Origin of the sequence: Streptococcus sp. oral taxon 056 str. F0418, from assembly GCF_000220065.1 — a bacterium.
In the GTDB taxonomy this organism is placed as follows: Bacteria; Bacillota; Bacilli; order Lactobacillales; family Streptococcaceae; genus Streptococcus.
Map to the genome: position 1 here is coordinate 863,310 of NZ_AFQU01000001.1, position 115,343 is coordinate 978,652.

Annotated in this window: 95 protein-coding genes, 3 tRNA genes and 6 pseudogenes (2 of these 104 cut by a window edge); 30 read left to right on the top strand and 74 right to left on the bottom strand. The window is 40.5% G+C overall.

Annotated elements, in window-relative coordinates; translation table 11 throughout:
* From HMPREF9182_RS04310 to HMPREF9182_RS04330, 5 genes are all read right to left on the bottom strand, one after another.
* Positions 1–58: the beginning of a DAK2 domain-containing protein gene (locus HMPREF9182_RS04310; protein ID WP_009754338.1), read on the bottom strand. 1,607 nt of this gene lie to the left of the window's left edge; only the first 58 of its 1,665 coding nucleotides appear in the window; the start codon lies at positions 56–58; the stop codon falls past the left edge of the window.
* Between the two features lie 2 nt (positions 59–60).
* The gene (locus tag HMPREF9182_RS04315; protein ID WP_008809648.1) at positions 61–426 is read right to left on the bottom strand and encodes an Asp23/Gls24 family envelope stress response protein; all 366 of its coding nucleotides are present in this window, start codon (positions 424–426) and stop codon (positions 61–63) included.
* A 174-nt stretch (positions 427–600) separates the two neighbouring features.
* A complete protein-coding gene (rpmB, locus tag HMPREF9182_RS04320) occupies positions 601–789 on the bottom strand; it encodes a 50S ribosomal protein L28 (protein WP_001140948.1) in 189 nt (62 codons plus the stop codon).
* Positions 790–947: 158 nt separating this feature from the next.
* Positions 948–1,604: a LiaF transmembrane domain-containing protein gene (locus tag HMPREF9182_RS04325; RefSeq protein WP_037602690.1), complete on the bottom strand. Its 657-nt coding sequence runs from the start codon at positions 1,602–1,604 to the stop codon at positions 948–950.
* Between the two features lie 16 nt (positions 1,605–1,620).
* Positions 1,621–2,067, bottom strand: coding sequence for a LytTR family DNA-binding domain-containing protein (locus tag HMPREF9182_RS04330; protein WP_009754375.1), 447 nt, complete (start codon positions 2,065–2,067; stop codon positions 1,621–1,623).
* A 272-nt stretch (positions 2,068–2,339) separates the two neighbouring features.
* Between HMPREF9182_RS04330 and HMPREF9182_RS04335 the strand changes: the two genes are divergently transcribed.
* A complete protein-coding gene (locus tag HMPREF9182_RS04335) occupies positions 2,340–2,603 on the top strand; it encodes a SemiSWEET family transporter (RefSeq protein ID WP_002902394.1) in 264 nt (87 codons plus the stop codon).
* Between the two features lie 52 nt (positions 2,604–2,655).
* On the opposite strand, the gene HMPREF9182_RS04340 is transcribed toward HMPREF9182_RS04335, so the two are convergent.
* The 27 genes and pseudogenes from HMPREF9182_RS04340 to HMPREF9182_RS04470 all read right to left on the bottom strand — a co-directional run bounded on the left by HMPREF9182_RS04340 (position 2,656) and on the right by HMPREF9182_RS04470 (position 34,425).
* Positions 2,656–2,728 (bottom strand) — tRNA-Thr (locus HMPREF9182_RS04340).
* A gap of 100 nt (positions 2,729–2,828) precedes the next feature.
* Positions 2,829–3,614 carry an ABC transporter permease gene (locus tag HMPREF9182_RS04345; RefSeq protein WP_009754921.1) on the bottom strand — a complete coding sequence of 262 codons (786 nt, stop codon included), beginning with the start codon at positions 3,612–3,614 and terminating at the stop codon, positions 2,829–2,831.
* A gap of 1 nt (position 3,615) precedes the next feature.
* Positions 3,616–4,434, bottom strand: a complete 819-nt coding sequence (locus tag HMPREF9182_RS04350) for an ABC transporter permease (protein WP_037602692.1) — start codon at positions 4,432–4,434, stop codon at positions 3,616–3,618.
* Between the two features lies 1 nt (position 4,435).
* A complete protein-coding gene (locus tag HMPREF9182_RS04355; RefSeq protein ID WP_009754713.1) occupies positions 4,436–5,428 on the bottom strand; it encodes an ABC transporter ATP-binding protein in 993 nt (330 codons plus the stop codon).
* Positions 5,429–6,290: 862 nt separating this feature from the next.
* Positions 6,291–7,054: pseudogene (locus HMPREF9182_RS04360) on the bottom strand (class I SAM-dependent methyltransferase).
* A 124-nt stretch (positions 7,055–7,178) separates the two neighbouring features.
* Positions 7,179–7,331 (bottom strand): annotated as a pseudogene (locus HMPREF9182_RS10920) (DUF5960 family protein); the annotation flags it as partial.
* A gap of 360 nt (positions 7,332–7,691) precedes the next feature.
* Positions 7,692–8,573 (bottom strand): class II fructose-bisphosphate aldolase, encoded by an 882-nt coding sequence (locus tag HMPREF9182_RS04370; RefSeq protein WP_008809690.1) that lies wholly within the window; start codon positions 8,571–8,573, stop codon positions 7,692–7,694.
* Positions 8,574–8,769: 196 nt separating this feature from the next.
* Positions 8,770–8,855 (bottom strand) — tRNA-Leu (locus HMPREF9182_RS04375).
* Positions 8,856–9,005: 150 nt separating this feature from the next.
* Complete coding sequence (locus tag HMPREF9182_RS04380; RefSeq protein ID WP_009443221.1) at positions 9,006–9,410, bottom strand: GyrI-like domain-containing protein; 405 nt, start codon at positions 9,408–9,410, stop codon at positions 9,006–9,008.
* Between the two features lie 23 nt (positions 9,411–9,433).
* Positions 9,434–10,378 (bottom strand): mannose-6-phosphate isomerase, class I, encoded by a 945-nt coding sequence (gene manA, locus HMPREF9182_RS04385; RefSeq protein ID WP_009754886.1) that lies wholly within the window; start codon positions 10,376–10,378, stop codon positions 9,434–9,436.
* Between the two features lie 326 nt (positions 10,379–10,704).
* The gene (locus HMPREF9182_RS04390; protein WP_009443685.1) at positions 10,705–12,456 is read right to left on the bottom strand and encodes an ABC transporter ATP-binding protein; all 1,752 of its coding nucleotides are present in this window, start codon (positions 12,454–12,456) and stop codon (positions 10,705–10,707) included.
* Positions 12,446–14,212, bottom strand: a complete 1,767-nt coding sequence (locus tag HMPREF9182_RS04395; protein ID WP_009443071.1) for an ABC transporter ATP-binding protein — start codon at positions 14,210–14,212, stop codon at positions 12,446–12,448. Before HMPREF9182_RS04395 ends, HMPREF9182_RS04390 begins: the two co-directional genes overlap by 11 nt.
* Entirely contained in the window at positions 14,205–14,663 is a 459-nt protein-coding gene (locus tag HMPREF9182_RS04400; RefSeq protein WP_009754586.1) for a MarR family winged helix-turn-helix transcriptional regulator, read from the bottom strand. Before HMPREF9182_RS04400 ends, HMPREF9182_RS04395 begins: the two co-directional genes overlap by 8 nt.
* Before the next feature lie 145 nt (positions 14,664–14,808).
* A complete protein-coding gene (locus tag HMPREF9182_RS04405; protein WP_009443613.1) occupies positions 14,809–15,219 on the bottom strand; it encodes a peptide deformylase in 411 nt (136 codons plus the stop codon).
* 204 nt (positions 15,220–15,423) lie between these two features.
* The gene (gene scrK / locus HMPREF9182_RS04410) at positions 15,424–16,323 is read right to left on the bottom strand and encodes a fructokinase ScrK (RefSeq protein ID WP_009754897.1); all 900 of its coding nucleotides are present in this window, start codon (positions 16,321–16,323) and stop codon (positions 15,424–15,426) included.
* Between the two features lie 207 nt (positions 16,324–16,530).
* A complete protein-coding gene (gene glmS / locus HMPREF9182_RS04415; RefSeq protein ID WP_009443814.1) occupies positions 16,531–18,339 on the bottom strand; it encodes a glutamine--fructose-6-phosphate transaminase (isomerizing) in 1,809 nt (602 codons plus the stop codon).
* 205 nt (positions 18,340–18,544) lie between these two features.
* Positions 18,545–19,924, bottom strand: a complete 1,380-nt coding sequence (locus HMPREF9182_RS04420) for a glycoside hydrolase family 1 protein (RefSeq protein ID WP_009755037.1) — start codon at positions 19,922–19,924, stop codon at positions 18,545–18,547.
* Positions 19,925–20,057: 133 nt separating this feature from the next.
* A complete protein-coding gene (locus HMPREF9182_RS04425) occupies positions 20,058–21,344 on the bottom strand; it encodes a response regulator transcription factor (protein ID WP_009754622.1) in 1,287 nt (428 codons plus the stop codon).
* Between the two features lie 8 nt (positions 21,345–21,352).
* A complete protein-coding gene (locus HMPREF9182_RS04430) occupies positions 21,353–22,984 on the bottom strand; it encodes a sensor histidine kinase (RefSeq protein WP_009443461.1) in 1,632 nt (543 codons plus the stop codon).
* A gap of 2 nt (positions 22,985–22,986) precedes the next feature.
* Positions 22,987–23,595, bottom strand: coding sequence for a DUF624 domain-containing protein (locus HMPREF9182_RS04435; protein ID WP_009443638.1), 609 nt, complete (start codon positions 23,593–23,595; stop codon positions 22,987–22,989).
* Between the two features lie 224 nt (positions 23,596–23,819).
* Positions 23,820–25,298, bottom strand: coding sequence for an ABC transporter substrate-binding protein (locus tag HMPREF9182_RS04440; protein WP_009443710.1), 1,479 nt, complete (start codon positions 25,296–25,298; stop codon positions 23,820–23,822).
* 69 nt (positions 25,299–25,367) lie between these two features.
* Positions 25,368–26,306 carry a carbohydrate ABC transporter permease gene (locus HMPREF9182_RS04445; RefSeq protein ID WP_037602701.1) on the bottom strand — a complete coding sequence of 313 codons (939 nt, stop codon included), beginning with the start codon at positions 26,304–26,306 and terminating at the stop codon, positions 25,368–25,370.
* On the bottom strand, positions 26,300–27,229 hold the full coding sequence (locus tag HMPREF9182_RS04450; RefSeq protein WP_009754561.1) for an ABC transporter permease: 930 nt from the start codon (positions 27,227–27,229) through the stop codon (positions 26,300–26,302). The genes HMPREF9182_RS04445 and HMPREF9182_RS04450 overlap by 7 nt, the downstream gene beginning before the upstream one ends.
* Positions 27,230–27,687: 458 nt before the next feature.
* On the bottom strand, positions 27,688–29,571 hold the full coding sequence (locus HMPREF9182_RS04455) for a family 20 glycosylhydrolase (protein ID WP_009754320.1): 1,884 nt from the start codon (positions 29,569–29,571) through the stop codon (positions 27,688–27,690).
* Positions 29,556–30,434 carry an ROK family protein gene (locus tag HMPREF9182_RS04460; RefSeq protein ID WP_009443230.1) on the bottom strand — a complete coding sequence of 293 codons (879 nt, stop codon included), beginning with the start codon at positions 30,432–30,434 and terminating at the stop codon, positions 29,556–29,558. The genes HMPREF9182_RS04455 and HMPREF9182_RS04460 overlap by 16 nt, the downstream gene beginning before the upstream one ends.
* A gap of 60 nt (positions 30,435–30,494) precedes the next feature.
* A complete protein-coding gene (locus tag HMPREF9182_RS04465; RefSeq protein WP_009754949.1) occupies positions 30,495–33,134 on the bottom strand; it encodes an alpha-mannosidase in 2,640 nt (879 codons plus the stop codon).
* Between the two features lies 1 nt (position 33,135).
* A complete protein-coding gene (locus HMPREF9182_RS04470) occupies positions 33,136–34,425 on the bottom strand; it encodes a glycoside hydrolase family 125 protein (RefSeq protein WP_009443960.1) in 1,290 nt (429 codons plus the stop codon).
* Positions 34,426–34,674: 249 nt separating this feature from the next.
* Here HMPREF9182_RS04470 and HMPREF9182_RS04475 point away from each other — a divergent pair, with 249 nt between their 5' ends.
* Positions 34,675–36,774, top strand: coding sequence for a GH92 family glycosyl hydrolase (locus tag HMPREF9182_RS04475; RefSeq protein ID WP_009754503.1), 2,100 nt, complete (start codon positions 34,675–34,677; stop codon positions 36,772–36,774).
* Between the two features lie 86 nt (positions 36,775–36,860).
* Here HMPREF9182_RS04475 and HMPREF9182_RS04480 read toward each other — a convergent pair whose 3' ends face one another.
* The 12 genes from HMPREF9182_RS04480 to HMPREF9182_RS04530 all read right to left on the bottom strand — a co-directional run bounded on the left by HMPREF9182_RS04480 (position 36,861) and on the right by HMPREF9182_RS04530 (position 51,669).
* Positions 36,861–38,558, bottom strand: a complete 1,698-nt coding sequence (locus HMPREF9182_RS04480) for an alpha-L-fucosidase (RefSeq protein ID WP_009443499.1) — start codon at positions 38,556–38,558, stop codon at positions 36,861–36,863.
* On the bottom strand, positions 38,555–42,577 hold the full coding sequence (locus tag HMPREF9182_RS04485) for a glycoside hydrolase family 2 TIM barrel-domain containing protein (protein WP_009754303.1): 4,023 nt from the start codon (positions 42,575–42,577) through the stop codon (positions 38,555–38,557). The genes HMPREF9182_RS04480 and HMPREF9182_RS04485 overlap by 4 nt, the downstream gene beginning before the upstream one ends.
* Before the next feature lie 121 nt (positions 42,578–42,698).
* Positions 42,699–43,388, bottom strand: a complete 690-nt coding sequence (locus HMPREF9182_RS04490; protein ID WP_009443420.1) for a VIT1/CCC1 transporter family protein — start codon at positions 43,386–43,388, stop codon at positions 42,699–42,701.
* Positions 43,389–43,566: 178 nt separating this feature from the next.
* Complete coding sequence (gene leuS, locus HMPREF9182_RS04495) at positions 43,567–46,068, bottom strand: leucine--tRNA ligase (RefSeq protein WP_009754474.1); 2,502 nt, start codon at positions 46,066–46,068, stop codon at positions 43,567–43,569.
* 104 nt (positions 46,069–46,172) lie between these two features.
* Positions 46,173–46,373: a hypothetical protein gene (locus tag HMPREF9182_RS04500; RefSeq protein ID WP_009443220.1), complete on the bottom strand. Its 201-nt coding sequence runs from the start codon at positions 46,371–46,373 to the stop codon at positions 46,173–46,175.
* A gap of 15 nt (positions 46,374–46,388) precedes the next feature.
* Positions 46,389–46,568: a hypothetical protein gene (locus tag HMPREF9182_RS10750; protein ID WP_009754954.1), complete on the bottom strand. Its 180-nt coding sequence runs from the start codon at positions 46,566–46,568 to the stop codon at positions 46,389–46,391.
* A gap of 12 nt (positions 46,569–46,580) precedes the next feature.
* Positions 46,581–46,766, bottom strand: a complete 186-nt coding sequence (locus tag HMPREF9182_RS04505; RefSeq protein ID WP_009443205.1) for a Blp family class II bacteriocin — start codon at positions 46,764–46,766, stop codon at positions 46,581–46,583.
* 176 nt (positions 46,767–46,942) lie between these two features.
* Complete coding sequence (locus HMPREF9182_RS04510) at positions 46,943–47,872, bottom strand: aldo/keto reductase (RefSeq protein WP_009754446.1); 930 nt, start codon at positions 47,870–47,872, stop codon at positions 46,943–46,945.
* Between the two features lie 4 nt (positions 47,873–47,876).
* Positions 47,877–49,664 (bottom strand): glycoside hydrolase family 35 protein, encoded by a 1,788-nt coding sequence (locus HMPREF9182_RS04515; protein WP_009443449.1) that lies wholly within the window; start codon positions 49,662–49,664, stop codon positions 47,877–47,879.
* 1 nt (position 49,665) lies between these two features.
* The gene (locus HMPREF9182_RS04520) at positions 49,666–51,024 is read right to left on the bottom strand and encodes a PTS sugar transporter subunit IIC (protein WP_037602705.1); all 1,359 of its coding nucleotides are present in this window, start codon (positions 51,022–51,024) and stop codon (positions 49,666–49,668) included.
* A gap of 7 nt (positions 51,025–51,031) precedes the next feature.
* Entirely contained in the window at positions 51,032–51,349 is a 318-nt protein-coding gene (locus HMPREF9182_RS04525; protein ID WP_009754907.1) for a PTS lactose/cellobiose transporter subunit IIA, read from the bottom strand.
* 8 nt (positions 51,350–51,357) lie between these two features.
* Positions 51,358–51,669: a PTS sugar transporter subunit IIB gene (locus HMPREF9182_RS04530; RefSeq protein ID WP_009443790.1), complete on the bottom strand. Its 312-nt coding sequence runs from the start codon at positions 51,667–51,669 to the stop codon at positions 51,358–51,360.
* A gap of 206 nt (positions 51,670–51,875) precedes the next feature.
* On the opposite strand from HMPREF9182_RS04530, the pseudogene HMPREF9182_RS04535 reads away from it, so the two are divergent.
* A pseudogene (locus HMPREF9182_RS04535) lies at positions 51,876–53,065 on the top strand (ROK family protein).
* 35 nt (positions 53,066–53,100) lie between these two features.
* Here HMPREF9182_RS04535 and HMPREF9182_RS04540 read toward each other — a convergent pair.
* On the bottom strand, positions 53,101–53,997 hold the full coding sequence (locus tag HMPREF9182_RS04540; protein ID WP_009755131.1) for a DUF7916 family protein: 897 nt from the start codon (positions 53,995–53,997) through the stop codon (positions 53,101–53,103).
* A gap of 191 nt (positions 53,998–54,188) precedes the next feature.
* Entirely contained in the window at positions 54,189–56,081 is a 1,893-nt protein-coding gene (locus tag HMPREF9182_RS04545; protein WP_009443789.1) for a M13 family metallopeptidase, read from the bottom strand.
* A 143-nt stretch (positions 56,082–56,224) separates the two neighbouring features.
* Here HMPREF9182_RS04545 and HMPREF9182_RS04550 point away from each other — a divergent pair, with 143 nt between their 5' ends.
* From HMPREF9182_RS04550 to HMPREF9182_RS04580, 7 genes and pseudogenes are all read left to right on the top strand, one after another.
* A complete protein-coding gene (locus HMPREF9182_RS04550) occupies positions 56,225–56,944 on the top strand; it encodes a metal ABC transporter ATP-binding protein (RefSeq protein ID WP_009755033.1) in 720 nt (239 codons plus the stop codon).
* Between the two features lies 1 nt (position 56,945).
* Positions 56,946–57,782: a metal ABC transporter permease gene (locus HMPREF9182_RS04555; protein WP_009443067.1), complete on the top strand. Its 837-nt coding sequence runs from the start codon at positions 56,946–56,948 to the stop codon at positions 57,780–57,782.
* A gap of 26 nt (positions 57,783–57,808) precedes the next feature.
* Positions 57,809–58,741 (top strand): metal ABC transporter substrate-binding lipoprotein/adhesin ScaA, encoded by a 933-nt coding sequence (gene scaA, locus HMPREF9182_RS04560; RefSeq protein ID WP_009754334.1) that lies wholly within the window; start codon positions 57,809–57,811, stop codon positions 58,739–58,741.
* A gap of 298 nt (positions 58,742–59,039) precedes the next feature.
* Positions 59,040–59,531, top strand: coding sequence for a thiol peroxidase (tpx, locus tag HMPREF9182_RS04565; protein WP_009443332.1), 492 nt, complete (start codon positions 59,040–59,042; stop codon positions 59,529–59,531).
* A gap of 112 nt (positions 59,532–59,643) precedes the next feature.
* Positions 59,644–60,299: pseudogene (locus tag HMPREF9182_RS04570) on the top strand (metal-dependent transcriptional regulator).
* A 182-nt stretch (positions 60,300–60,481) separates the two neighbouring features.
* Entirely contained in the window at positions 60,482–60,943 is a 462-nt protein-coding gene (locus tag HMPREF9182_RS04575) for a MarR family winged helix-turn-helix transcriptional regulator (RefSeq protein ID WP_009754679.1), read from the top strand.
* Positions 60,936–61,349 (top strand): EVE domain-containing protein, encoded by a 414-nt coding sequence (locus tag HMPREF9182_RS04580; RefSeq protein WP_009443214.1) that lies wholly within the window; start codon positions 60,936–60,938, stop codon positions 61,347–61,349. Before HMPREF9182_RS04575 ends, HMPREF9182_RS04580 begins: the two co-directional genes overlap by 8 nt.
* A gap of 25 nt (positions 61,350–61,374) precedes the next feature.
* Here the strand turns inward: HMPREF9182_RS04580 and dtd are convergent, their stop codons facing one another.
* The 6 genes from dtd to HMPREF9182_RS04610 form a co-directional block, all read right to left on the bottom strand.
* Positions 61,375–61,818 carry a D-aminoacyl-tRNA deacylase gene (dtd, locus tag HMPREF9182_RS04585; protein ID WP_009754391.1) on the bottom strand — a complete coding sequence of 148 codons (444 nt, stop codon included), beginning with the start codon at positions 61,816–61,818 and terminating at the stop codon, positions 61,375–61,377.
* A 198-nt stretch (positions 61,819–62,016) separates the two neighbouring features.
* Positions 62,017–64,233, bottom strand: a complete 2,217-nt coding sequence (locus HMPREF9182_RS04590) for a RelA/SpoT family protein (protein ID WP_009443918.1) — start codon at positions 64,231–64,233, stop codon at positions 62,017–62,019.
* Between the two features lie 119 nt (positions 64,234–64,352).
* Positions 64,353–65,096, bottom strand: a complete 744-nt coding sequence (locus HMPREF9182_RS04595) for a 16S rRNA (uracil(1498)-N(3))-methyltransferase (RefSeq protein ID WP_009443772.1) — start codon at positions 65,094–65,096, stop codon at positions 64,353–64,355.
* Positions 65,097–66,050, bottom strand: coding sequence for a 50S ribosomal protein L11 methyltransferase (prmA, locus tag HMPREF9182_RS04600; protein ID WP_009754844.1), 954 nt, complete (start codon positions 66,048–66,050; stop codon positions 65,097–65,099).
* Positions 66,051–66,254: 204 nt separating this feature from the next.
* A complete protein-coding gene (locus tag HMPREF9182_RS04605; RefSeq protein ID WP_009754640.1) occupies positions 66,255–66,707 on the bottom strand; it encodes an NUDIX hydrolase in 453 nt (150 codons plus the stop codon).
* Between the two features lie 9 nt (positions 66,708–66,716).
* Positions 66,717–67,187 (bottom strand): DUF3013 family protein, encoded by a 471-nt coding sequence (locus HMPREF9182_RS04610; protein ID WP_009443633.1) that lies wholly within the window; start codon positions 67,185–67,187, stop codon positions 66,717–66,719.
* Positions 67,188–67,274: 87 nt separating this feature from the next.
* On the opposite strand from HMPREF9182_RS04610, the gene HMPREF9182_RS04615 reads away from it, so the two are divergent.
* Together HMPREF9182_RS04615 and HMPREF9182_RS04620 are read left to right on the top strand one after the other, a co-directional pair.
* Positions 67,275–68,543, top strand: coding sequence for a replication-associated recombination protein A (locus HMPREF9182_RS04615; RefSeq protein ID WP_009754390.1), 1,269 nt, complete (start codon positions 67,275–67,277; stop codon positions 68,541–68,543).
* A gap of 265 nt (positions 68,544–68,808) precedes the next feature.
* Positions 68,809–68,881, top strand: a tRNA-Lys gene (locus HMPREF9182_RS04620).
* A gap of 134 nt (positions 68,882–69,015) precedes the next feature.
* Here the strand turns inward: HMPREF9182_RS04620 and HMPREF9182_RS04625 are convergent.
* Complete coding sequence (locus HMPREF9182_RS04625; protein ID WP_009755049.1) at positions 69,016–70,497, bottom strand: M protein trans-acting positive regulator PRD domain-containing protein; 1,482 nt, start codon at positions 70,495–70,497, stop codon at positions 69,016–69,018.
* 294 nt (positions 70,498–70,791) lie between these two features.
* Here HMPREF9182_RS04625 and HMPREF9182_RS04630 point away from each other — a divergent pair, with 294 nt between their 5' ends.
* The 5 genes from HMPREF9182_RS04630 (at position 70,792) to HMPREF9182_RS04650 (ending at position 72,730) form a co-directional block, all read left to right on the top strand.
* On the top strand, positions 70,792–71,031 hold the full coding sequence (locus HMPREF9182_RS04630; RefSeq protein ID WP_002893931.1) for a GlsB/YeaQ/YmgE family stress response membrane protein: 240 nt from the start codon (positions 70,792–70,794) through the stop codon (positions 71,029–71,031).
* A 55-nt stretch (positions 71,032–71,086) separates the two neighbouring features.
* Complete coding sequence (amaP, locus tag HMPREF9182_RS04635) at positions 71,087–71,668, top strand: alkaline shock response membrane anchor protein AmaP (protein ID WP_009443148.1); 582 nt, start codon at positions 71,087–71,089, stop codon at positions 71,666–71,668.
* 11 nt (positions 71,669–71,679) lie between these two features.
* A complete protein-coding gene (locus HMPREF9182_RS09950) occupies positions 71,680–71,850 on the top strand; it encodes a DUF2273 domain-containing protein (protein ID WP_009754723.1) in 171 nt (56 codons plus the stop codon).
* A gap of 17 nt (positions 71,851–71,867) precedes the next feature.
* A complete protein-coding gene (locus HMPREF9182_RS04645) occupies positions 71,868–72,443 on the top strand; it encodes an Asp23/Gls24 family envelope stress response protein (RefSeq protein ID WP_009443453.1) in 576 nt (191 codons plus the stop codon).
* 83 nt (positions 72,444–72,526) lie between these two features.
* A complete protein-coding gene (locus tag HMPREF9182_RS04650; RefSeq protein ID WP_009754933.1) occupies positions 72,527–72,730 on the top strand; it encodes a CsbD family protein in 204 nt (67 codons plus the stop codon).
* A gap of 108 nt (positions 72,731–72,838) precedes the next feature.
* On the opposite strand, the gene HMPREF9182_RS04655 is transcribed toward HMPREF9182_RS04650, so the two are convergent.
* Positions 72,839–73,903, bottom strand: a complete 1,065-nt coding sequence (locus HMPREF9182_RS04655; RefSeq protein WP_009754530.1) for a TIGR00341 family protein — start codon at positions 73,901–73,903, stop codon at positions 72,839–72,841.
* A gap of 741 nt (positions 73,904–74,644) precedes the next feature.
* Between HMPREF9182_RS04655 and HMPREF9182_RS04660 the strand changes: the two genes are divergently transcribed.
* The gene (locus HMPREF9182_RS04660) at positions 74,645–75,454 is read left to right on the top strand and encodes a Cof-type HAD-IIB family hydrolase (RefSeq protein WP_009443145.1); all 810 of its coding nucleotides are present in this window, start codon (positions 74,645–74,647) and stop codon (positions 75,452–75,454) included.
* Between the two features lie 10 nt (positions 75,455–75,464).
* Entirely contained in the window at positions 75,465–76,409 is a 945-nt protein-coding gene (locus HMPREF9182_RS04665) for a LacI family DNA-binding transcriptional regulator (protein ID WP_009754201.1), read from the top strand.
* Positions 76,410–76,737: 328 nt separating this feature from the next.
* Here HMPREF9182_RS04665 and HMPREF9182_RS04670 read toward each other — a convergent pair whose 3' ends face one another.
* The 6 genes from HMPREF9182_RS04670 to HMPREF9182_RS04695 are packed head-to-tail and all read right to left on the bottom strand — an operon-like array spanning position 76,738 to position 83,742.
* Positions 76,738–76,968 (bottom strand): GlsB/YeaQ/YmgE family stress response membrane protein, encoded by a 231-nt coding sequence (locus tag HMPREF9182_RS04670; RefSeq protein ID WP_037602712.1) that lies wholly within the window; start codon positions 76,966–76,968, stop codon positions 76,738–76,740.
* A 2-nt stretch (positions 76,969–76,970) separates the two neighbouring features.
* Complete coding sequence (locus tag HMPREF9182_RS04675; protein ID WP_009443189.1) at positions 76,971–77,219, bottom strand: hypothetical protein; 249 nt, start codon at positions 77,217–77,219, stop codon at positions 76,971–76,973.
* Between the two features lies 1 nt (position 77,220).
* Complete coding sequence (locus HMPREF9182_RS04680) at positions 77,221–78,462, bottom strand: aminopeptidase (protein ID WP_009754953.1); 1,242 nt, start codon at positions 78,460–78,462, stop codon at positions 77,221–77,223.
* A 21-nt stretch (positions 78,463–78,483) separates the two neighbouring features.
* Positions 78,484–78,636: a hypothetical protein gene (locus HMPREF9182_RS10755; RefSeq protein ID WP_002911653.1), complete on the bottom strand. Its 153-nt coding sequence runs from the start codon at positions 78,634–78,636 to the stop codon at positions 78,484–78,486.
* 19 nt (positions 78,637–78,655) lie between these two features.
* On the bottom strand, positions 78,656–79,342 hold the full coding sequence (locus HMPREF9182_RS04690; protein ID WP_009443489.1) for a class I SAM-dependent methyltransferase: 687 nt from the start codon (positions 79,340–79,342) through the stop codon (positions 78,656–78,658).
* Positions 79,343–79,353: 11 nt separating this feature from the next.
* Positions 79,354–83,742: a PolC-type DNA polymerase III gene (locus HMPREF9182_RS04695; protein WP_009443612.1), complete on the bottom strand. Its 4,389-nt coding sequence runs from the start codon at positions 83,740–83,742 to the stop codon at positions 79,354–79,356.
* 212 nt (positions 83,743–83,954) lie between these two features.
* Here HMPREF9182_RS04695 and HMPREF9182_RS04700 point away from each other — a divergent pair, with 212 nt between their 5' ends.
* From HMPREF9182_RS04700 to HMPREF9182_RS09600, 7 genes are all read left to right on the top strand, one after another.
* Positions 83,955–85,829, top strand: a complete 1,875-nt coding sequence (locus HMPREF9182_RS04700) for an alpha-N-acetylgalactosaminidase (RefSeq protein WP_009443914.1) — start codon at positions 83,955–83,957, stop codon at positions 85,827–85,829.
* Positions 85,830–86,142: 313 nt separating this feature from the next.
* A complete protein-coding gene (locus HMPREF9182_RS04705) occupies positions 86,143–87,417 on the top strand; it encodes an ABC transporter substrate-binding protein (RefSeq protein WP_009754205.1) in 1,275 nt (424 codons plus the stop codon).
* A gap of 128 nt (positions 87,418–87,545) precedes the next feature.
* Entirely contained in the window at positions 87,546–88,433 is an 888-nt protein-coding gene (locus tag HMPREF9182_RS04710) for a carbohydrate ABC transporter permease (RefSeq protein WP_050792379.1), read from the top strand.
* Positions 88,434–88,445: 12 nt separating this feature from the next.
* The gene (locus HMPREF9182_RS04715) at positions 88,446–89,273 is read left to right on the top strand and encodes a carbohydrate ABC transporter permease (protein WP_009754840.1); all 828 of its coding nucleotides are present in this window, start codon (positions 88,446–88,448) and stop codon (positions 89,271–89,273) included.
* A 17-nt stretch (positions 89,274–89,290) separates the two neighbouring features.
* Positions 89,291–90,805: a glycoside hydrolase family 31 protein gene (locus HMPREF9182_RS04720; protein ID WP_009754529.1), complete on the top strand. Its 1,515-nt coding sequence runs from the start codon at positions 89,291–89,293 to the stop codon at positions 90,803–90,805.
* Between the two features lie 125 nt (positions 90,806–90,930).
* Positions 90,931–92,613: a sensor histidine kinase gene (locus HMPREF9182_RS09595; protein WP_009754767.1), complete on the top strand. Its 1,683-nt coding sequence runs from the start codon at positions 90,931–90,933 to the stop codon at positions 92,611–92,613.
* Complete coding sequence (locus tag HMPREF9182_RS09600; RefSeq protein WP_009754661.1) at positions 92,594–93,820, top strand: response regulator transcription factor; 1,227 nt, start codon at positions 92,594–92,596, stop codon at positions 93,818–93,820. The genes HMPREF9182_RS09595 and HMPREF9182_RS09600 overlap by 20 nt, the downstream gene beginning before the upstream one ends.
* Before the next feature lie 37 nt (positions 93,821–93,857).
* Here HMPREF9182_RS09600 and HMPREF9182_RS04735 read toward each other — a convergent pair whose 3' ends face one another.
* The 4 genes and pseudogenes from HMPREF9182_RS04735 to HMPREF9182_RS04750 all read right to left on the bottom strand — a co-directional run bounded on the left by HMPREF9182_RS04735 (position 93,858) and on the right by HMPREF9182_RS04750 (position 98,715).
* Positions 93,858–95,708: a proline--tRNA ligase gene (locus tag HMPREF9182_RS04735; RefSeq protein WP_009443174.1), complete on the bottom strand. Its 1,851-nt coding sequence runs from the start codon at positions 95,706–95,708 to the stop codon at positions 93,858–93,860.
* Positions 95,709–95,773: 65 nt separating this feature from the next.
* Positions 95,774–97,030, bottom strand: coding sequence for an RIP metalloprotease RseP (rseP, locus tag HMPREF9182_RS04740; protein ID WP_303659936.1), 1,257 nt, complete (start codon positions 97,028–97,030; stop codon positions 95,774–95,776).
* A gap of 124 nt (positions 97,031–97,154) precedes the next feature.
* Positions 97,155–97,957, bottom strand: a pseudogene (locus HMPREF9182_RS04745) (phosphatidate cytidylyltransferase).
* Between the two features lie 8 nt (positions 97,958–97,965).
* Entirely contained in the window at positions 97,966–98,715 is a 750-nt protein-coding gene (locus tag HMPREF9182_RS04750; RefSeq protein WP_009755020.1) for an isoprenyl transferase, read from the bottom strand.
* 453 nt (positions 98,716–99,168) lie between these two features.
* Between HMPREF9182_RS04750 and HMPREF9182_RS04755 the strand changes: the two genes are divergently transcribed.
* Complete coding sequence (locus HMPREF9182_RS04755; protein WP_009443771.1) at positions 99,169–99,432, top strand: hypothetical protein; 264 nt, start codon at positions 99,169–99,171, stop codon at positions 99,430–99,432.
* Between the two features lie 239 nt (positions 99,433–99,671).
* Here HMPREF9182_RS04755 and yajC read toward each other — a convergent pair.
* From yajC to HMPREF9182_RS04780, 5 genes and pseudogenes are all read right to left on the bottom strand, one after another.
* A pseudogene (gene yajC / locus HMPREF9182_RS04760) lies at positions 99,672–99,967 on the bottom strand (preprotein translocase subunit YajC).
* Between the two features lie 154 nt (positions 99,968–100,121).
* A complete protein-coding gene (locus HMPREF9182_RS04765; RefSeq protein ID WP_009754688.1) occupies positions 100,122–102,236 on the bottom strand; it encodes an ATP-dependent Clp protease ATP-binding subunit in 2,115 nt (704 codons plus the stop codon).
* Between the two features lie 245 nt (positions 102,237–102,481).
* Positions 102,482–103,633 (bottom strand): iron-containing alcohol dehydrogenase, encoded by a 1,152-nt coding sequence (locus tag HMPREF9182_RS04770; protein WP_009754694.1) that lies wholly within the window; start codon positions 103,631–103,633, stop codon positions 102,482–102,484.
* A 180-nt stretch (positions 103,634–103,813) separates the two neighbouring features.
* Positions 103,814–104,248: an RbsD/FucU family protein gene (locus HMPREF9182_RS04775; RefSeq protein WP_009443439.1), complete on the bottom strand. Its 435-nt coding sequence runs from the start codon at positions 104,246–104,248 to the stop codon at positions 103,814–103,816.
* 662 nt (positions 104,249–104,910) lie between these two features.
* Entirely contained in the window at positions 104,911–106,797 is a 1,887-nt protein-coding gene (locus tag HMPREF9182_RS04780) for a sucrose-specific PTS transporter subunit IIBC (RefSeq protein WP_009754383.1), read from the bottom strand.
* Positions 106,798–106,983: 186 nt separating this feature from the next.
* Between HMPREF9182_RS04780 and HMPREF9182_RS04785 the strand changes: the two genes are divergently transcribed.
* Positions 106,984–108,438, top strand: a complete 1,455-nt coding sequence (locus HMPREF9182_RS04785; RefSeq protein WP_009443099.1) for a sucrose-6-phosphate hydrolase — start codon at positions 106,984–106,986, stop codon at positions 108,436–108,438.
* Positions 108,419–109,384, top strand: a complete 966-nt coding sequence (locus tag HMPREF9182_RS04790; RefSeq protein ID WP_009443429.1) for a LacI family DNA-binding transcriptional regulator — start codon at positions 108,419–108,421, stop codon at positions 109,382–109,384. The genes HMPREF9182_RS04785 and HMPREF9182_RS04790 overlap by 20 nt, the downstream gene beginning before the upstream one ends.
* 82 nt (positions 109,385–109,466) lie before the next feature.
* Here HMPREF9182_RS04790 and nusB read toward each other — a convergent pair whose 3' ends face one another.
* The 5 genes from nusB to uvrA all read right to left on the bottom strand — a co-directional run bounded on the left by nusB (position 109,467) and on the right by uvrA (position 114,957).
* Positions 109,467–109,889, bottom strand: a complete 423-nt coding sequence (gene nusB, locus HMPREF9182_RS04795) for a transcription antitermination factor NusB (RefSeq protein ID WP_009754439.1) — start codon at positions 109,887–109,889, stop codon at positions 109,467–109,469.
* Positions 109,882–110,271, bottom strand: coding sequence for an Asp23/Gls24 family envelope stress response protein (locus HMPREF9182_RS04800; protein ID WP_009755046.1), 390 nt, complete (start codon positions 110,269–110,271; stop codon positions 109,882–109,884). The genes nusB and HMPREF9182_RS04800 overlap by 8 nt, the downstream gene beginning before the upstream one ends.
* A gap of 19 nt (positions 110,272–110,290) precedes the next feature.
* Entirely contained in the window at positions 110,291–110,851 is a 561-nt protein-coding gene (gene efp / locus HMPREF9182_RS04805; RefSeq protein WP_009754238.1) for an elongation factor P, read from the bottom strand.
* A gap of 60 nt (positions 110,852–110,911) precedes the next feature.
* Positions 110,912–111,973, bottom strand: a complete 1,062-nt coding sequence (locus tag HMPREF9182_RS04810; RefSeq protein WP_009444012.1) for a M24 family metallopeptidase — start codon at positions 111,971–111,973, stop codon at positions 110,912–110,914.
* Between the two features lie 152 nt (positions 111,974–112,125).
* Positions 112,126–114,957: an excinuclease ABC subunit UvrA gene (gene uvrA, locus HMPREF9182_RS04815; protein WP_009754396.1), complete on the bottom strand. Its 2,832-nt coding sequence runs from the start codon at positions 114,955–114,957 to the stop codon at positions 112,126–112,128.
* Positions 114,958–115,080: 123 nt separating this feature from the next.
* Between uvrA and HMPREF9182_RS04820 the strand changes: the two genes are divergently transcribed.
* On the top strand, positions 115,081–115,343 hold the beginning of the coding sequence (locus HMPREF9182_RS04820; protein WP_009443320.1) for a magnesium transporter CorA family protein. 682 nt of this gene lie beyond the right edge of the window; the window shows 263 of its 945 coding nt (coding positions 1–263); it begins with the start codon at positions 115,081–115,083; its stop codon lies beyond the right edge, outside the window.

Genomic DNA, 115,343 nt, shown 5'->3' on the forward strand with positions numbered 1-115,343 from the left:
GACGAGTTGATGCTGCTTGCACCATTTCTTGAAATAAACTAGTTGTAATATTTGACACGATTATTCTCCTACGACCTTGATATTTTGAATATAAACATTCACCGTTTGTGCTGTGATGCCTAGTTGATTTTCTAAGCTAAATTTCACGCGCTCTTGAATGTTTTTTGAAACTTCACTAATCTTTGTTCCGTAACTAAGTACTGCAAAAACATCAACTGCAATGCTTCCTTCTTCTGTGGTTCTGACAACTACACCTTTTGAATAATTTTCCTTCCCTAAAAGAGCTTGAAAATTATCTTTAATTGCATTTTTGCTAGCCATACCTACTACGCCAAAAATCTCAGTCGCTGCTCCACCAACAATTGTTGCAATGACATCATCAGTCAACTCAATTTGGCCATCTTTTGTATTGATTTTTACAGTCATGACAAGTACCTCTAAAGTTTTTATAGTTTATTTTACCATATTTTAGACGGGCTGTAAAAGAGAAGGGCAAGAATAACTCCGAAAAGCTACAATTAGCAAGGCGCAGTCCATATAAACCCTCTATATCTACAATCCCAAAGAAAAAGAGCCTGATAGGCTCCTTTACCTTATTAATTAAACGCGTTCAACTTTACCTGATTTAAGAGCACGAGCAGAAGCCCAAACTTTTTTAGGTTTACCATCGATTAAAACAGTAACTTTTTGAAGATTTGGTTTCACAGCACGTTTGGTTTGGTTCATCGCGTGAGAGCGGTTGTTGCCTGATACAGTCTTACGACCAGTAAAATAACATACTTTAGCCATTTTCGTGTTTCCTCCTATTAGATCTAATATAACGGATGTGCTAGCACCACATACCTTACTATACTACCAAAAAACTTTTCGTTTGGCAAGTCTATTTCCCTAAACTTTAAAAATTAATCCGTTTTCCCAGGTAATTAAAAACTTTAAGCAAAACAATCTTAGATATAAACAATCTTCAAAGAGCCAAAGGCAACATCACCCTTAACATATAAAGTCCTATCCTTTTCATTCACATTACGCGGATGAGAAACAGATCCAAAAGCGTTATCCACATCTATTTCTACTCGCCAGTTGCTTGGGACATATAAAGTCACACTACCAAATGATAATTCCACTTCAAAGGTAGCGTATCCTTCAAGAATAGTCGCGTTATCAAAATAAACAGACGCGCTGCCAAAAGAGCAATCTAGCTTATCATATGTGAAATTTTCAGAATTAATATAGCGCGTCCCACTGCCAAAAGCAATATCTCCTTCTTTAGATGAGATGCTTTTTTCATGCCAGAAACGGCTGTTCGTCCAAATTTTTTGGGGTTTAAAAATCAGGCTTAAGCCGATACAGGCCAAAACACTTGCTCCAAAAAGGGTACCACTCGAAATTTGCAGGAAGTGATAGTGACTATTTGCGATGACTAAAGCAATGTAGCCAAATATAAAACCAGCAGCCATATTTCGCTTCATAAAATTCTCGATTGAAAAATAAGCAAAGCCCGCAATCACTGCAAGAGTCCAAATATTAATGTTCAAATAAGGAAAACCAAACTGTCCTTGGAGTAAAACTACCGCAGCCAGAACAATAAATCCTAAGCCAATAATTGTTTTTTCATATTTCTTACCTCATTTCATTTAACTTTTCTTTTAAAATCTGATAATAGTGTCGAGAGACATGCACTTGCTTGTGTGTGTCATAAAATTGAATCGTGCTAGTCCCCGAAAAGGACTTATCTAAAGCATAAATCGCTTTAGCATTGGTAATCGTTGACTTTGAAATCCGGCAAAAATAAGCCGGAAGTCGTTCTTCCAATTCATACAATTTCAACTTTACTTCATAAGCATTATCTCTAGCATGTGCAAAGATTTTTGCGCCATCCGTTTCAAAGAATAAAATATTCATCAAATCGACAAAATATTCACTCGTATCTTTATAGAAGGCAATCGGTTGCGTATTCGCTTGTTCAAGCGCCTGTTGAATACGAGCTATTTCTTCATTGTACTGACCCGCTCGAATAACAACTTCTGTCTCTACCAAATCAGCATCTAGCTCAATCCTTATTTTCATAATCTCTCCTTTCCTTATTTCTGACTTCATTATAGCAATTTTCTAAAAAGAAACAAGAGATTTTCAGTAAGTGGTTATTTTGAGATGGTAAGTGGTTGCTTACCCTTCTCAAAAATTGTTAAGCAAACTTGATTTCTCATCTTAGGATCTACAATAAATTCATTTAAAATAAAAATACAATGTACAAATATTGAATATCTGTCTCATTTTATGATTAAGTAAATTTGAAAACTTTTTTCTTTCTGATATAATGAAACCTCAGGAGGTATTGTATGTCCAAACAAAAAATTAATCGATTTGTCGGATCTATTGGAGCTTTTATTGGGATTCTTGTCTTTATTGCATATATTCCACAAATTATCGCTAACTTGCAAGGAGAAAAAGCTCAACCATTCCAACCACTATTCGCAGCAGTTTCTTGTTTAATTTGGGTAATCTATGGTTGGACCAAAGAACCTAAAAAAGACTGGATTCTCATCATTCCCAATGCGGCAGGAGTGATATTAGGCGGTCTAACTTTTCTTACTTCTTTATAAAAATTATATAAACAAAACCAGCAACCCATGAAAAAGTTGCTGGTTTTCTTTCTGCCGACTGCAGGGATCGAACCTGTGACCTACGCGTTACGAGTGCGTTGCTCTACCAACTGAGCTAAGTCGGCAATTACCCTTTTAGTATAGCACTCTGAGAATAGATGTCAAGGAATTTTCGTCAGGATGAGAAAAAGCCTGTCCCAAGACAAGGCTTTGATAGGATTCATCTTACGAACCTGCACTCTCATAAGCATCTAATCCTCTATCCCAGAATTTCAGTGAAATAGCAAATAGAATTAGAGAAATTAGAATCAAGCCGCCGATATTAAAGAGACCATTCTTTTCTTGCAAAAAATAGCTAGCTGGATAATAGGCTGTAAAAGCAAAGGGAACAATAAAGCTAATCAACCATCGAAGAAGCGAATGGTAAATCGAAATCGGATATTTAGCAAAGTCATTGAACATATAAAATATATAGATCATAGCGCCTGATTGCTTGGTCCAAAAAGCGATACTAGCCGTCGCAATTTTCAAAGAAGTATAGATCAAAGTCGTAAAAGGAATGCAGACTAAGAAAAGTAAAATTTTAGATAAACTCCAGTTTATACTGGTAGCTGTCGTTGCTAATAGGACGCCTCCGACTAAGAGCTCGCCTAAAGCATCGATTTGAAAGGTTTCAACTAAGATATGAAAGAGGGGATTGATGGGACGAGTCAAGTACTTATCAAATTCTCCCTTTCTCACCAACCGTTGTCCTAATGCCCAAAGATTATCAAAAAATAGATGATCCAGTCCCTTTGGAATCAAGGAAAAGCCATAGATAAAGGCAATTTCTTGGAAGGTCCAACCTTCTAGCGAGGGAATGTGCTGAAAGAGAACATTTAGAAACAAGAGATTCAAACCTTGAGTCAGGAAAACTCCTAAGACACCAACTACAAAATCAACCTTGTACTCCATGACTTGCTTTAAGTATTGTCTGATAAAAATCAGATGCATCCGTTGATATTTTTTCATGCTAACCTCCTTGAATGGTAATGTAAGACTGGACTCTTTTCCAAATCATCTGAGACAAGCCCACCAGCACCAAAAGCCAAAATAACTGTAGCAAGAGAGCATAAAAAATCTGACTCGTGTTGTATTTCCCAACAATGATCATAACCGGAGTGTAAATCAAGGATGAAAAAGGCAAAAACGACAGAATATCTGAGATAATCTTAGGAAAGAAAGCCAAGGGAATCAAACTTCCAGACATAAAAGCCACCAGCGAATTTTTAAGAAGATTGGAGCCCCATAAATTTTTAAAAACAAAGGCTGAGAAACCAAAACAGATGTTAAAGAAAAAATTAATCAGGTAAGCTAAGGTTAAACTAAACAGATAAATTAGCGTTCGTACTAAAACATCAACCATATCTTGTCCTGAGAAGATTTGCATCATGACAATCACACTTAAAAAAGGAAGTCCGACACTCGCAAAAATCAACCATTTAGAGCCAATCTCTGTGAAAAGATAAGAAGCTGCAAAATGCACTGGTCTCAACAAACGCATGATAATAGAACCATCCTTAACCTCATCGCCAATCATAAAAGAACTATCTGATTTAGTCAGAAGACTGGTAATGAAACTCATAATAATGTAAAGGGTGATGTCAGCCATGCTAAACCCCTGAATCAAGGACTCCTGTGAAGAATCAAAAACTGCCTTCCAGAGATAGAAAGCTACAAAGGCCCCCATTACATCCCCAACTCTATAGAGAAAGAAATTCACTCGATAGGTAATCAATTCCTGGATTCCAGCATTTATGAAAGGTTTATAACGTCTCCATATTTTGAACATCTTAGAGCTCCTTTCGATAGAAGCGACGGATAATATCCTCAATATCCGTATCCACCATCTTCAAATCTCGAATCTCAAAATCTGACAAGGTTTGCTTGATAATATCAGCCGTTTGATAGCGTGAACTATCATATTGGATGCTAAGGCTATTTTCCGATCTTTCAACATTCATATCGGACATACCTACATAGTGAGAGCTCCGCTGACTTTGACCAGGAACTAGTTCAAAAGAAAGAGTCTTCATCTTCCCAAAGGTTTCCTTGAGTTGGGTGACTGTACCATCAAAAATCTCTTTCCCTTTGTCAATCATAAAGATCCGATCACATAATTGCTCAATATCACTCAAGTCATGAGTGGTCAACAGAATCGTTGTATGCTCTTCCTGGTTAATCTGGGTGATAGCTTGACGAATATTATCCTTGACAGAGACATCCAAACCAATAGTTGGCTCATCCAAAAATAGGACTTTGGGATTGTGGAGCAAAGAAGCCGCAATATCAGCTCGCATCCGTTGGCCAAGCGAAAGAGTTCGCACGGGGTCCTTGATGAATTCCTTCAAATCCAAGACTTCATTCAAAAAATCCATCCGCTTATAAAAGAGTGAGTCTGGCACATCGTAAATCTCTTTTAAGACCGCATAGGTCTCTTGCAAAGCCAAATCCCACCACAACTGGGTTCGTTGTCCAAAAACCACTCCAATATCCTTAACATAGTCTTGCCGATTATCCTGTGGAATCTTGCCATTAATCCGACAAAAACCAGATGTTGGCTTCAAAATCCCAGTCAGCATTTTAATGGTTGTTGACTTGCCCGCACCATTTGCTCCGATAAAGCCTAAAATCTGTCCTTTAGGAACCTCAAAAGATAAATCCTTGACCGCTTCAAAGGTCTGCTTTTCAGGATGAATAAAGGAGCGCAAAGCTCCCTTCAAACCAGGTTCCTTTACTGTCTTCACAAAATTTTTCTGAAGATGTTTTACTTCTATCATTGCCATATCTATCTCCCTTATCGTAAGGAATAGAAAATCGTATTTTCAAACACAAGTATTCTAAATCTTTACTTTCTACACCTTCTAAATTTTATTATTACAGAAGGCTTTATACCAACCTATTATAGTCCAACAAAAAATAGAATGCAAGCGTTTGCCTATAGATCATGAAATTAAAAATTTCTCTCTAAAAATAATACTTTTAATACAAACTTCTGGTTTAATAGTTTCCTTAAAACACCAAAAAGAGAGTGGGACAGAAATCGGTAATTCGTTAGAATTCGATTTCGTCGCCCCACCTCCGCACAGTTGAGTAGGGCTGTAAAAGCTGATGAAATCAGCGTAGTAGAGCCCACTCAACCACTGCGTCTTGCTCGACAATCCAAAGACAATTGAGAGGCTAGGACTTTTGTCCCAACCTCCTGTTTTGTACTGTTTAGCTAGATTCAGCTTTACCTTCTGAACATAGTTTATTTATTCTCCATCCTTCCTATTTCAACGTGAAACGCTCTATTTAAGATTTCAACCAAACATGTTAAATAGTAGGAAAGTTCCATTGTTCCCCCTCAATTCTATAAAAAGTGTGACTAATTAGAGATAAAATATTAAATTAAATTTACCACAAATCGTAAGGCTAGGTTTGATAAGTTTCTATTTTTGCCAATGCTCTTTTTATCTGTGTTTTTCAATTCTTCCATAAATTCTCTTTTCCGTTTTTGAATGTTTGACAACAAAAAAGGAAGTACCAGCTATTTGCTGTTACTTCCTCTCTATAATTTTAATTGTTTTACTTCGACAAACTGAGATTTAGATTTTAACTCTTACGGAAAATAAAACAGGCTATCCTCCTGAAGTGTATTCTATAACATTATAGTTTAATGCAAAGTGTAGCGATATAGTCATTTCCATAACGTGACAATCGATGTCTTTTGTCACACGATTCATAAAAATCTATCATAGCGAGACCATTTTTAAGTTGTCCTCTAATCTGAGTTTCTAAGGTATGGCTAAATTCATACCCATATTCTGGATTTATGGTTATCTTGCCTTCCTCTTCAAGCTCTTTTGAATTAAAAGGTAGTGAAAACTTTAAAAGTAATTCCTCATCGGGCTTGTCCCATACAATGTCGGCATCATACATGTATATCCAAGGGTTCATAAATCCGACCATTAACAGTCCACCCTTTTTCAATACTCGAGAGGCTTCTTTATACATATTTTCTAAATCTTCTATATATACATTTGAAACCGGATTAAAAATAATATCAAAAGTTTCATTTTCAAATGGAAATGGTTTTGTCATATCGCCTTGAATTGTGTTGATTTTTAAGCCTTCTCTTTTAGCAACCAACTCATCCCTTTGTAATTGTGATTTAGAAAAATCCATTATGGTGACATCATAACCTTTTATAGCAAAAACTGGTCCCTGCTGACCACCACCACAAGCTAAACCTAATATCTTTTTTCATTTGCTTTTTCAAACCATTCTTGTGGAACTTTTTTCCCGACAGTTAATGCAACAGAAATGGGATGTTTTCTAGCTTCTTCTAATTCCTCATGTGTCAATGGCTCAGTGTAGTCATTTTTTACATTATTCCATCTATCTTCATTTAATTTTATATAATTGTTCATCTTATAATCTCCTCGTAATTTATATTATTTCGATTTAAGTTGAATATGTTGCCGTTGCTTGATTTCATCCTATTATACCATATGTTCAATTACTATTATTTCAATATTTTCCCAATTAGTATTTTTAAAATTTATGTTTCGTATATTTAAAATATCGAACCAAAGATTGTTTTTCTTTCATCCCTTTAAAATAAAAATAATGATCCCGTCCATCTTTGGTATTCTCTTTATTGAGTTTGAAATAACTCTTCTGATTAATAGCCATTGTCCTAAGGATAGGATTTTTATATCTCTTTTTTGTCAGGATTATCAGTAGTAATTTCAATTCCTGAAAGTTCAAAATCCTCATAACCTCATCCATTCAAATACCCTAACTCAGATAAATTGTTCGTATTATATATCATAAATTTTACAAAATATTTCTTTCTTAATTCTTGGCAATTCAAGATCGTGTTGGGCACACACGAGGAAGCCGTATTACAGATATCTATTTGCACGTTACACAAAAAACAAAAGATCTAATTATTCCTGTATTAGATTCCTTAACTAAATAAGTGTGGCAAATTTGTGTCAAAACAAAGAAAAAAGGTTTATCCAAATTGGATAAACCCTGTTATATTAAGTTTTTACAAACTTCTTATGCTTTACCTTCTGAACCGAATACATCAATACGCTCTTCAACAGCTGCTGTAATAGCTTCGAAACCTGGTTTCAAGAATTTACGTGGGTCGAAGAGTTTCTTCTTGTCGTATTCTGCTTCGTTTGCATCGTATTCACGTACAAATTGACGTGTTGCGTTTGCAAATGCGATTTGGCACTCAGTATTTACGTTAACTTTTGCTACACCAAGTTTGATAGCTGCTTGGATTTGATCGTCAGGAATACCTGAACCACCGTGCAATACGATTGGGAAGCCTGGAAGAGCCTCTGTCAATTTCTTCAAGTGGTCAAGGTCAAGACCTTCCCAGTTTGCTGGGTATGGTCCGTGGATGTTACCGATACCAGCTGCTAAGAAGTCGATTCCAGTAGCAACCATTGCTTTAGCATCTTCGATTGGAGCCAATTCACCTTTACCGATGATTCCATCTTCTTCACCACCGATAGTACCAACTTCAGCTTCTACTGAGATACCTTTAGCGTGTGCTTTTTCAACAACTTCTTTAGCTAATTTAAGGTTTTCTTCTACTGGAAGGTGTGAACCGTCAAACATGATAGAAGTGTAACCTACTTCGATACACTCAAGTGCATCTTCATAGTGACCATGGTCAAGGTGGATAGCTACTGGTACAGTGATACCCATTGACTCAACAAGGTTTTCGATAAGGGCTTTACATACTTTATAACCACCCATGTATTTTGCAGCACCCATTGAAGTTTGGATAAGCACTGGAGCTTTTTTAGCTTCTGCTGCACGCAAGATAGCTTGAGTCCATTCAAGGTTGTTTGTATTAAATCCACCAACTGCGTAACCATTGTCACGAGCAGCTTGGACAAATTTTTCTGCTGAAACGATTGCCATTTATATAGGCCTCCTAATTATTTTTATGGGGATTTCCCCACTTACATTGTTTATTTTATCACTTTTTTAGAAAAAATACCAGTTTCACTATGAATGTAAAACGCTTTCTATAAAAGATTCTATTAGTGATTTCCTTCAAGCTCTGATAAAATATGTATTTTTAACAAAAAAAGCTAGCCGAAGCCAGCTTATCTAATGCGGAGAGAGGGACTTGAACCCTCACGACCTAAAGCGGTCACAGGATCCTTAGTCCTGCGCGTCTGCCAATTCCGCCATCCCCGCGATTGAGTACTTTACTAGTATAACAGGACAGCTAAGGCTTGTCAAGAAAATTTTTTAGTTTATTTCAAAAAGTCAACCCTCTACTCAATCAAAAAGACTGGGAAATCTAAGCGAAAATGAGGCTAAGACAGAAACACCGAAAACTTAGTGCTACTTAGTTGCAATAAAAACAGCCACCGTTTGGTCTGGATCGTATTTTTCAAAGTCAATAGTATAGTCTCGATGAAGCTCATCTGTTTCTTCAGCCTGCCAAATCCTCTGCCAAGCATGAAAAATCGCTTGTGGGTCCTCCTTATCGGCTTCAAATACTTGATAGCTTTGCTCAGAAGTATCAAAATCATAGACTTCCTCGTCTGTCAAGCGACAGATAGAGAGACTATAGTCTCCCTTATAATCACTAGCATAGTCATGATAGACAGCATAGACCGGCTCCCCTTGGGCAAAAGCTTCTTTCACAGCTCCCTCTTGTTCCTGCCAGAGCGCTTGGATTTTTTCTATACAATACTCATCTTGAAAATTATTGGTCCGAATACTTCCTAGAATTCTTAAAAACATGTGTGTCCCTCTCTTAGATTGATTTATGGATGGCTAACAATCATTTCAAGCTCTTGGCCCTCTAACTTCCAGCTAGCCACATCACTCGGTAAAATAAAATGATCTCCCTTGCGAATTGGATAGGCTTGACCATCGACTGTTAATTGACCTTGTCCATTTAATACGCTGTTAAGCGTATAATCTGCTGTTCTAGTGAAATCAGCCTGACCCGTCAGTTCCCATTTGTAGACAGCAAAGAAATCATTGGCAACCAGTAAAGTGGAAGACAGATTATCCACTTGTAAATTGACTGGACGGCTATTAGCTGGTTCACCAATATTCAAAACATCGATAGATTTTTCTAAGTGCAATTCACGGAGATTTCCTGCATCATCCTTGCGATCAAAATCGTACACACGGTAAGTTGTATCACTAGACTGTTGGGTCTCTAAAATCAAGATACCTGAGCCAATAGCATGCATGGTACCGCTCGGTACATAGAAGAAATCGCCTGCTTTTACCTTTACCTTTGTCAGAAGCTGATTCCAATTTTTAGCTTCAATTTGTTCACGAAGTTCTTCTTTGGTCTTAGCATGATGACCGTAGATGATCTCGGCATCATCATCTGCTGCGATAACATACCAGCACTCTGTCTTACCTAGTTCACCTTCATGCTTCAGCCCATAGGCATCATCTGGATGCACTTGGACACTTAACCAATCATTGGCATCTAAAATCTTCGTTAATAGTGGAAAGACCGGTTCAGGACGATTACCAAAAAGCTCTCGATGTTCTGCATATAATTTGTCCAATTTCTGTCCGGCATACCGACCATTCTTAATAGATGATACTCCATTGGGATGAGCTGAAATCGCCCAATATTCTCCAACTTTATCACTAGGAATTTCATAACCAAACTCATCTCTCAGTCTGGTTCCACCCCAAATTTTTTCTTGCATAACTGATTGTAGAAATAACGGCTCTGACATTTTGACCTCCCAAAAAATATTCTTTTTTTATTATATCAAAAAAACTAATAGGTTTTAACATGCTTCCTTCATCTTTCTATACTAAAAACTACAAAAATTTAGTCATTATCTGAAGCTAAAGCTCGTTCAAAAATATAGGAAAATAAAATTAAAAGTGAAGCTTTCCTCATCTTGATGCTTAAATTTTAGAGAGAAATTTCATGACCAGCTTCAAAAACGAATAATTAATGACCTATACATTTCTTCAGAAGTTAGACTGCGTGTAAAAATAGTCCCTGATAATAAAGCGAGATTGAAACACTTTTGTTCCAATCTCACCTGTTTTATTACTCTTCTTCTACAAACTGACTATTATAAAGATCCGCATAGAAACCTTTTTGCTCCATCAGTTGATCGTGATTTCCTTGTTCGATGATATTTCCATCGCGCATGACAAGAATCAAATCTGCATTGCGAATGGTAGATAGACGATGGGCAATTACAAAAGATGTTCGTCCTTCCATAAGTTTATCCATCGCTTTTTGAATCAACTCTTCAGTCCGTGTATCAACTGAAGATGTTGCTTCATCTAGGATAAGCAACGGAGAATCTTTTAATAGAGCTCTTGCAATCGTTAAGAGTTGTTTTTGCCCAACAGACAGCGTAACCGTATCATCCAGAACCGTATCATAACCATTTGGAAGCGTCATGATGAAGTGATGAACACCAACTGCTTTTGCAGCATCGATAACCGCTTCATCACTGATATTCTCCTGGTTATAGATTAGATTATCTCTAATCGTTCCTTCAAAAAGCCAAGTGTCCTGTAATACCATAGAAAAAGCATCGTGAACTTCTGAGCGTTTCATATCTTTGATATCCACACCGTCAATCATGATTTGCCCACGTTCAATATCATAGAACTTCATGAGTAGGTTAACAATCGTTGTCTTACCAGCACCAGTGGGGCCAACAATTGCAATTTTTTGTCCAGCCTTTGCTTCTGCTGAGAAATCGTGAATAATAGTCTTATCGGGATTGTAACCAAAGAAGACATCTTTAAACTGGACATGCCCCTTTACATCTGTTAATTGTTGAAGTTTGTGCGAATCATCTTCCATATCTTCTTCTGATAAAAACTCAAAGACACGTCCCATAGCTGCACTAGCAGATTGGAGTGTTGTGATTCCCTGGGCAATTTGGGAAAGAGGTTGTGAAAAAATTCGTACGTAGACCATGAAAGCCACAATCGTACCCATGCTGATGGAGTCATTAATAGCCATTGTAGCACCTACAATCACAACCATCACATAGCCAAAATTACCAACAAAGTTCATCAGTGGAAACATAATTCCTGAAATAAATTGTGACTTCCACATACTAGCATACAGATTTTGGTTGAGGACATTGAATGCCAAACGTGTCTTTTCTGCACCATTGTAACTAGTGATAACATTGTGCCCGGAGTACATTTCTTCCACATATCCATTGATAGCTGCTAGATTACTTTGCTGTTCTTGAAAATATCTCTGTGATTTCGCCATCAGAACTGCTGAGAAAATAAAGCCCAATAAGACTGAACCAATCGTCACAAACGAAAGCACAACATTCGTATAAAACATCATAAAGAGCACAGCAATTAAAAGCAAGACTGAAGAAATCAGGGTGCCCAAGCTCTGTGTCAATGATTGTCCAACTGTGTCTACATCATTTGTCACCCGTGATAGAGTATCCCCTTGAGAATGGCTATCAAAGTAACTTAAGGGCAAGCGATTAATTTTTTCTGCAATCGCAGTTCTCAAGCGTTTCGAAAAGTGCTGAATCATATCCGAAATAGCGTAACCCTGTGCATAATTGATAAGAGAACCCACAGCGTAAAGTAAAGCTAGGAACAAACCTATATTTGAGATAGTTCCCAAGTCCATCTCACCTACCAGACCATCTGTAATTAAGTTTGTGATTTCACGTAACTTATAAGGACCAAACACTGTAATAATACTAGAGATGATCGCACCAATTACTGCAATGACAAAAGGAAACTGGAAGCCTTTAATATAGGGCTTCATTTGGGTAAATAAAGGCGTTTTTTTATTTTCCATTTTCTAGCTCCTCCTTTGATAATTGAGAATAAGCAATTTCTTGATACACTTCATTCGTAGCCAACAACTCTTTATGAGTGCCTTGCCCTACGACTTGACCGTTGTCTAGAACTAGGATTTGATCGGCATCCATAATAGTAGAGATTCGTTGGGCAACAATCAGTTTCGTCATATGTTGGGTCCGTTCTGCCAATTCTTTTCGTAAAATACGATCTGTCTTATAATCCAAAGCAGAGAAAGAATCATCAAATATCAAAATTTCTGGCTTACGGGCCAATGCACGAGCAATAGCAAGACGTTGGCGTTGACCACCAGAGTAGTTAGTGCCTCCTTGGGCCACTTCAGACTCAAGTCCTGCCTCTTTTTCTTCTACAAATGATTTGGCCTGTGCTAGTTCCAAGGCTTCCCACATTTTCTCTTCATCTAGTGGTGTCTCCAAGCTTTCTCCAAAATCCAAATTTGAAGAAATTGTTCCTGAGAAAAGCACAGCTTTCTGCGGAATATATCCCACCTTATTCCGTAGGGCCTTAAGCTCATAGTCACGAACATCTACGCCATCGACTAAAATCCTACCTTCTGTCACATCATAGAAACGAGGTATCAAATTGACAAGAGTTGATTTACCTGAGCCAGTAGATCCGATAAAGGCAACTGTTTCACCAGCTTTAGCAGTAAGACTAACACGCTCAATTACTGCTTCAGAATTTTTTGCATAACGGAAAGAAACATCTTCAAAAGTCACTTGTCCTTTGCTTTGACCTTCAGTCTGTGCTTGATCTTCTTCTTTGATACTGCTATCCAGTGCTAACACTTTGTTAATCCGACCAGCTGAAACAAGGGTACGTGGCAAAACAATAAACAAAGCACCCATCAGCAAGAATCCAATGACAACCTGCATACCATAAGACATGAAAACAATCATATCACTGAATAGACCAAGCTTATCCGTAGCTGCTGCGCTATGAATCAAATAAGCTCCAATCCAATAAATAGCCAGCGTTAAGCCACTTGAAATCCCACTCATAATCGGATTGAATAAAGACATGAAGCGATTAATAAAGATATTAAGGCTCGTTACCTCGTCGTTTGCTGCATCGAATTTTGCATCCTGGTAATCTTCTGCATTATAAGCTCGAACGACTCGAATCCCTGTCAAACTTTCACGAGTCACACTATTTAGCTTATCAGTTAAGGTTTGTACAATAGATTGCTTTGGAAAAGCCAAGGTCACTAAGACAATCGTCATCAATATAATGGCCACAACCGCAACTAAAACAGCTATCAACCAAGCATCTGATTTGCCAACAATCTTAGTCATAGCCCAAATCGCCATGATGCTTCCTCGAATAACAACTTGTAGTCCCATGGCGATAAACACCTGAATTTGGGTAATATCGTTGGTTGTTCTGGTCAGAAGACTAGGGATAGAGAATTTTTTAATCTCTGAATCAGAATAATCCAAAACACGATTAAAAATATCCTCACGCAAGCGGGTAGTATAGCTAGAAGCCATCCGTGAGGACACAAAACCAGCTATTACCAACGAGAACAAGCTTGCAAATGATAGGCCCAGCATTTTCAAACCTGGTACCCATAGCTCTCCAGTCCTCGTCCCCGGTGTCTGTAGTAAGGTTGTAATTTCTGACATATAAGTCGGAACTTCTAACTCTAGATAAACAGTCAACCAAACACATAGAATAGTCAAGAAAATCAAACCGAACTCTTTCGCTGTTATACGTTTGAACAACTTAAACATCATATTCTCCTTTTTCTAATTTCTTTATATTTTGATGGAACTTTTCCATAACCAGTGCAAAAATTTCTAACTCTTTTTCCGAAACTCCCTGCAAGATACATTGATCAACCTCATCAAAAAAATCCTGGATTTCTTTGAGGCTATCTTGAGCGACGTTTGTTAGCTGGATAATTTTTGCTCTTTTATCTGTTTTGCTCACTTTCAAGATAATGGTTCCATTTTTTTCCATTCTCTTCATTAAATTGCTGGCAACTGATTTAGAAATATCTAGCTCGCATTCAATATCTCGGATAAAAGTCTGGATTCCTTTTTTATCTCGCTGAGACACAAAATATATAACTTGACCTTGAGGACCGGCCATAAATTCAATCCCACGTTCTTTAGCTCTCAATTCAATCATCCGATAGATTTGACGACCAAAACGTTTGAACTCTAATAATGGTTTTTCCAACGCTTCCACTCCTTTATCAATCTAATACAAAAAAGTTTCCATGAGAACTATTTTAACACATAACACACCAAAGTCAAGAAAAAAGTTACCACGAGAACTATTTTTATAAAAACCAAAAATCCAGCAGGATGCTGGACTCATTCTCCTAAATCAGAATTCCTTCTAAATGATCTAACTCATGCTGACAAATCTGAGCAGGAAGACCATTCAAGGTCATGTGTTGCAGTTTCCAATTTCTATCTAAATACTCCACAGTAATCTCCTGGTAACGCGTCGTCGATCGACTACCAGAAAGAGACAGGCATCCTTCTTCTGCTTGATATGGACTTGATTTTGAGAGCAAAATAGGATTAAACATGACTACAGGCACCAGACCATACTGAAAGATAATCACTCGCTTTCTGACCCCGATCATATTTGCCGCAAGACCCATACAGTTTTCTTGATGCGCAAGTAGAGTGTCCTGTAAATCTTGCGCCAAATAAAGATCCAATTTGGTAGCAGGTTCTGACTTTTGTTGTAAAAATAAAACATCTTTTACAATTTTTTGTTGCATCTTCCACCTCAAAATAAAGAGAGTGGAACAGAAATCGGTAATTCGTTAGAATTCGATTTCGTCGTCCCACCTCCGCACAGTTGAGTAGGGCTGTAAAAGCTGATGGAATCAGCGTAGTAGAGCCCACTCAACCACTGCGTCTTGCTCGACAATCCAAAGACAATTGAGAGGCTAGGACTTTTGTCCCAGACCCACTTTATTATCTTATTTCGCATTTCGTTCACTAATTTCTTTGGCTAATACAAAGTTACCCAAAGTTGCAGAGCCATTTCCAGCTACAGCCGGTGTCACGATATAGTCTCGAACATCAGATACTGGTAGATAGCCATTTAGAAGAACTGTAAATTTCTCACGAACACGATCCAGCATATGCTGTTGAGCCATCACCCCACCGCCAAAAACGATGACATCTGGTCGGAAAGTAACTGTTGCCTGAATAGCAGCTTGGGCAATATAGTAGGCTTGAATATCCCAAACAGAACTATTGAGTTCAATATTTTCACCTCGAACTCCTGTACGAGCCTCCAAACTTGGGCCAGCAGCCAGGCCTTCCAAGCAACCGTTATGAAACGGGCAAACACCATTGAACTCTTTTTCTACATCCATAGGATGTTTCGCTACATAATAGTGCCCCATTTCTGGATGGCCAATTCCTCCAGCAAATTCTCCACGCTGGATTGCTCCTGCTCCAATTCCTGTTCCAATAGTATAGTAGACCAAGTTTTCGATGCGGCCACCAGCATTATTACGAGCAACAACTTCACCGTAAGCCGAACTATTTACATCCGTCGTGAAGTAAATTGGTACATTGAGTGCACGACGTAATGCACCAACAATATCTACATTTGCCCAGTGAGGCTTAGGTGTTGTCGTGATATAGCCATAAGTTTTTGAATTTTGGTCAATATCAATCGGACCAAAAGATCCAACAGCTAGGCTAGCTAAATTGTCAAAACGGGAGAAAAATTCAATTGTTTTATCTAGTGTTTCAATTGGGGTTGTTGTTGGAAACTGTACTTTCTCAATGACCTCAAATTGCTCATTTCCGACGGCACAAACAAATTTTGTACCACCCGCTTCCAAACTTCCGTATAATTTTGTCATAGGAACCTCTTCTGTTACGCCATCTAACTCAAGATTAACTTATGAGTTGAAAAGGCGTGGTTTTTCTTTTACATTCATTTTATTATAGCACATCTCACAATAACTGTTTCATCAAAATATACTTTTTTCATACTTTTTTCAAGGCATTCAATCTAGTGAGTGGCTAGCAGGAAAATCGTCAAGAACATTCTCAACGATTTTAATAGTCTATTCAACTGTTACTGATTTGGCTAAATTGCGTGGTTTATCCACATCTAGTCCACGGTGCAGGGTCGCAAAATAGGCAACCAGCTGTGTTGGAATAACCATTGAGATTGGTGAGAGGTAAGGATGTACTGTTGTAAGAACGATATCATCTGTATCCCTCGCAACATTTTCCTCTGCAATCGTCAAGTTCTTAGCGCCTCGTGCAACCACTTCTTGGATATTTCCGCGTGTGTGATTTGCAAGGACAGGATCTGATAGGAGGGCAATCACTGGTGTTCCTTCTTCAATCAAGGCAATGGTTCCATGCTTGAGCTCACCAGCTGCAAAGCCTTCGCATTGAATGTAAGAGATTTCTTTGAGTTTGAGACTAGCTTCCATAGCTACGTAATAGTCTTGTCCACGCCCAATATAAAAGGCATTGCGAGTGGTTTCGAGAAGCTCACGGACCTTGGCATCAATGATTTCTTTCTCTGAAAGAGTTGACTCGATAGACTGAGCCACGATTGACAACTCATGAACGAGGTCAAATGCTTGTGCTTTGGCATTGCCGTTTGCTTCACCGACTGCTTTTGCAAGAAAGGCTAGAGCTGCGATTTGCGCTGTGTAAGCCTTGGTTGAAGCCACAGCAATTTCAGGTCCAGCATGAAGAAGCATGGTATGGTTTGCTTCACGTGAAAGAGTTGATCCTGGTACATTTGTGACTGTCAAGCTTGGAATGCCCATTTCATTAGCCTTAACCAAAACCTGGCGACTATCAGCTGTCTCACCAGACTGGCTGATAAAGATAAAGAGCGGTTTCTTACTGAGAAGTGGCATACCGTAACCCCACTCTGATGAAATCCCAAGTTCTACTGGTGTATCTGTCAATTCTTCCAACATTTTCTTAGAAGCAAATCCTGCATGATAAGATGTTCCAGCCGCAAGGATATAGAGGCGATCTGCTTCTTGAACCGCCTTGATGATAGCTGGATCAACAACAACTTGACCAGCTTCATCTGTGTAGGCTTGGATCAATTTACGCATAACAGTTGGTTGCTCATCGATTTCTTTGAGCATGTAATATGGGTAAGTTCCCTTACCAATATCTGACAAATCTAGTTCAGCAGTGTAGCTGGCACGATCACGGCGATTGCCATCATAATCTTGAACTTCTACACTGTCTGCCTTAACGATCACCAACTCCTGGTCATGGATTTCCATGTATTGGCTAGTTTCACGAATCATAGCCATAGCATCTGAGCAGACCATGTTATAGCCATCGCCAAGACCAATCAAAAGCGGTGATTTGTTCTTCGCCACATAGATCACTTCAGCATCCTGTGAGTCAACCAAGGCAAAGGCATACGAACCACGGATGATATGAAGAGCTTTTTTGAAGGCCTCAAGCACTGACAGACCATCTTCTTCAGCAAATTTTCCAATCAAGTGAACGGCGATTTCAGTATCTGTTTGCCCCTTGAAGTGGTGACCTGCAAGGTATTCTTCCTTGATTTCAAGGTAGTTTTCAATCACCCCATTGTGCACCAAGACAAAGCGTTCCGTCTCAGATCGGTGCGGATGAGCATTGTTCTCTGTAGGTTTTCCATGAGTCGCCCAGCGCGTATGACCAATCCCTGTCGTCCCTTCGATACCTTCTGCCTTTGCAGACAATTCAGCAATACGACCAACTGCTTTCACCAAATGATTTTGCGTTCCACCTAAGACAAAAATCCCTGCAGAATCATAACCACGGTACTCTAACTTTTCAAGTCCTTGAATCAAAATATCTGTTGCGTTTGTATTTCCCACAACTCCGACAATTCCACACATACTTACTAATTGAGTGATACTTTTCTTGCATCACTACTCTCCTTCAAAATTGGTATAGTCTAATAAAGTACATATTAAACAAGCAAAAAAAGTATATAATTTTCTTTTTTGTTGTCAAGTTCTAAAATTGGTATAGCTATCATCGCGTGGGATTATCTAGCAAAAACTCCGCCGCCATCAGCGACAGAGTTTGCACTTATTTAAATCAAAAGCCATTTTGTTGACTCAACTCTTTAAACCAACGACCAGATTTTTTGATGATGCGCTCTTGTGTTTCCAAATTGAGTTCAATCAAACCATAACGGTTTTTATAGCTATTGAGCCAAGACCAGCAATCTATAAAAGTCCACATGAGGTAACCTTTACAGTTAGCACCATCCTGGATAGCCCGATGGAGCTCGCGCAAATGTCCTTTGACAAACTCAATACGGTAATCATCTTGGATGAAGCCTTGGTCACGGAACTTTTCTTCTCCTTCAACTCCCATTCCATTCTCCGTTAGCATCCATTCAATGTTTCCATAATTTTCCTTGATATTTTGTGCAATATCATAAATCCCTTGTTCATAAATTTCCCAGCCACGGTGCGGGTTAATCTTTCGACCTGGCATGACATAAGGTTCATAAAAATGCTCTGGCAAAAGTGGTGACTCAGGATGCTTTAAATACTTAGGTGCTGCAACCCGAAGGGGCTGGTAATAATTCACCCCAAGAAAATCTACTGTATTTTCTCGGATGATCTGTAGTTGCTCTTCTGTAGCTGCTGGCAAGAGATCATATTGACGCAATAATTCGACCAATTCAGCTGGATAATATCCCAAAACTGAAGGATCTAAAAAGGATCTAGCTTGGAATAGCTCGGCAATATGAGCAGCTTTTAAATCTGCTGGATGCTGACTACGTGGGTAAGCCGGAGTCAGATTGAGAATAATACCAATCTTATAATCTGCAGAAACCTCATGACAAGCCTTAACTGCTAAGGAACTAGCCAGCTGGGTATGATAGGCTACTTTTACTGCTGCATGTGCGTCTACCTTATGTGGGTAATGCCCATCATAAAAATATCCAAACTCGACTGGGACGATCGGTTCATTAAAAGTGACCCATTGATCTACTAAATCTCCAAATGTTTTAAAACAGAAGCGAGCATAATTTTCGTAAGCATAAACAGTATCCAAACTTTCCCAACCTTCTTGAGCTTCCTGCAAGGCAAAAGGCAAATCAAAATGATAAAGATTGACAATCAAGCGAATACCTTTTGATTGAATCCTTTCAAAAACCTTGCGATAAAATTCAACGCCCACTTGATTCACCGGACCATGGCCATTTGGAAAAAGCCGAGACCACTGGATTGAAGTTCGAAAGGCTGTATGCCCTGTCTCAACTAAAAGATCGATGTCTTGCTCCCAATGTTCATAAAAAGTAGATGTTTTCTCTGGACCGATTTCATTATGAAAACGATAGGTTTCTTGACTAAACCAATAGTCCCACAGGTTGTCACCTTTTCCATCCCCTATCATTCGTCCTTCTGTCTGTGGACCAGATGTAGAAGAACCCCAAACAAAATCTTTTGGAAATGTCAGCATATTGATACCTCACTTTATAAAGTCACCTTCATTATACTCTTTCTGAGGCAATAAAAATAGGACTTATTTATTCTATTTTTTCCGCTTTTTAAAGAGAAAAATGACAAAATAAGTCCAACATTTGATAGATAGTTTAATCCATCTGTTGACGATAAGCTTTGGGAGATTTTCCGCACAACTTTCTAAACACTTTGTAAAAATAGCCTACATTACTATAACCAACAGCATAGCATACATCTTCTATGCTGTCATTAGTTGACAGCAGCAACTGTTGAGCTGCTTTAATGCGTTGTTTATTTAAAAGTTCAGCAAAGGTTGAATTGGTTTCTCGTTTGATCAACTGCCCCAAATAGACTGGGTTGATAAACAGTTCTTTACTAATGTCCTTCAAAGAAAGATCCTTTTGATAATCACGGCCGATGACTTCTAAGACGCTGGCTACATTTTCATTCATACGATACTGAGCGAATAATTCCGTCAATTTCTGCTTAATGTATTTTAACAAACTTTCAAATTTTGATACACTTTCAATCTCTTTGATAATGCTGGTCATATCATCAGGCTGTAAATGCTCAAACAAGTGGTAGACATCCATCATAAATTGAATAAAGAGTTGCTTGGTAATCGATACTCTTGGTGTATGACTTAAAACAATTCCTTTGAGCATATCTAGCTCTTCTAAGATTTGATTGATATTCCCCTGAATAATCACTCGATACATCGGTTCATAGTACTGAAAGAGAGGATCTGTTTGCTTTCTCCCAACTGTACCATAAAACAGCATTTTTTCGAGATCATTTTTAAATTGTTGTATTCTTTCCTTATATGGTGAAGAAAGCTCCAACTGATAAAAATTGGTCTCTTCTTCGTGATGAGACAAGCAAAGATAGAGCATCTGATTCGACACTGGATAAGTAGTCGATGCAAATCCATGTGGATCGTGACTAGCTCCCAACCAGACAGGTGCTTTGCTTTCTAAGAGAGACTCTAACTCTTCCTCTGAGAGCTCCTCTTGAAAGATTTTCTCGATTTCATGATAAGAAGACTGCTCAAATTGTTGAGAAAGTTTTTCTAGAATTGTAGCTAGTTCAACTTTATTGACTGGCTTAACCAAGTAGTCAGCTACTTGCAGATTCAGAGCTGTCTTGACGTACTCAAATTCTTGATAGCCAGACAGGATAATAAAAGCTACATTCGGTAAGATTTCCTTCATTTGAGCAATCATGTCGAGACCATTCATACCAGGCATATTGACATCTGTAATGACTAGGTCCACTGGATTCTGACTGATGTATTCTAAAGCCGTTTCAGCATCATTAGCCGTCGCAACGACCTCCATCTTCCATTTTTCAAAGGGAATGAGAACTTTCAATCCCTCTGTAATCATATATTCATCATCTACTAATAGTACTTTATACATTGTATTTTTTATTCATCCTTGATTTCTATGATATAGCGAACCCCTTTATTTTCTTCCGAATCAACAGCAATGCTGTAGCGGTCTCCAAAGAAAAGTAAAAAGCGTTCATGGATATTGATGATTCCAATCGAGGTTCTCTTTTCTTTGTTTTCTGAAGCTTCTAGTTGGCGATTTGATAGAATATGGCAAATTTCTGCTAACTTTTCAGCTTTTATTCCTCGGCCATTATCCTGGATTAAAATGCGACTAGCCCCTGACATTTTTAAAACTTTGACACTAATCACATTGTCCTTTCTACGGTAATCTACACCATGAGCAAAGTAATTTTCTACCAAAGGTTGGATGGTAAATTTAGGTATAACCATCTTTTTCAATTCCTCAGCTATGGTAAAGCCGTAAGCTACAGAATTGGGATGTCGCACCATACAAAGATAGCTATATTTACGACAAAACTCTAGTTCGCTTTCTAATGTTACCTGAGTTTCATCAGAGATATTATTCCTTAATAAGCTACTAAATTCATAAATAATATCTGCAAGCTCGTCCTGACTTTTCATGACCGCATACATCCGAATAAACTCTAAAGTATTATACATAAAATGAGGATTAATCTGTGCTTGTAAGGCTCTCATATTCGCATCTTTTTGATTGAGCTGAAGCTGATAAATATCATGGATATTACGATCTAGATTATCCAACATGGTATTGGTATTATCCGAAATCAAGAGCAGCTCCTGCTCTTTTGTAGCTGTGTCAATACGCAGATGGCTAGCCCCTTGACCAATCGCTTGAATCGTATCTACCACATCAACAACCTGACGCTGATAGTTGCGGAAGACTCGTTGCAAAATTACATAAAGACTAGCTGTCAAAATCAAGCTAACTCCTAAAATGAAGATCGTGCTACGAACGGTCTCCTCCCGTAAGTAATCTTTGGGCAAGGCCACTTCTACCACATAATCATGTGCACTGTAGCGCTTAATCCACTTACCGGCCAACCCTTCTCCAGTTTGAAAAATCACCTGGTTATAGGGAGAAGTAATCTTGACAAGGAGTGGCAAATCATTACGTACATTATCAATGATTTGATTGAAAACAGTTGAGTCAATCGTCATATAGGCTGTACCAATCATTTGATTCGCTGTATCATAAATCGGAATGGGAATAGCATTTTCAGATGGCTTATAGGAGCTGGCTAGTATTTGCACACCACCTCGATGACTGCGGCTTGAAGTAAAGACCATTTTATAATCTTGTAAGGCAATGTCAATCCCTGTGATATAGCTGTTTTCAAAATAAATGTCATTAATATTATCATGAAGGGATACTTTAATAACATCATTGAGAGCATTTTGGAGCTTCCAAGAAGCATAAGCAGATGGCGACAAGCTGAAGTATTTATACACTCCCTCTAATTTGGCAGAATTACCAAATAGATCTTGTATCAGCTGACGGCTCCTTTGATGATAATATTCAACCTCATCCACTGTACGACTAACAACTCGTTGCGAAATGCTGCTTGCCTCCTGCACTTTGGTTTGCCAACTAGCGTAAGAAATAAGCAGAGCTACAAAACCAACTAGAATAAACATCGTCGTCGCATAAACTTTTAATAAAGAATGTAACCAAAATCGTTTCATAATTACACAATCAATTTGGACTTAAACAATTCATAAACAGGCTTTAATACATCACTAATAAAGAAATGCCAAGCACCAATAAAAACAAAAAATCCTAAAGCAGGTGCATAGTAACTGGCCACTAAAAGGAGGGCCGTTCCGAGTAACATTTTTAGCATGGCACTGATATTCAAAAAAATGCCGATAATCGATAATTTTAAGCTATTTACATAAGACAATTCAAAATGTACCTGAAGTTTTAAATAAACCGAATAAACCAGTGGCAAAACCAAGGCAAAAATCAGGTTCACAAGGCTTAAAAAAATGGTAAAAAGTGACTGTGGAAGTTGAATAAGCAGATAAACACCATAGATAAATAATGCTTCCACTACAGCAATAGAATAAAAAACTTGGTTTGCTTGGATAAAATTGTCTTTAAATAAGTTCCAAGCTTGCTGAAAATGATAAGCCTTATAATTGCTCCCATGCTCTGCATAAAGCGACATTAAAACAGCGCCAGCAGGTGCCACACCAAAGATAAGACCACCGCAAAACGACAATAGGAGAAAAATACCCGACGCCAGCATTGCCAAATAAACCTTTTGAAAAATAAACTCAATCATTCGTCCCATATACTCCTCCTGTCACACTTCAGCGCTTCCCATTTAGGTCTCTACAAACGAGTCCTTTCGATTTCTAGACCCGCTGTAAATAGCTATCTATTCTAAAAAAGATAGGCTCAATCTATAAAATATTATATCATATTTCCGTATTTTCTTAAAAAGGCGAAAAAATGATTCTTCAAAAAAACCAAGGCTGAGGCGCTACCGCCTCAGCCTCAACTTGTTGTATTGGATTATTTTTTAGATGCTAAGAATTCGTCGTATTGTTTTTGCAATTCTTTCAATACTTTGTCATAAGCACCTTCTGATTTCAGTTTGTCCATCAATTTTGGAATTTCAACTTCTGGGTCAACTGTACCAGTGTTGATTGCAGCTGAATATTGTTTTACTGTGTTGATAACAGCTGTGATTTCAGACTTAACTGGCTCAGTGTTAAAGTTAAAGCCAAGTGCTGGAGATTCTTTTGCTTCTGCAAGAGTTTTCTTAGATTCAGCAACTTGTTCGTCAGTTACATTTTCATTGAGGTAAAGAAGCCAGTTATTACCTGTGTTCCAACCAGACATATGAGTGTTTCCGTTATATGGTTTCAAGACTTTTACACGGTCTTCTTTTCCAGCAACTTTTTCCCAGTTTTCGCCTTCTGGTCCGTAAACCAAGCCATTCAAGAGTTCTTTATCTGTATTCAATACATTCAAAACTTCCATAGCTTTTTCTTTGTTCTTAGAAGTGTTTGAGATGATAAAGTTTGCCACTTGCGCTGTTTGGTTCTTCTTATAGAAGTCGATAAATGGTCGAATAGTGATATTGCGGTTTGCTACACGTGAAAGCAAGCTGTTTCCGTAGTCAGCAGGTCCTACTGTTTCTTCACGAACAAACCAAGTATCTGTTTGAAGATCGTAAGAAGTATCACTTGTTGCTACGTCTTGAGGGATGTATCCTGCTTGGTAGTATTTGTGAAGTGTCTTCAAATGTTCTACAAAGCGTGGAACTTCATAACGGTTTACAACTTTAGTAGCATCCCCTTTCAAGTCAATTACAAATGGCAATTCGTTGGTTACAGGGTAATCAAAGTTTTCTGAAGGGACAAAGTCTTTGTTGATTGCAAAAGGTGTTGTCTCAGGAGCTTTTTCTTTGATCGTTTTCAAAGCTGCTTCAAGATCTTCATATGAATTCACATTTGAAACATCAATGCCGTATTTTTCTAAGAGTGGGCCATTGAAAGCAAAGTGTTGTGCTGAGGTAATATTAGCATTTACCGGAACAGCATAAAGTTTGCCATTTACTGTATTCCCTTTGATATAAGCAGGGTCTAATGATTTATAGAGCTCTTTTCCTTCTTTTTTGTAAAGATCTGTCAAATCAGCATAGGCACCTTTTTGCGCATTAATGACATAGTTTTGAGCAAATGCGATATCAAAGTTCTCTCCTGATTGAACCATAACGTTCATCTTGTCACCATATTCGCCCCAGCCAATATATTGGATGTCAAGTTTTACACCAGTTTTCTTTTCAATAATCTTGTTTGCATTTTCAAGTAGTTTATCAAGGTTATCAGGTTTATCACCAATTTGATACATTTTGATGACTGTTTTGCCATCTTCAGATTTTGCTGAAGATTTCTTTTCACCTGTCAAGCTACTACAAGCAGCTAGTGTTGCTGCAAGCGCTACGACACTAGCAGAAGTTAAAGCAAACTTTTTCCAATTTTTCATAAGAATTTCTCCTTTTTTATATTTTTATATTGGACAAATTTAGGTTGATCTATCTAGATCAAAGCAACCTTATTCTTTCACGCCACCAATTGTCAAACCTTTAACAAAATAGCGTTGGAAGAAAGGATAAACACAGGCAATTGGTAGGGTTGATACAACAACCATTGCCATACGAGCAGATTCTTTTGGTAAGCTTCCACTCAAAGAGGCCAGCTGAGCACTTGCTCCTGCACTTTTTGATAGAAACTCCATATTTGCTTGAATCTTCATCAATAAATACTGTAAAGGCACTAAGTTATCGCTCTTAATATAAAGCAAGGCATTAAACCAATCATTCCAGAAAGCGAGAGCTGTGAAGAGACTGATGGTAGCAATCCCTGGCAATACCAGTGGTAAGCAAATCTGGAAGAAAACACGTGATTCGCTAGCGCCATCAATCTTAGCTGATTCAATAATCGCCTCTGGGATTGTCTTTTTGATAAAGGTTCTCATAACAATGATATTAAATGGACTTAATAGCATCGGCAAAATCAACGCAGCTACTGTATCTCCTAAATCAAGCAATGACGTCATAATGATATAGGTCGGTACCATACCGGCACTAAAAAGCATACTAGCCATGGCAAACAAGGTGAAGAAGCGTCTATATTTAAATGTACTTCTTGAAATAGCATAAGCATAGGTCGTTGTGAAGAAGACATTTAAACATGTCCCGACAACTGTGATAAAAACAGTGATAAAGAGAGATTGCAAAATCTTGTCTTTGAGTTGAACCAAAAATTCATACCCGGCAAAGCTGAATTGTGATGGCCAAAATTGGAAGCCATCTACAACCAACCTTGTCTCATCTGTCATCGAAATGATGATAACAAAGAAGAACGGCAGGATACAAGATAGAGCAAATAAAGCTACAATGATATTGAAGAAAATATCTGCTTTTTTACTGAAGGAATGGATACCTACGTTGTCTATTTTTCTTTTTTCATAAACATCCTTCCCTTCTAGAATAAAGCTGAATCTTTATCAATACGACGAACAATCAGATTTGTTGTAATCACTAAGAAAAGTCCGACAACTGACTGGTAAAGACCTGCTGCTGCTGCCATACTAATATCCCCTGTTTTAGCCAAACCATGGTACACATAAGTATCCAGTACATTTGTGACATTGTAAATAGTTCCAGAATCGCGTGGAATCTGATAGAATAAACCAAAGTCAGCTCGGAAGATATTTCCAACAGCCAAAATAGTCAAAATAGTAATAAGTGGTGCAAGCTGCGGTAAGGTTACATGGCGAATGCGTTGCCACTTCGTTGCTCCATCAACTGTAGCCGCTTCATAATAACTCGGATCAATCCCCATGATACTTGCATAGTAGATGATACTATTATAGCCGAGGCCTTTCCAAATTCCGATAAATAGTAGGAATGCTGGCCAGAATGGCGCAAAGTTATACCAGCTAACTGGCTTCACTCCAAAACTTCCTAGGATATTATTTAGTAATCCCCTATCAGGGCTTAAGAAAGCGTAAACGAAGAAACTAATAATGATCCAAGATAAGAAATAAGGGAAGAGCATGGTTGTTTGGTAAATTTTTACTATTTTCTTAGAGCGTAACTCACTAAAGATAATCGCTACTCCCACTGCTACAATCAATCCTAAAACAATGAAGCCGATATTATAAAGCAAAGTGTTTCGAGTGATAACATAAGCGTCTTGCGAACTAAACAGGAATTTGAAATTATCAAATCCTACCCATTCACTACTCAATACACTATGGATAAAGCCTTCTCCACTGAGCCGGTAATTTTTGAAAGCTACTACATTTCCCAAAACTGGAATGTAGAAAAATAAAATCAGCCAAATGACCCCTGGCAAAACCATCAGGAAAAATATGAAGTTTTCTTTGATAGTCTGAATAAGCTTTTTCATAAAATCTCCTTTCTAGGCACTTGGTACCGCTTCCATGATTCTATTATATGCTTTTTCCTAGATCTATTTAAACTCCTAATTATAGAAAAAACTATACAAATTATTTATCAAATTTGTAGATAAAAATGAGAATAAAAATAGGAGCGAAAAAGAATTTTAATTAGTGTTCGCCTGCTTACTCCCACATGGTTGATTTAATCATCTTTGACCTTTAAAAAGCAAATATGCACAATACCAAAATCCTACACAAATTTGTTTTTCTAATGCGGATTCAAAAGAGTGTGGGACAGAAATCGGTAATTCGTTAGAATTCGATTTCGTCGTCCCACCTCCGCAAAGTTGAGTAGGGCTGTAAAAGCTGATGAAATCAGCGTAATAGAGCCCACTCAACCACTGCGTCTTGCTCGACAAGCCAAAGACAATTAAGAGGCTAGGACTTTTGTCCCAGCCTTGTGTACTCATGTCGTATAAATTGTTGAAGCTGTTGCAATCAAGTGCCACTGGTTAGCTGTTGTCGCTGTCAAGCCTTGTTCTTTGTAGAAATCGTTATAAGGCAAGATTTTTTGTTCTAATTCTTCGACACGCTCGATTTGACCACTAATGTATTGCTCTAGGCGTTCTTGTGCTCGTTTAATCCGCTTGAGTAAACCTCCAAAGCGAATGTCGATTGTGTCCAAGCCAAAAATTTTGTTTTCCTGCTGCCATTGACGACTAAATTGCTCTGAAAACTCTTCAACTTTTTGATAGAGTAAAGGTAAGTTTTTGTCAGCTATGTCTTTCAAGCGAACCTTGTCCCCTTCACGATAAGCTCTTTGCATGCCTGATGTTGCTTCAATCTTCAAGGCTAAGAGTTCATTTAACTGGGCCTGGGTCTCAAAAAGATAAGCATAATCGCCCGCTCTTTGGCTGACTTCCTTTAACTGCTGAGCAGATGCTTCAAAATGTTGCTTGTCTTTCTCAGGTCTGATATGCTGCTCCAACAAGGGGCAGAGAACGTCCTGATAAAGGATGTAGCGGTTTGGATTGATACCACTCAAGTTTTCTGGCAAATCTGGTAAGAGATTGGCCAAATCCACTTTCATAAAGTCGTCAATATCAAGACCTGTGCTCACCCTAAAATGCGCTACTAACTGATCTAAATCATTCCGATAGGCTAGCTCTGCCCAAATCTGCAGAGCAGGTAGGATAGAGAACTGAGAAGATTCTCCGCCATTATCTCCCCAGCCTGTCACAATCACTTCTTTGACCTGATTCTTCCGGCAAGCTTTATTGGCTTCGATAGCTACCAAGTGGCTAAAATGATTATGCGGTGTAAAGCCAATCCACTTCCAAGCACCACCAGCAAAGGCAATATCTTGGCTGATCTTATGATGATTTTGGAAGTTGCGATTGTATTTTTCCTCGCTATCCTGATAATAATCCCAATAAACCAAGGTCACTCGGTCTTTAAGACGATCTAGATAAACTCGGGTTTCTTCTGGGATTTCTACATCACGGTCGTACTGACCATCTGCAGACATGAGTTTGAAGAACATATCGCTCCACATCTGACAGTGGAAACCATACTTGTCTGCAATATCCAAGACTCGCTCAAGGTGTTGGCACATAAGAAGACTGCGATTTTGGAAACCATGTTGAATCAAATAACGTCCGAGCCCGACCAAGTGGGCTTCATCCATGCCGATATTAATCTTGCGCGTATGTAAATGCGCCATCGTCTGGAACATGCCCTCGATTAGGTCATAAACTTTTTCTTCACCAATCAGCAGGATATCCTCAACATCTCGCAGTTCTTGTACTTCTTTGACACCCCATTTGACAAAAGCTGACAGATGAGCCAAGGTCTGAATACAAGGAACAAAGCTCATATCAAAATCTGCTGCATAGTCTTCAATCTCTTGCAATTCTGCAACTGTGTAGCGTCCTCTGAAATAGCCAAAATAAGGCTGATTTTCTATCTCGTAGGTGTCTTCCATATAGAGCTCAAAGGTAGAATACCCCATCAAAGCCAAGACCTCAATCATCTTCTTAGCTGAGCTTAGGTTTAAGACGGCATTGCGGGAACAGTCAGCCATATAGGCCAAATCCTCATAGGCCGCCTCTTCCTCAATCTGCACCTCGTCTTGACCTGATCTAAGCGCAGCAGATAAAAGCGCCAAAGCTCGATAGAGCTGATGGGGTTGCTTATAACTGATTTGATAATGTCCTTGACGTCCTTCCACCTTGATTGATACCGCTGAATCAGGGACAAGACTGACTTCAATCTCACCTAGATCTAAATATTTTTCCAACCGAGCAACTGCTTGCTCTTGTTTGCTTGATAATCCTAAGAATGTGGCCATTGTCCTTCCTCCTGTAACCAATTTACCAATGCACCATAAAGATTGGCTTCTCCTTGATAAGTACAGGCGACAATCTCTGGTGTAACAGAATATTCTTCATATCGATCAACAAAGTAAGAAATGGCAGAGCGGACGCCTTCTATAAATGTTTTATTTTGACTAATAGAGCCACCTAAACTAATCACATCTGGATCAAATAGATACTGAATATTGAGCAGGCCCTGTGCAAGATTGCGGTTCATCCGCTCAATAGCTTCTTGACAAAGGGTATTTCCTGCTTCGGCTTCCTGGTAGATCTTGCGCCCATTCCAGTCAGTCTGACCGGATTTTTCAGCAAGATAACGCACCATATTGCCAGTTGAGGCAAGTTGGGACCAGTTGTTGAGTTTTTCAGCAGGCGCAAGGGTTGTCATATAGCCAAATTCTCCACCCAGATGGTGCTTACCGCGGTGTAATCTACCATTGACAATCATGGCGCCACCAATACCAGTACCAATCACCACACAAGCGGCATTTTCCAGCTCTGGATGAGCTAGCAGCTCGCTCAAACCAACGCAATTAGCATCATTTTCTAAATGAATCGGTAACTCATAAGAGGCTAGCTTATCATACCATGAGAAGCCATGAATATAAGGTACCGCACTAATCCCACCAATCGTTCCTGTCTTTCGATCAACTGCTCCTGGTACACTCATGGCAATGCCTTGATATTCCCGCTTGGACAGGAGCATTTTCAACCAATTTAGTAAACCATCTAAGTCATTTGGTGTGGCAATTTCTTGCTTGTCCAGTATTTCCCCTTCTTTGGACATAGCCGCAAATTTGATACCTGTTCCACCTATATCAACTGTTGCAATGACCATGCTTTTCTCCTTTATTGTTTTATAAATTTTAAGACTGAGATAAAATATCTGACTCTCAGTTTAACCACGCTTCAAAAGCTCTGTACGGATTTCCTGTGGTCCAAGGAATCCTGATTCTTCGGACACCACTTCTTCCAATAGATTCACTCGGATTTGGGAAGATGTCATCACTTCTTGCTCTTCTTGGGTCATATTGTAGTAACGAAGGACGATTCCTGATTCGTTTTCAGCCACTTTCAAGGCCGTTGGACAGACTTCAGGCATACTGAGAGCTGGATGATCTAGGGCTTGTCCAGTTGCTGCGACACTGCCTTCTTGTTTGGAAATTTGCAGAGCTGTCAACGGCGTTTGGAAGGCTTTCGCCCGACGATAAGCACGAAAGCGCTCTTGTGGTTGATGACATTCTACTGTGTATTCAACTTGGAAGTCACGCAAGCACTGGGCCTCTGGTGTTGGGAAGTAGCCCCAGTCGCCCAGCTCACCTGTCGCCCGTAGAATAGTTACGGCAATCGTATCATCGCCTAAAATCTCATATTCATTTAGACCTTTATTAGCTACTGTTACTGCTTTTTGGTCATCATAAAGACTGACGAAAGCTTGCTGGTGCTGTGGATTTTCTGGATTTTCCCATGAAGCAGCCGGCTGGTTATTACGACGAACTACTTCATAAATGCTGTCTGAATCATTGGTTTTACTGCTGTTGTGGGTTCTGAAAAGAACACGGATACGGTGATCCTTAGCAGTATTTGAAAAGCGAGTCTTAAAGCGCAGCTGCGGACTGTCCACAAAGACTGTCAACTCAGTTGTCAAGAACATGGTTGTCACTTCTGACGAACGACCTGCTGAGCGAGTCATAAATTCTACGATGCCTTTTTGCTCTTGCTCAAGCACATCATCAGCGCTTACTGGCAAGGTCAATTCATGGCTCAATTCCACCTTAGCGTAGCGAGCATTATTTTCCAGAACCTTAACGCCAGCCAGTTTTGCATAGATCGGTTCTGTATTTTTTGGTTGGAAGTAGATATATTCATTTCCAATATCGCCCCGATCTTCAAAGCGAAGGAAGTCTTCATAAGCTTCATGAGTTGACTTATCGTAAACGGTCAAGTCTTCATCAAAGCTAACAGTCACAAATGGAGTGTCAATCACCCCATTGCGGTAGAGCCCTTCATGTTCTTCTTTTGCACCAGGAAGCAATTGGAAGGTTTTCCAAGACAAAGCAGCCAGGTGAATCGGCAAAGTCACGCGCAACTGACGAGCGATATAAGCCTGACGGAAGCGATCTTTTGGAAGATCATATTGGAAATGAGCTCCCAAATCTTCGATTTTGGCCTCAACATAACGACCATCCAAGTCTTTAACAATCAAGTCTGGAATTGTCAGATCCGCCATTCTCCGGTAGGCTTCTGTCGGACGCGCTTCCTTGAAATCACAGGTCGCAAAGGTCACATCCACAGAAACAGTGTCAATCTTATCGTGAAGACCAGTATTAATAACAGTAAAGAGTAAGTCACTCGCTGCTTGACGGCTATCTAATTTTTGCTTCCATTCTTCCAGAAGGTTGCCTTTGACGAATTCTCCCACTTGATTAACTTTGGCAAAGCGTGTCTCCATTTCACGGTGAACTTCGTCTACACTACAGCCGCAGATACTATCGTGCGGAGCATTTTGCAAAAGGGTCTTCCAAGCATAAGTTAGCTGGTCTTTGTGATTGTGACCGCCTGTGATGACGGTTAGTGGCTCAACTACCTGCTCTAGCAAGTTACTGTTTTCTTGGAAGGCTTGTTTCAGATAGATTCGAGCTGAGGAAGTATTGGCTAAAGTGTACCAACCGTCCGTTTCTTGGCTGGTTAACTCGCCTTGAACTGTAGACAATTCCTCAGGAAGAGCTGCTTCCACAGCCTGCATATAGTCATCAAAAGAACTATGCACAAAGTTGATACCTGGATAAAGCTCATTGGCTACTCGGATAGCTTGGCTGAGATTGCGCTGAACGGGCTGGTGATCACAGCCGTTCATCATCAGCCATTGGTTTGTAGAGGCGTAGCTCTTCACATCTGCTAATTTTTGCTCCCAAAAAATCTTCGCTTCCTCAGGGTCGACTGGGATTTCATTCCCATTGCTATACCAATTGGCAAAGAGAATCCCTAGGACTTTACTGCCATCGGCACCTTGCCAGTACATTTCAGAGTACTGAGAAGTGAATTGCTCATCCTCTAAGACTTGGTTGTCAAATCCGATTGGCTTCACTCCTCGACCAAAAGCTGCTACATGAATGCCTGATTGCTGCAACATTTGAGGCGCCTGCCCCATATTCCCAAAAGTATCTGGGAAATAACCAATCTGAGTGGACTTGCCCCACTTCTTGCACTCTTGCTGACCAATCAAGGTATTACGGACATTGGCTTCGCTGGAAATCAGATAATCATCCTGCAAGATGTAGAAAGGTCCAATCTTTAACTTACCTTCGTCAATGTAGCGTTGCAGCTTGTCTCGATTTTCCGGACGGATTTCTAGATAATCATCCAGGACAATAGTTTGCCCATCTAGGTGGAAGCTCTTGAAATCTGGATCATGTTCAAAAAGATCAAAAAGGTTGTCAAAAAGCTCTACTAGCTGCATCCGATGGGACTCAAAAGGGAGATACCATTCTCGATCCCAGTGGCTGTGAGAAATAATATGTACAGTAATATTTTCCATTTTATACCTCTATTTTTAAATCGTAATAGTCTAATACTAATTCGCAGAACATCATATTAGCCCAGCTGAACCATTCACGAGAATACTTAGTCGGGTCATCTACATGAAAGCTCTCGTGCATGACTCCTGTCCCTCCGTCACAATCCACCAAGAGATCTAAGATCCGGCGTTTTTCATCTTTATCATGCGTGGTCAAACCTTGAATAGCCAAGGCAATCGGCCATATATAGCGATAAAAGGTGTGTGAACTTCCGATTCCTGCAGCTCGCTCTCCTTCATAATAGTAAGGATTTTCAGGGCTAAAAATCGTGCGGCGTGTATTTTGGTAGACTTCGTCATCTATCGAGCAAAAGCCCAGGTATGGCGCCGCCAATAGACTGGGTACATTGGGATCATCCATAATGCTGGCATTCCCCAAACCGTCTACCTCAAAAGCGTAAATCTTTTCACCTTTGGCATTTTTGGTATAGGCGTAATTTTCAATTCCTTCTTTGATTTCTCTTTGCAGACGCTGTGCATGCGGAATAATCTCCTCAGCGCCATCCAGATTCAATGTTTCAAAGATTTCTACCACATAGCCCAAGACGACTGTTGCAAACATATTCGAAGGCACCAGATAGCTATAGATACAAGCATCATCACTCGGACGAAATGCCGACCAAGTCATACCTGTCACAGCAAAATCAGGTCCTTGTCCGTCATTAATCAAGGTATCTTCCTTACGGTCCGTATCACGAACAAAGCGATAAGAAGACTGGCTGTGGTCCTGCTCGATCGTCCAAACTCGAAGAATTTCTCTGACACCAGCCACAAAAGTCGCATCTAGATGGCTCGTCTCACCAGTCTCTTTCCATAAGAGATAAGCCAGTTGCAGAGGGTAGCAGAGAGAATCCACTTCATACTTGCGCTCCCAAATCCAACCAGACAGCTCTGTATGGTCTGTCTCATGATGCCCCTTCCAGTTATCCGCGATATTAAAGGCGTTGGCATATGGATCTTTTAAAATCAGTGTCATCTGACGTTTGACCAGGCCAGCAATCGTTTTGCGAGTTTTTGGATCTTCCTTAGCAACAAAGAGATAGGGCTTGAGCTGAGCTGTCGAATCTCGTAGCCACATAGCCGGTATATCTCCCGTCAAGACAAAGGTTGAACCATCTTCTAATATTTTCACAGTATTATCCAAGGTGTCTGTATAGCAACGCTCAAAAACAGATACCCAGGCTGGATGTTCCTGAGCTAGCTGAGCAATAGATTTTAGCCATTCTCCCACAATTTCTTTTGAATAAATCATAGCTCTCTCCTTTTCATAGTCCTTTACATCCTCTAGTATAGGATAAACCGTTTTCAAAATATATACACAAACTAAAGTCCTTTCGATAATATAGTCACTTCATTTAGCGATTCTCAACGGTATAAATACACTTAAAGCTAGGTTTAACTAGCTTTTCCGCCGTTTCTACATCTATTAGAAAGCGATTCCAAAGACGCATTTTTCATGTTATAATCAAGGCAAAGCATGTTTGATTGAAGGAGACTTTTTATGAAGACGATATTAGAAAGTATCGACACCCGCTACGGAACAGATAATTCTCATAGCTTTTCTCACGGCAATACCCTGCCCTATACAGGTGCACCCTTTGGCATGAACTATTTTGTACCACAAACCAGTCATACAGATGGAGCATGGTTCTTTCAACCCGACTCCCCAGTTTTTCAAGGCATTCGATTAACACATCAACCAAGCCCATGGATTGGGGACTTTTCTTGGCTCCTTCTGACACCAGTTACAGAAGAAATCTCAAATCCAGATATTTTCCATCGTCAGTCTTCTTATCGACCTAACGAGAGTATTTTTCAACCTCATTACTTAAAAATCCATTCAAATCGCTATCAAATCTGTACAGAGCTTACTCCAACCACCTATGGGGCTTGCCTTCGCATGACTAGTCAACGTTCACAGGCTATTCGTTTAATATTCCATAGCATGGCAAATTGCCACTTTCGTAAACTGGATTCCCACACTATCATAGGAAGTTTAAGCGAAGAGACTTGTCTGACCAAATTGCCTCTAACTATGCACATCTGCTTACGGTTCAATCACCCTATTCAATCCCATCATTTTTTGGAGGAAGATTTCGTTATAAACTTTGAACAAAGTCAATTACAATTCTCCCTTGCAACATCTTTTATCTCTGAAGAGCAAGCTATCGACAATCTTCCGAGAGAGGATTTTGATAGTATAAAAGAACAAACCAAGCTAGCCTGGGAAAGCTATCTCCATCGTTTCGACGTTGTTCACCAAGGAGGAGCCGATCGTAGAATGTTCAACCACAGTCTTTACCGACTCTTTCTCTTTCCCCAAACCTTTTACGAGCTAGATGCACAAGGTCAAGAAATCCATTGGGACTTTACTCATCAGACTATTAAAAGGGGGAAACTTTTTACGAACATTGGTTTTTGGGATGGCTTTCGTACCAACCTTCCTTTGCTGGCTCTAATCGCACCTGATGTCTATCATGATTTTTTGGAGGGATTTCTAAATGTTTATAAAGAAACAGGCTATCTACCAAAATGGCTATCTCCTGACGAACGAGGGATGATGCCAGGCACTTTAATTGACAGCGTCATTGCGGATGCAGCATCAAAACACCTCATACCCGATCTAGAAGAAGATTTTCTCCAAGCTATGTTAGACACAGCAGAAAAGGAAGATTCTCTAGGGCGCCATGGTCGACAGGGTACTTCGGACTATCAAACTCTGGGCTATCTACCATCTAGCTACCACGAAAGTGTCAGTCATACACTTGACTATAGTTATAGCGACTTCTGTATTGCTAGTCTAGCTAGTAAACTTCAGCAAGAGCAAATAGCAGCTCAATATTTGCAACAAGCCCTTCATTATCAAAATCTATTTGATCCAGAAACAGGCTATATGAGAGCAAAAAACCAGCAAGGGCAATTCCGAGATCAGTTTGCACCTTATAGTTGGGGACAGGACTATGCCGAATGTTCCGCCATCCAAAACACACTCAGCGTTTTCCATGATATTGAGGGTTTGAAAGACCTAATGGGAGGGCAAACAGCTTTCACTGACTATCTAACCAAGCTCTGTCAGGACCAACCTTTCTTTGACGTGACAGGCTATGGATATGAGATTCATGAAATGAGTGAAATGGCAAATGCTCACTTTGGTCAGCTAGCCATTTCAAATCAACCGAGCTTTCACATCCCCTATCTCTTTCGTTATAGTGATAAGCCGGAATATACGAGTCTACTCATCAAAACTTTACGAGAGCAGGCTTTCCATCCAAACTGGCAGGCCTTCCCAGGAGATGAAGATAATGGGAGTCTTTCTGCTTGGTACATCTGGAGTGCCTTAGGGCTCTATCCGACTTGTCCCGGCAAGCCTTTTTATGACTTGGGCATCCCTCTATTTGACCATCTTCGTATCTATTTGCCTCAAGCCCATAAGTGGTTAGATATTTATTCCCATAACAATCAGCCCCATTTTCATTTTATTCAGGCAACTCATTTGGACGGAGAAGTCATATCAACAGTTTCTCATGAAGAGCTATTGGCTGCTCAGCGTTTAGATTTTTACTTATCATGGCTTCCTACCTTGTCTTCTACACAAGAGTAGGTAACATAAAAGGAGACTGAGACAGCTTGTCTCAGTCTCCCTTTATATTGGTCGAAAACTCTATCCATAAAGTCTGCTTGTATCTTTTAGTCTAAATGCCCTTGTACTCGGACCTTTGTCCGGCTTTGTCTACCATCCTCACGTATGGCACAAAGATAAAAATAGACTTCTTTTTGTCCACTAAACTCTATTGTTGCTAAATTTACCGACTTCGTCGCTTCACCTGGCGCAAAAACCACATCCCTTATCTGATCCTGATACGCTACTCCATGTACACCTGTACCAGGTTCTGTAGTGATTCGAATACGCTCTGCTTTCTCTAAGCCGTCCATACGACTCAAGCTAATCAAGCTGGTTTGGCCTGCAATTGCTATATTTTTTTGAGAAAATTCCAAGCCAGAATCAACTGACTTCCTCTCCATTATAGCTGGTGTTCTGTAAACAGCGAACTTGCTCAAAAGAGGATTGGCCTGAAAATTCGTCAAAATGAGCCGCAAACGTCTTGCTTCAACGACCTCCCCTAACAATAAACGCTTATACCCAATCGTCTGACCACGAGCAAAGACTGTCCAGCCAGTATCTTCCTCTACTTCAATGACAAAACCAGCTATTCGCTGTCCTTTTGTTATAGGTTCTCTGATTTCGACTAGATTGAACGAACAAGACTGTCCCAAGTCTATCTCAAAAACATAGGTGTCTTCTTCTGAATCTGGCGCCCAAAATGTTTCATTTCGACCATCCGTCAAGTTTCTTGACAGGTGACCGCTTTGCTCACTACTACTTGTAACCTTAGCTCCTAAAGCTAGATCTCTCTTATATAGCTCAGAAAGAACCTGATAAAATTCCCTCAGACGCTGACAATCTATTTCCGAAAGCAATCCCTCCTTAGTTGGAGGAACATTTAACAAAAGGGGAGTCCCACGCCCAACTGAATGCAAATAAATATCAAGTAAATCTGCTAAAGACTTAGGTGTTTGGTTTTCATGATAAAACCAGCCTGAACGAAGAGATACATCTGCCTCTCCCAAAGAATAATACGTCCCTTTGGGATCACCATGTAACAGATAATCCAACGACGTCTGTTCGCTCAACTTTTCTGGTCGGATCTTTTGCCACAAGGGATCACTAGCTCGGCCGCTCTCATTTCCAATCCAACGCAACTCCGTAGCCTGAGTTGAGAAGATAAGGGCTTCTTTTTGATAATGACGAATAATCTCAAACCATTTCTCAAAATTATACGTAACTTTTTGTGCCCCTTCGCCACGCGCCCCATCCATCCAAACCTCTACAAATTTTCCTTTATTCCCATACAGAGGATTGCTCAAAATTTCTTCCAACTGCTTTTGGTAGTAATCATTATAGGCCTCCTGAGTATCAATATGATAGAGCGGGCTATGAGCATCCCAGGGTGATAAATAAATTCCCAAGTCCATATCATACTTAGTAGCCGAGCAAGAAATTTCAGCTAAGAGATCGCCTTTCCCATCTCGCCAAGGACTAGCAGCTACCGTATAGTCTGTGTAACGACTAGGATAAAGCACAAAACCATCATGATGCTTCACAACGACAATCACTCGCTTAAAGCCTGTTTCTTTTAACACCCTTATCCATTGATCGGTATCTAGTTTACTTGGGTTAAAAAGTCTTGGATCTTCCTGACCATTTCCCCATTCCTGCTCATAAAAAGTATTGATCCCAAAATGGATAAATGCAGCTAATTCATCACGATGATACTTTAGTTGCGCCTTTGAAGGCAAGGGGACAACATCATCTATCTTCTTCATTTTTTCTCCTTTCGAACAAGGCAGTGCTCCCGAAGCAAGCGACCATCTTCCGCTCGAACCAAAATCCTTAGCCCATCGCTAGCAGTAAGCGGAACTATGGTTGCACTCGCTCCACAATTTTGATAAATAGTAATATCTGAAGGCAATAGAGCATCCTCAAACTCGTAAATCAGCTGTTGCGAATCTAACTCTTTGCCCTTGACCACAACACTGACCTCTGCCTCACTATACGGAAGAGCTTTTTTAGAAAAGACTTGTAGTTCAGAAATAGCAATGGGTTCTTGTAAATGTTTAAAGCGCAATCGCACGGCATAACAATGCACAGGCGCAAAATCAAACCGAACCATCTGGTCCTCTTTTTCAGGCTTCTGAACAACAAGATTAGCTACCGCCTTCCAATTTGCACCATTCGCTAAAGCAGTCTTTTCTTTCTCCACAGCATCGGCTACTTGAGGCAACTCTGGCTGTGGGCCAGTATAATATTCTAGTAAAAGATTTTCTAATCGTTCATCAGACCAATTATTGAAAGCCACTGATACATTATCTACCAGACTCTTACTAAGACTACCCGCATCCCCAAAAATGATACCTACAAAGGCCTCACGTACAGCTACCGGACTGACCCAAGACTTCTGATCATTACCAGAAAAACTTAGATGTCTATCATTTAAAAAGGCAGCACCATGCTTTCTTTGTGATGCCGAAGCAAAGGCTAATGGAAGGGCAGAGCCTGTCCACTGGTTAGATATATTCTCATCCAATACCCCATCTTCACTGACTCGGATATGGAGCAACGCTTCTAAATCGCTCTCCTTGATCTTCCCTTTCAAATGAAAAGACCCTGCTTGTTCATACAAGTCCACTGGCACTTTTTCCCAAGTAACAAGAGCACTCCCCATTTTACCATTAGATAGAAAAACTGCTACTCGCTCAGGGAGCTTAGGCACTTGACCCACTAATGTCACCAGACTAGCGTTCTCCACTGCAACAATTCCCTCAACGACAATATCAGCCAAGGCCAACTCTTTTACACCAGGTACTTTTCCTGAGATGGTAAACCGATGATAAAAAGACAAGTCTACCTCAGGTATCACCTCCCAACTCACAGGATAGCGTTTAGGAAATCCATGAGCCATTTCAACCAATACTGTTTCTGGCAGTTGAGGTTGCTGATGCTTGTTTGTATACAGACATAGCGGTCGAATTCGGACAGGTTCTGGTGGGTTTTCACTTTTTTCAATCATAAACTCTGCCTTCCAACTTAATCCCTCATACATAGCTGTAAGTTGGTTCTTTCCTGCTTGGCGTAGTTGCAAAGTATGATTGGAAATAGTTGCCCAGCCAGTCCCTGAACATGTCCAATCTAAAGCCTGACTGGAAATTTCTTGTTCCAAACCATCTGGATAAGACAATAGACATCGAATAGGGAGAATATCATCTTCTATAAACCGCTCTGCTCCTAGCTTAATCGTTAAAGCAACAGGCTGGGAAGGGAAGGATAAAAAAGGACCTGTTGAGATAAACACTTGAGCAGACTGCAAGCCTCTACTACTTGCGGTTAAAGTTATCATACCACTCTCTTCTTTACTTTCCACTATCACAATTCCTTGTCCATGGAAAGCGCGACGTTGCCAAGTCCCGTCTGTCTGAGCCTTATAGCGTTCTCGGCTGGATTGTTGACCATTATCTACTCCAACAATTTGACCTTGACCGTTCAGTTCAAACTGGATCTGATGGTTTGCTGTCGGCACTAGATTTCCCTCTTCATCAACAATCTGATACCGAATATAGGCTAGATCTTGTCCATCCGCCTTTATCTGATTCTCTTCTGGCAATAACCGAATAGCTGCCGCTTTACCAGCTGTCTTGATTGACTGGCGTGCAATTTCCGTATCATTTTCATCATAGGCTACCGCTAATAATTCTCCCGGTTTATAAGGCAACAGCCACTCTAGATATAGCTCTTCTGGATTTTTCCCTTCTTGGTAAGAGCGTCCATCTGTCGTTAAACATTCATGAAATTGCTGCTTGCCTTGAGATTCCCCATTTAAAAAGAGTTCAACACGGCTCGCATTTGAATATGCGCGTACAGAAATCCTCCCTTGCTGATCTACCACATGCTGACGCAAACTAACTTTTTCCCAATTCCAATGTGGTAAGAGATGAACCATAGGATATTCTTTTCGATTCCGCCACTGACTTTGATAAAGATAGTAGTCATTTTTGGGAATCCCAGCGGTATCTACTAAGCCAAAATAAGAACTTTTTACGGGTGTATTATTTTGATTATGCCAAGGTGTCGGCTCCCCAATATAGTCCACTCCTGTCCAAATAAACTGACCTGCATATCCAGGATAGTTCCGATCAAATATCCAAGAAGCACTAGCCGTCTTTCCCCAAGGTACCCGATCGTTCCCATAGTCTGACTGCTCAAACTTTCGTAACGCTTTGTTATGTCCAACCCATTCCTTCTGCGGGCGGAAATAACTGCCTCTTGTCCGTGTAGCAGAGGATGTCTCTGAACCGTACATTAGCCAGTCAGGATGTTGCTGGCGCAGATATTCATAATTATCCTCTGCATAGTTCAATCCGACAGCATCCAGCTCATCCGCAATCAACTCATGGCCACCACTACCATCTCCAAATCGAAAGGCATCGATTCCCATCGTCACATAGCGACTATCATCTAACTCCTTGACAAGCTTTACCAAGCGTCTCACTGTCTCTAGAGATTTTTTATCGCCATTCGCCTCACTAATTTCATTTCCAATAGACCACATGAAAATAGCTGGATTGTTTCTTCCTCGTTCGATCATTGAACGAAGGTCAAAGTCAGACCATGTTTCATCTGCTTTCGCATCAGGATGGCTAGCTTTTTCCTCAAAGAAACGTCCATAATCATAGGTTTTTTTACCACCATACCAAGTATCGAAAGCTTCCTCCTGAACCAGAAGCCCCAGCTGAGCAGCCAATTTCAACAATTCTGGACTAGCTGGATTGTGAGAAGTCCGAATCGCATTGGCACCCATTTCTTTCATCTGACTCAGTCTACGATACAGAGCTTTTTCATTTTCGACCGCTCCAAGTGCCCCATGATCATGATGCAGACAAACTCCGTGTAGTTTCAAAGATTTTCCATTTAAGAAAAAGCCATGATTAGAATCCCAAGAAAGGTAGCGGTAACCAAACCAATCTTCCCGTTCATCAACTAAGACACCTTCTCGATAAAGAAAGGTCTTCAAGCAATATAAGGCTGGATTACTGCTCCACACATCCCAGAGATGCGGTTGCGATACAAAGAGGCCTCCCTTGATTGTCATCGATTGATAAGGCTGGACTTCTATCTCTTCTCTCTGAAAATGACTGGTGATTTCTCTACCTTCTTGATCTTCAATCCACTGCTTGATGGACAGATGAGCAACATCTGGTGAAGCATTCACAAGATCTGTCGTAAATACGGTTTCTACCTCACTATCATGCTGCTTCATTAAATGAGGTGACGAAATCTTGATTCCATTTAATGCTACGTGGGTCTGTTCCTGGATCAAAAGATAGACTTTTCGATAAATCCCACTTCCAGAATACCATCGACTACTAGGCTGTTGATTCTGAACAAAAACAGCCAGAATGTTCTCTTGACCATCATTTCTCAGATAATCTGTCACATCATAAGAAAAAGGAGTATAACCGCTAGGATAACGCCCTACCAATCGACCGTTCACAAAGACTTGCGAGTCCATATAAACACCGTCAAAACAAAGGCGGATAGATCTTTGCGACACATCTTCTTCTACAAAGAAGGAGGTACGATACCAAGCAGTCCCACCATTTAGTTGTCCACCTTCATTTTGTGCAGGAGATTGATAATCAAAATCATAAAAGATGCTCCAGTCATGAGGCAGATTGATTCTTTCCCATTGTTCAGTTCTCATCTCTGTGGCTAGTGCCTCTTCTTGACTTACCTTCTGACTAAAAAACCAGTTACGGCATAAATCTCTCTGTCCATCTAGTTTCTTCATGGCTTATCCTCCATCAGCCTTACTATACCAAAAAAGAAGGCGCTATCAACGCCTTCAATACGACTTCCTAAAAAGCCACTCTTTCTTCTATAATTTGTAGAAATCTAATGGCTCACAACTTTTAGATTGTAAAAATCTGCCCAACAGCGTAGGTAACTGCCATAGTGAGCAGCCCGATAAGCAGATTTCTGATCATAGCATTTTTAATCGGGGCCTTGCCCAGCTTAGCACTAGTGTAGCCTGTCCCAAGGAGAGCAAAGGCTACAATCAAAACCGTTGACCAGATACGGATTTTGGCTGGAAGCAAGATAATAGTCATCATAGGAAAAAGCGCACCAACCGCAAATGCTAAAAAGCTGGAGAGAGCCGCATGCCAAGGATTAGTAAACTCCTCAATCTCGATACCGTATTTTTCCTGCACCAAAGCCTCTAACGGATCTTGGAGAAAGGCACGATTCGTCATGAGCTGGGCTGAAGTCTCACACTCACCATTTTGAACATAAGTGGCATAGAGAGATTGCCTAGCTATATCTGGATTTTTCTCTAAAAGCTCCCGCTCTCTAGCAACAGCAGCTTCTTCTGTATCCTTTTGAGTAGACACAGACACATACTCCCCACCAGCCATAGAAAAGGCGCCAGCTAAGACAGCTGCCAAACCTGACAGAAAGATAATCCAAACATTATCTGTCGCACTAGCTACTCCAATAACCACACCTGCTATGGAAATAATGCCATCATTGGCTCCTAAAACCCCAGCTCGCAAGATATTTAGCCGGCCACTAAAGTTCTTATCAATTTTATGCTCTGCCATTTTTATTGTTCTCCCTAATTTTTTATTTATAATCATTATAAATAAAGAGTTGAGCTAATACAAGGAAAAATAGAAAAATGAGAAAAGTCCGACGATTTAAGAGAAGAAAGTCATTGAAAAAAGAGCCGTTTTAAACGACTCCTATCTTTATAATCACTATAATGCTGTAGCAAACGTATTATTTCACCACGATATTAACCAGTTTACTTGGTACGCTAATCACTTTCACAACTTCTTTGCCGGCAATTTCAGATTTAATTTTCTCATCTGCCAGAGCGATTTCCTGCAATTCCTCACGGCTCAAATCTTTAGCTACAATTAACTTAGCACGAACTTTACCCTTGATTTGAACTACGATTTCAACCTCTGCCTCGACCAGCTTGTTTTCATCATAAGTTGGCCAAGCTACGTAGGAGATGCTCTCGTCTGTTTGAGCTAGTGACTGCCAGAGTTCTTCAGCCAAGTGCGGTGCGAAAGGCGCAAGCAATTGAATGAAACCTTTAGCATATTCGACATAGAGCTTTTCTTCCTTGTTGGCTGCATTGACAAAGATCATGAGCTGGGCAATGGCTGTGTTAAACTTGAGCTCCTCAATCTGCTCAGTGACAGACTTGACTGTTTCGTTGTATACCTTGTCGAGGGCACCATTGTTATCCGCAATGATTTCTTTACTTGTCATCAAACGATAAACCCGATCCAGGAACTTGCGGCTTCCTTCCAGACCTTCCTCGCTCCAAGCGATAGATGCATCCAGCGGTCCCATGAACATTTCATAGACACGAAGAGTGTCGGCACCATATTGCTCTACTACATCGTCTGGATTGACTACATTCTTCAGAGATTTAGACATCTTAGCAGGCGCCTGCTCTAATTCTTCTCCCGTTTCAATGTTGAAGAAAGAACCATCGCGTTTTTCTACCTTGTCAGTTGCCACAAGTGCTCCACGGTGATCACGGTAGCTAGTCCCCAGAATCATCCCTTGGTTAAAGAGTTTTTGGAAAGGCTCTTTAGTCGGAACCACTCCAAAATCATAGAGGAACTTGTGCCAGAAGCGAGCGTAGAGAAGATGGAGCACGGCATGCTCTGCACCACCGATGTAAATGTCAACTGGAAGCCAGGCCTTGAGCAGCTCTTCATCTGCTAACTTCTCATTATTGTGTGGGTCAATGTAACGCAGGTAATACCAGCTAGAACCTGCCCATTGAGGCATGGTGTTGGTTTCGCGGCGTCCTTTGACACCGTCTTCGCGAGTGACTTCTAGCCAGTCAGTCAGATTGGCCAGAGGGCTTTCACCGGTACCAGAAGGACGGATATCCTTGGTTACAGGCAAGACAAGTGGCAATTCACTTTCTGGAACAGCTGTTGAGGTGCCATCTTCCCAATGAATGATTGGAATCGGCTCACCCCAGTAGCGCTGACGGCTAAAGAGCCAGTCGCGCAGACGATAGGTGACTTTTTCATTTCCGACACCTTCTGCTTCCAGCCAAGCAACCATTTTTTCAATAGCGGCAGCCTTGTCCAAGCCATCTAGGAAGCCAGAGTTAATATGTGGACCGTCTTCTGTATAAGCAGCGTCAGCAACATTGCCACCCTCTAGAACCGGAATAATCTCCAAGTTAAACTGCTTAGCAAACTCCCAATCGCGCTCGTCATGCGCAGGAACAGCCATGATAGCTCCTGTTCCGTAGCTTGCAAGCACATAGTCAGCAATCCAGATGGGGATTTCCTTGCCGTTAACTGGATTGATAGCATAAGCTCCTGTCCAGACACCAGTCTTCTCCTTAGCCAAATCAGTCCGAGCTAGATCAGATTTGAGACTGGCTGCGTGTTTGTAGTCTGCAACTGCTTGGGCTTGTTCTGCACTTGTAATGGAATCAACGAGAGCATGCTCAGGAGCCAAAACAGCATAGGTCGCACCAAAAAGGGTGTCCGGACGAGTCGTAAAGACGGTGAAGTCCTTGTCTTTGCCCTTAATCTTGAAGGTTACATTGGCACCGGTTGATTTTCCAATCCAGTTGCGTTGCATGTCCTTGATAGACTCAGGCCAGTCCAGCTCCTCTAAGTCATTGAGCAAACGTTCTGCATAGGCTGTGATTTTCAGCATCCACTGGCGCATAGGCTTGCGGACAACTGGATAGCCACCACGCTCAGATGTCCCGTCTGGTAGGACTTCCTCATTGGCAATAGCTGTTCCCAGTTCTTCGACCCAGTTTACTGGCACTTCAGCTTCATAAGCCAGACCTTTTTCGTAAAGCTTGGTGAAAATCCACTGGGTCCACTTATAGTAGTTAGGGTCAGTAGTATTGATTTCTCGGTCCCAGTCATAGGAGAAGCCCAGAGCGTTGATTTGACGCTTGAAGTTGGCAATGTTTTCCGCTGTAAAGTCAGCTGGGTCATTTCCTGTATCCATGGCGTATTGTTCAGCTGGCAAACCAAAGGCATCCCAGCCCATAGGATGAAGGACATTATAGCCCTGAGATCGCTTGTAGCGGCTGAGGATATCTGTTGCCGTGTAGCCCTCCGGATGCCCTACATGGAGCCCTGCTCCTGATGGATAAGGAAACATATCCAGTGCATAAAAGTTCGGCTTGTCCTTGTCCGTACCTGTCTTAAACGTATGGTGCTCCGCCCAATATTTCTGCCATTTGGGCTCTATTTCTTTATGATTGTATGTACTCATGTCTATCTCCAACTTTTGTGATGTTTCTATTATACCATTTTCAAAGGATTTTAACAGACGAGAAAAGCAGAAAAACTCCTGAATGGAGTTTTATGCACTAATATTTAAAAGAAAGCATTGTAAAAATTTCGACCGAAAGATCGACCAGCATTATAAACACGAGATAAAAAATTGCCCGAACTATCAATCACTTTATGCATTTCGGCATTAATCTGTCCATTCCAGACAATTCTACCTCCTCCAACATTTGCCAATTCTAGCTCTGTTAAGTTTGTAAACGACTGTTCCAACATAATCTTATTCATATTTTAGTCTTCTTTCTACTTCATTTTCTTAAAACAGCTTGTTGTATAGTGTTGCACCAAACTTTTGTCCCATCTCATAATAGGAGGCAAAACTAAGTTTGCCAAAGCATAGATGACAATTAAAGCTACAACAAATAAAATCACTTTTATCGGTAAAGACTGCACACTATAAAATTTCTCAATTTTTTTAACCATATTGTTTATTTCCTAATAACCACTTCGTCTAGCACGTGCTCCCATAGCTCCGTCTATAGCACCTAAAACAAATGTCCCACCGACGATAATCCCTCCTACAATAACGATGCCAAACAGGATACCACCACCCTCTACAGTGGCCATTTCCTCGTCACTCAATACATAAAACTGTTCGTCCATTTTATTTAATGGTTTCATATTTCCTCTTTTGTCTTATATTCTTAAAAGAAAATGCTAAGCAAGGCTTTTTGTCGACAAACTTCCTTTCACTTATACTATTCGCAAAAGCCTTAAAAAATTAAAATGTTTCTAATAAGCAAAAAGAAGCAAATTGTTTTCACAATTTACTTCTTGAAATAGGGGGGCATAGATATTTACGGCAAGGCATTTCCTGCGCTTTTATAAATTTTGTACCATTCTGAACGTGGCAAATCTACTTTAAATGCTTCTGCACTTGAGCGGATTCGCTCTGGATTCATACTTCCGATGATTGGTTGCATATTTGCTGGATGCCGTAAAATCCAAGCAAGGACAATCGCTTCAAAGGAAACTTGATACTGCTCTGCAAACTGTTTAAGTGTCTTTGTCAATTCTACATATTTAGGATGATCCATAAACAATCCCTGTGCCAAATCAACTTGGAATGGCGACCATGGCTGGATCGTAATATCCTTCAATCGACAATAATCCAAGACGCCTCCATCACGATTGATGGCAAAAGAATTGTGCATATTAGCATTAAGACCTTGATCAATCATAGGCGTATGAGCTGGGCCAAACTGCAACTGATTGACAATCAGTGGCTGCTTGACACTCTTTTGTAACAGTTCGATTTGGTAAGGATTTTGATTGCTGACTCCAAAGTAACGCACTTTTCCTGCTTGATACAAGCGATCAAATGCTTCTGCTACTTCATCTGGCTCGACCAGAGCATCTGGACGATGCAAAAGTAAGACATCCATATAATCGGTCTGTAGGCGTTTCAAACTGGCTTCTACTGAGTCAATGATATACTCTTTTGAAAAATCAAAATGATAATTCGTATGCACATCTCGCAAGCCACATTTTGACTGAATGATCACTTGATCACGTGAAATTCCCGCATCTTGCAAGCCTTTAGCAAACTTAGCTTCAGACTCGCCACCCGCATAAACATCGGAGTGATCATAGAAGTTAATACCGATTTCCTGAGCAGTCTTCAACACAGTTACAATTTCATCTGAAGACTTTTCAGCCATCCGCATACAACCCAAGACCAATTGGCTAGCTTGTTCCAGTTCATTTCCAACGCTGATATATTTCATTGTTTTACAACCCCATTTCTTTAAATACCGGCTGATCAACCAAGGACAGTTCTTCAACTTTTACGTTTTCCGTCTCAAAGACGATAAACTCATTTTCTTCCTTCAGAAATCCTGATGGAATATACAGATATTGAATCGGACCTTGACTCCAATAGCGTCCTAGATTAAAGCCGTTGACACTGATACAGCCTTTACCATACTGTGAACAGTCGATAAAAGTATCTGCTATCTCATCTAATTTTACATTAAATTTGTAAAAAATGGGTGATACAATCTTATCTGGTACAGGATTTGTACATTCTAGCTTAGACAGCATGGTCTCATCAAACTTCAAGGCATAGTGTTTCCAACCCTTACGGAATTGGTGGTTGATCATGATACCACCTTTTACACCTTTAGACTGGCTAGGTGCATTCAACTTGTACCCATAGTTGACACGTCCCATATTTTCTACCAACACATCAATTTGAATACGCTCTGTATCAGCAGAGAAGAGCATTTCATCTCCTAGCTCTTCTCTATACTGAGTAGCTAAGTGCTCTTGATTGATATAGAAATGACAACGATCGTGAGTTTCTAATGCTTTCAGTCGCTCTTCGTGATATTGATTTTTAATATCTGAACGATAAAGGATGTAGCCATGATTCTGTCCAATTCGCTCCATTGGTTGTGGATAATCATGTACAATTTCCTCTGTGATCTGTGGAGCTACATCCAAAAGAGCTGCTGTTCCTTCGACAGGAAAGCTTCCATAAGCTCTAGCCTTACGAATAATTGGATCCATTTGCTCCAATTCTGGGAAAAGTTCATGCGTCACTCGTTGGACAGCATAATACTTCTCTGTTGGCACCCCCCATTCTGTAACCGGTGCATCGAAATCATAGGAGGTGATTTGTGGTAAATCTCTTGTCTTCCGAGCAGAACAGCCACTGATAAATCCAAAGTTTGTTCCTCCACGTAGCAAGAAGAGATTCATACTACCGATTCTCATCATCTCTTTTACATCCTGTGCGAGGTCTTCAGCATCTCGGCGGACAATTTCTTCGCCCCAACGGCTGAACCAACCATCCCAGAACTCTGTACACATAAGCGGCCATTTTTTACCATGACGCTCCATAAAAGCACGTAAATTATCTGTATTTTCCTTCGCTTGTGATCCAAAATTCCCTGTTACAAAGATATCATCTTCAATCAAGGTCCCTGATTCTAAGGCTTCAATCCAAGTTCCATCTGATGTAAAGAGAGGGACACTGACGCCACGATCTCGCATCATTTTCGCAATGTTGCGCATATATTCCTTGTCTTCCGCATAAGAACCATACTCATTCTCCACTTGCATCATGAGAATAGGACCGCCTTCTGTAAACTGATAAGGCAAGAGCTTTGGAAAGAGCCAATCGTAAAAACGACTAACTTTTTCTAAAAACAAGGCATCATTTACACGGAAACGCATACCAGGATAATTGAGTAACCATGGTGGCATTCCACCAAAATCAAACTCAGCACAGATATAAGGGGTCGGACGCACAATCAAATGAAGACCCATTTCCTGTACAAGATCAAAATAAGCTTCAAAATCAAGTAGGCCGTCTGTTACAAATTGCCCTTCTTGAGGTTCGTGCAAACTCCAGGGAATATAAGTCTCAACAGTATTGTAACCTAGTGCTTTTAAGTTGTGGAGTGTTTCTCGCCATTGATCAGGATGAAGACGAAAATATTGAATGGCTCCTGATAAAATTTTAAAAGGCTTCCCATCAAGATAAAATTCATCACGTATTTCAAAATTTGTCATATTATTGCTCCTGTTGTTTGTCAGCCATCTTAACAAATGGCAAGTAAACAAAGGTTGAGATGGCGATATTAATGAGTGATAGAATGATTGCTCTCCAGTCAAAGGCTGTCGCAAAGAATCCATACAAGACAGGAGGCATTACCCACGTTACGTTCTGAGTAACAGGCGCAACAAGTCCCCATGCAGTTGCCCAGTAAGAGACAGTCACCATCAGAAGTGGCGTCACTACATATGGAATGAACATAATTGGATTCAGTACAATTGGCAGACCATACATCACAGGCTCACCGATATTGAAGATCATTGGGAAAATACCCAATTTTGCTACTTCGCGATAATGTTTATTTTTAGCTTGCCAAAGAATTGCAATTGCAACACCAATCGCATCAAACCAAACAAAAGCACCAAATGAGTTATCTGTCCACATATATGGAATAGCTTGACCTGCTTGGAAAGCTTCTAAGTTTGCAAGCATAGTAACACCAAATAGACTAGCCATGACCGGTGCCAAGACATTACCACCATGAAGTCCAAAGAACCAGAAAATCTTATTCAAAAATACAATTAACAAGACAGCCCAGAAACTTTGTGACATACTAAGAAGCGGTGCTTGAAGGACCTTATAGATCCAGTTGATCATTAATTCTCCAGTCACAGTATTGAAGATATAAGTCGCAATACCGATGACATACATAGCAATCGCAGCTGGGATGATAGATAAGAATGGCTTCATGATTGCAGGCGGAACAGAATCTGGAAGCTTGATTGTCCAGTTACGATTCATGACTTTACAAAAGATGATAACAGAAACAAAACCAATTAAAATTGCTGTAAAATACCCGCGGGCACTAATTTGGTCGCCCGGAATCACACTATTAAGTGTTACTGCAAGGCTATTACCAGTCAATTTAAACTCTGGTAATTTCTCAACTGCCTTACCAACCGCTTGGCTATTTGAAGCCAATTCAAATGTCTTTGTGATAGAACCACCAATCGTAATAACATAAGAAGCGACCGCTACCAGTCCAGCTGACACCTTATCTGTTTTGTAAATTCGAGCAATGTTTACACCAAATGTAAACAAGAATAAAAGAACAACAATTGGAATACTACCCTTGAAGACTAACCAGTTGATGTCAATCAACCACTGGAAAGTACTTGTGATCCAAGTCCAACCAAATTGACCTGGAAGATCAGACAGAAAAGCATTCAGCATTAAAGCAAATGAACCTGTCATAATGACTGGCATGGTTCCAATAAAGGAATCACGAAGGGCAACGAGGAACTTTTGATTTCCTACTTTATTAGCAATCGGCATCAGACGCGCTTGCCATTTATCGACAAAATTACTCATAATAATCTTCTCCTTATTTTTCTATTTTTTGATAGAGAGCAATGATTTCCTTAGCCAAATCAACAAAAGCGATACTCGTCATTAAGTGATCTTGACCGTGGACCATAAATAAATTAATTTCGTTTTTTTCTCCTTGCGCCTCTCTAGTCAGCATATCTGTCTGAGCATGGTGCGCCTCTAAAAGTGCCGCCTGAGCTTGGGAGAGTTTTTCTGCAGCATCATCAAATTTCTGATTTTTAGCTGCTGCAATGGCCTCTAAAGCACAAGATTTTGCTTCTCCGCCATACATAATTAATTGCATTGCAACTTCTAAAGATGATTGTCCGTCCATACATCCTCCTATTGCATTAAAGACTCAGCTAGCTCTAGCACTTTGTCACCCTTCATCATGCCGTAATCCGTCATAGGAATGACATCTACTGGAGTAGTTGCTAACTTTTCTCTAAACCCGTCCAATAGATAGCGCACCTGAGGGCCTAATAAGACAACATCAACTTGGTGTTCTGCTAGATAGCTTTCTGCTTCTGGCACTGGAACTGCAAAAATGTTTGCTTGCATCCCTTTTTCTTCTGCTGCTTTTTGCATTCTTGTCACCATGAGGCTAGTACTCATACCTGCAGCACATACTAGCATGATTTCTTTTGTAGCCATATATTTCCCCTCCTAAATAATTAGGTATTTAAAAAATTAAAATAAACTTATTATTTGTAATATGTAAATAAAAAAGCTGTTTTTTGTTTTTTTAAGTTTATTGTTAATTTTCTATAAATATTATATACCGAGTTTTTGAAAATGTCAACGCTTTCATATTGAGTTTTTAATTATTTTTTGATAATATATCAGCTGAGGTAAAAATTATGACATTAACTCGAAAACAAGCTGAAATTAGGGCAACAATTCTAGATCAGCTCTATGCAAGACGCCCTATTTCTCGTATCGATATTTCAAAAGAAACACACATCACTCCTGCTACAACAGGCAATATTATCAACGAACTCATTAAAGAAGGATTGGTGCACGAACTAGGAGAATTAGAGGATGATAGTGTCGGACGTAAAAAAACTTTACTAGACATCACTGCTCGCCAACACTTTTATTTGGGGTTTGAGATTTCTGAAAAGTATCTTGCATTAGTGATTGCTGATAATATCGGTGATATTTTGGCTAGCGAATGGCATACGCATCATCTAGAACATCAAGGTGGTCCTAGTGATATTGAAATCATTAAGCTTATCCAACATTTTTTACAAAAAATAAGAATGTTTCTATTTCAGCAATTGGGATTGGCTTGCCTGGGCACGTTAAATTAGACGAAAGCCAGCAAATCATCTCTAAAAACCCACTTTGGGAAAATATCAACTTAAAAACAATACAGGATGCTTTTGCTGTTCCCGTTTACTTTGGTAACAAATCTCACTGCCTCACCTTGGCAGAGCGACTCTTTACCTATCATTCTACAGATAGTAATTTCATTGTTTATCATGTTGCAAGAGGTATTCATTGTTCATATATGTATAATGGAAGTATCTATAGTCAAGAAAACTTCCTGATTGGAGAAGTCGGACACACTGTTATCAATCCTGAAGGCGAACGGTGTCCTTGTGGTAAAAATGGTTGCCTGCAAGTCTATGCCAGTGAAAGCGCCTTGATTGACAAAGCAAGCTTGCTCTATCACTCTTCCCGTGTCTCTTTACTTCGGACCTTAGTGGCTGATTCTGGCGATATCAACCTCAACACGCTCCTTACAGCTTACCAATTAGGGGATCTTGGTAGTATTGAGTTGATCAATACCGCTTGTAAATATTTGACTATTTCGATTTCCAATCTATGCCAACTTATTGACACAGAGCACATTTACTTAGATGGCGAAATTTTCTCTTATCCAATAATCGCAGAGCAGATCCTCTCTCGCTTGCAACACATGGTACAACTGTTCCCTCATCAAAAACAACCCGAGATTACCATCAAACCGTATTCTCATTTGAATGTTGCTAGAGCTGCAACCAGCCTATGTATTAACGAAGCTTTTCTTAATAAAAAAAATTGAGAGCCTACTTGGTTCTCAATTTTTTTTTATATATTTTAACGATTGATTGAACGAGCAATCATCGAAACCGTATGACGCTGGCCACGAAGCGCTTTGCTCATTGCAAAGATATTCTCCACTGGAGCAAGACAACCATACCCTGAATCTCCAATATGCTGAATGTCTACGCCACAGATTTTATTGCGGATTGCCATTTGCTTAACAATATCTGTATCCGAACTTTCTTGACTCGTTCCAATAGCACTCATTACAAGAGCGCCTTTTTTATGTGCCAACTGAACGATTTGTTTCAAATCTGCATCATCAAATCCTGGGACACTGCCCACCGCTGGAGCTAAGATAATATCTGCTCCCGCTTCAATAAATTGCTCGATAGCCTCCAAGTCCGCTACTGGCTCATCTACTCCTGCACCATGCATTTTTCCAGCAATGAGCAAGCCTGAAAAATGCTCTTTCACTACTCGAATCGTATTGATAATCGCCTGATTTGTCACCCCTGTTCCTGGATTTCCTGTCAAGCAAATAAAATCAACACCATATTGTTCTGCTGCCTGAATGGTTGCAGCACTGGCTTGCCTACCTTCGTTAATTTCTTGACGATCTTCAGCCATTTGCGCCTGTGTATCAATCGGTTCTAAGTTGACTCCGATAGGGCGTCCAACTAAATGATGTAGCTCCTCTACAAAGTTTCCTTTCCCAGTCAAACCATCCACATAAGGATTGAAGAGATCGATACCATTTAGCAAAATAAGGTCTGCACCAAAAGCTCTAGCCATCTCAGAATTGGTAATATCTCCGATATAAGATTCCTTAAAAGCCACATTTTCTGATAAAATGATCCGTCCCTCGCTAGCTTTGATGCTTTGTTTCAGCTCACTAGCTGTCATACTTAAAATCTCTGATGCATTAGAACTAATAAATCGTTTGACCATATTTCTACCTCTTTTTGATTTTGTTTATATTTTATTAATTATTGTGATTTAATTTTTGTTTTACAGCTTTTTTATTTATATTTTATTACCAATTAAGTATAACACTTTTAGTTCGAAATGTAAACGCTTTATTTTTAGATAACTAAAAAAGCCGATACAGAAGTATCAAAGCTTTTTCTAGTTTCTAAAATTTACCAAATCACTACACGTTCTTCTGGACTGCGCCACATACCATCTCCTTCTTGAACATCAAAAGTCTTAAAGAAATCATCGAAGTTTGGCAGCTGAACATTGGTCCGAAGTTTAGCCGGTGCATGGACATCAACGCTTGCCAGAAGTTTCATGTACTCTTCTCGTCCCTTCATCCGCCAGATACGAGCAAAGTTGGTGAAAAATTCCTCAGCTGAGAAATCTGCTTCTTTCTTGGCTGCCTCAAGAGCCGCTGCAATGCCGCCCAGATCTGCCACATTTTCTGAGACAGTCAGCTTGCCATTGACCTTGGCACCGTAAGAATCCTGGCCTTCAAACTGGTCAATGACCTTTTGGGTCCGCTCAGTAAAGGCTTGGTAGTCATGCTCCGTCCACCAGTTGTTGAGGCTGCCATTTTCATCAAAAGAAGCCCCATTGGTATCAAAAGCATGAGAAATCTCATGGGCGATAACCGCTCCGATACCACCGTAATTAGCTGATGAGGACTGGTGCAGATCATAGAAAGGCGCCTGCAGGATAGCTGCTGGAAAGACGATCAAATTCTTCTGCGGATTGTAGTAAGCATTGACCATGTGGGCTGGCATTCCCCATTCCTTGTAATCCACCGGTTGATTCCACTTGCTCCAGCTATAAGCAATATCAATCTGGCTCAGCTTCTGAGCATTTTCAAAAAGAGTTAGATTTTCGTCCACAACCTTGCGGGAATAGCGCTCAGGTAGCTCGTCAGGATAGCCGATATAAGGCTTGATGACATTGAGTTTGACAATGGCTTTTTCTCGAGTTTCCGGTGTGAGCCAGTCATTCTTAGCTAGGCGATTTTTATAAACTTCAATCATCGTCGCCACTTTTTGCTCTACATCAGCCTTGGCTTCTGGTGAGAATTTCTGGCCGGCATACCAGAGACCGATCGCTTGATTAAAAGGCCCCTGAGCTAGGTAGTAAGCGGCTTTTTTCTTGTCCTGAGCTTGAGGAGTTCCCGATAAAGCACGTTGATAAGCACCTGCCAAGACACGGATATCATCCGTTAGATAAGGTGTTGTATTGCGAACCGCAGATAGAATCAACAGAGCATGGAGTTTATCCCAGTTTGCGGCTGTATAGATATCCTTAGCTGCTTTCCAGAAGCGTTCCTCAGGCACAATGACTTGGTCAGGTTCTTGACCGATTAGCTTGGTGAAAATATCCGCCAGAGGCAATTCTGGCACCAAGTCCTTGAACTCTTCCCACTTATAAGGATGATAGAGCTTAGCATACTCAGAACTTTCTTCATTAGATAAAAGATATTGGGCAAAGACCGCATCTAACTCCAAAACTTTATCCAAAAGATTCTTGATTTCCTCTTCAATAAAGTCAAATTTTGCTAGTAAATCTTCCTGAGCCTTGCGCCATTTTGCAAGCAGATCTGCTTTCTGCGGATGGTCCTCCGCATAGTAGGTCGTGTCTGGCAAAATAGTGCCCGGTCCATCTGCCCAGAGAACATTGATCCGAGCGTCCATAAAGTCCGGTGCTACACCAAATGGAAAATCAGTCGGCTTACCAGCCAACTCAAAATCAGCAATCTTAGAAGCATAGTCTTCAAAAGACGCTAGGTTGCGAATTTCATCAATGTAAGCACGCGCTGGCTCAATCCCAGCCTCTTCTCGCTTGTCATAGTCTGACGCTAGTCTGTGATAGGCAACAAAGTTCTGCAGAATAGCATCTTCTGGCACTTCATCTCCAGCCAGCCATTTGTCAGTCGTAGAGAGCATGAGGCTCTCAATTTCATCTGCCAGATCCATAAAACCACCCGTCACTGGCTTATCATCAGGAATCACTGCCGTCTTGGCCCATTCGCCATTAATCGCTTCATAAAAGTCATCTTGTAATCGTGTCATTTTGTTCTCTCTTTCACTATTTTCTCCTATCCTAACAAAAATCATTTTCTTTTTCAAATTTTTACGAAATGAAATATATAAATAAAAATTAACTTGACTTAATTTTATGTTTAAGGTATATTAATATCATAGAGGTAATTTACATGATCAAGATACAAAACCTAAGTGTCAGCTATCAGGGCGAACTGGCACTCGATGAAACTTCTTTAAACATAGAAGGCCCTACTATTACCGGAATTATCGGTCCCAATGGTGCAGGAAAATCTACCCTTTTAAAGGGAATACTAGGCATTGTGGATCACAAAGGCCAGGCTTTCTTAGACGATCGACCTCTTCAGGAGGAACTCAATAAAATTGCATATGTCGAACAAAAAATCAATATCGATTATAACTTCCCGATTAAGGTAAAAGAATGCGTATCTCTAGGGCTTTATCCCAAGATTAAACTTTTCCAGCGACTCAATTCCTCCGACTGGGACAAGGTTGGTCAAGCCTTAAAAATTGTTGGATTGGAGGATTTTGCTGAACGTCAAATCAGTCAGCTATCTGGTGGACAATTCCAACGAGTCCTGATTGCGCGTTGCTTAGTCCAAGAGGCCGATTATATTTTTCTTGATGAGCCCTTTGTCGGCATTGACTCTGTCAGCGAAGAAATTATTATGGAAACTTTACGGCATCTAAAGAAAGAAGGAAAAACAATTTTAATTGTCCATCATGATTTAAGTAAAGTAACAGCTTATTTTGATCAAGTCCTACTCCTTCATAAGAAATTAATCGCTTTTGGACCAACTGAAAGTACATTCACCCGAGAAAATATGGAACAAACATACGGCCCTCAAATTTTTATGAATGGAGGTGCCTAAGATGATTCAAGAATTTATTCAAGGATTGCAAGACTTCCACTTTCTGCAAAACGCCTTAATTACAGCGATTGTCATCGGAGTCGTAGCTGGAGCAGTTGGTTGCTTCATCATTCTGCGTGGCATGTCGCTCATGGGAGATGCTATTTCTCATGCGGTCCTACCAGGTGTGGCATTGTCCTATATTTTAGGGATTAATTTTTTCATTGGAGCCATTACATTTGGTCTGCTAGCATCTGTTATTATTACCTATATTAAGGGGAACTCCATTATTAAAAGCGACACAGCTATCGGAATTACCTTCTCATCTTTTTTGGCTCTGGGGGTCATTCTGATTGGGGTGGCTAATAGTTCTACCGACCTTTTCCACATCCTCTTTGGGAATATCTTAGCTGTACAGGACCTTGATATGTGGATTAGTATCGGAGTAGCCCTTCTAGTCCTACTAGTCATTGCCATTTTCTTTAAACGTCTTCTCATCACATCGTTTGATCCACTTTTGGCTCAGGCTATGGGGATGAAGGTGAATTTCTATCACTATTTACTGATGATTTTATTGACTTTGGTGTCTGTAACAGCCATGCAAAGCGTTGGAACTATTCTTATCGTAGCCCTGCTGATTACTCCAGCAGCTACTGCCTATCTCTATGCCAATAGTCTAAAAACAATGATTCTTCTATCATCTACTCTGGGAGCTACGGCTTCTGTCGTAGGCCTCTTTATCGGCTATAGCTTTAATATTGCAGCAGGTTCTAGCATTGTGTTGACCTCTGCTCTGATCTTTTTGGTTTCCTTTTTTATCGCTCCTAAACAGCGGTATTTAAAAAGAAAAAGTAAATAAAATAAATTTATGGAGGATTTTTTCTGATGAAAAAATGTCGTTATTTAGTTTTGCTTTTACTGGCTATTGTGGGGTTAGCAGCCTGTTCTAGTCAAAAAAGCAGTACAGACTCTAGCTCTTCCAAGCTAAATGTCGTTGCAACCAACTCAATTATCGCAGATATTACAAAAAATATCGCTGGCGATAAAATCAATCTGCACAGCATTGTCCCTGTTGGTCAGGATCCGCATGAATATGAGCCCCTGCCAGAAGATGTCAAAAAGACTTCAAAAGCCGATCTTATCTTCTACAATGGTATCAACCTAGAAACTGGTGGCAATGCTTGGTTTACAAAATTAGTAGAAAATGCCAAGAAAAAAGAAAACAAGGACTACTACGCTGTCAGTGAGGGCGTTGATGTCATTTACCTAGAAGGTCAAAGTGAAAAAGGAAAAGAAGATCCTCATGCTTGGCTCAACCTAGAAAACGGCATTATCTATGCGAAAAATATTGCCAAACGCTTGATTGAAAAGGATCCTGACAATAAGGCTACTTACGAAAAAAATCTCAAAGCCTATGTGGAAAAACTGACCGCTTTGGATAAGGAAGCCAAAGAGAAGTTTAACAACATCCCAGAAGAAAAGAAAATGATTGTGACCAGCGAAGGCTGCTTCAAGTACTTCTCTAAGGCATATAATGTGCCATCAGCCTATATCTGGGAAATCAACACCGAAGAAGAAGGGACTCCAGACCAAATCAAAAGCTTGGTTGAAAAACTACGTAAGACCAAAGTCCCATCTCTCTTTGTCGAATCAAGTGTGGACGATCGTCCGATGAAGACTGTTTCTAAAGACACAAATATCCCAATCCATGCTAAAATCTTCACTGACTCAATCGCTGAAAAGGGTGAAGAAGGCGATAGCTACTATAGCATGATGAAATACAATCTGGATAAAATTTCAGAAGGATTGGCAAAATAAAATGGAGAGAGTGGGACAGAAATCGGTAATTCGTTAGAATTCGATTTCGTCGTCCCACCTCCGCACAGTTGAGTAGGGCTGTAAAAGCTGATGAAATCAGCGTAATAGAGCCCACTCAACCACTGCGTCTTGCTCGACAATCCAAAGACAATTGAGAGGCTAGGACTTTTGTCCCAGCCTCCTTTCTATAGAAAAAATATGCCCCAGATATAGCCACTCTCAATTTTCTAATCAAATTGTTCGAAAAAATTCACCATTCGCAGTACAATGAAGCTATCAAATATGAATGGAGACTTTTATGACAACTTTTCTTGGAAACCCTGTAACCTTTACTGGAAAGCAACTGCAGGTCGGTGACACAGCTCATAATTTTAGTCTGACTGCAACTGATCTTTCAAAGAAAACTCTATCTGACTTTGCTGGCAAAAAGAAAGTCCTGAGCATCATCCCATCTATCGACACTGGCATCTGCTCCACTCAGACTCGCCGCTTCAACCAAGAGCTATCTGACTTAGATAATACCGTTGTTATCACGGTTTCAGTTGATTTGCCGTTTGCTCAAAGCAAGTGGTGTGCAGCAGAAGGCATTGAAAATGCTGTCATGCTCTCTGACTACTTTGACCATTCTTTTGGCCGTGACTATGCTGTCCTCATCAATGAATGGCACCTTTTAGCACGCGCAGTCCTTGTCCTGGATGAAAACAACACCGTGACCTACGCTGAGTATGTAGACAACATTAATACAGAACCTAACTTTGAAGCAGCGATTACAGCAGTTAAGAGTTTATAATATTTCTCTTATCTATCAAAATATGGTCACAGTATCTTCTTCATCACTTTTTTGATATACTACTAATATTAGAAATAGCAAGAGAGTTAGAGCAAATAGAAGGAATGATAAGATGACCCCAAATAAAGAAGATTATCTCAAATGTATCTACGAAATTGGCACAAGACAAGAAAAAATCACCAACAAAGAAGTCGCTCAACTAATGCAAGTTTCTCCCCCTGCCGTTACTGAGATGGTAAAAAAATTACTAGCTGAGCAACTATTACTAAAAGATAGATCTGTTGGCTATATTTTGACCGATCTTGGACTCAAATTAGTTTCAGATCTCTATCGTAAGCACCGCTTGATTGAAGTTTTTCTTGTCAATCATCTAGGCTATACAACTGAGGAAATTCACGAAGAAGCCGAAGTCCTAGAGCACACTGTATCTGATCACTTCGTCGAGCAATTAGAAAAATTACTCCATTTTCCCAAAAATTGCCCGCACGGCGGAACAATCCCTGCCAAAGGAGAATTGTTGGTAGAAAAAACAATACCACTTTAGCAAATGTAAAAAGAACTGGTCATTACTTGCTAACTCGTGTCCATGATGATTTTGATTTGCTGACTTATCTAGAAAAAAATGGCCTTCAGGTGGGCAAAACCATCCACTTCCTGTCTTATGATAATTATAGTCAGCTTTATTCACTAGAAGTCGATGGGCAAGAAATCCAAATCGGACGATCCATTGCCAAACAGATTTATGTAGAAAAAATTCAGAAGCCATAGACTTCTTAATGCTCATAATCAATGAGTTTGCCCCTTCACTATTCAATCCCCAGTCATCTTTATAAGAGTCGAATACACTAAAGAACCAAATCAATTTAGTCTATTCGCTCTCTTTTTTTGACAAAATAATATGATTTGTTTATAATAAGTATACTTATCATTTTAGAAAAGGATTTAGAAAAATGAATACTTTTGATTTCAACTCTTTGTATCAAAAAGATTACCAACAATCAACAGGTCTGCTCTTTATCCGCACCTACCATAAATGGCATAATCTTGTAAAAGATGAACTCAAACAGCTTGATATAACTCATCCACAATTTGTCATTTTGACAGCTACCGCTGCACTATTACGTCGGCAGGAATGGATCAGTCAAGCTGATATTTCTCGTTTTTCTGACATGGATGTTATGACCGTATCTCAAACAATCCGACTCCTCATCAAAAAAGGATTACTAACACGACAAAGCCATCCCGCAGATAGTCGTGCCAATGCCATTCTCCTAACAGATGAAGGGCTAGAAAAAGTCAATCAAGCGATTCCTTTGGTAGAAAAGATTGACCAAACTTTCTTTGGAAAATTGAGTGACAAGACAGCATTATTCAACCAACTTTTAATAACCTTGGAGACGGAAGATGACTAAATTTTGGGTTGGTGTCGTATCAAAAGAACATGTACAGAGGGGTGTCAAAGGTGGCTTTTGTCAAGTCTGCCACGGAAAAAAAGGACCTCTTAATCGGATGAAAAAAGGAGATTACTTACTCTACTATAGCCCTAAATACCAGATGGCTGATCAGGAAAAATTACAGGCTTTTACAGCGGTTGGAAAAATAGTAGATGACTCTGCTTATCAAGTAGAAATGTTTGAAGATTTTTTCCCTTTTCGACGCAATGTCAGCTATTATCAGCCAGTAAAAGACTGTCCCATTGAACAAGTCAGACTGCATCCCGAATGGCGTCAATACGCTTCTAAACTACGCTATGGACATTTTAAAGTTTCAAAATCATTTTTCCTCTATATCTTTGAACAAATGAAACAAGAAAAATAGAAGGTAGGACATCCATCCTAACCTTCTATTTGTTTTTCGTATCCAAGATAATCGTCACTGGTCCGTCATTGACCAGCTCTACTTGCATGTCTGCTCCGAAAACACCCGTCTTAACAGGCACTTCCTGAGATAACTGTTGATTAAAAGAATCATAATACCGAGTTGCTATATCTGGCTTTGCAGCTCCAGTAAAAGCAGGGCGATTCCCTTTTTTGGTATCCGCATAGAGTGTGAACTGAGAAATCGAAAGAATCTCACCCTCAATATCTTTGATTGATACATTCATTTTACCTTCTTGATCTGAAAAGATTCGCATATTGAGAATCTTTCGAACAGCGTAGTCCACATCCTCCTGACTGTCATCAGGCCCTACACCTACTAAGAGCAATAAACCATTTCCAATGCTGCTATATAAATCTTGTTCAATACTAACTTGTGCACGTTTGACACGCTGAATAACAATTTTCATATTTTTCCTCCACTTGATCTATAAAAATCAATCAGATGATGATCAGATAAAAGAGCTTCTGTTCAACGAAAGCCATCAGCAAATGACACAGGGCATACATGCTGGTGACGAAAGACTCATCCTATCCCGAGGCTTTTTCTCACCCTTCTATACGAATAAGCGCTATCAAAAAATTATTCAATACAGCTTTCAAAAAAATTATCCATTGGTTCGCTTAACTGAATAAACTTCTGGCACACTCTTAATTTTGTCTACGACCGTTGTAAGCATGGATAGATTTGCAATCCCAAATGATACATGAATATTTGCAAATTTCATATCCTTGGTCGGCTGGGCATTAACTGTGGAGATGTTCTTGGTCGTATTTGACAAGACCTGCAAGACGTCATTTAAAAGACCTGTTCGGTTAAGACCGTAAATATCAATATGGGCTGTATACTCCTTGGTCGTATTGTTATCTTCCCATTCTACGTCGATCAATCGTTGCTCATAATTTTCCTGAGCCTTTAGATTCATGCAGTCCTGCCGGTGGATAGCAACACCACGTCCTTTAGTAATATAGCCAACAATATCATCACCCGGAACAGGATTACAGCACTTGGCAATCCGAATGAGAAGACCAGATGCACCTTGGATAACCACGCCACCCTCGTGCTTAACCTTAAGGATCTCCTTGTTCTCAACCTTGACTTCACCACCCTTAACAAGCTCCTCAGCCTCTGCTCGTGCTTTGGCTCGCTCTTCTTCACGGCGTTCTTTTTCAGTTAAACGATTGAAGATAGAAATTGCTCCGACTTCTCCAAAACCAATGGCAGCAAAGAGAGCTTCTTCTGTCTTATAGCTTGTTTTTTGTAGCACTTCTTCCATGTGTTTTTTGTCCATGTACTTATTCGCTACATAGCCATTTTCCTGAAATTGTGCCTGCAGGAGTTCACGCCCCTTCGAAACGGACAGTTCTTTATCTTGATTCTTGAAGAATTGTCGAATTTTATTGCGGGCCTTACTCGTCTTAACTAGACCAATCCAGTCCCGACTTGGACCAAAAGAGTTCGCATTTGTGATAATCTCTACCTGATCGCCAGTCTTGAGCTTGGTGGTTAGCGGAACCATACGACCATTCACTTTAGCTCCTGTTGCCCGCTCTCCAACCTTGGTATGAATCTCGTAAGCAAAATCAATGGGACCAGAATCCTTCGGTAAAGCTCGAACAGAACCATCCGGTGTAAAAACATAGATTTCTTCGGCTAGATAGTTTTCTTTAACGGAATCAACAAATTCTTGTGCATCACCAGACTCCGCCTGCAATTCCATCATCTCATGTATCCAGTTCATTCCGATCGCAGATTCTTTACTATCGACCTTGCCTTTGATCCCCTTCTTGTAAGCCCAGTGAGCTGCAACTCCATATTCAGCAACTTCATGCATTTCTTTTGTTCGAATTTGGAATTCGATTGGCCCTTTAGGTCCGTAAACCGTTGTATGGATGGACTGATACCCATTAGCCTTACGATTGGCAATATAATCCTTGAAACGCCCAGGCATCGGTTTCCAAAGCTCATGAATATAGCCCAACATAGCATAAACATCGCTCGGAGTCTCTAAGATACAGCGAATAGCTATCAAATCATAGATTTCATCAAATCGCTTTTTCTTGTCTTGCATCTTACGGTAGATCGAGTAGATGTGCTTAGGCCGACCATAGATCTCACCATGTAAATGTCGCTCGCCAGCATAAGTCTCAATCTTCCGAACTACCTCTTCTACCAAGGCTTCTCGCTCACGACGTTTTTCTTTCATCGTATGAGAAATCTTGTAAAATTCAATTTCATTGAGATAGCGAAAAGACAAATCTTCCAGCTCCCATTTCACACTAGAAATCCCTAGACGGTGAGCCAAGGGAGCATAAATTTCCATTGTTTCTCTAGAAATCCGCTCCTGTTTATCCTTACGCAAGTGTTTGAGCGTCCGCATATTATGCAAACGGTCAGCTAGCTTGACCAAAATCACTCGGATATCTTCCGACATAGCCATAAGCATTTTGCGATGATTTTCAGCCAACTGTTCCTCGTGGGACTTATATTTGACCTTTCCAAGTTTGGTCACACCATCTACGATCACGCGCACATCCGAACCAAACTCTCGCTCTAGATCATCCAAAGTCGCATCGGTGTCCTCTACAACATCATGTAAAAAACCGCAAGCAACTGTGACCGCATCTAGCTTGAGCTTAGCTAAAATTCCAGCCACCTGAATAGGGTGTACAATATAAGGCTCGCCAGATTTACGAAACTGCCCGCTATGACAATCCACTGCGTAAATCAAAGCCTTCTGAACAAAAGCTACATCTTCAGCTGATAAATATTTTCTCGTTAAAGCGATGACCTGATCGCCCGTTAAATTCACTTCTTTTGGCATGTATACTCTCCAATTTCTTGCCTATTATTTTAACATTTTTAAGGGAATAAGAAAACACTTATGTAAAGGGACTGAAAGTTAAAAATGCTGTTGCTCATCTGATGAGCTACAGCATTTTTTTATTTCATTAGTTCTGTCAAAACACTGACTGCGGTCAAGGCATAAAGCGGAGCAGTCTCTGTCCGCAGGATCCGTGGACCTAGACCAGCCGATACAGCTCCTGCTTGGCGAAAGGTCGTTATTTCATCTGGCGATAGACCGCCCTCCGGTCCGAAGATAAAGAGAACTTTTGCTCCGACTGTTAAGCCCGACAGAGCTCGGACTAGAGCTGCATTTTCTCCTTCTTTGGCCGATTCTTCATAGGCAACGACGATGGTATCAAATTGAGGCAACTGAGCTAGAAAGCCTGCCTTTTTATCAAAGAGCCGAACCTCCGGAATCAGATTGCGCTTGCTCTGCTCAGCTGCTCCCTGAGCAATTTTCTCCAGTTTTTCACTCTTTTTGGCCAGCTTTTTGCCATCCCACTTAGCCACTGACCAGTCAGCTGGGAAAGCCCAGATAGCACTGGCTCCTAGCTCCGTTGCCTTTTGAGTGATAAACTCTAACTTATCGCCCTTGGGAAAGCCTGAAGCAATGGTCACTTGAACCGGCAGCTCGGTATTGTCTGCTAGCTCCTCCACGATTTCCAAGCTCTGCTGACTGGGGTCTAACACCCGAGCCAGCCGTTTTATGCCATCATCAAAGACCAGTGTGACTTGGTCGCCCTCTTTGAGCCGCATGACCGAAAACATGTGTTTGGCCGTGTCCTTATCCGTGACCACCAGAGGAGACTGAGGGTTTTCTTTTATAAAATACTGCTGCATCTAACCACCTATCACGCCTGAAATGTCCTGCGTTTTCTTAAAGACACAGGCATTCCATTCGCCCTGAATCATATGCGTTTCCAAGAAAAATCCTGCCGTTTCTGCTGACTCGCGCACCATTTCCCACTTCTCAGAAATAATCCCACTCATAATCAGATAGCCCTCATCCTTGACCAGACGGTAGGCATCCTCTGTCAGATGGACGAGAATATCGGCCAAGATGTTGGCAACAATGACGTCCGCCTCGATTTCTACACCTCGGAGAAGATCCCCCGGCGCCACATGAATGTTCTCCATACCAGGATTGAGCTCAATATTCTCCTGGGCCACGCGCACCGCCACCTCGTCTAAATCATAGGCATAGATGTCCTTAGCGCCTAAGAGAGAGCTAGCAATGGAGAGGACACCGCTGCCTGTGCCTACATCCAACACTGTTTCTCCGCCTCGCAAGACCTGCTCCAGCGCAAAGAGGCTCATCTTGGTCGTCGGGTGAGTGCCCGTACCAAAAGCCATGCCAGGATCTAGCTTGATAATCTTCTCACCAGCTGTCGCCTCATAGTCCGTCCAGGACGGCACAATGGTCAAATCATGAGTAATACGAGCTGGCTCAAAGTATTTCTTCCAGTTATCCGCCCAGTCTTCCTCAGCCAGCTCCTGCCGAGTCAGCTGAATATCTCCCGTCTCCAAGCCAAAGCCATCCAGCTCAGCTAGTCGCTCATTGGCCTGGACCGCAACAGCCTCTATATCCACAGAATCCGGATAGTAGCCGGTAACCTTGACCCGTTCGCTCTGCTCAACTTCTGGAAAAAGCTCACCATACTGGTCAACCTGCCCCAGATAATCTGCGCTGTCATCGATAGCCACGCCCTGACTGCCCAGCTCAATCAGAATATTAGAGGCTGCTTCCTCCGCCTCACGCTTCACTTCAATCGTTAATTCCTGCCAAGTGTCCATTATTAAATACCAGGCCCGTAAAACACAAAGCCAAAACAGGAAATTCTCTGACGACGCTTGCGTCTAATAGAACCTTATCTTTTTAGCACAGTGTTTAGGGCGGGTTCAGTTTAGAAATTTAACTGAACGATCCTTTCTTTGTTTATTTCATTGCCTTTGTCATATAGACCATATCCATGCCTTCTTTTTCGGGCTCAGTATGGGTCATGCTTGCATCTCCAAATAATCTCTCAACCTGTCCTGCAGCTGCGGAATGACCTTTTCATCTGCTAAAAACTGGCTCACATCCATCATCTGATAAGCCTGGCCCTCATCACCAAAGATGATACTGGCACATTCTTCCTGAGAGATGATCCCCACCATAAAAATAGAAGTTGTGTCAGGATCAACCATTCCTGGATAATCCTTAGCCCAGACAATAGCCATTTCTTCAAGCTTCAAACCAAGCTCTTCAAAAACTTCTCTTTGAACGCATTCAAAAGCCGTCTCCTCGCCCTCGCGACCACCGCCCGGCAGCTCCCACATATTTGGATATGGAATGCTTGCCTTATCATCTCGCAAGATGGTCAGCAGCCTATCATCGCAGAGTAAGGCAATCTTGCAACCAGAAAACTCCATCTGTTTGTGCAGTAAATCTAGTTCTTCTTCATCCGACATCAGCGCCTCCTAGTACCTCGGATATGAATAAAATTCTGTATCAGTCAAATCCGCTCTGCCATTTTCAAAAGCCTCAGCATTCCAAGCCATCTCAAACTCTGCTGCCTCTGGATCTGCTAAAAAGTCCATGAGGGCATCGAGGCCAGACTCAGCTGTTTGGGTTAGAAAATCCACGAAATAAGCCAGGAACTCCCGTGACAGCCCCTTCTTAGGCTCATAGGGCAGGGTAGCCAGATAGTCCTCGGCCTCAAAACGAGACTTGACTGGATTATAGAAAAGCACGGCTTCCTCAAAGTAAATATCCTCAGCCGAGGCATTGCCCTCAGCATCCACCGTCTCAATACCGCCTGGATTTTGCACCTCAAGGAGAAAGGCCACTTCCACTGCGTGATTCTTCTTGTCCCAGTTTATCTCATAGTCAAAAGGAAAGCTCTTCCCCATTTCCTCGTCCAATATCTCCAAAAAACCGTACTTAGCCATGATTTCCTCTTTTCATTGTGATAAAATATTACTATCTACAATAGTAACATAAAACATCAAGAAAAACACTTGCAGAAAGGAAATCTTATGCCAGAAAACCTTGCCCTACGAATGCGACCGACCAGTATTGATCAGATCATCGGCCAGCAGCATCTGGTCGGACCTGGAAAAATCATCCGTCGCATGGTTGAGGCCAACCGCCTGTCCTCAATGATTCTATATGGGCCACCCGGCATCGGCAAGACCTCTATCGCCTCAGCTATTGCCGGCACAACCAGGTATGCCTTTCGGACCTTTAACGCCACTGTAGACAGCAAGAAGCGCCTGCAGGAGATTGCTGAAGAAGCGAAATTTTCCGACGGACTGGTGCTCCTGCTAGACGAGATTCATCGCTTGGATAAAACAAAACAAGACTTCCTACTGCCGTTATTAGAAAACGGGCTGGTCATCATGATTGGAGCGACGACAGAAAATCCTTTCTTTTCTGTCACTCCTGCCATCCGAAGCCGAGTTCAGATATTTGAGCTTGAGCCCCTCAGCAACGACGACATACGGACAGCCATTCAGCTAGCCTTGACGGATAAGGAAAGAGGATTTGATTTCCCAGTGGAGCTAGACAAAGAAGCTCTGGACTTCATTACTATCTCTACCAATGGAGACCTGCGCTCCGCCTATAACTCGCTGGATTTAGCCGTGCTCTCTACCCCAGAAGATGACAAGGGCATTCGCCACATCTCGCTTAATGTCATGGAAAACAGCCTGCAAAAGAGCTACATTACCATGGACAAGGACGGTGACGGTCACTATGATGTCCTATCGGCTCTGCAGAAATCCATCCGAGGCTCTGATGTCAATGCCAGCCTCCACTATGCAGCTCGTCTGATTGAAGGCGGGGACCTGCTCAGTCTGGCTCGGCGGCTGACCGTCATCGCTTACGAAGATATCGGTCTAGCCAACCCTGACGCCCAGATTCATACGGTCACAGCTCTGGAAGCAGCCCAGCGCATCGGCTTCCCGGAAGCTCGCATTCTCATTGCCAATATCGTCATTGATTTGGCTCTATCCCCCAAGTCCAACTCGGCTTACGTAGCCATGGACAAAGCACTAGCTGATTTGCGGAAAAATGGCAATCTGCCCATCCCTCGCCACTTACGTGATGGCCACTATGCCGGAAGCAAGGAATTAGGCAACGCACAGGACTATCTCTACCCTCATTCCTATCCCGGCAACTGGGTGTTACAGGATTATCTTCCAGACAAGTTAAAAGATGCGGATTATTTCACTCCAAACGAAAATGGGAAATATGAACGAGCCCTTGGCCTGACAAAGAACAAAATTGACCAATTAAAAAAATGATGGTATCGTTTGCAAAAAATCAGATTTTTCTCTTGAATTTTTCAAAAATTGTGGTATTATAATTATAGAAACGCTGTGGTGTACGACTTCACACTTAAGTGTTGACCGACTATTTTTTGTATTATTAGGGAAACAAAAGACTTCTAACAGCTTGCAGGCCGTTTCACGCGGAAGCAGCTTCAGTTAGAGCGAGTTACCCACCTGCTTAATTGTGCGGGTTCAATACAAATCGTGAAGGTCCGGCACCAATACAGCTTTTTCTATTGCCTCCTTAGCTCAGCTGGCAGAGCAGCGGACTCTTAATCCGTGGGTCACAGGTTCGATCCCTGTAGGGGGCATAGAATTATAGAAGAAAAGCCTTGATTTTCAAGGCTTTTTTGCTTAAATTTTTAGGATATTCTGAGTCTAATATAGATGAAATTCTTTTCTCATAACAAAAAAACGCTACATAGCGTTTTTTTATTATTCTTAGTTACTCATCTAGTCGAATAAACATCATTGCATTAAGTAAAGAGATGAGTGCGACTGTATTAATATTATTGGAATAGATCAGTCTCTTGTTCTCAATGGGGGGAATAATAAAATTAGAAATGATGATATCGTAAGGTGATTCTTTTAAAGAATCAATTGATAGTTCTAATTTATTCCAAACTTCAAGTTCAAAATTATTACTGCAATAATAAGAAAGTGTCTCTGCTACTGATCTTGCATGATACTGATCAAAATTACTCATGACTAAAACCTTTAATTTGGGTTGATTTTGTAAAAGGTTCAGCACTAAATGTTTGCTGTGAGTGATAAAAGTATAAGATAGATGATTGACTTTCATTGAATTATTATTGATATCAAGAGTCACTAAATAATGTTCAATTCCTTTTTTTATATCTGAAACAAATTGAGGGAAAATATTTTGAAAGTTCTTGATTGTATTGCCTTTTTGATCAAATAGGATAAACTCTGTAGATAATTCCTGGCGATGCAGATGTGCCGTATTATGTAGATGCCAAATAAGATTGTCCTTATTGTCTATTTTTAGATTATATTTGCTTTCTATCTGATCAATTAAATCACTTAATAATTGATACGAATTTTTTACATAGTTGTCTGTTTTTGCGCAGCTCATAAATAGATTTTCATCAATGAAAAACATTTTTTGAAAATAGGAGACAAATAGTTGACCTATCACTTCTTTATTCAAAGAGATATGATATTCAGAATCAAAGCTCACTACAATGTCTTCGATTTCTTCTGCCTGCATGAAAGATTCTAGCAATTGATTGTTAAAAGAATCTTTCTCAACTTCCAAGAAATGACCAAACTTTATTCGATATAAATTCGTAACGAGGAGCAACTTTAACATTCTGTGAGTTGATAAATTCATCGGGAAAGATGTTACTTTATAAACTAGTTCCAATAATTGAGACAGCGGTTCTGGAGAAAAATCTTCAAATGGCCACTCGAGGAAATAATATTTCTCTGAAAAATACTGGGCAAAAAAGTAACGGATATCTATCTCATTTCCAATAATTCGAACTGGATTGAGACTAATTTCAAATTGATATTGTTTCTTAATAATTTTATTAATATGACTGATGATACGGTAAAGAGAGGAAGAACTGATATAAAACTCTTTGCAAATACTCTCAGCATCACATCCTTCATTAAAGAATATAAATTCTAAAATTGAAAAGTGAGTTGAATGCTTAAAAAAATGATGATAGACCATCTCAATATCACTATCATCAGTATTAATGATACGTATGCCATTTGTTGAAGAATGAAATATCAAGTCAGAAAAAGAAAACCTGACATGGGATAAATCATCTTTTACTGAACGTTCTGTACAATTTAATAATTCAGCCAGTTCAGAAATATGAAACCAGCGCTTATTTTCAAATAGTATTTCTAATAATTCTAATTGCCTGTGGCTCTTTTTAGACAGTAATTCTCGCATTAAAATATTATCTTTCTTTATATAGTGTTTTTATTGTCAGGCAATTATACCATATTTCGCGTATTTAACTTCGTTTAACAACTCAAAAATATATCTAAAAATGCTGATAAATGCCTATAGAACAAGGAATTCTTATATTTGCGTATCTATAGTACAGATAATCGGAAAGAAAACCAAGTTGAATTATTATGTTTCCAAATTGGGAAATTATATAATTATATTAATCAAAGAATATTATTAAAAAATGATAATAAACAATTTTGATTAAGAAAAAAATTAGAAAGGAGAATCAATATGCTTTGGTCAATTATTGTTGGTGGTCTTATTGGTCTAATTGCTGGATCAATCACTAAAAAAGGCGGCTCAATGGGTGTTATTGCAAACGTTGTTGCAGGTTTAGTTGGTTCTGCTGTCGGTCAGTCACTTTTGGGAACTTGGGGTCCTAGTTTGGCTGGTATGGCCTTGCTTCCTTCTATTATTGGTGCAGTTATTGTAGTAGCTGTTGTATCATTTTTTGTAGGTAAAAAGGCATAAATTGTCTTTTTACTTTCAAAATACAATTTAAAATTTAATGATGTGAGGATTCAATATGTCAAAATCAAGAAAAATACTTTCCCTTATTTTCTGTATTTTAATCTTGACAATTTTGATTCCTGTTTTGCTAGATTTTCATAAAGTCAGCGGTCTGGGGCTCCAGTTATTTAGCTGGAAGTTATTCACTTGGAAGCAGATTCCTTTTGTGGGCTACTATCTTTCTAGGTATGTTTTTTGGGGCACTGTGGTTTTAGCAAGCTTAATCTTACTACTGATGTTAGTGATAGCTTTTTATCCTAAGAGACGTTTGGAAATTCAGCTAGCTGATGCGGATGGGAAACTGATACTGAAAAATTCAGCGATTGAAGGGTTCGTTCGTAGTCTGTTAACAGAACACGGTTTAATTAAAGATCCTACAGTTTCAGTAAATAGCCACAAAAACAAATGCATGGTTTCCGTTAAAGGGGCAGTCGTTCCTTCGGAAAACATCATCAAGAGAAGTCAGTTGATTCAAGAAGAAATTGCGTCTGGATTGACAGAATTCTTCGGAATCAATCATAATGTCAAGCTTAAAATCTCTGTCTCAGACTTCAAGCCAAAAACACCGACTAAAAAGAATGCTAGTCGTGTGAAGTAAGGAAGTGAAAAATGGAATGGTTTAAAAAATATCAATATCCAATTTTGTCTGGATTAGCAGGCGTTATTCTAGCATGTTTTATCCTATCCTTCGGCTTCTTTAAGACTCTTTTTGTCTTGATTTGCGCTAGCCTAGGGGCAGGAATTGGATATTATATTCAAAAGAGTAATATATTTAAATAAGAATAAAGGAGTTTAACATGTCAAATAAAGATGTTAAAGATGTTGCTAAAGAAACACATGAAGTCAAAGGTGAATTGACTTATGATGATAAAGTCATTCAAAAAATTATTGGCCTTTCTTTAGAAAAAGTTACAGGTTTACTTGCTGTTGATGGAGGATTTTTCTCTAACTTAACAGATAAATTGATTAATACTGATAATGTCACTAACGGTGTCAATGTTGAAGTTGGTAAAGAACAAGTAGCTGTTGACTTGAATGTAGTAGTTGAATATCAAAAGAATGTTCCTGCATTATACGACGAAATCAAGAAAGTTGTTGTGGAAGAAGTTTCTAAGATGACTGACTTAGAAGTTGTTGAAGTCAATGTTAATGTTGTTGATATCAAAACCAAAGAACAACATGAAGCTGATTCAGTTAGTCTTCAAGATCGAGTAACAGATATTGCAGAATCAACAGGCGAATTTGCTTCAGAGCAATTTGAAAAAGCAAAATCTGGACTTAGCGGTGGTTTTTCAGCTGTTCAAGAAAAAGTTGGCGAAGGGGTAGATGCTGTTAAGGAAGCTACGTCTAAGGAAAAAACTCGCGTTCATTAATACTCTAACTACGAAAAGAGATTATTATTTTATTTCTTTTCTATATATAAAATACTTAAAAACTCATAACGGAGGTAAAGATTATGTCTACAGAAGAAAAATTCAACCAAGCTAAAGGTTCTGTTAAAGAAGGACTAGGAAAATTAACTGGTGATAAAAAAATAGAAAAAGAAGGGGCTGCTGAAAAAGTAGTTTCTAAAGTTAAAGAAGTCGCTGAAGATGCCAAAGATGCTGTCGAAGGAGCAATCGAAGGTGTTAAAAATATGATTAATAAAGATGACAAATAAAGCTACGAGTTAATTTCTCTTGCAAAACATCTTTGTAATTTATAATAGTAAAAAAGAGAACATTGAATGTTCTCTTTTTCATTTCTCTTGCAACGAACGGTGATTTGATTACTTATGTTTAGTCTCCATTTCACTCTTTTCCTTATCAATTTTTTGAAGTTCATGGTCATTTTTATATTGAATAATATACTCGACTATGTCTTTTTCAGTCAATCGATCATTGGATAATTGTGAAATTTGAATTGAAATATTTTTCAAGCCATAATCGTTTTGTTTACTAAGAATTTCTTTCAATTCCTCGTCGGAAAGATGTTTTCCTGAAATAGTTAACTTTAGTGTATTATTCTCTTTGATAAAATTCTTTTTTAGTACTGTATGCTCTTTAAACTGATCAGATAAGTATTTATTTATAGATTCATTAATTAGTGTTTCTCTAACTAATGTAGTGGCTGAAACCAAACTGGGAATAATAAGAATAAGCGAAACTAGAATTAATATTTTTCTCATTTTATAAGCTTCTTGATTATGTTTAATGTAACGATTTTTTACCATAGTTAAGCTTGTTCCAATATAGGTAGCAATCATGATAAAGCTACAATTAATGAAAAATAAATAAGATGCACCTAGCATGAACTTAAAGTTTCCTGTTGCTATAGAATAACCAACAGTGCACACAGGAGGCATAAGAGCCGTTGCAATAGCCACTCCAGGTACAATATTATTTGCTTCTTTTTTTCGTGCCCCTATAACTCCAGCCACCCCTCCAACAAAAGCTATAACAACATCCCAAATTGTTGGAGAAGTTCTAGCAATAATTTCTGTACTTGCATAAGAAATAGGAGAAATTAGAAAATAAACTGTCGATGCTATAAGACTCAACGAAACTTGAATAAACAAAATTTTAAACGATTTTCTGAGCAGATTCATATCTAATATTGCTAGCGAAAAACCAATCCCAAGAATAGGTGTCATTAGTGGAGAAATTAACATTGCCCCAATGATAACTGGAGTAGAATCCATATTTAGTCCAATAGATGCAATCAACATTGCGCATAACAAAATAGCTAAATCACTTCTTGTTAAATCTAGATCATCATAAATCTTATTTCTAAATTCTGTTAAAGAATAAAGCTTGTCATCCTGTAAAATTTTTCTCAAAACAGCATTCCTCATATTAATGTTTTCCAAAGTATAAACCCAGTCCAAATAATGAATGAAATATGCAATATTGACAAAAAATATAGAAAGCAGTTTATACTAGTAATTATTTTAACATACAATTTGATAAATTTATTACTAACTTATTACCCATACCATCCTAAATTTTAACTTTTTCCAATCTCTAATTATAGAAATTCAACAATTATAATATACTACAACCTATACGCACTAACATTTGTCAAACTTCAAGGAAGCAATCTATTAGTAATCAATTATTTAAAAGCAATCTAGAATAAGGAAGGCGCAACCACCAAAATACGCTGATAAAAATAGACATTCTATTCATGCCCCACTTTTGCCCCATTTTGAAATAATCAGATTTAAAATCACTTAAAGTATCTTCTGAAAATCACTTACATTTCAACATTTTTGATTAATTTCAATATGAAGATTTCTTACAAATGCATGTAGGGGGCATAAAAACATTGAAAAAAGCCTTGTAAATCAAGGCTTTTTTTGATACCAAATAATTATAAGAATTTTCATATCTTTGTCAAATTCACTCTGGGCTCTTTCAAGTCTAGTACGTTATAATATAATACTATTTTAAAAAAATCATTATTGATAAAAAATGTAAAGGGATGCCGATGTGTGAAATACGATTTTTTTCTTAAAAAATTTACAGCTTTAACCTTGACATGGAACGCGTTCCAGGGTTTATACTGGTTTCATAAGAAAGAGAGGTAAAAATTTATGACAATCAAACGTATTTTTTGTGACATGGATTGTACACTATTAAATAGTGAAGGACGAGTGAGTGACAGTAATGCGGCCTTGATACGTGAAGCAGGGATTCCTATAACTTTAGTATCTGCTAGAGCACCAATGGAAATGAAGGAGGCTACTGATGCCCTTCAACTAAAAGGGGTCCAGGTCGCTTTTAACGGAGGATTAATTTATACAATAGGGGCTAATAATCAAGTTCTACCCATTCATGTACAAACCATTAAAAATAAGACAGTAAAACAACTGCTGAAAGGGATACGTCAACACTTTCCTCAAGTTAGCTTATCTTATTACGACCTGAACAACTGGTATTGTGATAAAATAGATGAAGGAATCCAGTATGAACAGAGTTTAACCCGTCAAACACCAACGTTTATTGATAATGAGGATCAGTTTTTAGAAGGTCAAGGAAATACTTTTAAAATCATGATGATTACTTTCGATGAAACAACAATGCGAGAATTGGAAAAATATCTTCAAAGTTTATACTTACCACAAATCACTATTCAACGTTCAGGTAAGGCCTATCTTGAAATTACACATCTCTTAGCCAAAAAATCTAAAGGAATCGCACACATCCTTCGAAAAGAGCAGTTGGCTAAAGAAGAAACAGCTGCATTTGGTGACGGACATAATGATTTGCCTATGCTTGAAATGGTAGGTTACCCTATTGTGATGGATAATGCCTTTGATGACATCAAAGAGATAGCTTATAAAATAACGAAGTCTAATGATGAAGATGGCGTAGGATATGGGATTCATCAATTTTTAAAGTAGGAGCCCAACAATGACAAGTATTAGTGATATAGCTAAAAAGGCTGGCGTTGCTAAATCAACGGTTTCCCGTGTGATCAATCACCATCCACATGTTTCTGATGAGACACGACAAAAAGTAATGGATCTTATCGCTGAATTGGATTATATGCCAAACCAACTAGCACGAGATCTCAGTCGAGGCAAAACACAAAAAATAGGTGTCGTCATTCCACACACGCGCCACCCTTATTTTACACAATTAATAAATGGCCTCCTAGATGCTGCTAAAGCTACCGACTATCAACTTGTCATGATGCCTTCAGATTACAACCAAGAATTAGAACTATCCTACCTGAAGCAACTCAAAATGGAAGCTATTGACGCTTTAATCTTCACTTCGAGAGCTATTAGTCTTGATATGATTGAAACCTATGCGAAATATGGACGCATAGTGGTTTGTGAAAAATTGCTAGAATCTAATCTCCTATCCTCCGCTTACCTTGACCGCTACTCTTCATTTGTGGATGCTTTTTCTGCAATGAAAGTACGAGGCTTGCATCACTTAGTTTTGTTATTTTCAAGAAATAATGAATCATCTGCTACGTATCACTCCGCATTATTAGCTTATCACGATGTCTATGGTCAACATTCGACTCCACATACGGTATTTGGGAATATCCACGATTTTAATGATGGTCTACAGTTATCTCATCAATTGATAAAAGATGCTCGCATCGATGGTGTATTAGCTACAAGTGATGAAGTTGCTGCAGGGCTCATAAAAGGATATGAAGAAAGTAGGAAAAAATGTCCCTATATTATTGGGCAGGAACATTTATTAGTTGGGCAACTGTTGAAACTCCCAACGATAGACCACAAATCCTATTCTTTAGGAACATTAGCTTTTAAACAAGCTTTATCTGAATCGATTAGTCAAGAAGTTTTGATCTCAGAATTTTTATCTCAAGACAATTAGTCATTAAAAGTAATAAAAAAGTTTCCAATTTCGTATAGTTGGAAACTTTTTTAGTTAATGATTCATAATTTTAAACAGTTGCTACTTGCCCAATTTTTAATCACTCAAAGTATTTTCTGAAAATCGCTTATATTTCAAGATTTTTGATTACTTTCAAGATGAAAAAGCCTCCCAAATTCATGTAGAGGGCATAAAATATCGAAGAAAGTCTTGTAAATCAAGGCTTTTTTGTTTTCTACAGGTGAATTTGCGCAATTTGCACACTATTTTATGACATCAAAAAGTCCCTTAAGAGTGCTACTCAAGGGACTTTTTCTTACTGCACTATTCACTTATCTCGTTTCCAAAAAATCGCTAATAGAATCACTGCACCTAAAATAGAGGGCACTACAGCTGTGTCATGGAGAAGCGGACCCCAGTTCCCAAAAAGACTTTGACCTAACCAGGCTCCAACAAGACCTAAAATCATCTTACCAATGCATCCCATCCGTTCGCCACGATTAGTTAGAGCTACAGATATGAGTCCAATGATAAAGCCTACAAACATGCTACCAATCATAGTCAACTCTCCCTTTTAGAGCGCTGGATCAGCCATAGGATTACTAATGATACTGCCGCACCAACAAAGGGTGCAAAAAGATTAAAGAAAACAAAGAAAACAAAGAATCCAATGATGGCACCAATAAAACTGACAAGGAATTTCTTCCTCCATTGCCTTGTTTGTCCATCCGGAGTTAACATAGCTGCTATAACAGTAGTTATTAGACTAGCTGGTAAAGTAAATACCAGTATAAAGATTGCTGCTGCCATTCTAAATTGCCCAGTCTCCATTTCTAAAGATGGCTACTCGACTACCATCTTCACGAATACCATCGACATTCATCTGGTTAGACCCAATCATAAAGTCCACATGGACATCCGAGCGGTTGAGGCCTGCTGCTTCTAGCTCTTCTTCGGAAAAATTCTCCCCGCCAACTACACTAGTCGCATAGGCTGCACCGATAGCCAAGTGGTTAGAGGCATTTTCATCAAAAAGTGTATTGAAGAAGGTGATACCTGACTGAGAAATTGGACTTGGATCTGGTACCAAGGCCACTTCTCCTAAAGCACGCGCACCAGCATTTTCAAAGACAAGGTCCTTCATAACCTGATCACCCTTTTCAGCAGTAATGTCCACAATCCGACCATCCTTAAAGGTCACCTTGATACCTTCGATGATATTGCCATTATAGCTGAGTGGCTTGGTACTAGTCACATAACCTTCAGCTCGGCGGAAGTCTGGTGCTGTAAAGACCTCTTCTGTCGGCATATTAGCAATGAAGTACTCGCCTTGGGCATTGAGACTGCCAGCTGACTCCCAGTGATGATTCTTGGGTAATCCTAAGGTCAAGTCTGTTCCAGGAGCTGTGTAGTGCAGAGCAGAAAATTGCTCCTCATTTAAAACCTTCGCTTTTGAGCTGAGTTTTTCTTCATGAGCTTTCCAAGCGGCTACTGGGTCATCCTCATAGACACGACAGGTTTTGAAAATCTGATCCCAGAGAAGATCTACTGCTTCCTCATCGCTATCTGCATTTGGAAAGACCTTCTTAGCCCACTCGGTACCAGCTGCTGCAGCGACTGTCCAGCTGACTTTATTGGATTGGGTTGCAATTCGCATCGGCTTCATAGCCATCCCCAAAGCCTTGGCAGAAGCTGATAATTTCTCGGCATCTACACCATTCAAAGCCCCTGGGTCAGATGAGCGCACGCCCAAGCGACTAGCTTTCTTTTCGAGGAGATAGTTCATCTCAGCCACCTTATAGTCAGGGACATTGTCCAAGCGCTCCATTGGCGCATGGAGGAATTTCTCCCGATTAGTGAAATCATCCGCCCATTGGATGATAACCTCATGAGCTCCCAGAGCATAGGCTTCCTTGACAATCAAGTGAGCCAACTCACGTTGCTCCACATCAATATTGAGTGCCGCCGTGTGACCTGGTTGCACATTGATCCCATTGGCAACCAATAGTTTAGCGTATTTTTCTAAGTTTTCTTTAAAATTTGGCAGAACCATGCTGCTTCTCCTTTTCTTTTGTTAATTCTCTTTAAACAGGGACAGCAGGCTAACCGCTGCCACCGTACCGCAAATCAAAGCGGTCATTTTCAAAATCGTATCTGGGTCAAGATCCAGCTGGTAATCAAACACCTTTTGCGCAGGCTTATCTTCGGCATTTATTCTAAGTTTCATGAGAGAGTCCTTTCCTTTGTTAACCATCTATTGGTTTATGATGCCAGATGACTTTCATATTCCAACCATCCTGAATTAATTTACAGCCTGGCAGCAACTTCCCATAAATCTCTTCATATCCTTTTTTAGAAAGGTAGCGATCTGTTGCTAAATGATTGAGCCAAGATTTGGAGGTGCTATGTTTGAAGATTCTTCTGGCATTTTTTAAGCCGAATCTTTTCCAGTGTCGAGGAAAATCTAAATAAGCGCCTACAACATAGGTCCAAGTTGAAGGAGTGGGCTTTTCTGATACATTGTCCATAACAAACAGGATGCCACCTGGCTTTAGTAATTTCTTACATTTTTCCAAAGCTTCAGGGATGTCCAAATGATGAAATGTCGTTCGACTGAAAATAAAATCAAATTGTTTCTCAAAAACAGCGGTTAAAAAATCATCCTGCAGTAATTCTATATTCTGCAAATTTTCTTTTTCTACTTTATCTTTTGCTATCTGCAGAAAATCCGCAGAAAGATCTATTCCTGTAACATGTTGAAAATATGAAGACAGAAAAATGCAGGTATTCCCTCCGCCACAACCAATATCCAAAGCGGAAACTCTATTGTCAGGCAGATTATCCAGTAGATAATCGGGCCTGCCTTCCAAAAGAGTGGTTACCCAATCATATTCTAAAGCAACCGCATTAAACTGTTCCGTAATATTTTCCATGAACATCCTTCTTAAAACAAATCATCAAAGAGACTTAGCTGGTTATCCTCGGGCATATTGCCTAAGATTCCCATGTCGTCCATTTTTTCGACTAGGGTGCTAGAGAGGCCACCACGTTTGCGGAGCTCTGTCTTAGAGAGGAATTCGCCTTCTTCCCGTGCTCTGACCACTTGGCGGGCAACGTTGTCACCCAGACCGTCCATAGCAGAGAAAGGAGGAATAAGCGTATCCTCTTCGATGAGAAATTCAGTCGCGTGGCTCTTGTAGAGATCCAGCTTCCCGAATTTGAAGCCCCGCTCCAGCATTTCATTGACGATTTCCAGAGTCGTATAAAGGTCAATTTCTACATTGGAGGCTTCGTTGTTCTTACGCTTCTCAGCGATTTCGTTCATCCGGCGCTTAACGGCATCAAGTCCGCCACTCATGGTCTTGATATCAAATGCTTTAGCCCGGATGGAGAAATAAGCACAGTAGTAATAAATCGGATGATGCACCTTGAAATAGGCCACCCGCAGGGCCATCATAACGTAGGCTGCTGCATGGGCCTTGGGGAACATGTACTTGATCTTTCCACAGGACTCGATGTACCATTCCGGCACATTATTTTCCTTCATGGCTGCAATATAGCCATTGCGCTCTTCTTCAGAAATCTTCAGCCAAAGGCCCTTACGCACACGCTCCATAATCGTAAAGGCCATCTTAGGATCCAAGCCCTTGTGCATGAGGTAAACCATGATGTCGTCCCGACAGCCGATAACGGTGGACAGGTCAGCAATCCCTTGCTTGATCAAGTCCTGAGCATTCCCTAGCCAAACGTCCGTACCATGAGAGAGACCAGATAGCTGTAAGAGCTCGGCAAATGTCGTCGGATGGGTCTCATCAACCATTCCCCGTACAAAATTGGTCCCAAACTCTGGAATCCCCAGCATACCAGTCGGCGTGCCGATTTGCTCCTCAGTCACACCCAGAATATCTGTTCCAGAAAAGAGCGCCATGACACCAGCATCATCCATGGGAATGTCATTAGGATCAATACCAGACAAGTCCTGAAGCTTCCGAATCATGGTCGGATCATCGTGTCCCAGAACGTCAAGCTTGAGGACATTTTCATCGATATCATGGAAGTTAAAGTGGGTGGTCTGCCACTCGGCTGTCACATCATCGGCTGGATATTGGACCGGTGTAAAGTCATAAACATCCATATAGTTAGGAATTACAACGATTCCACCCGGGTGTTGTCCAGTCGTCCGCTTGACTCCGGCAGCTCCCTGCGCCAGACGCTCAACTTCAGCATCCCGATAGAATTTCCCGTAGTCGCGCTCGTAGCCCTTGACAAATCCATAGGCAGTCTTAGCGGCAACGGTACCAACGGTTCCAGCCCGAAAAGCGTATTCTGCACCAAAGATATCCCGCACATCCAAATGGGCGCTCGGCTGATCCTCTCCGGAGAAGTTCAAGTCAATATCGGGTACCTTGTCCCCATCAAATCCAAGGAAGGTCTCAAAAGGAATATCCTGACCGTTCTTGCTCAGCTTGTGGCCACATTCTGGACAGTCCTTATCCGGCATATCAAAGCCTGAACCATAAGAACCGTCCGTGATAAACTCGCTGTATTGGCATTTGCCACAGACATAGTGGGGCGACAGAGGATTAACCTCGGTAATCCCAATCATGGTCGCAACAAAGCTTGAACCGACTGACCCCCGCGAGCCTACCAGATAGCCCCGCTCATTGGAGCGTTGCACCAGCATCTGCGAAGCCAGATAAATCACGGCGAAGCCATTCCCCAAGATAGAGGTCAGCTCCTTTTCAATCCGCAAGTCCACGATATCAGGCAGCGGATTGCCATAAATCTCAAAGGCCTTTTGATAGGTCAACTCGGCAACTGTCTCCTCAGCCTTGTCAATGAAAGGTGTATAGAGGTCGCCCTTGACCACCTCGACCGGCTCAAAGGTCTCCGCCAGCTGATTTGGATTGGTGATGACCAGTTTCTTAGCCAAATCCTCGCCTAGGAAGGCAAATTCGTCCAGCATCTCATTGGTAGTCCGAAAATGAGCCTTAGGAAGCGGAGCCGGCTGGGCATTTTCACCATGGCCAATGGTCCGGTTAATCATGGATCCCTGACCGAGACTGCGGACGATAATCTCACGGTAGATTTCTTCTTCCGGCTCGATATAGTGGACGTTCCCCGTCGCAAGGACAGGCTTGCCCAAGCGATCTCCGACCTCAATCAGATTGCGAATAATGGTCTGCAGTTCTTCCTGGTCTTTAATCTGCTCCTTGGCAATCAGTGGCTCATAGATAGCCGGCGGCATAACCTCGATAAAGTCATAATATTTGGCAACTTCGACAGCTGCATCCACCCCCTGAGAGACAACGGCGTCATAGACTTCGCCTTCCGAGCAGGCCGAGCCCAGAATCAGGCCTTCACGATGGGCATCCAGTACGGTCCGTGGAATTCGCGGTACACCTTCAAAATACTTGGTATTGGACAGACTGACTAACTTGAAAATATTCTTGAGTCCCGTCTGATTTTTCACATAAATAGTCGCATGCTTGACCCGAGCCTTCTTGTAGGAATTCTCATCGACCAGATCCGTATTCAAATCCTTAAGATTGGTCACACCATGCTTTTCAGCCACATCCTTGATAAAGATAAAGAGGAGGCGGCCCGTCGCTTCCGCGTCATAGTTGGCCATGTGGTGGTGCTCCAAAGCAATCTGGAATCGCTTGGTCAAAGGCCCCAGACCATGACGCTTGTACTCTGGATAGAGGTTGCGGGCAAATTCCAGCGTGTCAATGACTGGCTGGGTAATTTTCGACAGGCCATGCCGCTCATAGTTGACATTCATAAAGCCCACGTCAAAGGTAGCATTATGGGCAACGAGGACACTGTCCTGGCAAAATTCCTGAAATTCTTTCAGCACCTGCTCAAGTGGCTTGGCATTGCGGACATGCTCATCTGTAATCCCAGTTAGATCCGTCGTAAAGGCTGACAAAGGATGGCCCGGATTGATAAACTCATCAAACTCAGCGATGATATTGCCCTTGTGCATCTTGCTGGCAGCGACCTGAATCAAGTCATTGTAGACTGCTGAAAGCCCTGTCGTTTCCACGTCAAAGACTACATAGGTCGCATCGCTCAGCGCCATGTCCACTTCATTGTAGACGATGGGTACTCGGTCTTCTACAATATTGGCCTCCATACCGTAAATCAGCTGAATACCAGCTTTCTTGGCTGCCTTGTAGCCATGGGGAAAGCTCTGCACATTGCCATGGTCGGTAATGGCGACAGCCTTGTGGCCCCACTTAGCTGCTGTTGCCACGATTTCCTCTACCTCAGGCAGGGCATCCATAGTAGACATATTGGTATGAGCATGAAACTCAACCCGCTTCTCCCCCTCAGGCATCAAGTCCTTGCGCTCATAGTGGGTGACGGCCTGCACATCCTGCACATTCATCGTCAGGTCGCGGGTGAAATTGTTCATCTCCACATTTCCCCGCACGCGCAGCCAGGCGCCTTTCTTAATCATGTCAAACTTCTTGGCTTCTTCCTCGTTTTTCATCCATTTCTGCAAGGAAAAGCTAGAAGTGTAGTCTGTCATTTTGAAATTGAGCAAGACCCGACCGGTTCGAGTGACCTTCTGCTCCAGATCAAAGACCATTCCCTCAAAGACCAGACGATTCTCTTCAGTCTGAACTTCAATCATAGGGGTAATCTCTGCCTTATCCAGATTTGGCTTAGCGACAGCTTTACGAGCTTGAAAGTCATAAGTCGGTTTTTCTTCTGGCGGTGGCGCCATCTGTTGTAGGGATTCCATGGCTTTGAGCGCTTCTTCATTAGCTGCCTGGACAATCTTGTCATTCTCTGCTTGGAAATTCTCCGCTTGCTGCTGGGTCAGCTCATCACTGTGCTGCACCTGACAAGTCAGATGAGGAAAGCCGTATTTGACCAGTTGCTGGCTGAGGTTGGGCAGGTGATTCTTACGAAAATGCTCCGTATCAATGGTCGAAGCCCCCTCAATCAGTAGCTTGTCCCCATCCAAATGAACCCGCAGATCCTGATACAGACTCTTGAAGCCATGACTGGCACAAGGCCCCTCCTCAAAGGCTAGCTGGTAATAAGCCTGCAAAAGCTCATCCGATACCTGAGGAGCCTGACAGTGAATTTCAAAAACGGCTTGATTGCCCGTCTTAGAAAACTCTTGAGCTAAGCGCTTCTGCAATTCCCGAAAAATCTCAATGGGCAGAATATTCGTAAAAGAAAAATGAAACTCCCAGACCCGACTGACCTTGTGGACCAGAACCTTCTCAATTTCAGCATTCGAAAAGGCCTCTGAATTTCTCATTTCAAGGGGCATATCCAGCTGATCCATTAAAATTTCAAACTTGTTTGACATGATATTTCCTCGTACAGTAGTGACCTTATTTTACCATAAATCCGCACTTTTTTCGATAGAAAGGTACAAGCATGAACATAATTGCTTGTTAATTTTTCTAAGGAACTTCTTTGGAGTCTTGCAATAAAAAACAGAAATATGTATAATGTCTGTAAGCGTTAACGAAAACAAGCTGTAGAAGCCCAAAGTAAACATAACTGGAGGCAACAGACTTGAAAATACAAAATCAACAACTAGAGCGACACTTTCGACTAGAGAATCAGCATTTTTATACGGATTATTTTGTTAATTTACAGACAAAAACTACCATTTCTCTAACAAATCAAAGAGAATTTTTAGTGTTGTTTGAAGACGGAGAACAAGTATCATCTCAGGAGTGTAATGCTCATATTCTCAATGAATCTAACAGGGAATTTCTAGTAGAATTTTCACATCCGCTAATAAGCTTACGTATCCACTATCAAGCACGAGAAGATGTACTTAGTAAAGAAATTACACTGCTGTCTTCTGAGAAGTTCATCAATGCCATTGACATCGAATACTTCGACTTTGAGACTAACAAAGCTATTTACTACCCAAAGAAACAAGATGATATCAGTGAATTAGCCGGATTCTCCGGTTACTATGTCGAACTAGGACAACCTATTTACGCCAACTCCTTCTTTTTCGGAATGGAATTTCCAATGGGAGAAAATCGTCTAGAAGGACAACATTATTTTTCTCGCTACTATGTTGGACAACAGATCAATAATCCTAAAATCATCTGGCCTAGTGTCGTCGGCTCCGCAGCCTCCTTTGAAAAGGAAGACATCCAAAACGCTTTCTTTACTTATATTGCTAACATTGCCCAACCGAGCTATTTCCGAAAACAATACAACTCTTGGTATGATCATATGACAAATATCAATGAGCAGATTATCCTAGATAGCTTCAAAGAAATTCGGCAAGGTTTTGAAGATTATGGTGTTCATCTAGACGCTTATGTCGTTGATGATGGCTGGCCAGACTACCAAAGCATCTGGGATTTTAATGATAAGTTTCCGCAAGGGCTAGACAATATCAAAAAGTTAGTGAATCAATTCGGCTCAAACTTAGGACTTTGGATTGGACCAAGAGGTGGCTATAATGGAACAGAAGTGATCATGAGTGATTGGCTGGAGGCTCACCCAGAATTTGGCAGCAAAAATCATTTATCCAATGACGTAAATGTAGGAGACCCTCGCTATCTTCAGCTGATGAAAGAAAAGATGCTCGAACACCAGCGCAACTACGATATCAGCTACTGGAAAATAGATGGCTGGCTTCTAAAACCTGATAAAACCGATTGTTCTGGCCCTTTTGCTATGCATACCATGACAGCTTCATACGAGTCCCTGATTGATCTCTTAATCTCTTTAAGAAAAGATAGGAGAGATAAAGACTGTTGGCTCAATCTGACCTCCTATGTCAATCCCAGCCCTTGGTTTCTACAATGGGTTAATAGCCTTTGGATTCAGATTTCTCAAGACGTTAGCTTCGTTGAAAATGGTGGAAGTGATCTCAATCGTATGATGACTTACCGAGATATACAGTACTATAAATTCCTAAAAGAGCGAGATATTCAGTTACCACTCTGGGCTCTCTATAACCATGAACCGATTTATGCTCAAACTGCTCATTCCACTTATATGGATCATCAAATGTCTTCATCTGTTAAGGAGTTTGAAGATTACTTAATGTTTATTGCCACTCGGGGTAATGGTTTTTGGGAATTTCATTACTCTTATGATATGTTTGATGAAGAACGCTGGCAAGCCAATGCTCGAGCTGTCCATTGGGTTGAACAGAACTATTCCATCCTGAAACACAGCCACATGATTGGGGGCAATCCAGCAAACTTTGAAGTTTATGGATACTGGTGCCGTCATTCAACTATTTCAGAAGAAATCCTATCCTTACGTAACCCTTCTGACAAACCTCAACGGATAGAGTTACCTCAATGTAACTTGAAGGATTATCGTGTAGAATGGGGAGGACCTGCTCAAATCATTTCTACACATGAAATCGAATTAGCGCCTTATAGTTCTATTATTTTTAAAAAATTCTAATACAATTAATACCTTATTTATTAGAGAGTGAAGAAAATGATTTTTCTATCACTCTTTTTTATTTGCTTAAAAATTGGGTAGCTTTCTTAAAAATAGGTAGTTTGAAAATGTAAGCGTTTTTATTATAATAAAAATATAAAAACAAACGAGAAGTTTGATATAACATTTAGAAAATAGACCAATCATAAATAATAAAACATCATAAGCCGTTAACGCCTATTTCTACAGTTTACCTATTGTTTTACTATTTCTTATTTGTTCATTTTCTAATAGTTTATTCAACATCTACAAACATTTAGGAGGGCGAAAGTCTATGTTTAAGTTTAAAAAAACACTTGCCTGTGCAGTAGGAGCAACCTTACTAGCAGCCGGTCTAACGGCTTGTGGTTCTGGTCAAAACGCTACAGATAATAAATCTGACAGCGGAAAAGAAACTGAAATCACATACGCAATTTGGGATAAAATCCAACAGCCTGGAATGCAAAAGCTAGCGGATGAATTCATGAAAGAAAATAAGAATGTCAAAATCAAGGTACAAGTCATTCCTTGGAATGAATATTGGACTAAGATGGAAGCAAGTGCAAATGGTAAAAACTTGCCGGACGTATTTTGGATGAATGGTAGTGAGGCAGCACGCTACATCAAGGCTGATGCTTTGATGGATTTGACAGAATCATACAACAAAGAAAAAGGCAACTATCCAGAAGACTTAGTGAAACTATATAGCAAAGATAACAAGACTTATGCTATTCCAAAAGACATCAGTACCATTGGCCTCTGGTATAACAAGGAAATCTTTGATAAAAAAGGAATCGCCTATCCTGACAACACGTGGGATTGGGCCAAATTTAAAGAAGTAGCTAAACAATTAACAGATACAGAACAAGGCATCTACGGATTCGGTGCTCCAAATGATACTGAAGTTGGTTATTACAATGCCATTTTCCAAAACGGCGGTAAAGTCTTATCTGATGATAAGAAAAAATCAGAGTTAAACAACCCTGCGACTCAAGAAGCCCTGCAATGGTGGGCAGATTTCTCTCTCAAAGATAAAAGCTCACCAACTGTAGCACAAACCGCAGAAAATGACATTCGTAGCCTTTTTGCCTCTGGTAAACTTGCAATGATTTTTGATGGTTCTTGGGTGTTCAACGACAACGCTAGTAACGAATATTTGAAGAAAAATGCAGACATCGCTGTTCTTCCAAAAGGAAAAGTCAGAGCTACTGTGTATAATGGACTAGGAAATGCAGTTTCAGCTTACACAAAAAATAAAGAAGCTGCTGTCAAATTTGTAGAATTCTTGAGCTCCAAGAAAGGTATGGAAATCCAAGGTAGTACCGCTACTGCCATCCCTGCTTACAAAGGAGCTGATAAGAAATTTGTCGAAGCAACAAAAGCAACTTTCAACACCGAAGTCTTCTCTGAAATGCTTGAATATGGTGTACTAAGACCAAACGGAGCAAACTTCAATCGTGCTGAAAGTACTGCTACAGAGGATCTTGCTCCTATCTTTAGCGGAAAATCAACCGTTTCTGATGCAACAGAAAAAGCTGCAAAAGATGTCAACGATATTTTAGCTGAATAGGATAACGAGTCTTTAAAAGAGATAAATACCGACAACCTAGTCAGTGTTTATCTCTTATTTTTTTAAGGAGGTCTATTGTGGAAAATATTCAACAAACAAAAACACATCAAAAAAGCACCTTTATTACTATCGGTAAACGGCGCTATCGAAAATCATCTATTTTGTGGGGATATTTATTTATCTTACCAACTTGCTTGGGAATGTTTTTCTTAAACATTAAACCAACGTTTGATACGATTTTCATGAGTTTCTATAAATCTTCTGGACTAGGAGATGCGAAATTCGCTGGATTGGAAAATTACCAACGTTTGATCCAAGACCCTCAGATTCCGTTAGCTATCTGGAATACTATCAAATATACGATTTTTGCTGTTCCAGGAATTATTGTTTTCTCACTATTAGTTGCTGTGCTTCTCAATCAAAAGATTAAGGGTTTATCCCTTTATCGTGTGATTTACTTTCTTCCCGTAGTCTCCACACCCGCAGCGATTGCAATGGTCTGGCGCTGGCTTTATAACTCTGACTATGGTCTCATTAACTATGCACTCAGCCTTATTGGGATCAAAGGTCCTTGGTGGTTAGGAGATCCCAAGTTCTCTATACTAGCCATTGCCATCGTGGGGATCTGGAGCGCTATTGGTTATAACATGGTTATCTTACTAGCAGGCCTACAAGAAATCCCTCGCGATTACTACGAATCTGCCAGCCTAGAGGGGGCAGGGCCTATCAAGCAGTTTTTCTCTATCACACTTCCTCTAGTTTCTCCTTCTCTTTTTTTCGTGGTCATTACAACCGTCATCAATGCATTACAGGTGTTTGATGTCATCTACCTCATGTTCGACTCTAAAAGCGAAGTCATCATGCACACACAATCTCTCGTTTACTTATTCTTCAAACATTCTTTCATCTTAAGTAATAAAGGATACGGTGCAGCGATCGTTGTTCTACTTCTTGTCGTTATTGGTTTGATCACAGCGCTTCAAATGAAATTACAAAAGAAATGGGTTCATTATTAGGAGGTTTATGTCATGAAAAAACGAACCATTTACACCAAAGTCATTATTCACTCTGTTCTAATAGTTGGGGCCATTATCATGATTTTGCCTTTCATTTGGATGTGTTTGACCTCTATCAAGACACTTTCCGAATCAATTACAGTCCCTCCTATACTCTTTCCAAAGGTTCCACAATGGCATAATTTTGTGGATATTCTCAACAAGCTACCGTTTCTTAGCTTTTATATTAATACCATCATTCTGATCATTGGCCGTGTAGCCTTTGCATTAGCATTTAGCTCTATGGCAGCCTATGCCTTTGCTAGAATCGAGTTCCCTTTTAGAGAATTTCTTTTTAGCATCGTACTAGTGCAAATCATGATTCCGTCTCAAATCTTTTTGACACCACAATTTTTATTGGCACAAAAACTAGGAATTTTAGACTCTATTCCCGGCCTTATCTTCCCTGGTCTCGTCAGTGCTTTTGGAACCTTCTTACTTCGACAATTTTTCAAAGGACTACCTGACGAATTAGAAGAAGCCGCTATCTTAGATGGTTGTAATATTTGGCAAATTTTCTTTAAAATTATGCTTCCATTAGCACGTTCTGGACTGGTCGCTTTAGGGATTTTTACTACTTTGTTTGCCTTCAAGGATTTGATGTGGCCTCTTATTGTCAATATTTCCGAAGACAAAATGCCACTCTCTGCCGGCCTTGCTAGCTTGCAAGGACAGTATTCTACCAACTATCCAGAGTTGATGGCTGGCTCTCTCCTTGCTATCTGGCCAATGCTGCTGATTTTTATCATGTTCCAAAAAAGATTTATCGAAGGTATTGCAACTTCTGGCGGAAAATTATAATCATATTGAGGTAAGCTATGAAACTAACATTTTTAGAAAACGAATACTGGTATGGTGGCTACACTGTTGATGGACCAGCGATGCCCCTAGACAATCAAAGCGAAAAAGAAATCAATCTTACAACGAATCAATCCGTCAATCAAGCTGCTCCGCTTCTCTTATCTTCTAAGGGACGGTATATTTGGAGCCAAAATGGGTTTACTGCACATTTTCGTCAAGGAGAAATTTTCCTATCAGAAAATGCTATCTTAGAAACAGGCCATCAAACTCTTCGTGGTGCCTATTTGGCAGCTGCAAAAAAATATTTCCCACCAACAGGAACAATGCCCGATCGTGCTCTGTTTGAGCAACCTATTTATAATTCTTGGATTGAATTGACATTCTATCAAACACAGGAAGCTATCGAACAGTATAGCCAAACGATTTTAGAAAACGGCTTACCTGCCGGTGTACTCATGATTGATGATGGTTGGTCTAACTACTACGGCGATTGGCAATTTCATTCAGGAAAGTTTCCCCATCCTGAGAAGATGCTAAAAAAACTTCATCAAGCTGGATTCAAGGTCATGCTATGGATTTGCCCTTTTATTACTGCAGATACAGTAGCTTACCGTGATGCTCTTGCAAAAGATTTATTAGTAAAGCGGCCTGACGGGGAGGCTTATATTATCCATTGGTGGAATGGTCACTCCGCCCTACTAGATATGACAAATCCCGCTTCCCGAGATTGGCTAAAGAATCAATTAGACAAACTTCAAGCAATGGGTGTAGACGGCTTTAAATTTGATGCAGGAGATAGTTTCTTTTATCCAGCAGATGCTTTGACTTATAAAAAAGCAAGCCCTGATCAACAATCTCAAGCTTGGTCTAACTTTGGTGAACAATACTCTTTTAATGAATTCCGTGTGACTTTTGCTACTGGAGGACGCCCACTCCTTCAACGCCTTTGTGATAAAAATCATTCTTGGGGCGATAATGGTATTTCCTCTCTCATTCCAAACAGCCTGACTCAAGGTATCACTGGCCATGCTTTTACTTGTCCTGATATGATTGGGGGAGGAGAATATGTCAATTTCGGACAAGCTAGCAAAAACTTGGATCAAGATCTATTTGTTCGATATGCCGAAATCGCCTGCCTCATGCCTGCCATGCAGTTTTCAGCGGCACCCTATCGCGTCTTAGATGAGCCACACTACAATGCAATCAAGAAGACCATTCAAATCAGAGAAAAGTTCATCCATGAAATTTTAGACTTAGTTGAACAAGCTAGCTACACAGGTGAACCAGTTATTCGCTATATGAGTTATGAATTTCCTAGCGAACCTGTCGAAATGATTACCGATCAATTTATGCTTGGCCCACAACTCTTAGTTGCTCCAATTGTTACACCAAACCAAACCGGACGTCAAGTCTATCTTCCAAAAGGGCAATGGGAACATAAAGATACAATCATAGATAGCACTGGACAATATTTCCATTTCGAAGCTACCTATGGTGAGCCACTTGTCTTTAAAAAAATCGATCATCTTTAAACATGCCCCCCTTAAAACGGCTGAAATATTTTTGTTTCAGTCGTTATTTTCTACTAGAATCAATCATCATATTGTTATATAATTTATATAATGGGAATGTCGTTTTTATAAAGAAAGAGCTGCCAATGAAAAAGAAATTAACCATTGTATTAGCCTTATTAATTCTTTTTATTTTAGTTATTCTTGCTTTTATAGGTTTCTTCTATTATCAAACAATAGATACCAACCATAAAAACATTACTAGACTGGCACAAAATCGTTTAGAATATGCCAGCCAGCGACTGCTCATGGGGCAACGATCTATTGAGGATAATGCAGGTACTCTTCTTGTAGATAGCGATGTCAGAGACCTCCGCACAGATGAAAAGCCTACTGATGACTATTCCTATTTGCTGCAACTCAATCGCATCAGTGCCAAACTAAAAGAACGGTTGATTAACAGCTCAGATATGGCGGATATTAGCCTATATTGGCCACAAAAAGACATTCTTATTTCAACCGAATCCAGTCCCAACCTCAAAAACGAGATGAAACAAGCCCCGCCAATAAAGGGCTGGCGAAATACCAATAGAGGGCTGTACTTTCTTATGTCCTACACTTTTGGTAATACAGAAGAAGAAACTATCGTAGCTATCAAAGCTTCTGACTCACTCTTACTTGAAGCCCAAGAAGCCTTAGCTAGTAACTCTGATGAAGCTGCGCTATTACTACCAGATGGACAAATTTGGGGAGGATCTAGAGAATTACAAAATTTGATCCAAAAAAATCGTAGTGTATTTCAGAAATCTATCTCAAATTCACCTTTTCATATCAAACAATCACTCAAGTATTTCATGACTTTGAAGGTGTCCGACTCTCAAATACAACTCATCTCAACTTTACCAACCAAACAGTTCGATGATACTTATACCCACAATACCCTAATCTCTTTAACAGCAGTCTTATTTGTACTTGGCTTTGGCTTCATCTTAATCTTTCTTTATCACCGCAATGTTTTAGCAGAGATTTCACTTTTAACTACTAAGCTCAAGCTAGTAGAAAAAGGAGATTATGATACCCGCATCGAACATCTCCACCAGAATGAATTTGATTATTTGTTTAAGCAGTTTAACCTTATGACTTCAAGTATACAGCGGCTGTTTCGTACGCTAGTCAAAGAAATGCAACAGCGTGATTTAGCAGAAGAACGACAGTTTCAGTCTCAAATACAGCCTCACTTTCTCTATAATAGTTTGTTTTATATCGTCTCTGTGGCTGATCAACCGCAAGACGTTAGAAAAATGACCAGACACTTAGCCGAATACTATCGCTATTTGAGTAAAGCAAAAGACCGAGTCTGTATCCAAGATGAAGTGGAGTTTGCTCGGCACTATCTATCTATTCAAGCCCTACGGAAAGATTTTCAGTTTCAGATTTCATTAGAGGATCATGTAGGGCAAGAACTTATTCTTCCCTTGTTGATTCAGCCAATTATTGAAAATGCCATCGAACACGGCATTGAAGCTAAAGACGGAGCTCATCAAATTAACCTTTCTGTCAAGCGAGAAAACTCAGGTATACACATTATCGTTTCTGATGATGGACCTGGTATGCTTCTAGATGATCTTGAGACATTGTATCATTTTATTAACCAGCCTCATCACCAAGGAGGCTCTATAGGCCTTTGGAATGTTAATCAGCGCCTTAAAAATGCTTACGGAAAAGAGGCCGGACTACATTTGAAAATAAACGACTTAGGTGGATTAACTATTCACTTCACAATCAACAAAGAAAGCGGGGGGACATATCGTGAAATGTTGGATTGTTGACGATGAGAAAAATATTGTAGATTATTTATTTAAAACGATTAATTGGAGAAAGCATGGATTCCAAGAAGTTGTTTCCTTTACCAGCTCAAAAGAAGTCCTCTTTCGAATCGAAAAAGGCGAATCTCCCAATCTACTCTTAACAGACATTCGTATGCCAGAGGTCAGCGGTTTGGACTTGGCACAACGAATCGATCCACTAACAAAAGTTGTGATTATATCAGGATACTCTGACTTTACATATGCCCAACAAGCTATTCGCTATGGAGTTGTAGACTATTTACTAAAACCAGTATTTCCAGAGGAACTTGAAGAACTCATTGAGAAAATTATGCCTCAACTTTCTATTAAAAAAGTACTAGAAGATGTTGATAGCAAATTATTTTATCTCAGTTTATTGTCAGGAAATTTACCTCAAGAACCTGACTCCCTTTCTTATTGGCAGCACTTATTAAATGGAGGGTATGTACTAAAACAAGCTCGCCTTGATGAAGAGAGATTTCTGCCATTTTGCCTAAATGAGTTTGAGTTTGGTTTTGTTTTAGAAGAATACAATCGTCAATGTAAAGAGCCTATCCGAGAACTGTTTGACATCATTTTTCAAACAGATTTTAAAGAGCCTATCCAGCGGCATGAATGGACCAAAGACCTTGTCCAACAACAAGATTGGAGGAGCCTGCTAGAACAACTGGATAAACTCGATGTAAATAGTACCAGTGCTCAATCTATATTTCTCAAACTTAATATCCTATATCATATCTATAAGCATTTCCCGTTTCTTTTACAAGAATTTGATGTATCACAGACCATTCATCTGGCTCTAGCAGATAACCTAGATCGTTGGCTACAAAATCTGCTACCGCTCTCTAATCACCTAACACAAGATGCAGCTATTAATATCTCTTCACTGCAATCCTATATCTTAGAAAATCTTGACAGCCCCTTATCTCTAGAGATATTAGCGGACAAAGTTCATATCCACCCAACCTATCTATCTAAAATATATAAGGAGAAAACTGGAGAAAATCTATCTCAGTTCATCCTTGAACAACGCCTACAGAAAATGAAGAAGTTACTTCTAACAACAAGCTTAAAAATCAAAACAATCACAGAATTAGTTGGCTATCAAAAACCTCAAAATATTAATGATTTTTTCAAGAAACGTTTTGGGCACAATCCTAGTGATTACCGCCGAATCTTTAAAAAATAAACCTCGCTGGATTAATGTGCTCCAAGCGAGGCTTTTTTTATTTAGTCAAAATAGACAACGTTTCAATTAAGTTATCCGCATGAACTTCAATCGTATCACCAGTAGCTTTGATTTTCACTTCTACGATACCTTCGGCTGCTTTTTTACCAACAGTCACACGGATTGGAAGACCAATCAAGTCGCTATCGCTAAACTTAACCCCTGCGCGTTCATTGCGATCGTCTACCAAGACCTCGTAGCCAGCCGCAACTAAGCTTTCTTCTAGTTTATTTGTCAAAATTTGACTTTCTTCATCCTTGACATTAACCGGAATCAAGTGAACATCAAACGGAGCCAACTCTTTAGGAAAATTAATTCCCCAAGCGTAGCGATACTCTCCTTTAGGCGTCTTATTGACAAAGAGTCGAGCATGTTGCTCCATGACTGCTGAGAGTAAGCGACTCACACCGATACCATAGCATCCCATCACAAGGGGAACTGCTCGGCCATTTTCATCCAAGACTGTTGCATTCATGCTATCAGAATAGCGAGTCCCCAATTTAAAGATATGCCCAATCTCGATACCACGCGCAAACTGCAGAACACCTTTTCCGTCCGGAGAAATCTCTCCTTCACGAACTTCACGAATATCAACATACTCTGCTGTAAAGTCACGGCCAGGATTCACTCCAGTCAAGTGGTAACCATCTTCATTAGCTCCTGCAACAGCATTAGACAGATCCTGAACTTTACGATCAGCGATAACGGTCACATCGTTTGGTAGATTAACTGGACCAAGAGAACCAAAGCTTGCCCCTAGCAAGGCTTGAACTTCCGCTTCTGTTGCAGCCTCAAAGAAATCAGCTCCCAAATGATTTTTTAATTTAACTTCATTCAGTTGATCATTCCCAACAAGCAAGGCAACAACAGGTTTTTCATCTGCAATGTAAACTAAGGTCTTGATGGTTTGCTCCTCAGAAACTTCCAAGAAGGCTGCAACTTCATCAATACTCTTACAATTCGGCGTCTCAACACGCGCAAGCTCGCTTTCAGTCTCAACGCGGTTACTTGGTTTGTACTCATTCGTAGCCATTTCCAAGTTAGCTGCGTAGTTAGATTCACTTGAATAAGCAATCGTATCTTCACCAGAAACCATCCAATTGCTTAATTCTGTTTTGATTTCTTCTAAGACATCTGCCGGAATCTCATCAATGCTTGCAACAGACTTATCTAAAACTAACCAGCGATTTAGGTCTGTTCGATCAGGGGTAATAGCCATAAATTCTTGACTATCCTTACCGCCCATTGCTCCGCCATCTCCAATAATAGCTTTAAAATCAATCTCACTGCGTGTGAAGATGTTCTCGTAAGCAGTTTTGTACTCATCATAGGTCACATCTAAGCTATCATAGTTGGCATGGAAGCTATATCCATCCTTCATGATAAATTCACGTGTCCGTAAAAGACCATTGCGAGGGCGTTTCTCATCACGGTATTTAGGTTGGATTTGATAAAGGTTAAGTGGTAACTGTTTGTAAGACTTAACTGAATCACGTACCAAGGCAGTGAATGTTTCTTCATGGGTCGGACCTAAAATAAAGTCGGAACCTTCACGGTTTTTCAACTTAAAGAGGTCATCTCCATAAGTTTCATAACGACCTGATTCACGCCAAAGATCTGCACTCAAAAGAGCAGGAGCTAGCATTTCCACTGCACCAATTTTTTCAAATTCCTGACGCATGATCTTCTTAGCTTTTTCAATAACACGATTGGCTAACGGGAGGTAAGAATACACACCTGCTGAAACTTGTCGAACATAGCCTGCCCGCAAGAGTAGAGCATGACTGATCACTTGCGCATCACTTGGCATCTCACGCAAAGTTGGGATTAACATTTTACTTTGTTTCATAAAAACTCCTTTAATCTTGTTTGGAAGCACTGAGCATTATCTAAACTTCATATCATGTAGCTTGATCAGAAGAATGTACGCATGATATCATTCCAAGTCACAGCAATCATAAGAATCACCATAATAGCAACACCTGCTAAGGTAACATAGGTCTCTGTTTCTCTCTTAAGCGGTTTTCTGCGAATAGCCTCGAGAATATTGAGCACGATTTTCCCTCCATCAAGAGCTGGAATAGGAATCAAGTTGAAAATACCGATATTAATAGACAACAAGGCCAAAAGCCCAATAACCTGATTTAAACCAGCTTGCGCCGCTTGACTGCTGACACGGAAAATAGCAACTGGTCCACCTAGCTGGTTGAGACTTGGATGGAAAATCAAATTCTTTAACGCATTTAAAATCCGAAAAGCCGCATCCCAAGCCATGGTAAGTCCTCCAGCCAACATAGATAGAAGATCTGATTTCATACCTGGTGTGACACCGAGCAGGTAACGGTCGCCTTCTTTTTGGGGCGTGACAGCTATCTCCTTCGTCTCATTGCCACTTTTAATCGTCAAATCAAGCTTCGGATTCTTTTGATTTTTCGTTTCCTTCTCCACAGCTCGTGTCAAATCATTCCAATTTGAGACTTCAGTTTGACCAACTTTAAGAATCTGATCATTATTTTGCACACCAGCTTGTGCCAAAACGCCATCTGATGTGACGCGAATATGATTACTAGCAAGATCTTGCACTCCACCTTGTAAAGCAATCAAGACCCAGAAAGCCACAATCCCTAAGATAAAATTATTCATAGGACCTGCAAAGTTAGTGATTAGGCGCCCCCAAATCGTAGCATTCTGATATTGCACATCTAACGGAGCGATGCGCACTTCGGTTCCGTCTGCTTCTACAACAGTTGCATCATGATCTACGGAGTAGGTCTTGCTTTCTTCTAAGACCAAACCAGTGATTTCCAGTTTGTCTTCAAAATCAAAGCTAGTTACGTTCATTGGCAGAGCTGTCTGATCGATTTTCTTACCAGACAAATTGATACGTACAACTTTTCCTTCTTCGTTAAGCGTCAAGCTAACAGGAGTCCCTGTTTTAATTTCTGTTGTATCATCACTCCAACCAGCCATACGAACATATCCTCCCAAAGGAAGAATCCGAATTGTATAAGCCGTACCATCTTTACCTATATGAGCAAAGATTTTAGGTCCCATTCCAATGGCAAATTCTCGAACGAGAATACCAGACCTTTTCGCAAAATAGAAATGTCCAAATTCATGGACGACAACAATTATACCAAAGACAATGATAAAGGTGATAATTCCCATGATTCCCATATTGTTCTGATACGCATCCCTTTCTAAATTCTAGCTATAAATAGATCAAAGAGGCTGGAATAAACCTCCTGTTCTCTTTGATCATTTTTAACGATTTCGCTTTACTAAATCAAGATGGTTAGAATAGACCTAATACTCGCATCAAAGGAAAAACAAACAATAGGCTATCAAAACGATCTAAAACACCGCCATGCCCTGGAATGAACTTCCCAGAATCTTTGACTCCATAGTGACGCTTTATTGCGCTTTCCACCAAATCACCAAATTGACCTGCCAAGCTAAAGAAAATTGAGTAAATAACTAACAACCACTGACTGTGCGGAGCAGCAACTGCAGCATCAAAAAAGACGAAAATAGATGTGACTAACATAGCAGACAAAATCCCTCCAAGAGCACCTTCAATGGTCTTGTTAGGTGAGATAGTCGGTGCTAGTTTACGAGTGCCAAAGCGTCGTCCAGCAAGATAGGCACCACTATCCGTAGCCCAAACAATAAAGAGAGCCAAGAGCACCTTATCCAAACCAGCGATCCGCGCATCCAATAAAGCATTGAATCCAGAGCCAACATAAAAGCTCACCGCGATAGGATACACCACATCATCAAAAGTATAGGTTTTTCCAAAAACTGTAGAACCCAGCAGTAAAAAACAACTAAAGTATAGGCAACCACATTGCCATCAATTGGCAAGAAAGTAAAATAATACTCAATTGGAACAGCCAAGACAAAAGCTGCCAGCATAGCCAGCATTCCTTCTAGCGTAGCAGTAGCCAAGCCTTTCATTCGGAGCAACTCATGCACAGCTAACATAGCTAAGAGGCCAACTCCTATCTGAAAAACAACCCCTCCTAATACAACTAGGGGAAGGAAAATCGCAAGCGCAACTCCCGCAAAAATCAATCTCGTTTGTAATTCCTTATCCATAAACTCTCCTAAACACCACCGAAGCGTCTCTGACGTTTGCTATATTCTTCGATAGCTTCTTTTAATGATTTTTCATCAAAATCCGGCCACAAGGTCTTGGTGAAATACAGCTCACTATATGCACTTTGCCAAGGCAAAAAATTACTAAGCCGCAATTCTCCACTCGTTCGGATGATCAAATCTGGATCTCTCAAAACACGAGGCAATGTACTCGTTTGAAGATAGTCTCCTATCATCTCCTCGTTAATATCACCTGGATTAAATTTTGCATCCAATACTTCTTGAGCAATATTTCGAATAGCTTGGGTTAACTCTGCACGGCCTCCATAATTGAGAGCAAAGTTCAAAATCAATCCAGTATTGAGCTTGGTCAATTCTTCTGCTTTAAGCAAAGCTTGATAGGTCTCTCTTGGCAATCTCGCCACGTCACCAATCATTTGAATTTTTACATTATTTTTATGTAGCTCGGGCACGTAGCGATCGTAAAATTCAACCGGCAAATTCATAATAAACTTGACTTCTTTTTCCGGCCTCGCCCAATTTTCTGTCGAAAAGGCATAAACCGTTAAAACCTGCACTCCCATTTCTTTAGCAGCAATGGTAACTTCTTGTAAAGCTTCCATACCAGCCTTATGCCCAAAGACACGTGGTTGCATCCGTTTCTTAGCCCATCGACCATTCCCATCCATAATGATCCCAATATGCTTAGGTACCTGTAGAGGAATGTTTATTTTTTCTTTTTTCTTAAAGTGAAACATAGCTTTATCCTAAAATTTAATCATTTTATTATACCATAAATCTTGTAAAAGTGTGTGTTTGGTACGTTTTGAGCTCAAATTATCTGTTCTATCATTAATCCGTTTTCTTTTGAGTATTACATCGTAAATCGTAGATAGAACAATAAAGTAAGACAAATGATATAACTAGTCCCGAATAGAGTACTTGTATTATTTTCACAAGATTTGGCGATCTTTTTTTATTTGTTTCATTACTTGGATCGTTCATTCTACTAGTTTTCCACACTATGTTATGAGACTTTCCAATAAATTGTTAAATATAAATTTAAAAATTCACTTTATTTTTTTAATAGAATTACGAATAGTCTATTTGAGAGAATAAAAATACACTCATCTAATTTCTATTTTTCGGAACGCTTTCTCTACTATTACTACTATTAGCATATATTGTAAAAAAGAAATGGAGATTACTCTATGAAAAGCTATTTACAACAAATCACCTATGCCAGCCTGACTTGGCTGTTAGCTTTCATTACAGATTCTGGGATTGAACTATTTCAGATTTACAATGATACACGAACAACTCTAATGGGACTACAAATCCAGAACATTGATACAAAAGAAACAGTGACTAATTTCTTTTCCCTGACCCCACGTTTCTACTTCATTTATCTTGCCGTCGTATTTATCTGGCTAAGTATTTATTCACTTAATAGAAAATATAGAGTTCATGCATAATGTGGTTTTACTATTTTTAACTTTGACTTAGGAATAACAATCCTTTGTTCCACCTGTCCAATTTAAATATATTTACAGAATTTCTTGATTGCTTCCTCTATAGCCCTATTCCTATTATTAGGCTTCGTTCTGCCAGGGGAATCTATTGTTAGAGTTTCTTCTTCATTTTGTCTCAAACTTATTTGCCAAACGCTTTTATAAACAAAAAGAATCTGAGGATTTCCTCTGATTCTTTCGTCCTATTCTTCAATAGCTGATTCTTCAGATGCTTCTGCTTCTGCTTGAGGCAAAACAGTCTTGATAGCTGTCAATTCAAATGTCAAATAAACGCCATCAACATCCAAAACAACCGTACGTTTGTCTGTATCGACTTCATCGACTGTTCCGTACAAGCCACCAATCGTGATTACTTCGTAACCTTTTTGAAGTTTGTTCAAGCTCTCCATCCGTTTTTCTGCTTGTTTTTTTGCGTGCGGTTCATGTAGAAAATCAATCCTGCCATAACCACAAACATGATAATCATTTGGATTCCCATAGTCGTCTCCTTTTGTTTTTGTGTCTTCATCACTATATCAAATTTTTGGTATTTTTACAAGAGAGGACAGCCATTTCTGACCAAAATCAAAAGAAGTAAAGCACAATACTGCGCTTTACTTCCATATTTTCTGATCAATATTTTACTTAGTAAGTTATCTATTTTCTGGCATTTCCTCTATAACAAGTTCGCCATCTTTGATATCCGCCAACAAATGCTTAGCATCTAAATGATCCAAGTGGAAATCAGTCACTTTGTCACGGATTTGTTGCTCGATGACTCTACGGAGTGGACGAACACCCATCACTTGATCATAACCAGCATCGCGCAAGAATTCCTTCGCCGCATCAGACACAGCCAGATCGATTTCTTTCTTGCTCAAGGTTTTATTCACTTCGATTAACATTAGATCCACAATTTCCATCAGATCTTCCTTCTTGAGATGAGAGAACTCAATCACTGCATTGAAACGATTGAGGAACTCTGGACGGAAATAATGTTTAAGTCGTTCCATCAAATCAGGTTTTTCTGCGTCTTCTTCCAGACCTGCTTCATAACCGAATCCAGCATTGGAAGTCGCAATGATAACCGTGTTCTTAAAGTTGACAGTATTTCCTTGACCATCTGTCAAACGACCGTCATCCAGAACTTGAAGGAGAAGGGTAATCACTTGTGGATCAGCCTTTTCAATCTCATCCAAGAGAATGATAGAGTATGGATTGCGACGGACACGCTCAGTCAGAGTGTTGTTATTGTCATCATATCCGACATAGCCCGCAGTCGTACCAATCAGCTTGGAAACGGCAGTTCGATCAGAGTACTCGGACATATCTAGACGGATAATCGCTTCCTTGGTACCGAACATATCCAGAGCCAGTTGCTTAGCCAACTCAGTCTTACCGACACCTGTCGGTCCAACAAATAGGAAGCTTCCGATTGGACGGTTACCTTCATCAAAACCTGCACGATTTCGGCGGATAGCTCTAGCCACGGCTTCTACAGCCTTGTTTTGGCCAATCACCTTGGCTTTGAGGCGGTCATTCATACCTTTGAGACGCTCAATATCCGTAGCTCCCATTTGAGATACTGGCACTCCTGTCATTCGCTCAACAGACTCTGCTACATCGTTGACTGTTGCCGTTACTTTCATATCTTCAGTATGGTTCTGCATTTTCTTTTCAAGCTCTTCGATACGAATCTTGGTATTTAGAGCTGCTTCGAAATCTTCTTTTTCTACGGCTGCTTCCTGCTTAGCCTTTTGCTCTTCGATTTCGCGTTCAACCGCATGAACATCAGTCACTGGATGCTGAGCTGCCAAGTGAGCCGCAGTCACGTCAACTAAGTCAATCGCCTTATCAGGCAGACTGCGTTGTGGAATATACTGAATAGAATAGTCCACGGCTGCTTTTAGTACCTCATCCGGTAGCATAACATTGTGATGTTGCTCGTAAAGATCTCGAATTCCTTGAAGAATTTTATACGTATCCTCTGCAGACGGCGCATTGACTTTAACTTCATTGAAACGACGGGCCAAAGCTGCATTTTTGAGAATAGTATTACGGTACTCGTCTTGAGTAGTAGCCCCGATAACGGTCAACTCACCACGAGAAAGTGCCGGTTTGAGAATATCCGCCATGCCTTTAGAGCCACTATCTCCGCCGATAGATCCTGCTCCTAGGATTTGGTGGATTTCATCAAAGAAGAGGATAATGTTGCCTGCTTCCTTGACTTCATTGACCAAGTTTTGGATATTTTCTTCAAAGCTACCACGATATTGGGTACCAGCTTCTAGACCAGAAATATCAACAGAGATAATTTCTTTGTTCTTGATGGCTGCTGGTACATCACCATTGACGATAGCTTGAGCCAATCCTTCTACGACAGCTGTCTTACCAACTCCGGCATCTCCGACCAATACTGGATTATTCTTAGTACGACGAGAAAGGATTTCAGCTGTTTCTTGGATTTCCTTATTGCGCCCAATGACTGGATCTAACTTGCCATCACGCGCTTCTTGGGTCAGATTACGACCCAGCTTAGCCAGGATACCATCCTGCTTAGGTCCATGAGCAGCAGTTTGTCCAGTCTGCTCACCTGTTCCTTGACCAGGCAGTTGACCTGTAGCTCGGTAATGTGCAAACTCTTCTGGTGTCACTTCTCGGCCGTTAATTAGGTAGCGACGGCTTTCACTATTATAACCACGCATCCCTCCCATTAATTGATTAAATAAGTCATCCATATTATTAAAATTATTGTAATTATTATTCATATTCATACCTCTTCATTTTCAAGAATTGCAAACGAATTTTTGATTTATTTTTCGTTTACATTTGTAATTGTAACATGGTACGAAAGAGATGTCAATAAAATATGCTCAAATTTTCAAAAAAAATTTACATGTGTAATCAATTTTCTATTTTAAATGTTTTTATACAACTATTAGCATTTTCTATACAATTTAAAAAGACCTGTAATCATAAGATACACAGGCCCTTTTTTATATCATTTTTATTTCTAGAACAACTCTTTATAGAAAGCGATGGTTTCTTCTAAAGTAGGCATGAATGGGTTGCCCGGCGCGCAGGCATCAATCAAGGCATTCTTAGATAGGTAATCAAAGTCAAAGTCTTTTTCTTCGATACCAAGTTCAGTGAGTTTCTTCGGAATGCCAACTGTTTCTGATAATTTCTCTATTTCAGAAATAGCGTAAGCTGCGCATTCTTCATCTGTCTTACCTTCAATTTGTAGTCCCAAAGCCTTGGCAACGTTACGGAAAGCTTCTGGTACTCGTTTGGCATTCTCACGCTCGACGACCGGCAAAAGCATCGCACAGCAAACTCCGTGAGGCAATTTATAAACCGCACCAAGTTGGTGAGCCATTGAGTGAACATAACCTAGTCCAGCATTATTAAAAGACATACCGCCTAGGAAAATAGCATTGACCATGCCTTCACGTGCTTCAATATCATGTCCATTCGCAACTGCACGAGGTAGATATTCCTTGATAAGTTCGATCGCTCCGATGGATAATTTTTTAGTCACACCATATGCTCCAGGCGTTACCAAAGCCTCAACAGCGTGGGTAAGAGCATCCATACCTGTTGCTGCTGTTAGAGCAGCAGGTTTTGAAACCATGAGTTCTGGATCATTCACAGATATCAACGCTAAGCTATTTTTATCCACCATTACCATCTTAACCTTGCGCTCTTCATCCGTGATAACATAGTTGATTGTGATTTCAGCTGAAGTTCCCGCTGTAGTGTTAATAGCTACTACTGGTAGGCCTTTCTTCGAAGACTTATGCAAACCTTCATAATCCTGTGGCTTACCGCCATTTGTCGCGATAACAGAGATACAGCTAGCGGCGTCTTGTGGTGACCCGCCTCCAACACTGATGATAAAGTCACAGTTATTTTCTTTTAGTGCTGTCACACCATCCATAACATTTTTACAAGTTGGATTTGGTTCTACATCACTAAAGACCACATAATCAATTCCTTCTGCTTCTAGAGGTGCTGTGACTTGTGGCAAAATATCACTGCCTTCAATAAATTTATCCGTTACTAACAAGGCTTTGCTATAGCCTAATTCCTTGACATAAGGACCTACTTCCTTCACTACGCCTTTTCCAATAAGGTTGACTGAGGGTACATAAAATGTTGACATAGATTTTCTCCTTTTTATATTGTTAATATAATAATACTACTATTCCAATCTCTTTGCAAAGATTTTGTGATTTTTTTAACAAAAACATTTATAAAAAATACTAACCTTCCAAAATAAGATAAAGAGCAAGGTGCTCCTTTTCAGAAGCAACCTCGTTCTTTTTCTTATCTGTTTTACGTGTTATCTTTCATTTGTAATCACGCCTTTTTTCAAAATAATATTGCCATATAGAGCTTCTTCACCTGTCTGAATGATCAAATAAGCTTTCTCTGCTTGTTCATAGAAAGCAAAACGCTCGAATTCTTTAACGACAACGCCAGATTGGTGTTTATCCAATAAAGTCTTGTAGTCATCCCAAATAACTGGTATAGTCGGATCTCCCGGTACTACCTGCATAAGACCCGCTTGGTAATCACTATAAGTGTCCAAAGGCAACAGAGTTAGTATAGCATCTAGTATCGCTGGAACTCCATGACCATCACAACGAACTACGCGTTGACCAATCCGATGAGCAGGGAAGTTCGCATCAGCAATGACTACTTCATCTCCGTGACCCATCTCCATTAGATACTTAACTAATTCTGGACTTAATATAGTTGGAATATGCTTTAACATCTAGCTTTCTACTTTCTATTTTCTTTAAATAATCGATATGATTGAGCCAATTCAGACTTTTCTTGTGCCTGATATTGCTTCGTTCTTTCTGATGCTTGGATAATGCTTTTCAGAGTTTTATTTTTTCATGAAAGAAGAGGTAATACTGCGTTACTTACATAGTTGAGAGAAGCCAGCTACATTCTAGTGAGAGTGAGACAGAAATCGGTAATTCGTTAGAATTCGATTTCGTCGTCCCACCTCCGCACAGTTGAGTTGGGCTGTAAAAGCTGATGAAATCAGCGTAGTAGAGCCCACTCAACCACTGCGTCTTACTCGACAATCCAAAGACAATTGAGAGGCTAGGACTTTTGTCCCAAACTCTTTTTATTACAACAAAGGTTACTTATGCATCAAATAGTTTAACAATTGTAAAATATCACTATATGTCATAAAGTCTGATAGCCAATAAAGCCTAAAAATTTCAAGCTAAACTCATTGTCTACTAACTATTTTTTCTATCAGAAAAGCATAGAAACTTCAAAAATTAATAAAATAATCAGTCACAATCATAAATTTCTCATGAAGAAAAACTCATCATTTTTCAGTACGTCAGAGACTTCTAAATAAAAAAGACAGACACTTAACAAAGCATCTGCCATATACACTATATTAATTAAGTTTTAAGCTTTTAATTCAATTACAGCATCACCTTCAGCCACTGTTTTTTCTGCTACAGGCGTAACAGAAGCGTAGTCAGCTGTATTTGTAACGATGACCATAGTCGTATCATCTAGACCTGCTGCTGCAATTTTCTCAATTTCAAATGTTCCCAGAACATCGCCGGCTTTGACTTTATCACCTTGAGAAACTTTTTGTTCAAAACCTTCGCCGTTCATTGTAACAGTATCGATTCCGACATGAATCAAGATTTCAGCGCCATTGGCTGTTTTCAAACCATAAGCATGACCAGTTCCAAAAGCAATCGTCACTTCAGCATCAGCCGGTGCATACACTACACCTTCACTTGGCTTGATGGCAAGACCTTGTCCCATAGCACCGCTAGAGAATACAGGATCATTCACATCGCTCAAAGCTACTGTCTGACCAACGATTGGAGAAACAATCGTTTCATCTTGGAGAGTAGCCGGTACATTACCAGTTTTTTCTTCTTCGACCAGTTTTTCAGTTTCAGCTTTTTCAGTTACAGTTTCCTCATCTTCAAAACCAAACATATACGTCAAAGCAAATCCAAGTGCAAATGAAACAGCTACCATGAAAAGATATTGGAAGAGTTGTCCATTACCAATGTAAAGCATTGTACCTGGGATGATAGTGATACCATTACCAGTACCAGCAAGTCCAAGGAGAGATGCTAAACCACCACCAATTGCACCAGCAATCAATGAAAGGAAGAATGGTTTGCGGTAACGTAAGTTAACCCCGAAGATAGCCGGTTCTGTAATACCAAGGAAAGCAGAAAGAGCAGCTGGGAAAGCAAGAGTTTTTAGTTTAGGATTTTTCGTTTTCACACCAACAGCAACAGTTGCAGCACCTTGAGCGGTCATAGCTGCAGTGATGATAGCATTGAATGGGTTAACATGGTCAGCAGCAAGTAATTGCACTTCAAGCAAGTTGAAGATATGGTGAACACCTGATACGACGATCAATTGATGAACTCCACCAATCACTAAACCACCTAAACCAAGCGGCAAAGCAAGAATTGCTTTTGTTCCAAATAAAATATAGTTTTCAACAACGTGGAATACTGGTCCGATGACGAATAGTCCAAGGATAGACATGACCAAAAGTGTAACAAATGGTGTCACCAAGAGATCCAAGACATCTGGTACAACCTTGCGGAGAGTTTTTTCAAACTTAGCTCCGACAACACCGATAATGAAGGCTGGAAGGACTGACCCTTGCAAACCAACAACAGGGATGAAGCCAAAAAATTTCATGGCAGTCACTTCACCACCTGATGCTACTGCCCAAGCGTTTGGAAGTGAACCAGATACCAGCATCATACCAAGGACGATACCAACAGCTGGATTTCCACCAAATACACGGAAAGTTGACCAAACAACCAAACCTGGCAAGATGATAAAGGCTGTATCCGTAAGGATTTCTGTATAGGTCTTCACATCATCTGGAAGCGTCATTCCAAGAGCGTTTAAAAGTCCTCGAACACCCATGAAAAGACCTGTCGCTACGATAACAGGAATAATTGGAACGAAGACGTCACCAAATGTACGGATGGCACGCTGAAACCAATTCCCTTGCTTGGCTGCTTCTGCTTTCATATCATCTTTTGATGATGTCGGCAAGCCAAGTGCAACGACTTCATCATACATCTTATTGACAGTACCAGTACCGAAGATAATCTGATATTGACCTGAGTTAAAGAAAGCACCTTGAACTTTTTCTAAGTTTTCAATAGCTTCCTTGTTAATTTTTGCTTCGTCTTTGACCATCACGCGTAGACGAGTCGCACAGTGAGCAACACTGTTGACATTCTCACATCCACCAAGAGCGTCAACGACTGCTTTTGCAATGTCTCTATTTTCCATTAGATCTCCTTAAAAATTAAGTTTTGTAAGCGATTTTATCACTTCTACGCTTATTATTCTAACATGTTTTAAAAATATGTCAAGCGTTTTGCAGAATATTTGCTTTTTTGTGGGTTAAATGTTGATTTTTTAGGCGAAAACGTTTACTATAGTAATAAGAAATAATCTGATTCGGAGGGAAAAAGATTGGTTTGGACTACTGAACAACGCTATAGACGTTATGAAGACTGGACTCAGAAAGAGATACAACATATCAAAGACAACATCGCTAAATCTCCTTGGCGGGCCACCTATCATGTAGAGCCTCAAACAGGCCTTCTTAATGATCCAAATGGCTTTTCATATTTCGATGGCAAGTGGGTGGTTTTCTACCAAAACTTTCCTTTCGGAGCAGCTCACGGTCTCAAGTGCTGGGTCCAGATGGAAAGTGACGACCTAGTTCACTTCACGGAAACTGGTCTTCGAGTGCTGCCAGATACTTCTCTGGACAGCCACGGTGCCTACTCAGGCTCTGCCATGCAGTTTGACGACAAGCTCTTTCTCTTCTACACCGGCAACGTTCGTGATGAGAATTGGGTGCGTCACCCCTATCAGATTGGTGCCTTGTTAGATAAATCAGGTAAGCTCGAAAAAATTGACAAGGTCTTGATTGAACAACCTGCTGAAGCCACTGACCACTTCCGCGATCCGCAGATTTTCAACTACAAAGGGCAATTCTATGCCATTGTCGGTGGGCAAAATCTAGACAAGCAAGGCTATGTCAAGCTGTACAAGGCTGTTGATAATGACTATACCAACTGGGAAGTAGTCGGCGATTTAGACTTCGCCAATGACAAGACAGCCTATATGATGGAGTGTCCTAATCTAGTCTTTATCAATGACCAGCCAGTCCTGCTTTATTGTCCTCAAGGTTTGTCTAAGGACGTGCTGGATTATGGCAACATTTATCCAAACATGTATAAAATAGGTCAAACGTTTGACATAAGCAAAGCTGCTATGATTGATCCTAGCCCCATCCAAAATCTGGACTATGGTTTCGACTGCTATGCTACCCAAGCTTTTAACGCACCTGACGGTCGTGCACTCGCTGTCAGCTGGCTAGGCTTGCCTGATGTGGAATACCCATCTGACCGCTTCAACCATCAAGGAGTCTTCTCTCTCGTCAAAGAATTGACTTTGAAAGACAATAAACTCTACCAGTACCCAGTACCTGCTATCAAGGATTTGCGAGCAGAATCTCAGCCTTTCACTGCTCTGACAGAAAGCAAGAACAGCTATGAACTAGAGCTGAATCTCGCTACAGATACCGAACACGAAATCGTCCTCTTTGCAGACAAGGACGGCAAGGGCCTACGCATCAACTTCGACCTCAAAGCAGGTCAAGTGACCGTTGACCGCAGTCAGGCTGGTGAGCCATTCGCTCTGGACTTCGGAACCAGCCGAAGCTGTGATATTGACAAAGAAGCAACGAGTGCTACTATCTTCATCGATAAATCGATTTTTGAAATTTTCATCAATAAAGGAGAGAAAGTATTTTCCGGCCGTGTCTTCCCGAGAGAAGAGCAGACAGGCATTACCATTACCAAGGGTAATCCAACCGGTACTTACTATGAATTAGATTATGGTCGCAAAGCTAACTGATGTAGCAAAACTTGCAGGAGTCAGCCCAACAACTGTTTCCCGCGTCATCAACAGAAAAGGCTACTTATCCGACAAAACGATTTCTAAGGTTGAGGCAGCCATGCGAGAATTGGCCTACAAGCCTAACAATCTGGCGCGCAGCCTCCAAGGAAAATCAGCCAAGCTAATTGGACTTATTTTCCCTAATATCAGTAATGTCTTTTACGCAGAATTGATTGGTAAACTGGAGCATGAACTCTTTAAACAAGGCTATAAAACCATCATCTGCAATAGTGAGCATGACTCTGACAAGGAGCGTGAATACCTTGAGATGTTGGAAGCCAACCAGGTGGATGGCATCATATCTGGCAGCCACAATCTAGGCATCGAGGACTACAATCGCGTGACTGCGCCTATCATTGCCTTTGACCGCAATCTTTCGCCGGATATTCCTGTCGTCTCTTCAGACAACTTCGAAGGCGGAGTGCTGGCAGCTCAGACCTTGGTCAAGGCTGGAGCGCAAAACATCATCATGATTACTGGCAATGACAATTCCAACTCGCCAACTGGCCTGCGCCACGCCGGCTTCGCTTCCGTCCTGCCAGACGCACCTATTATCAATGTATCCAGTGATTTTTCTCCGATCCGAAAGGAAATGGAAATCAAGCAAATCCTCAGTCAAACTAAGCCCGATGCTATTTTTGCTTCAGATGATTTGACAGCTATCTTAATTATGAAAGTCGCTCAGGAACTGGACATCCAGATTCCCAAAGATTTAAAAATCATTGGTTACGACGGCACTTACTTTGTAGAGAACTACTACCCTCAGCTAGCAACTATTAAACAACCCTTGCAAGATATAGCCTGTCTCTCTGTTGACTTGCTTCTTAAAAAAATTGCTGGTCAAGAAGTTCAGACGACTGGTTATTTCCTTCCCGTCAGCCTCTTGCCCGGGAAAAGCATCTGATTTTCACAGAACGAAAAAAGAACTTCCAAAATGGAAGTTCTTTTTTTATATTATCCTCTAGACTTCTTACTCAGCCTATTTGTTACTCCTCAGTCACAAACTGACTCAAAATTCCATTAACAAATTTACTTGATTTTTCATCTGAGAATTTTTTTGCTAACTCAATCGCTTCATTGATAGCAACAAGCTGCGGTGTCTCATCATATTCTAGTAGCTCATATAAGCCTAAGCGTAAAATACTTTTTTCCACGAGTGTTAAACGCTCCAAAGCCCAACCTTTTTTTAAGTGTTGGCGAATTTTGTCATCCAACTCAATCTTTGATTGCATCACACCATTGACTAAATTGAGCAAAAAGACTGGCAACTCGACTTGTTCTTCTTCCTTATCATGTAGATAAGCAAAGCGACAGGCCTCCACTATATCACCATCATACTCTAAACTCATTATCGCTTGGAATGCTCTTTCACGTAAATCACGTCTTGAGTCTGCTATCACCTTACTCATTAAGGAAGTCCTCATCAAATAAATCTACCAAATCAGGTTTTGGAGACTTTTCAGGAACAATACCTGCAACGTGGACATTGACAGCTGACAAAGTTACATCAGCCATATCATGAACGGCACTTTTCACAGCTTTTTGGATAGCCATAGCGACTGTTGGTACTCCAACACCGTACTCCAAGTAAAGATATATATCGACAGTTACATCGCCATTATCCGCAGTGTGAAGATAAACACCACGACCCAAAGAACGCATAGACAAGCTATCTGACATGCTCTTATTCGCAAAAGAGTAGACTCCATCCACCTTTGCTGTTGCAATCGCAATGATTTTCTCCAAAACGCGTGGCGCAATAACAATCTCACCTAGTTGTTCAGTTGCCATAGTGATTACCTCTTCTAAATTATGCGCGAGAAACGTATGTTCCTTCTGCAGTGTTGATGATCAATTTTTGTCCAACTTCAATAAAGTCTGGAACGTTAACGACAAGACCAGTTTCAAGAGTAGCTGGTTTACCAGAACCAGTTACAGTAGCACCCTTGATTGATGGTTGAGTTTCAGTTACAACTAATTCAACAGTTGTTGGTACTGTCACACCAATCACTTCGCTTCCATAGAACTGGATTTTTACGTCAGAGTTTTCAAGGATGTATTTCAATTCATCTTCAACATTGACTACTGGAATTTCATATTGGTCATAGGTTTCAGTATTCATGAAGTAAGCAGTGTCATCCATTTGGTACAAGTATTGAGCTGGTACAGTTTCAATAATAGCTTGCTCAAATTTTTCTTCAGGGCGGTAGCTAGTATCAAAAGTTGAGCCTGTACGAACATCGCGCAGTTTCATACGCATAATCGTATTTCCCTTACCTGGTTTGTGGTGGCTCGCTTCCAAAACGCGGATTAATTTTCCATCAGCTGTTTCAAATGTCATTCCAGCTTTCAGCTTACTTGCTTCAATCATTTGTTTTTACCTCTTTTTAAAATAATTTACTCTTTATTGTATCATAAAGCCTGATAATTCTCAAATAACAATCAACTCTTTTGGTGCAAGAGTTAAGACTTCACAGCCTTTTTCGGTAATAAGGAGATCGTCTTCAATACGGACACCGTATTTGCCGTCTAGATAAATACCCGGCTCATCGGTCAGGACCATGCCTGCCTCAATCGGCTCTTCTGACTTGCCGAAGTAAGGAATCTCATGGATATCCAACCCCATACCATGCCCAATCCCATGACTAAAGTAAGGACCATATCCAGCATCATTGATAATCTGCCGCGGAATCCGATCAAAATCAATCCGGCTAAGCCCAGCCTTGGCTACTTCTATCAGGGCTTGATTGCTGCGCAGAACAATATCATAAATCTCCCGCTCCTCGTCCGTCACCTGTCCCACATGAACAGTCCGCGTCATATCACTGACATAGTGATTGTAGTAGCAACCAAAGTCCATGGTCAGGGTTTCACCCTTTTGAATGACCTTGTCACTAGCCACACCATGCGGCATAGCAGAGCGGTAGCCTGAAGCGATGATGAAGTCAAAGGAAGCGCCTGAAGCACCTAGCTGTCGCATACGGGCATCTAAAAAGTTCATCACAGCTAGCTCAGTCGTCTCACCAGGCTTGATAAAGTCCAGCACATCTAGGAAGGCTTGGTCTGAAATCTGACAAGCCTTGCGAATGGTCGCAATTTCGTGCTCATCTTTAATCATGCGCAGATTTTCAATAAAACCTGTCATAGGAACCAGCTCGTAAGCCGAGAAGACACTTTCCAGCATTTTGAAGTAGGCATAGGAAATCTCATCATCAAAACCAATTTTTTGCAGTTTGTCGCCAGCTATGATTTTAGCAATCTCGCTAAGTGGATCACGTGTTTCCACAATATCAAATCCCTGAACCACTCCCTTAGCAATCAACGTATAACGCGCATCCGTCAGGAAAATACGGCGAGTCTTACTGATAAAAACCGTCGCTTCTGTTCCGCTGAAACCAGTCAGATAGTAAATATTTTTCAGATTGGTTACTAAAACAGCATCGCAGTCTGTCTGAGCTAATGCTGCTTCAAACTTTTCAACTCTTGATAACATGAGGCACCTCCATGAAATAACTATGTTTATTATATCAAAAAACCAGCCAAATAGGACATTTTTTAACAAGGCACACCTAAGGCTTAGAATCCGACGAGCATTCTCTGACATGAAAAATCCCTATTTGTAATATCAAACAGGGATTTGATGAATTATTTCACGTGCAGCTTGCCTTTCAGATATTGGCCAGTATAGCTGGCTGGATTAGCTGCGACTTCTTCCGGTGTTCCTGTCGCAATGATCGTACCACCGCCGATACCGCCTTCTGGTCCTAAGTCGATGATATGGTCAGCTGTCTTGATAACATCCAGATTGTGCTCGATAACGAGGACTGTATTGCCATCGTCCACAAAGCGCGATAGCACATGAAGGAGCTTGGCAATGTCTTCAGAATGCAGACCCGTAGTCGGCTCATCCAAGATATAGAAGGACTTACCAGTCGAGCGCTTGTGAAGTTCGCTGGCCAGCTTCATCCGCTGGGCTTCACCACCTGATAAGGTCGTGGCTGGCTGACCCAGAGTCACATAGCCTAGTCCTACGTCCTTGATGGTCTGGAGTTTGCGGGCAATCTTGGGAATATGCTGGAAGAATTCTACAGCATCATTGACCGTCATATCTAGAATCTGGGCGATATTCTTCTCTTTATAGTGAACTTCTAGCGTCTCACTATTATAGCGGGTGCCGTGGCAGACCTCACAGGCTACATAGACGTCAGGTAGGAAGTGCATCTCAATCTTGATAATCCCATCACCCGCACAGGCCTCACAGCGACCGCCCTTGACGTTAAAGCTGAAACGCCCCTTCTTGTAGCCACGAATCTTGGCTTCATTGGTCTTGGCAAACAGATCGCGAATATCGTCAAAGACTCCAGTATAGGTAGCTGGATTAGAGCGCGGTGTCCGGCCAATAGGACTTTGGTCAATATCAATCAGTCGATCCACATGCTCAATACCACTGATTTTCTTAAACTTACCTGGCTTAGCAGAATTGCGATTGAGTTTTTGAGCAATGGCTTTTTTAAGAATAGAGTTGACCAGCGTTGACTTACCAGACCCAGAAACTCCCGTCACAGCGATGAATTTTCCCAAAGGGAATCTGGCCGTGATATTCTGCAAGTTATTTTCCTGAGCTCCTGTCACTTCGATAAAGCGGCCGTTGCCTACACGGCGTTCCAATGGTACTGGGATCTCGCGCTTACCTGACAAGTATTGGCCTGTGATGGATTTCTTGCTCTTGGCCACTTGTGCAGGAGTGCCAGCTGCAACGATTTCACCACCGAAAACACCGGCTCCTGGTCCCACGTCAATCAGCCAGTCAGCCTCCCGCATGGTATCCTCGTCGTGCTCAACCACGATGAGAGTATTGCCCAGGTCACGCATCTTCTTGAGGCTGGCAATCAGGCGGTCATTGTCACGCTGGTGCAAACCAATAGAGGGCTCGTCCAGAATATAGAGGACACCACTCAAGTTCGAGCCAATCTGGGTCGCCAAGCGAATCCGCTGGCTCTCACCTCCTGATAGAGTCCCAGCCGAGCGAGACAAGGTCAGGTAATTGAGCCCAACGTTATTGAGGAAGGTCAGGCGGTCATGAATTTCCTTGAGAATAGGCCGCGCGATCGTCGTTTCGTTGTCAGTCAAGCTAAGCTTGTCCAACTGAAGTAAATGATCAGCAATGGACAAGTCAGAAATCTCACCGATATGCAAGCCATCTTCGCCGCCAACCTTGACAGACAAGGCCTGGGGACTGAGTCGATAACCATGGCAAGCTGCACAAGTCAGTTCATTCATATAAGCTCGCATTTGTGTCCGAGTAAAATCGCTATTGGTTTCATGGTAGCGACGGTTGATATTGCTAACAACCCCCTCAAAAGGAATATCAATATCGCGCACACCGCCAAATTCATTTTCATAGTGGAAATGGAATTCCCGCCCATCTGAACCAAAGAAAATCAGCTGCTTTTCTTCCTCCGTCAGCTCCTCAAAAGGCTTGTCCATATCAATACCAAAGGCGGCCATGGCCTGCTCTAGCATCTGCGGATAGTAGTTAGATGAAATGGGATTCCAAGGCGCTAGCGCTCCTTCACGCAAGGTCTTGCTAACATCAGGTACAACCACATCTAGATCCACCTCCAGCTTAACCCCCAGACCATCACAGTCTGGACAAGAACCAAAAGGCGCATTGAAAGAGAAAAGTCGTGGCTCTAGCTCTGGCACTGTAAAGCCACAGACTGGACAGGCATAGTGCTCAGAAAAGAGCAACTCTTGACCATCCATGGTGTCAATCACCACATAACCCTCAGCAATCCGCAGAGCCGCTTCGACCGAGTCAAAGAGGCGGCTACGCACCCCTTCCTTGATGACAATTCGGTCTACCACAACCTCAATATCATGCTGCTTGCTCTTGGATAGCTCTGGCACTTCCGTCACATCGTAAATATCGCCATCCACGCGCACACGGACATAACCGTCCTTCTGAATCTTGTCAAAAACGGTCTTATGCTGCCCCTTTTTCTTGCGGATGACCGGCGCTAAAATTTGCAATCGCTGACGCTCCGGTAATTCCAAGACCTTGTCAACAATCTGCTCGACAGACGAAGCTGTAATAGCACCATGTCCATTGACACAGTACGGAGTTCCAACACGAGCATAGAGTAAGCGCAGGTAGTCATTGATTTCAGTAGCTGTTCCCACTGTTGAGCGAGGATTTTTGCTAGTCGTCTTCTGGTCGATGGAAATAGCCGGGCTGAGACCATCAATCGAATCCACATCCGGCTTTTCCATATTGCCCAAAAACTGCCGAGCATAGGCCGACAGACTCTCCACATAGCGGCGTTGCCCTTCAGCATAGAGGGTGTCAAAAGCTAGACTCGACTTACCCGAACCGGACAGCCCCGTCACCACGACCAGCTTGTCCCGCGGAATTTCTACATCAATATTTTTTAAATTATGAGCTCGCGCTCCATGAATCACAATTTTATCTTGCATCTTGACCTCTTTCACTTTTAAACATCCTCTATTATAACAAAATTTTCTCTATTCTTTTGTCCCAAAACTCACCATTTTATAGTATAATAGTACGGTATGTAAAACTCTGGAAAGGAATATATCATGAAACAAGTCTTTTTATCAACTACGACAGAGTTCAAAGAGATTGATACGCTCGAATCGGGCACTTGGATCAATCTTGTCAATCCTTCCCAGAGTGAATCGATAGAAATCGCGAATGCTTTTGGCATTGATATTACAGACTTGCGAGCTCCTCTGGATGCCGAAGAAATGTCTCGGGTTACCATCGAAGATGACTATACCTTGATTATTGTCGACGTTCCCATCACCGAAGAAAGAAACAATAAAACTTACTATGTCACTAT

Bases quoted from the DNA above. Each gene is read 5' to 3' on its own strand.
- HMPREF9182_RS04315 (WP_008809648.1), bottom strand. From the start codon at position 426: ATGACTGTAAAAATCAATACAAAAGATGGCCAAATTGAGTTGACTGAT.
- rpmB (WP_001140948.1), bottom strand. From the start codon at position 789: ATGGCTAAAGTATGTTATTTTACTGGTCGTAAGACTGTATCAGGCAAC.
- HMPREF9182_RS04330 (WP_009754375.1), bottom strand. From the start codon at position 2,067: ATGAAAATAAGGATTGAGCTAGATGCTGATTTGGTAGAGACAGAAGTT.
- HMPREF9182_RS04335 (WP_002902394.1), top strand. From the start codon at position 2,340: ATGTCCAAACAAAAAATTAATCGATTTGTCGGATCTATTGGAGCTTTT.
- HMPREF9182_RS04345 (WP_009754921.1), bottom strand. From the start codon at position 3,614: ATGAAAAAATATCAACGGATGCATCTGATTTTTATCAGACAATACTTA.
- HMPREF9182_RS04350 (WP_037602692.1), bottom strand. From the start codon at position 4,434: ATGTTCAAAATATGGAGACGTTATAAACCTTTCATAAATGCTGGAATC.
- HMPREF9182_RS04355 (WP_009754713.1), bottom strand. From the start codon at position 5,428: ATGGCAATGATAGAAGTAAAACATCTTCAGAAAAATTTTGTGAAGACA.
- HMPREF9182_RS04370 (WP_008809690.1), bottom strand. From the start codon at position 8,573: ATGGCAATCGTTTCAGCAGAAAAATTTGTCCAAGCTGCTCGTGACAAT.
- HMPREF9182_RS04380 (WP_009443221.1), bottom strand. From the start codon at position 9,410: ATGTTTTTAAGAATTCTAGGAAGTATTCGGACCAATAATTTTCAAGAT.
- manA (WP_009754886.1), bottom strand. From the start codon at position 10,378: ATGTCAGAGCCGTTATTTCTACAATCAGTTATGCAAGAAAAAATTTGG.
- HMPREF9182_RS04390 (WP_009443685.1), bottom strand. From the start codon at position 12,456: ATGGAAAATAAAAAAACGCCTTTATTTACCCAAATGAAGCCCTATATT.
- HMPREF9182_RS04395 (WP_009443071.1), bottom strand. From the start codon at position 14,212: ATGTTTAAGTTGTTCAAACGTATAACAGCGAAAGAGTTCGGTTTGATT.
- HMPREF9182_RS04405 (WP_009443613.1), bottom strand. From the start codon at position 15,219: ATGCAACAAAAAATTGTAAAAGATGTTTTATTTTTACAACAAAAGTCA.
- scrK (WP_009754897.1), bottom strand. From the start codon at position 16,323: ATGACAAAATTATACGGAAGTTTGGAAGCGGGTGGTACAAAATTTGTT.
- glmS (WP_009443814.1), bottom strand. From the start codon at position 18,339: ATGTGTGGAATTGTCGGAGTTGTGGGAAATACAAACGCAACAGATATT.
- HMPREF9182_RS04420 (WP_009755037.1), bottom strand. From the start codon at position 19,924: ATGCTGACATTTCCAAAAGATTTTGTTTGGGGTTCTTCTACATCTGGT.
- HMPREF9182_RS04425 (WP_009754622.1), bottom strand. From the start codon at position 21,344: ATGTATAAAGTACTATTAGTAGATGATGAATATATGATTACAGAGGGA.
- HMPREF9182_RS04430 (WP_009443461.1), bottom strand. From the start codon at position 22,984: ATGAAACGATTTTGGTTACATTCTTTATTAAAAGTTTATGCGACGACG.
- HMPREF9182_RS04435 (WP_009443638.1), bottom strand. From the start codon at position 23,595: ATGGGACGAATGATTGAGTTTATTTTTCAAAAGGTTTATTTGGCAATG.
- HMPREF9182_RS04440 (WP_009443710.1), bottom strand. From the start codon at position 25,298: ATGAAAAATTGGAAAAAGTTTGCTTTAACTTCTGCTAGTGTCGTAGCG.
- HMPREF9182_RS04450 (WP_009754561.1), bottom strand. From the start codon at position 27,229: ATGAAAAAGCTTATTCAGACTATCAAAGAAAACTTCATATTTTTCCTG.
- HMPREF9182_RS04455 (WP_009754320.1), bottom strand. From the start codon at position 29,571: ATGGCCACATTCTTAGGATTATCAAGCAAACAAGAGCAAGCAGTTGCT.
- HMPREF9182_RS04460 (WP_009443230.1), bottom strand. From the start codon at position 30,434: ATGGTCATTGCAACAGTTGATATAGGTGGAACAGGTATCAAATTTGCG.
- HMPREF9182_RS04465 (WP_009754949.1), bottom strand. From the start codon at position 33,134: ATGGAAAATATTACTGTACATATTATTTCTCACAGCCACTGGGATCGA.
- HMPREF9182_RS04470 (WP_009443960.1), bottom strand. From the start codon at position 34,425: ATGATTTATTCAAAAGAAATTGTGGGAGAATGGCTAAAATCTATTGCT.
- HMPREF9182_RS04475 (WP_009754503.1), top strand. From the start codon at position 34,675: ATGAAGACGATATTAGAAAGTATCGACACCCGCTACGGAACAGATAAT.
- HMPREF9182_RS04480 (WP_009443499.1), bottom strand. From the start codon at position 38,558: ATGAAGAAGATAGATGATGTTGTCCCCTTGCCTTCAAAGGCGCAACTA.
- HMPREF9182_RS04485 (WP_009754303.1), bottom strand. From the start codon at position 42,577: ATGAAGAAACTAGATGGACAGAGAGATTTATGCCGTAACTGGTTTTTT.
- HMPREF9182_RS04490 (WP_009443420.1), bottom strand. From the start codon at position 43,388: ATGGCAGAGCATAAAATTGATAAGAACTTTAGTGGCCGGCTAAATATC.
- leuS (WP_009754474.1), bottom strand. From the start codon at position 46,068: ATGAGTACATACAATCATAAAGAAATAGAGCCCAAATGGCAGAAATAT.
- HMPREF9182_RS04500 (WP_009443220.1), bottom strand. From the start codon at position 46,373: ATGAATAAGATTATGTTGGAACAGTCGTTTACAAACTTAACAGAGCTA.
- HMPREF9182_RS10750 (WP_009754954.1), bottom strand. From the start codon at position 46,568: ATGGTTAAAAAAATTGAGAAATTTTATAGTGTGCAGTCTTTACCGATA.
- HMPREF9182_RS04505 (WP_009443205.1), bottom strand. From the start codon at position 46,766: ATGAAACCATTAAATAAAATGGACGAACAGTTTTATGTATTGAGTGAC.
- HMPREF9182_RS04510 (WP_009754446.1), bottom strand. From the start codon at position 47,872: ATGAAATATATCAGCGTTGGAAATGAACTGGAACAAGCTAGCCAATTG.
- HMPREF9182_RS04515 (WP_009443449.1), bottom strand. From the start codon at position 49,664: ATGACAAATTTTGAAATACGTGATGAATTTTATCTTGATGGGAAGCCT.
- HMPREF9182_RS04525 (WP_009754907.1), bottom strand. From the start codon at position 51,349: ATGGACGGACAATCATCTTTAGAAGTTGCAATGCAATTAATTATGTAT.
- HMPREF9182_RS04530 (WP_009443790.1), bottom strand. From the start codon at position 51,669: ATGGCTACAAAAGAAATCATGCTAGTATGTGCTGCAGGTATGAGTACT.
- HMPREF9182_RS04540 (WP_009755131.1), bottom strand. From the start codon at position 53,997: ATGGTCAAACGATTTATTAGTTCTAATGCATCAGAGATTTTAAGTATG.
- HMPREF9182_RS04545 (WP_009443789.1), bottom strand. From the start codon at position 56,081: ATGACACGATTACAAGATGACTTTTATGAAGCGATTAATGGCGAATGG.
- HMPREF9182_RS04550 (WP_009755033.1), top strand. From the start codon at position 56,225: ATGATCAAGATACAAAACCTAAGTGTCAGCTATCAGGGCGAACTGGCA.
- HMPREF9182_RS04555 (WP_009443067.1), top strand. From the start codon at position 56,946: ATGATTCAAGAATTTATTCAAGGATTGCAAGACTTCCACTTTCTGCAA.
- scaA (WP_009754334.1), top strand. From the start codon at position 57,809: ATGAAAAAATGTCGTTATTTAGTTTTGCTTTTACTGGCTATTGTGGGG.
- tpx (WP_009443332.1), top strand. From the start codon at position 59,040: ATGACAACTTTTCTTGGAAACCCTGTAACCTTTACTGGAAAGCAACTG.
- HMPREF9182_RS04575 (WP_009754679.1), top strand. From the start codon at position 60,482: ATGAATACTTTTGATTTCAACTCTTTGTATCAAAAAGATTACCAACAA.
- HMPREF9182_RS04580 (WP_009443214.1), top strand. From the start codon at position 60,936: ATGACTAAATTTTGGGTTGGTGTCGTATCAAAAGAACATGTACAGAGG.
- dtd (WP_009754391.1), bottom strand. From the start codon at position 61,818: ATGAAAATTGTTATTCAGCGTGTCAAACGTGCACAAGTTAGTATTGAA.
- HMPREF9182_RS04590 (WP_009443918.1), bottom strand. From the start codon at position 64,233: ATGCCAAAAGAAGTGAATTTAACGGGCGATCAGGTCATCGCTTTAACG.
- HMPREF9182_RS04595 (WP_009443772.1), bottom strand. From the start codon at position 65,096: ATGCAGCAGTATTTTATAAAAGAAAACCCTCAGTCTCCTCTGGTGGTC.
- prmA (WP_009754844.1), bottom strand. From the start codon at position 66,050: ATGGACACTTGGCAGGAATTAACGATTGAAGTGAAGCGTGAGGCGGAG.
- HMPREF9182_RS04605 (WP_009754640.1), bottom strand. From the start codon at position 66,707: ATGTCGGATGAAGAAGAACTAGATTTACTGCACAAACAGATGGAGTTT.
- HMPREF9182_RS04610 (WP_009443633.1), bottom strand. From the start codon at position 67,187: ATGGCTAAGTACGGTTTTTTGGAGATATTGGACGAGGAAATGGGGAAG.
- HMPREF9182_RS04615 (WP_009754390.1), top strand. From the start codon at position 67,275: ATGCCAGAAAACCTTGCCCTACGAATGCGACCGACCAGTATTGATCAG.
- HMPREF9182_RS04625 (WP_009755049.1), bottom strand. From the start codon at position 70,497: ATGCGAGAATTACTGTCTAAAAAGAGCCACAGGCAATTAGAATTATTA.
- HMPREF9182_RS04630 (WP_002893931.1), top strand. From the start codon at position 70,792: ATGCTTTGGTCAATTATTGTTGGTGGTCTTATTGGTCTAATTGCTGGA.
- amaP (WP_009443148.1), top strand. From the start codon at position 71,087: ATGTCAAAATCAAGAAAAATACTTTCCCTTATTTTCTGTATTTTAATC.
- HMPREF9182_RS09950 (WP_009754723.1), top strand. From the start codon at position 71,680: ATGGAATGGTTTAAAAAATATCAATATCCAATTTTGTCTGGATTAGCA.
- HMPREF9182_RS04645 (WP_009443453.1), top strand. From the start codon at position 71,868: ATGTCAAATAAAGATGTTAAAGATGTTGCTAAAGAAACACATGAAGTC.
- HMPREF9182_RS04650 (WP_009754933.1), top strand. From the start codon at position 72,527: ATGTCTACAGAAGAAAAATTCAACCAAGCTAAAGGTTCTGTTAAAGAA.
- HMPREF9182_RS04655 (WP_009754530.1), bottom strand. From the start codon at position 73,903: ATGAGGAATGCTGTTTTGAGAAAAATTTTACAGGATGACAAGCTTTAT.
- HMPREF9182_RS04660 (WP_009443145.1), top strand. From the start codon at position 74,645: ATGACAATCAAACGTATTTTTTGTGACATGGATTGTACACTATTAAAT.
- HMPREF9182_RS04665 (WP_009754201.1), top strand. From the start codon at position 75,465: ATGACAAGTATTAGTGATATAGCTAAAAAGGCTGGCGTTGCTAAATCA.
- HMPREF9182_RS04670 (WP_037602712.1), bottom strand. From the start codon at position 76,968: ATGATTGGTAGCATGTTTGTAGGCTTTATCATTGGACTCATATCTGTA.
- HMPREF9182_RS04675 (WP_009443189.1), bottom strand. From the start codon at position 77,219: ATGGCAGCAGCAATCTTTATACTGGTATTTACTTTACCAGCTAGTCTA.
- HMPREF9182_RS04680 (WP_009754953.1), bottom strand. From the start codon at position 78,462: ATGGTTCTGCCAAATTTTAAAGAAAACTTAGAAAAATACGCTAAACTA.
- HMPREF9182_RS10755 (WP_002911653.1), bottom strand. From the start codon at position 78,636: ATGAAACTTAGAATAAATGCCGAAGATAAGCCTGCGCAAAAGGTGTTT.
- HMPREF9182_RS04690 (WP_009443489.1), bottom strand. From the start codon at position 79,342: ATGGAAAATATTACGGAACAGTTTAATGCGGTTGCTTTAGAATATGAT.
- HMPREF9182_RS04695 (WP_009443612.1), bottom strand. From the start codon at position 83,742: ATGTCAAACAAGTTTGAAATTTTAATGGATCAGCTGGATATGCCCCTT.
- HMPREF9182_RS04705 (WP_009754205.1), top strand. From the start codon at position 86,143: ATGTTTAAGTTTAAAAAAACACTTGCCTGTGCAGTAGGAGCAACCTTA.
- HMPREF9182_RS04715 (WP_009754840.1), top strand. From the start codon at position 88,446: ATGAAAAAACGAACCATTTACACCAAAGTCATTATTCACTCTGTTCTA.
- HMPREF9182_RS04720 (WP_009754529.1), top strand. From the start codon at position 89,291: ATGAAACTAACATTTTTAGAAAACGAATACTGGTATGGTGGCTACACT.
- HMPREF9182_RS09595 (WP_009754767.1), top strand. From the start codon at position 90,931: ATGAAAAAGAAATTAACCATTGTATTAGCCTTATTAATTCTTTTTATT.
- HMPREF9182_RS04735 (WP_009443174.1), bottom strand. From the start codon at position 95,708: ATGAAACAAAGTAAAATGTTAATCCCAACTTTGCGTGAGATGCCAAGT.
- HMPREF9182_RS04750 (WP_009755020.1), bottom strand. From the start codon at position 98,715: ATGTTTCACTTTAAGAAAAAAGAAAAAATAAACATTCCTCTACAGGTA.
- HMPREF9182_RS04755 (WP_009443771.1), top strand. From the start codon at position 99,169: ATGAAAAGCTATTTACAACAAATCACCTATGCCAGCCTGACTTGGCTG.
- HMPREF9182_RS04765 (WP_009754688.1), bottom strand. From the start codon at position 102,236: ATGAATAATAATTACAATAATTTTAATAATATGGATGACTTATTTAAT.
- HMPREF9182_RS04770 (WP_009754694.1), bottom strand. From the start codon at position 103,633: ATGTCAACATTTTATGTACCCTCAGTCAACCTTATTGGAAAAGGCGTA.
- HMPREF9182_RS04775 (WP_009443439.1), bottom strand. From the start codon at position 104,248: ATGTTAAAGCATATTCCAACTATATTAAGTCCAGAATTAGTTAAGTAT.
- HMPREF9182_RS04780 (WP_009754383.1), bottom strand. From the start codon at position 106,797: ATGGAAAATAGAGACATTGCAAAAGCAGTCGTTGACGCTCTTGGTGGA.
- HMPREF9182_RS04790 (WP_009443429.1), top strand. From the start codon at position 108,419: ATGGTCGCAAAGCTAACTGATGTAGCAAAACTTGCAGGAGTCAGCCCA.
- nusB (WP_009754439.1), bottom strand. From the start codon at position 109,889: ATGAGTAAGGTGATAGCAGACTCAAGACGTGATTTACGTGAAAGAGCA.
- HMPREF9182_RS04800 (WP_009755046.1), bottom strand. From the start codon at position 110,271: ATGGCAACTGAACAACTAGGTGAGATTGTTATTGCGCCACGCGTTTTG.
- efp (WP_009754238.1), bottom strand. From the start codon at position 110,851: ATGATTGAAGCAAGTAAGCTGAAAGCTGGAATGACATTTGAAACAGCT.
- HMPREF9182_RS04810 (WP_009444012.1), bottom strand. From the start codon at position 111,973: ATGTTATCAAGAGTTGAAAAGTTTGAAGCAGCATTAGCTCAGACAGAC.
- uvrA (WP_009754396.1), bottom strand. From the start codon at position 114,957: ATGCAAGATAAAATTGTGATTCATGGAGCGCGAGCTCATAATTTAAAA.